Raw genomic sequence first — 110,477 nt, forward strand, 5'->3', positions numbered from 1 at the left:
CATCGACGTGGGCGGCTTCCTGGGCATGGGCGAGCATCGCGTCGCCATCCCGGTCGGCGACCTGGTGGTCTATCGCAAGGATACCGACATCCGCATCTATCTGCCCTGGACCCGCCAGCAGCTCGAAGCCCTGCCCGAGTTCGACGAGGACGGCCCCGCCCCCATGACCCAGTAAGCGCCGGCAGCCCCGGCCCCGCAGCCGGCCCCGGCTGCGGGCGCCAGCATATCGCCTCGCCAGGACCGCCATGCCGAACCCCCGATCCAACAGCCCCACCCTGCGCGTCCCCTCCCTGCGCGACGACGGCCTGCAACTGGACGAGGACCGCCGCTTCCAGCGCCGGTTCTGGCGCATCCAGCGCATCGCCTGGCTGCTCTTCGGCGCGGTCTGCCTGCTGGCGCTGCTGGGCCTGACGGGAAGCGGCGGCGCGCTGCACAGGGGCGAATTGCGCCTGGACGGCGCGCGGGTCGAATTTCCCCGCATCAGCCGCTGGGAGGGCACCGATGAGGTCTCGATCACCTTCGAACGCCCGGCCGCAATGCATTCCTTTCGCATCGGACAGGATTTCTTCGACCGCTTCTCGGTCGAGCGCATCCAGCCCGAACCGGCGCAAGCCACGCTTTCGGACCGCGGCCAAGGCTTTGCCGTGCCGGCGCAGGGGCCGGGGCCGCACAAGGTGGTCCTGGAGGTGCGGGCGCTGCATTTCGGCTGGACCCGGCTTGACATCGCCATCGGCGCGCAACGCCGCGCCGCCCATATCCTGATCCTGCCCTGAAGGCCAAGCCATGGATTCCGTCATCCGAGGCGTCGCGATCTATCTGGCGCTGCTGGTCATGACCCGGCTGTCGGGACGCCGGACGCTGGCGCAGACCACGCCCTTCGACCTCGTGCTGCTGCTCATCATCGCCGAGACCACGCAGCAGGCGCTGCTGGGCGACGATTTCTCCATCGTGAACGCGGTGGTGCTGATGATCACCCTGGTCACGGTCGACGTGATCCTGTCCTTTGCCAAGATGCGCTCGACCCGGCTGGCGACCTGGCTGGACGGCACCCCCACGGTGCTGATGAGCCGGGGCGAGGTCGACCGCGCCGCGCTGGAACGCTCGCGCATGGGCATCACCGACATCCTGGAGGCGGCGCGCGTCCAGCATGGCCTGGCCAACCTGCAACAGATCGACGCCGCCGTGCTGGAGATCAGCGGCGCGATCAGCATCATCCCCCGCAAGGACCAGGGTTAGGCCGCCCGCGCCGCCGGAACCGCCGCCAGGCTGGGGACGTTGGGCCGACGTCGTATTTCACCGGGAAGGCAGGCCATGTCACCGCGGGCGATCTGGAAGGGGATGCTGAAGATCGCCGAGGTCAGCTGCCCGGTCGCGCTTCACGCCGCGGCCTCGACCTCGGAACGCATCGCCTTTCACACGCTGAACCGGGCGACCGGGAACCGGGTGCGCCGGCAGTTCATCGACAGCGACACCGGCAAGCCGGTCGAAAAGGACGACCAGGTCAAGGGCTACGAGGTCGGCGAGGGCGACTACGTCGTCCTGGACCCCGACGAGATCGCCGCGGCCATGCCGGAAAGCGACAAGACCCTGGCCGTCGCGGCTTTCATCGCCTGCAAGGACATCGACGACGTCTATTTCGACCGCCCCTATTACCTGACGCCGGCGGACCGGACGGCCGAGGAAGCCTTTGCCCTGATCCGCGAAGGCATGCGCCGCAAGCAGGCGGCGGCGCTGGCGCGGGCGGTGCTGTTTCGCCGGGTGCGCACGGTGCTGATCCGCGCGCATGGGCCGGGCATGATCGCCTCGACGCTGAATTTCGACTACGAGGTGCGCTCGGCCAGCGAGGCGTTCCGCGACATCTCGGCCGTGAAGATCAAGGGCGAGATGCTGGAGCTGGCCAAGCATATCATCGCCACCAAGATGGGCGCGTTCGACATCGCCGCCTTCGACGACCGTTACGAGGCGGCGCTGGCGGACCTGGTCCGCGCCAAGCTGGAGGGCCGCAAGATCAAGCCCCGCCCGGCGCCCAAGCGCGAGAATGTCGTGGACCTGATGGCAGCACTGCGCGAAAGCGCGGGCTTGGCCCGGAAAAAGCCGCCCGCCCGCAGGAAGGCGGCGGGCGCGGGCTCGCGACGCAAGTCCCGCTGAGCCCCCGCGCCCTAACCCTTCAGGACCAGCGCCGCGCCGCTGACGATGGAGAAGACCAGCACCGCCAGCCGCAGCGCCGGCCCGTTGACATGGGCGTGGACATGCCGCGACAGCAGGCTGCCGACCAGCACCGCCGGGATCAGCGCCAGCGCCGCCAGGATCTGCTGCCCACCGATCCGCCCGGCGACCAGCAGGATGACCAGCGAGATCGCCTCGCCGACCAGAAAGCAGGTCGCCACGGTCGAGCGCAGCACCGGGCCGGGGGCGTGCTGGTATAGCAGCGCCAGCGGCGGGCCGCCGATGCCCGTCGCCGTCTCGGTCACGCCGGTGAACAGCCCCACCCCCAGCGAGGCCGAGCGGCTGGGGGCGAAGGGCGGCGCCAGCAGGGCCGCGACGGCGGCCAGCACCGTCAGCAGGCCGACGGCGATCTCGAGCTGGCGCACCGACAGCGCGACCAGCACCGCCATGCCCAGGAACGTCCCGAAGAAGCGGCCGAAGGTGATCCACCCGGTGCCCTGCCGGTCGATCATCTGCCGCTCGCGCCATGCGACCAGGAAGTTCAGCGGCAGCATCAGGATAAGCAGGGTGACGGGCAGATGGCTGGCATCGACGAAGCCGAAGACCGGCGCCATGATCAGGGCAAAGCCGATGCCCACCGCACCCTGGACGAAGGCGGATGCGGCGACCAGCAGCGACAGGCCCAGAAAGATGGAAAGGGTCACGCCAGCCTCATGTCGATCAGGCTGTCCGCCGTCGGATGGATGCGCTGGATCGGCGCGGCGGCGATGGCCGGCGCGGCCAGATCCCTGATCTCTTCCATCAGGGCGCGCGCGTCCCAGTCCACCGGCCAGCCCTGCACCATCCTCAGCCGGCCATTGGTAAAGACCGCGTCGATCTGGTCGCGGTTGCCATAGCGCACCAGCTCCCAGCTCAGGTCGTGCGAGGGGGTGAATTCGGGCCGGTCCAGGTCGACCAGCAGGAAGTCGGCCGCCAGCCCCTTGGCGATGCGGCCGGTCACGCCGGCCAGACCGCCGGCATCGGCGGCCATCCGCGTCGCCGCATCCAGCCACAGCCAGCCGCCGCCGCAGGAACTGTCGCCCGAGGCCAGCCCATAGGCCACGCGCTGCATGCTTTCGGCCGCGTCCATCAGCCGGAACCCGTCGGCCCGCGTGCCGTCCGTGCCCAGCCCGAAGCGGATGCCAAGCGCCTGCATCTGCAACGCCGGCGCGACCGCGTTCCCCTTCCAGACCGAGGCGACGGGATTGTAGGCGACGGCAGTGCCGGTATCGCGCAGCAGGTTCAGCTCCGACGGCGTGACCAGCGTCGAATGCGCGATCAGGGTCTGCGGCCCCAGCGCGCCGACATGGGCCAGATGCTCCAGCGGCCGGCGGCCATGCGCCACCAGCGAGCGTTCGACCGCCACCAGATGCTCGTTCACATGGGTCTGGAAGGTCACGCCCGCCTCGGCCGCCATGGCCGAGACCTCGCGCAGCATCTCGTCGCTGGCCACCTCGGGGATCGAGATGGCCAGCGAGGCATGGATCAGCGGATCGCCCTGGCAGGCGGCCAGGTGCGCCTGGGCGTTGCGCAGGATCTGGCCGCGATCCGGCACCACCGCCGCGCCGCCCAGGTCGTTGCAGATCTGCGCCACCACCAGCCGCAACCCCACCTCGCGCGAGGCAAGGGCAAGCTTGCCGATATGGCCGGCCGAGCGCGTGCCGGCGTCGATCGCCGCGGTAAAGCCGCCCCGCAGGCATTCCAGCGCCGCCAGCTTCGAGGACAGGTAGACCATGTGTTCGTCCAGGCTGCCCTCCAGCGGCACCCAGATGCGGCGAAAGATCTCGGAGGGTTCGCCGAAGACCAGCGACTTGCCCAGCGATTGCGTCAGGTGGGTGTGGGTGTCGATGAAGCCCGGCATCATCAGGTGATCGGGCAGTTCGACCAGCCGCGCCTGGGGATGGCGGGCGCAAAGCGCGGCGGCTTGGCCGACATCGGCAAAGCGGCCGGCACGCAGCAGCACGGCCATGTCGCGTTGCGGCCCTCCGTCAAGAAGCAGGCGCCCCGGCGCGACGATCGTCTCGTCGGTTCGGGCAAAGGTCTGGCGCAGGTCGGTCATCAGGCATGCTCCGTGGCATCGACAGGTTTGGGGGCGCTGAACTGGAAGAAGGCGTTGACCACCGCCGCGGTGATCGTGCCCATCGCCAGCCCGTTGCCCAGGATCATCTGCGACCATTGCGGGAACTGGCTGTAGACGCCGGGCACCAGGATCGGCATCAGCCCCATGGCCAGCCCCGAGGCCAGCGTGAACATCGCGCCATGTTCGCGCAGGTCGACGCGGCTCAGCACGTGGATGCCGATCACGCCGATGATGGAAAAGACGATGACGGCCGTGCCGCCGACGACCGGGCCGGGCAGGACGCTGGCCAGCCGCGACACCGGCGCCAGCAGCGCGATCAGCACCAGGATCACCCCCGCCATGGCGGTGACATGGCGCGAGCGCACCCCGGTCGCGCGGACGATGCCGATGTTCTCGCCCGAGGTGATGATCAGCGAGGTGCCGAACAGCCCGCCCAGGATCGAGGCCACCGCATCGCCGCGGATGGTGCGCGGCACGATGGCATGGGCGTCGCCCTTGCGGTCCACGATCTCGGCGGTGGCGATGGTCTGGCCGGTCGCCTCGGCCATCGAGATGATCGAGAAGATGATCAGCGGCAGCGAGGCGATCAGGTCGAATTTCGGCATCCCGAACGGAAACAGCTGCGGCACCGCGACCAGCGGTCCCTGCATCACGCCCGACAAGTCGAGCCGGCCCAGCGCCGCCGCCAGCAGCGTCCCCGCGATCAGCCCCAGCATCACCGAGATGCGCTGGAGCGTGCCGGTGAACACGCGCGAGAAGATCACCGTCAGCGCGATGGTCGCCAGCGCCAGCCCGACATTGACCGGATCGGCAAAGCCCTCGCTGCCGGGCTTGCCGGTGATGGTGCCGCCATAGATCTTGACCAGGTTGACCGCCACCAGCAGCAGCATGGTGCCCACCACGATGGGCGGGAAAAAGCGCAGCAGCCGGCGAAAGACCGGCAGCGCCAGGAAATAGAACACCCCGGTCATCAGCACCGCGCCCACCGCCGTCTGCACGTCGGTCTGGCTGGCGATGGCCAGGAAGATCGCGATGGGGGCGCCGCCCGGAACCATGATGAAGGGCAGCCGCGCCCCGAAGCCGGCCGGCCCGAAGCTTTGCAGGATCGAGCCCAGCCCGCAGACCAGGAAGGTGGCGCTGATGATCGACACGGTCAGCGCCGGGTCGAAGCCCAGCGTCTGCGCCACCAGAAACACCGCCGTTATCGGCGATGCGGCCATCACCAGCACGTGCTGGAAGCCGTAAAGGATCAGATCCCTCGGCGGCAGAACCCGGTCCACCGGATCGGGCGGCGTAAGCGTCTTTGCATTGGCCATCGTGGCGTTTCCCTGTTGTTGAAGCGGCGTTTACATTTATGCAAATCGTTTTGCTTACCCTCGAAATACCACGCGGCGCGATTCGTGCAAATCGTTTTGTTGCCTCCGGTGCGGCGATGCTGCTAGCCTTGCCGCGAAAAGCGGCGAATGAGGACGCATTGCGCAAGCCCACCATATCGGATCTGGCCAGGGCCGCGGGGGTGTCGGTCACGACCGTTTCCCATGCCTTCAGCGGCCGCCGCCACGTCGACCCCGAGACCCGCAAGCGCATCCACGCCATCGCCGAGGAGATCGGCTATCACCCCAGCAGCATGGCGCGGGCGCTGCGCAGCGGCCGCAGCGGCACCATCGCGCTGGCCTCCTCGATGCCCTTCGCCATTGCCGCCGGGCCGTCGCGGCTGGGCTTCCTGATGGAGATCGCAGCCTCGGCCGCGATGTCGGCATTGACCCGCCAGCTGGCGCTGTGCCTGATCCCGCCGCATCCGGCGATCCGCAGCCAGGGCTCGGTCGCCTTCGACGGGGTGATCCTGGTCGAGCCCATGCGCGACGACCCGCTGGTCGCCCTGTTCGAGCAGCGCAAGATCCCCGTCGTCTCCATCGGCACCGTGCCGGGCCGGCCCGACATACCCGCCGTGAACATCCGCTCGCGGGAAACCGCGCTGCTGCTGCTGGACCATCTGGCGCAGCAGGGTTGCCGCCATGTCGCCGCGCTGGTCGGCGCGACCCCGCGCACCAGCCAGATCGAGGCCGCTGAGGCCTATCGCGCCTTCGTCGCCCGGCGCGGCCAGCAAGCCACCCTGGTCGCCCTGGACGAGGAAGAGGGCGAGGAGATCGCCTATCGCGAAACCCTGCGCCTGCTGCGCGCGGTCCCCTCGATCGACGGGATATTCGCCGCCATCGACGCCTTCGCCAGCGGCGCGGTGCGCGCGGCGCATGAGCTGGGGCTGGCGATGCCCCGGCAATTGCGCATCGCCACCCGCTATGACGGGCTGCGGGCAAAGCTGTCCGATCCGCCGCTGACCGCCCTGGACCTGCATCTTCCGGCGATCGCCGAGCAGGCGGTCCACCTGCTGCTGGACCGGATCGAGGGGACCGGCCGCACGGTCGATGCGGACCTGCCGGATCTGGTCCCCCGGCGATCCTCGGTGCCGGACTAGGCGACCGGCCCGCTCAGTTCTTGCGCAGCGCGTTCAGCAGCGCCGCGCCCAGGGCGCCCGGCTGTTCCTTGCCGGCGGGGGCGGCGGATTTCGGACCGCGCGCCGGCTGGGCCTTGGGGCCGCGCTCCTTCTGCGCATCCCTGGCGCTGGCGCCGCCGTCCTTGCGCATGGTCAGGCCGATGCGCTTGCGGGCCACGTCCACCTCGGTCACGCGCACCTTGACCACGTCGCCGACCTTCACCACCTCGTTCGGATCCTTCACGAAACGGTCGGCCAGCTGGCTGATATGCACCAGCCCGTCCTGATGCACGCCGATGTCGACGAAGGCGCCGAAGGCCGCCACATTCGTCACCGTGCCCTCCAGGGCCATGCCGGGGCGCAGGTCCTTGATATCCTCGACCCCTTCGGCAAAGCTTGCCGTGACGAAGCTCGGGCGCGGGTCGCGGCCGGGCTTTTCCAGTTCCGACAGGATGTCGCGGATGGTGGGCAGGCCGAAATGCTCATCGACAAAGGCTTCCGCACGGATGTCCTTCAGCGCCGCGCCATTGCCCATGATCTGGCGGATGTCGCGGCCGCAGGCGGCGACGATCCGGCGGGCGACGCCGTAAGCCTCGGGATGGACGGCCGAGGCGTCCAGCGGCTCCTCGCCCTCGCGGATGCGCAGGAAGCCCGCGCATTGCTCAAAGGCGCGCGGGCCAAGCCCCGTCACCTTCTTCAAGGCCGCGCGCGAGCGGAAGGCGCCCGAGGCATCGCGATGCGCGACGATGTTCTGCGCCAGCGACGGCCCCAGCCCGGCGACATGCGCCAAGAGCGGCGCCGAGGCGGTGTTCAGGTCCACCCCCACCGCGTTCACCGCATCCTCGACCACCGCCTCCAGCGTTTTCGCCAGCTGCCGCTGGTCCACGTCATGCTGATACTGGCCGACGCCGATGGATTCGGGCGGCACCTTGACCAGCTCGGCCAACGGATCCTGCAAGCGCCGGGCGATGGACACTGCACCGCGCAGCGACACGTCGAGGCCGGGGAACTCCTTGGCCGCCAGTTCCGAGGCCGAATAGACCGAGGCGCCGGCCTCGGACACGATCACCTTCACCGGCTGCTTCACCCCCTCGGGCAGGCGTTTCAGCACCTCGGCCACGAAACGCTCGGTCTCGCGGCTGGCGGTGCCATTGCCGATGGCGATCAGCTCGATCTTGTGGCGGGTGATGGCGGCGGCCAGCGCGGCTTCCGCCCCGCGCAGGTCGGATTTCGGCGGAAAGGGATAGAGCGTCGCCGTCTCGACCAGCTTGCCGGTGCCGTCCACCGCGGCCAGCTTGACCCCGGTGCGGATGCCGGGGTCAAGCCCGATGGTCGCGCGCGGCCCGGCGGGCGAGGCCAGCAGCAGGTCGCGCAGGTTGCGGGCAAAGACCCGGATCGCCTCGGCATGGGCGCGGGTGCGTAATTCGGTCAGCAGGTCGATATACATCGTGTTCGACAGCCGCACCCGCCAGCACCAGCCCGCCACCTTGCGCAGCCACCTGTCGCCCGGCTGGTCGCCCAGCCGACCCAGCGCCGAGGCGACGATGCCCTCGGCCCGCGCCGCGCCGGTTTCCGGCTCGGGCGCGATCTCGATGGTCAGCACTTCTTCCTTGGCGCCGCGCAGGATCGCCAGCGCCCGATGCGCCGGGATCGCGGCCCATTTCTCGGACTGGTCGAAATAATCGCTGAACTTGGCGCCGACCTGCTCCTTGCCCGGCACCACCTTGGCGGAAATGATCGCCTCGGCCTGCATGAATTCGCGCAGCCGGCCCAGCAGCGCCGCATTCTCGGACAGTTCCTCGACCAGGATGTCGCGCGCCCCGTCCAGCGCCGATTTCACCTCGGGCACCGCCTCGGTCAGATAGCCCGCCGCCAGCGCCTCGGGCTCGGGGCTGCGGTTCTCCTGGATGGCGCGCAGCAGCGGCTCCAGCCCGTTTTCGCGCGCGATCATCGCCTTGGTGCGGCGCTTGGGCTTGAAGGGCAGGTAGATGTCTTCCAGCGTGGCCTTGGTCTCGGCCCCGGCGATGGCGCGGGCCAGATCCTCGGTCAGCTTGCCCTGGCCGCGGATCGTATCCAGGATCGCCGCCCGCCGCGCCTCGAGTTCGCGCAGATAGGCCAGCCGTTCGGCCAGCGTGCGCAGCTGCGTGTCGTCCAGCCCGCCCGTCACCTCCTTGCGATAGCGCGCGACGAAGGGAACCGTCGCGCCCCCGTCCAAGAGGCCGGTCGCCGCCGCCACCTGGGCGGGGCTGGCGCTGATCTCGGCGGCGATGGTGCGGGCAATGCGGTCGGTCGCGTCCACGGGCGGCATCCTCTGCTGACTGGAACGCCGTCTTAGACAAAACCGGCCGCCGATCCAAGCGTCCCGGCGCCGCCGTCCCGTTCAGGACAGGCGCATCGCCGCGCGCATCCGCTTTTCGAACTGCGGGTCAAGGCGCGGCAGGCGCATGTCGCCCTTGGTCGTCTCCATCGCGCACCACAGGTTCGCGATGGCGGTCCAGTTCAGGCCCAGGGGCTCGTCGCCGGTTTCGACCAGTTGCAGCCGCCCGCCCAGCCGGCGGAAGGCCATGCCCCTCAGCAGGGCATTGGCGTGCAGCAGCACCTCGTCGGCCAGCTCGTCGTCGAACTGCGCCTCGGCCATGGCGACGAACCCCGAAGGATCGCCTTCGATGGAAAGGGTCTGCGCCTCGATCAGGTAGCTTTCGCAGATCGAGAACCCCTGCTCGCACCAGTCCGCCACCGAGCCCGAGAAGCTTCGGCTGCCGACCCCGATTCCCGGAACCTGAAGAAAGCTCAGGCAACCGTTGTCGCCAGGGGTATAATGCATGCCAGCGGCATGCGTGGCCTTGCCATTCACCAACATCACTCACCAACCAACAATAGAGATCACGCAATGACTTACAATTAAGACGATCTGTTCGGTTTAGGCCAGTTGCCCTTTAAGACAGGTTAACAATTTCTTAACAGCGGCGCGTCAATACGTTGTTTTTACTTGATTTTAATAAGCGCCCTGCGCGGCGGTGGCGAACACCCCCAGGTTGCGATGGATTCGCGGGGCCCTGTCTTTCCTTGCCGCCGGGTCATCCGGGGCCGGCGGCTTCGGCCGACCCGCGCTTGCGGCCGGCCCGCCGGGGCAGCCCCCGCGCGGGAATCAACAAAGCAGGAAAGCCCCGCCGCAAATGGGCAGGACCGTTCCTTTCGGCTTTTGGGCCTTGGATATGCCGGAAAAAAGCACGGCTGCCGCCTGCGCGGATGTGCTGGCGGCTTGACGGGCAGACCAGCCCCGCGGCTGATTGCCTGCCCTGCGGGCTGGCGCCCGGCGCTTGCTAGCCCATGTTGTCCTTCAGCTTCCCGGCGACATACCAGGTGATGGGCAAGGCGATGATCGCGCCCCCGGCGGCAGCCAGAAGGATGGCGCGCAGATCGTAAAATCCCATCGCCAGGACGATGATCACGCCGATCCCGGCGAGCGTCGTCAGGCTGATGGACAACAGAAGCATGAAAAGACGGGTCATTTCCACCCCCAGACCAGTTACCATGCCCTGTAGGGCACATCCGGCCGCGACGCGCTTTGACGGGGATCAAACTGGCCAAGGAAGAATCCGGCCCGGCTGCGCGCCCATCGCAAGGAACGCCCCCGGATCAGCCGCCACATGGGCCCGCTCGGGAAGCGGGCAGTTCATAAGGCTGTAGAGGAGATGCGCGAGAAGATCGGCGCGGCTCTGTTGCATAACTCAGGTGATGGGCGCGGTTACCCCCTCCCCGGACAGACTTATCCTACAGCTTCCGTGACCGGGATGCCGAGCGCGGTGTAGCCGTTCAGGACGGCGATGCGGATCTGGAACTCGGCGACCTGACGGTCGAAGTCCCTTGCCATGAGCCGCTGGCCCAGCAGTTTGACACAATGCATCTTCGTCTCGATGCGGCTCCGGCGGTGGTATCCACTCCATCGTCGCCACAGGGTGCGGCCGAGATACCTGGACGCCCGGAGGGCCTCGTTGCGCGCGACGGCTCCAGCGGTGATGGTCTTCCAGGTCTTCGCGTTCCTGCGCGGTGGGATGACGGCATGGGCTCCGCGATCTGCAATCGCATCGTGGCACTTGCGCGTGTCGTAGGCGCCATCTGCCGTGACGCTACCGATTTCCTGGTCCTCCGGGATCTGGTCGAGAAGGTCAGGTAGGATCGGCGCATCGCCGACGTTGCTCCCGGTGATCTCGACAGCCCGGATCTCTAGCGTTTCCTCGTCGATCCCAAGGTGGATCTTGCGCCAGACCCGCCGTTTGGGGCCACCATGCTTGCGAGCGTGCCACTCGCCTTCGCCCTCGACCTTGATTCCTGTGCTGTCGATCAGCAGGTGCAGCGGCCCTTTGGAGCCGCGATACGGGATGTTCACAGCCAAGGTCTTCTGGCGGCGGGACAGTGTGCTGAAGTCAGGCACCGTCCAGTCGAGGCCAACCAGACGCAGCAGGCTCTCGACGAACCCGGTCGTCTGCCGGAGCGCCATGCCGAATAGCACCTTCATCGTCAGGCAGCTCTGAATGGCAGTATCGCTGTAGGTCTGCTGGCGGCCACGCCTCCCCGTCGGCACGGCATCCCAGCTCATCTCGGGGTCGAACCAGATCGTCAGCGAGCCCCGGCGCTTGAGCGCTTCATTGTAGGCTGGCCAGTTTCTGGTCCTGTAGGTTGGCGGTGTGGGTCTGCTCATACATCACAGCTACCACCCTGGATTCACGATCTGAATCCCTGACGGGATTTGTGCAACAGAGCCAATCCTATGGCTGGCGCACATGTTGGGGCTTTAGCAGCACCTATGCCACAGGTTGAAGCGCCTCGGCAGCCGTCGCGCCCCTGTAAAGGCGATAATGGATTGTGACGGGTTTTAACCCGAGGCGCTGCGACCAGTCCTTTACGGTTCTGGTTTCGCCGTTATAGGTAATCCACCGGGGTTGCCTGTCTTTCCGCACGGTATGTCTCTTATCGGCTGAAAGGGCTTCCTCGATAGATGCGCCATTCTTGAGCCGAATGCGAATGGTATCAGGTTGAAGGTTGAGGCGATCAGCCCATTCGCTAATGGTGAGGGTTTCGCCTTGGTGGGTCAGCGTCTTTCCTTGGCGGCTTGGCTTTTTCCTTGCGCTGAATAGCTGCTCAATTGTCGGCGCGGCGGCAATCTGCTTCTGCATCCGCTCGATAACAGAATGCATATCCAGACCGACAAGGGCGCAGACCTCGGCTAGGTCATGTTGACAAATGGCGGAGCCAGAGGCGGATCGACGTGATGTCGATGAAGCCCAGGAAGCTTTCGGCGGTCTTGTCGTAGCGGGTGGCGACGCGACGGGCATTCTTGAGCTTGTTGAAGCACCGCTCAACGAGATTGCGCAGGCGGTAGAGCCTGCGGTCAACGGCGACCCGTAGCTTCCGGGTTTTGCGCATGGGGATGACCGGCACCACGTCGCGCACCTCCATGGTCTTGCGGATGTTGTCGGAGTCGTAGCCGCGGTCTGCGAGCAGAACGCTTGGCTCGGGCAGGTTGTCAGCCATGACCAGATCGAAGCCGAGGTAGTCCGATGTCTGCCCGGCCGTGATCTCGGTTCTCATGGGCAGGCCTGCCGCATTGACCCGCAGATGGATCTTGGTCGTGAAGCCACCTCGCGAGCGGCCGAAACCTTGGCGCGGAGTCCCCCTTTTGCGCCCGCTGCCTGATGATGAGCGCGAACCACGGTGCTGTCGATCATCTGCAGCGCATCCGGCACGATCCGGCTCTCGTTCAGCGCCTCCAGGATCTGTTCCCACAGCCCCGCCAACGTCCAGCGCCGGAACTGCCGATAGACAGACGACCATTTGCCGAACTCTTCCGGCAGGTCGCGCCAGGGCGACCCCGTTCGGGCGATCCAGAAAATCCCATCCAGAACAAGCCGATGGTTCGTGGGCTTGCGGCCGTTCGGAGAACGGACAGCCAGGATGAAGCGTTCAAAGAACGCCCACTCGTCGTTCGACATCAGGTTTCGTGCCACGCTGGTCTCCATTGCAGATACCAGCTTGAATCACGATCACCGCGCCCGGTGAATCCCTTTTGTCAACACGCCCTAGATCGGCGCTTGGTGTCGTGAGGTAGTTGCGGGCGTCCTCAGTCATGCGCTGGCGCGTGGCCCTATTCCCAAATCTGTGAACCGGCGTGCAAAATTGACCCCGTAACGGGGTAATCGGCTTCCAAAAATGACCCCCCTTACGCTGATGGTCATGATGCCTCCGAGGCTATCGGGGGGCACAGTGTGGGATGCTGGTTGTGGAGACGATTGCGAAGATCCGCCGGGCGTATTTCCAGGACAAGAAGTCGATCAAGCATATCTGCCGAGAGCTGCGGGTATCGCGGAACACGGTTCGGAAGGTGATCCGGTCCGGCGCAACGGAGATGACTTACGAGCGAACCGTCCAACCGCAGCCGAAGATCGGTCCCTGGAAAGGCAAGCTCGACGAGATGCTGGCGGCGAATGCGCGCAAGCCGAAGCGCGAGCGGCTGACCCGCATCCGGATTTTCGAAGAGCTCAGGGCCCTCGGATATGACGGCGGCTACGACGCGGTCCGACGCTATGCGGCTTCGTGGTCGCAGGCGGAGCAGGAAGCGTCAGCCGCCGCCTATGTGCCACTGAGCTTCGATCCGGGTGAAGCCTACCAGTTCGACTGGAGTCACGAGGTCGTTCTGATCGACGGCGTGACCACCACGGTGAAGGTGGCTCACGTCCGGCTTTGTCATAGCCGGATGCTGTTCGTCCGGGCCTACCCGCGAGAGACGCAGGAAATGGTGTTCGATGCCCATGACAAGGCCTTTGCCTTCTTCGGCGGCGCCTGTGCGCGTGGGATCTACGACAACATGAAGACGGCGGTGGACACGATCTTCGTCGGCCGCGACCGCGCGTATAATCGCCGGTTCCAGCAGATGTGCGGACACTACCTTGTCGATCCCGTCGCCTGCACCCCCGCGTCCGGCTGGGAGAAGGGACAAGTAGAGAACCAGGTTGGCGTTGTCCGGCGGCGGTTCTTCGTGCCGCGGCCGCGCTTCAAGAGCTACGCGGAACTCAACGCCTGGCTTCAGGATCGCTGTATTGCCTGGGCCAAGGCCCATCCGCACCAGGAATTGCGTGATCGGACAATCTGGGACGTGTTCCAGGATGAGCGGGCGAGCCTGGTGCCCTACGTCGGCCCTTTCGACGGATTCCATGCCGTGCCGGCCTCGGTGTCCAAGACCTGCCTCGTTAGGTTCGACAAGAACCGCTACTCGGTCGATGGTCGCGCCGTCGGCCGTCCGGTCGAGATCCGCGCCTATGCCGAGCGGGTCGAGGTCTGGCAGGACGGCAAGATCGTCGGCCGGCACGACCGCGCCTTCGGGCGCGACAAGGCCATCTATGACCCGCTGCACTACATCCCGGTGCTGGCCCGCAAGCCCGGCGCCCTTCGAAACGGCGCTCCCTTCAAGGAATGGGAACTGCCGCCGGCGATACGACGCGTCCAGCGTAAGCTGGGGCGCGTGCCGAACGGTGACCGTCAGATGGTCCAGATCCTGAGCATGATCCCAACGGATGGACTGGAAGCCGTCGAGGCTGCCTGCGTCGAGGCCCTGACCGAAGGCGCCCCGGCGGCATCGGTCGTTCTGAACATCCTGGCCCGACATCGCGAGCCACCACCTCCGTTGACCATCGCCACGCCGGACGCGTTGCGCCTGACCTGCGAGCCCGTGGCCGACTGCAAACGCTACGACAGCCTCAGGAGACCCCGCCATGGAAAGATCACAGGTGCTGGACGCGATGGGCCAGTTGAAGCTCTACGGCATGAAGGCCGCCTACGATGAGATCATCGCCACGGCGGTGAAGCGACAGCACGAACCGCAGCAAATCGTGGGCGACCTGCTGAACGCCGAGATCAGCGAGAAACAAGCTCGCTCGATCAAATACCAGATGACCATCGCCAAGCTGCCCTTGGCCAAGGAAGTCGACGAGTTCAGCTTCGAAGACACGCCCGTAAACGAAACGCTGGTGCGCGATCTGGCCTCCGGAGAGTTCCTCGAGCATCAGCGTAACGTCGTCCTCATCGGCGGCACCGGGACCGGCAAATCCCACCTTGCCGTCAGCATCGCCCGGGCCTGCATCCGCCGTGGCAAGCGCGGCCGCTTCTTCAACGTCGTGGACCTGGTGAACAAGCTGGACGCCGAAGCCCGCGCCGACCGACAGGGACGCACTGCGGATCTCCTGTGCCGCCTCGACTTCCTGATCCTCGACGAGTTGGGATATCTGCCGTTCGCCCAGACGGGTGGCCAGCTCCTGTTCCACCTCATCAGTCGCCTTTACGAACGCACCTCGATCATCGTGACGACGAACCTCGACTTCGGCGAATGGCCGACCGTCTTCGGAGACGCGAAGATGACAACGGCGCTCCTCGACCGACTGACCCATCACTGTGACATCGTCGAGACCGGCAACGAGAGCTGGCGCTTCAAGACGCGGGAATGACCGAGACGCCGCTGGCCCAGCAGTTTGACACAATGCATCTTCGTCTCGATGCGGCTCCGGCGGTGGTATCCACTCCATCGTCGCCACAGGGTGCGGCCGAGATACCTGGACGCCCGGAGGGCCTCGTTGCGCGCGACGGCTCCAGCGGTGATGGTCTTCCAGGTCTTCGCGTTCCTGCGCGGTGGGATGACGGCATGGGCTCCGCGATCTGCAATCGCATCGTGGCACTTGCGCGTGTCGTAGGCGCCATCTGCCGTGACGCTACCGATTTCCTGGTCCTCCGGGATCTGGTCGAGAAGGTCAGGTAGGATCGGCGCATCGCCGACGTTGCTCCCGGTGATCTCGACAGCCCGGATCTCTAGCGTTTCCTCGTCGATCCCAAGGTGGATCTTGCGCCAGACCCGCCGTTTGGGGCCACCATGCTTGCGAGCGTGCCACTCGCCTTCGCCCTCGACCTTGATTCCTGTGCTGTCGATCAGCAGGTGCAGCGGCCCTTTGGAGCCGCGATACGGGATGTTCACAGCCAAGGTCTTCTGGCGGCGGGACAGTGTGCTGAAGTCAGGCACCGTCCAGTCGAGGCCAACCAGACGCAGCAGGCTCTCGACGAACCCGGTCGTCTGCCGGAGCGCCATGCCGAATAGCACCTTCATCGTCAGGCAGCTCTGAATGGCAGTATCGCTGTAGGTCTGCTGGCGGCCACGCCTCCCCGTCGGCACGGCATCCCAGCTCATCTCGGGGTCGAACCAGATCGTCAGCGAGCCCCGGCGCTTGAGCGCTTCATTGTAGGCTGGCCAGTTTCTGGTCCTGTAGGTTGGCGGTGTGGGTCTGCTCATACATCACAGCTACCACCCTGGATTCACGATCTGAATCCCTGACGGGATTTGTGCAACAGAGCCCCAGGACATAAGGTCTTTGCGCGTTACCTTGCGGGCGTCGCTATGTCCGAGAAATTTTCGCAAGCTCTCGATCACAGGGCGCTGACGCCGCCCGCCGTCCTTCATGAATCCTGCCGTGGTGCGGGCTTTCACATAGTCATTCCAGAGTTTCGCAAGGCTCACCGGCTCGGGTTCGTCCTCGGGCGGCTTGGCGTTGACCAGCAGGGGCGTAGAGGGCTGGCCGGTAAAGTCGCCCTCGTCGCGCTCCACGACGCGCGCCAGAGCCTCTAGCTCGGCGCTACAGAGGGCGCGGGCGATGGTGCGCCATTCATCCGAACCAGGTTCAGCGTCGAAGTTCCCAGCAGCGCGGAAACGCTCGATCCGCGCGCTCATGAGGTCGACCAGTTCCTGATCGGACAGCCGCCCGGCCACGCCCGCCCGCAGTCGCTCAACATAGCCGTCATCAATCCCGATGGTTGAGACAACAGCGTATGACGGGCTGTTGCGCATCTGGTCGTCAAACGCGAGACGTTGCTGGTAGTGCGAAAGCGCGATCTGATCCGGGGCGAGGGGATAGCGCGCTGGGGCGGCGGGGCTGTTGGCCGGTGCCGCCTTCCGCTCCGCCTGGGCGATCTGGTGCTGTAGATGCGCCACCGCGCCCGGCAGCAGCTTCATTGCGGTCCTGCGATCCGGCCCAAGGGGTGCCCGCAGTTCGGTCTTGCCGACAATGGGTCGAAGGTCTTTCGGCACCACCAGCCGGGCGAAGAATCTGCCGGATCGGTTCAAGAGGTATCGTTGTGCGCCAGCCATGCCGCCCGTCCACTTTGTAACAGAGTTTGTAACAGTAGAACGGACTAAGCCCAGCAAAACAAGGAATTTCTAGCGTTTGCTGGGCTTTTTATGGTGCGGGTGGAGGGACTTGAACCCCCACGCCTTGCGGCGCCAGAACCTAAATCTGGTGCGTCTGCCAATTTCGCCACACCCGCAATGGCGCGCTGTCTAGCAAAGCCACTGCCCACATGCGAGGGGTAATTTCAGACTCCCATCCCACGCAGCACGGCGGGCAGCGCCTCGGGCAGATCGTCGGCGATCAGACCGGGACCGAAGCGACGCGCCGCCTCGGCATGAAGCTGGGCGCCGGTTGCCGCCGCCTCCAGCCCCGGCAGGCCGCGGGCCAGAAGGCCGGCGATGATCCCCGCCAGCACATCGCCCGCGCCCGCCGTCGCCAGCCAGGGCACGTCGAAGGCGGAATGGATGCAAGCCCGCCCGTCGGGGGCGGCGATCACCGTGTCGGGGCCCTTCAGCAGCACGACGGCGCCGCTGCGCGCGGCCGCGTCGCGGGCGGCGTCGAGCCGCGAATAAAGCGGGCCGCGCATTTTTGCCAATTCCTCGCGATAGGCCGCATGTTCCGCCAGGAACCGCGCCATCCGCGCCGGATCGGGCGCATGGGCGGCGCCGGTCCCCGCAGGCGCAGGCGGATGGTCAAGGCGCGCGGCAAGATCGGGAAAGACGCGCCCGAACTCGCCCGCATGGGGGGTCAGCACGCAGTTCTCGTGCAGCACCGCCATCAGGCCGGGGTCGCGGGACAGGGCGGTCAGCGCATCGGCATCCAGCACCGTCGCCCGCCCCGCGCCCAGGATCGCGGGCAGCAGCACCGCCGCGCGCTCGACCCCGCAGCCGGGACCGATGCAGAGCGCGTTGATCCGGCGGTCCGCCAGCATGTCCTGCAGCCCGGCCGGATCGTCGATTCCCCGGCGCATCAGCGCATCGGGCGGGCCGGCATGGGCCGGCAGGGCCTCGGCCGGCGGCGCAAGCGTCACCAGGCCCGCGCCGATGCGCAGGGCGGCGCGGGCCGACAGGCGCCCCGCCCCACCCCTGCCCGGCCCGCCGGCAACGACCAGCGCATGGCCGTGGCTGAACTTGTGGGGATGCGAGGACGACCGCTTGGCAAGCCGGTCGGCCAGCACCGTGCCAGACCGGGCGTCGGGAATATCGAACGGGGGCCAGATGCCGGTCAGCCGGGCGGGCCGGAACCCGCGGCCGTCGATGTTGCGCTCTCTCCAATGCCGCAGGCCGATGTCGGCGACGACCAGCTCGCCGCAGCATTCCGGCCCGCGTTCCAGCAGATGCCCCGGCTTGGGGCTGTCGAAGGCAACGGTCAGCCGGGCGCGCAGGTCGAAATCGCCGGGCTCGCGCGGCCGGCCGGGAAAGGCGCCGCTGTCGAGGCACAATCCGCTGGGGCAGTCCACCGCCACCAGCCGTTCGCGGAAGAACGCCCAATCGCCGCCCGAGCCGCCCAGATGATCCAGGATCGCGGCGATCTCGCCCTCGGGCGCGCGGGTCAGGCCGGTGCCGAAGATCGCGTCCACATAGACATCCGCATCGGGGCCCTCGCGCAGGGCGTCCTCGGTCAGGGGCAGGATCGGGCCCAACGCCCGCCATTCGGCCTTCATCCGGGCCGCATCCGCGCCGGCGGCATTGTCCATGCCCAGCACCCGCAGCTGCCAGCCCGCCCGGTGCAGGTGCCGCGCGACCACATAGCCGTCGCCGCCGTTGTTGCCCGGCCCGCACAGCACCACCGCCAGGCCCGCCTTGGGCCAGCGCAGCCGGATCTGCCCGGCGACGGCGCAGCCGGCACGCTCCATCAACTCTGCGCCCGTGACCCGGCCGCTGGTCATCGCGGCAGATTCGATGGCGCGCATTTGAGCGGTCGTCAGGATTTCGGTGCCGTGAAACATGGTGACTGCCTAAATTATCATCTCTCTGCACGAAATATACGCATATCGGCCGGGCAAATGCGATCGGCCGCATGATCCTGGCCCTGCCCCATTTACCCGCATCATCAAACCCGCCAATCAGGTCGCAGGCAAGTCGCGAGAGAAGGATCAGGCGATGAAGAAAGTCGAAGCCATCATCAAGCCCTTCAAACTGGACGATGTGAAAGAGGCACTTCAGGAAGTCGGCGTCCAGGGCCTCTCGGTCACCGAGGTCAAGGGCTTTGGCCGGCAGAAGGGCCATACCGAGCTTTATCGCGGCGCGGAATATGTCGTGGACTTCCTGCCCAAGGTGAAGATCGAGATGGTGCTGCCCGACGACCTGGTCGAGGCCGCCGTCGACGCCATCATCTCGGCCGCGCGCACCGAGAAGATCGGCGACGGCAAGATCTTCATCATCCCGGTCGAACAGGCCATCCGCATCCGCACCGGCGAGACCGGCGACGACGCGGTCTGATCCCGCCCGACCCGCAACAAGAAACCGATGACCCCAGCCCCGCGGCGGCGCCGGGCAGACTGATGGAGGAAGGATCCCAATGACAGTCAAGGACGTTCTGGATCTGATGAAGACGGAAGAGGTCGAATATGTCGACGTCCGCTTCACCGATCCCAAGGGCAAGTTGCAGCACGTGACGCTGGTCGCCGACCTGGTGGACGAGGACTTCTTCGAGGAAGGCTTCATGTTCGACGGCTCCTCGATCGCCGGCTGGAAGTCCATCGACCAGTCCGACATGAAGCTGATGCCGGACGCCTCCTCGGCCTATATCGACCCGTTCTATGCCGAAAAGACCCTCTGCGTGCATTGCAACGTGGTCGAGCCCGACACGGGCGAGCCCTATGCCCGCGACCCGCGCGGCACCGCGCTGAAGGCCGAGGCCTATCTGAAATCCAGCGGAATCGGCGATGCGGCCTATTTCGGCCCCGAGGCCGAGTTCTTCCTGTTCGACGACGTGCGCTATTCGGTCACGCCGCAGAAGGTCTCGTTCGAACTCGACTCGGTCGATGCCGCCTGGAACACCGACACCGTCTACGAGGACGGCAACCTCGCCCATCGCGCGGCCCACAAGGGCGGCTATTTCCCGGTGAACCCGGTCGACGCCGCCCAGGACATCCGCGGCGAGATGCTGTCGACCATGAAGCGCATGGGCATCAAGGTCGACAAGCACCACCACGAGGTCGCCACCGCCCAGCACGAGCTGGGGATGATCTTCGGCGGGCTGGTCGAGCAGGCCGACAACATCCAGAAATACAAATACGTCATCCACAACGTCGCCGCCGCCTATGGCAAGACCGCGACCTTCATGCCCAAGCCGATGAAGGGCGACAACGGCTCCGGGATGCACGTGAACATGTCGATCTGGAAGGACGGCAAGCCGCTGTTTGCCGGCGACAAATATGCCGACCTGTCGCAAGAGGCGCTGTGGTTCATCGGCGGGGTGCTCAAGCACGCCAAGGCGCTGAACGCGTTGACCAACCCCGCGACCAACAGCTACAAGCGGCTGATCCCCGGCTTCGAGGCCCCGGTGCTGCGCGCCTATTCCGCCCGCAACCGCTCGGGCTGCGTGCGCATTCCGTGGACCGAGTCGCCCAAGGCCAAGCGCGTCGAGGCCCGCTTCCCCGATCCGGCGGCGAACCCCTACCTGGCCTTTGCGGCGCTGCTGATGGCCGGCCTTGACGGCATCAAGAACAAGATCGACCCCGGCCCGGCCTCGGACAAGGATCTCTACGACCTGCCGCCGGAAGAGCTGGCCGAGATCCCGACCGTCTGCGGCAGCCTGCGCGAGGCGCTGGAAGAGCTGGAGAAGGACATGGACTTCCTGCTGGCCGGCGACGTCTTCACCCGCGACCAATTGGAAGGCTACATCAAGCTGAAATGGGAAGAGGTCTATGCCTATGAGCATACCCCCCATCCCATCGAATATGCGATGTATTACAGCTGCTGAGCCGCAGCCCGGAACGAACCGGAAAGCCGCCCTTCGGGGCGGCTTTTTCATTTCCCGATCCGGGAAACCGGCGATCCGGCGCCGCGGGTCGGCAGGCTCTGGAACCCCGCAGTTCCAAGGGCGGGGGCGGGCCAGAGCCACGATCGCCTCAGCACAGCAGCAACGTCTTGCTGGAGCCCAGGGCCGCGACAGCGCGGCGCGCCGTTGCTTCCGAAAGGATTGCACGGCAGATCCGCATCACGGCAAAGCCAAGCCACCCAACGGCCGGACGTATCGCCCGATTTCCGCGCCGCCAGCCCGTCCCTGCGGCGCTTGTCGATAAGGGCGGGCCGGGGGCCGGCCCGGCTGATCGACCGCAGATGCCGGAACATTCGGCGCCCTGCACCGGGGGCAATCGGTAATTAGTTCAATTTGTCTGCAAAATGGATGGAAATCCGAACGCGAAACCGGCTACAGTGATCCTGTGCCAGACGCATGGCGTTTTGGTTGCAAGACGTGCGGTCATCCGTCCTCTGGGGTCGGCGGATGGCTGGTTTCCAGCCTACGGCATGGGCGCAGCCCTGCCTGTTACAGGATCTTAGAATGCCTTATTTCACCAAAATACCCGACGCGACCATCGACCTGGAGGCCGAGACCCCGGTCCTGGTTCTGGGGAACAATCTTCTGCTGAACGAACTCAGCGGCTCCACCCAGTTCACCCAGTACGACGTGGATGAACCCCACGGCACCACGCTGTCCCGAGGCGACGACGTCTCGCTGGTGGATGGCGAGGGCGATCCGCTGCTGTCGGGCAGCACCTTCGCCGGCACCGGCACGCTGTCCACGGCGGCCGTGGGACTGACCGTCAAGCTCCTCGGCATCGAGCTGGCCTCGCTGACGGTCCAGGTCAACCCGATCGGCGGCTCTTTCGTCGTGAAGGGTGACGACACCTATTTCGTCACCGACCAGCCCCTGACCGAGGACCATATCAGCGTCAAGATCACCGGCACCGTCGCTGGACTGCCGCTCACCCTGGCGGATGTGAACATCTCGGACCTTGGCGGTTCGTTGACCGGCGACGTTCTTGCGGCGGTGCAGAATCTTCTCGACACCATCGTCGTCAACGTCGCCTACAATCCCGCCGGTACGCTGGTCCTTGACGACGACGACGTCTTTCCCTGCTTCACCGCCGGCACGCTGATCGACACGCCCCAGGGCCCGGTTCCGGTCGAAAGCCTGTCGGTCGGCGACCTGGTGCTGACGGCCGACCACGGCCCCCAGCCGGTCCGCTGGATCGGGCGCCGCCGCTTTGCCGCGCATCGGCTTGCCACCCATGGCGCCCGGCTGACGCCCGTCCGCATCAGGGCCGGGGCGCTGGGGCCGGACATGCCCTCGGCGGACCTGGTCGTCTCGCCACAGCACCGGATCCTGCTGCGCTCGCGCGTCGCCCTGCGGATGTTCGGCACCGACGAGATCCTGGTCGCCGCCAAGCAGCTTTTGCAGATCGAGGGCGTCGATCTGGCCACGGACCTGGCCGAGGTGGAATATGTCCATATCCTCTTCGACCAGCACGAGGTGGTCCGGGCCAACGGCACCGCGACCGAGTCGCTGTATCTGGGCCCGCAGGCCCTTGCTGCCCTGCCCGCCACGGCGGTCGAGGAAATCCTCGCCATCTTCCCCGAGCTGACCCAGCGCACCCATGCCCCCGCGGGGGCGCGGATGCTGGCCTCGGGGCGCAAGGCGCGCAAGCTGGCGCATCGCCACTCGAAGAACGGCCAGCCGCTCGTCCTGGCCTGAATCGGCAACAGCCGCGCAGGGGCCGCCGCGGCCCCTGCCGCCGCGGTTGCGGGTCCGGGGCCTTGCCGCTAAAACCCCGGCAAACCCAAGGAGCCCTGCATGATCCCGCGCTATGCCCGTCCCGAAATGGTCGCCATCTGGTCGCCCGAGACCAAGTTCCGCATCTGGTACGAGATCGAGGCGCATGCCTGCGACGCCCAGGCCGACCTGGGCGTGATCCCGCGCGAGAATGCCGAGGCCGTCTGGAAGGCCAGGGACGTGGAGTTCGACGTCGCCCGCATCGACGAGATCGAGGCCGTGACCAAGCATGACGTCATCGCCTTCCTGACCCACCTGGCCGAGCATATCGGCGCCGAGGAGGCGCGCTTCGTCCACCAGGGCATGACCAGCTCGGACGTGCTGGACACCACGCTGAACGTGCAGCTGGTGCGCGCCGCCGACATCCTGCTGGCCGACATGGACAAGGTGCTGGCCGCGCTGAAGAAACGCGCCTACGAGCACAAGGATACTGTCCGCATCGGCCGCAGCCACGGCATCCATGCCGAGCCGACGACCATGGGCCTGACCTTCGCCCGCTTCTACGCCGAGATGGCGCGGGGCCGCGAACGCCTGCTGCGCGCCCGCGAGGAAGTGGCGACCGGCGCCATCTCGGGCGCGGTCGGCACCTTCGCCAACATCGACCCCGCGGTCGAAGAGCATGTCTGCGCCAAGATGGGCCTCTCGCCCGAGCCGATCAGCACCCAGGTCATCCCGCGCGACCGCCACGCGATGTTCTTCGCCACGCTGGGCGTCATCGCCAGCTCGATCGAGAACATCGCCATCGAGATCCGCCACATGCAGCGCACCGAGGTGCTGGAGGCCGAGGAATATTTCAGCCCCGGCCAGAAGGGCAGCTCGGCCATGCCGCATAAGCGGAACCCGGTGCTGACCGAGAACCTGACCGGCCTTGCCCGCCTTGTGCGCATGGCCGTGGTGCCGGCGATGGAGAACGTGGCGCTGTGGCATGAACGCGACATCAGCCATTCCTCGGTCGAGCGCGGCATCGCCCCGGATGCGACCATCACCCTGGACTTCGCCCTGAACCGCCTGGCCGGCGTGATCGAAAAGCTGGTGGTCTACCCCGAGAACATGCTCAGGAACATGAACAAGTTCAAGGGGCTGGTCATGTCGCAGCGCGTGCTGCTGGCCCTGACCCAGGCCGGCGTCAGCCGCGAGGACGCCTATCGCCTGGTCCAGCGCAACGCCATGAAGGTCTGGGAACAGGGCGCCGATTTCAAGACCGAGCTGCTGGCCGACGCCGAGGTGACGGCCGCGCTGTCCCCCGCCGAGATCGAGGAGAAATTCGACCTGGGCTATCACACCAAGCACGTGGACACGATTTTCGCCCGCGTGTTCGGCGAAAACGGCGCGCATTAACCCGGCGTTCGCTTTTTCCTGCCAGATTGCCCCCGACAGGTTTGGAATCGGGGGCAATCCATGGGTGTTCCGGCGCTCGGGGCGACGGCGGGGCTCAGTCCGCGGCAAAAGGCTGCGGTGATCGTGCGGCTGGTGCTGGCCGAGGGCGGGGACATCGACCTCGCCCGACTGCCGCCGGAACTGCAGACGGACCTGGCGCAGGAAATGGCGCTGATGGGGATGATCGACCGCGAGACGCGCAATGCCATCGTGGCCGAGTTCTGCGACAGGCTGGAAGCGGTCGGCCTGTCCTTTCCGGGCGACATCGACGGCACGCTGGACCTGCTCGACGGGCATCTTTCGCCCGACACGACCGACCAGCTGCGGCGCATGGCGGCGCTCAACGGCGCCGGCAACCCCTGGGACAGCATCGCCGCCCTGCCCCCCGCGCTCTTGGTCGAACTGGCCCGCACCGAAGCGGTCGAGATCGGGGCGGTGATGTTTTCGAAACTGCCGGTGCCGCGCGCTGCCGAGGTGTTCGGCCTGCTCGAACAGGAACGCGCGCGCCAGATCGCCTATGCCATGTCGCTGACCGGCGGCATCACCCCCGAGGCGCTGCAACGCATCGGCCGGGCGCTGCTCCATGCCGCCGACGCCGTGCCGCAGCCGGCGCTGGAGGGCAAGGCGGGCGAAAAGGTCGGCGCGATCCTGAACTTCTCGCCCTCCAGCATGCGCGACGGCGTCCTGGCCGGGCTCGAGGACGACGATGCCGCCTTTGCCGGCGAGGTGCGCAAGACCATCTTCACCTGGGCGCATATCCCGCGCCGCATCGACCGGCGCGACATCGCCCGCATCCTGCGCGAGGTGGACAATCCCGTGCTGCTCAAGGCGCTGGCCGGCGCCCGCGGTCCGGCGCGCGAAACCGTGGATTTCCTGCTGGGCGGCATTTCCTCGCGCCTGGCCGAGTCGATGCGCGAAGAGATCGAGGCGCTCGGCAAGGTCTCGGCCCGCGACGCCGAGGAGGCGATGGACCAGGTCGTGGTCACGATCCGCCGCATGGAGGCGGCGGGCGACCTGTTCCTGATCGCCCAGGAAGCCGAGGAGGAGGCGGAAGAGGAACCGCAAGCCCCGCCCGGCTGACGGATCCCGCCCGCCGCAATCCGAAAACCCGTCGCAGGCTGCCCAAGGCCCCCCAAGGCCCGCAGCAATGACGGCACGGACAGACGGCAGGCCGCATGGCGCAAGGCGCGGTGCGGCGGCAGGCCGCAAAGGCTTGCCCGGCCCCGGCCTCTGCCCTAGCAGGGGGCGGGACGGCGCATCGCGCCGGGGGACGGCAGGGACGGGACGGATGGCATGACAAATCAGATCGCGCTCGTACTGGGGCTCCTGGTCCTGGGCCTCTTCGCGGCGGATGCGCTGGTGCTGCATTGGAACCTGCCGCTGTTCCTGGGCAAGGCGTTCGCCAGCCTCATCGAATATCTCAGCTTCTGGCGCTGACGCCGACGCCGCGATTCGCCGCCCTGCAGCATTCGGCACCGCGGCAAGCGGCTTGCGCCGCAGGCGCCGGCCATCCCCGCCGCCGGCCGGGCGCAGCGGCAGCGACCATACGTCGCAACCATGCCCCCGGCACCCCCCTTTCCGCCGAGTTTCCGCCCCTTTCGCTTGCAGGCATTTGCATTCCCCCGGCGATGCGGGCTATTTGCAGCGCGAACATCATCAGCGGCGGAGGAAACCTATGGCTGTCAAGGTAGCGATCAACGGCTTTGGCCGGATCGGTCGGAACGTGCTGCGCGCGATCATCGAATCGGGGCGCAATGATATCGAGGTCGTGGCGATCAACGACCTGGGCCCGGTCGAAACCAATGCGCATCTGCTGCGCTACGACTCGGTCCACGGCCGCTTCCCCGCCCAGGTCACGGTTTCGGGCGATTCGATCGACGTCGGCCGCGGTCCGATCAAGGTCACGGCGATCCGCAACCCGGCCGACCTGCCCTGGGGCGACATCGACGTCATCATGGAATGCACCGGCATCTTCGCCTCCAAGGAAAAGGTGCAGCCGCACCTGTCGACCGGCGCCAAGCGGGTGCTGATCTCGGCCCCCGGCGACAATGCCGACAAGACCATCGTCTTCGGCGTGAACCACGACACGCTGACCAAGGACGACATCGTCGTCTCGAACGCCAGCTGCACGACGAACTGCCTGTCGCCGGTGGCCAAGGTGCTGAACGATTCGATCGGCATCGCCCGCGGCTTCATGACCACGATCCACAGCTATACCGGCGACCAGCCGACGCTGGATACCATGCACAAGGATCTGTATCGCGCCCGCGCCGCGGCGCTGTCGATGATCCCGACCTCGACCGGGGCAGCCAAGGCCGTGGGCCTGGTGCTGCCCGAACTCAAGGGCCGCCTGGACGGCGTGGCGATCCGCGTGCCGACGCCCAACGTCTCGGTCGTGGACCTGGTCTTCGAAGCCGCCCGCGACACCTCGGTCGAGGAAATCAACCAGGCCATCCGCGCCGCCGCCGACGGCCCGCTGAAGGGCATCCTGGGCTATACCGACGAGCCGCTGGTTTCCTCGGACTTCAACCACGACAGCCACAGCTCGGTCTTCCACATGGACCAGACCAAGGTGATGGAGGGCAAGCTTTGCCGCATCCTGACCTGGTATGACAACGAATGGGGCTTCTCGAACCGCATGTCCGACACCGCGGTCGCCATGGGCAAGCTGATCTGAGCCCACATCTGAACCCGCAAGGGCTCGATCCGAAAACCGAAACGCGCCCTCGTCGGGCGCGTTTTCATTTCCGGCGGACCGGCGCCGCCGGTCGCCCGTCAGTTCTTGCCCGAAAGGCGCCGCACATTGGCGCGGGTGCGCTTGCGATAGGGCCGCAGCGCCGCCGCCATCACCCGGTCGGCCCGCTCGCCCCGCCCGGCAGCACGCAGCGCGGCCTGCAGCGCCTCGGAGGCGGCATCGGCCTTTTCCACCACCATGCGCTGCGGCTCGGCCGCGTCCTGGCGCACAAGCCCCATCATCCCCGCCGTCCGCAAGGCAATGACCATCTGCGATTCCCAGGCCATGCGCGCCATCTGCTGCCACAACAGCAGCGGCGCCTGCATCGCCGCATAATTCATCTTCCCGAAACCCATCACGAATTCCCTATGAACGAACAACAGGCGGGCAAGGCTGCGCCCATGGCGGGGAAATGCCAAGAGCCCCCGTGGACGGGATCTTTGCCCTATGGCCTTGCTGCCGCACCCGGTATAGAGGGAAAATCATGACCAAATCCGTGACGCTCCGACGCCCCGACGACTGGCACCTGCACCTGCGCGACGGCGCCATGTTGCAGGCAGTGGCTTCATTTTCCGGCCATTTCGGCCGGGCGATCATCATGCCGAACCTGGTGCCGCCGGTGGTGACAGGGGCGCAGGCCGCGGCCTATCGCGACCGCATCCGCGCCGCCCTGGCCCCGGAAATGACGTTGCGTCCCTTGATGACGCTCTACCTGACCGAAACCACCGATCCGGCCGATGTGCTGGCTGCCCATGCGCAGGGAATCATCTCGGCGGTCAAGCTCTACCCGGCCGGGGCGACCACCAATTCGGCCTCGGGCGTGCGCGATTTCGACAAGGTGCGCGGCGTGCTGGAGGCCATGGCCCAGGCCGGCATCCCGCTTTGCTTCCACGGCGAGGTCACGGACCCGGCGGTGGACATCTTCGACCGCGAGGCGGCGTTCATCGACCGCGTGCTGGACCCGATCCGCCGCGCCACGCCCGGCCTGCGGGTGGTGATGGAACATATCACCACCTCGGACGGGGTGGATTACGTCGCGGGCAACGACGACATCGGCGCCACCATCACCACGCATCACCTGGTCATCAACCGCAACCACATCCTGGCGGGCGGCATCCGGCCGCATTACTACTGCCTGCCGGTCGCCAAGCGCGAGACGCACCGGCTGGCGCTGCGCCGCGCGGCGACCTCCGGCGACGCGCGCTTCTTCCTGGGCACCGATTCGGCGCCGCACCCGGACCGCGCCAAGGAATCGGCCTGCGGCTGCGCCGGCTGCTTCACCGCGCCCAACACCATGTCGATCCTGGCCCAGGTCTTCGAGGAGGAGGGCGCGCTCGATCGGCTGGAAGGCTTCACCTCGCTCCACGGCGCCGCTTTCTACCGCATGGAGCCCAACGAGGACCGCATCCGGCTGGTCAGGCGCGAGACGCCCGCCGCATATCCGACCCATATCCCCGCCGGCGACGAAACCGTCACCGTCTTCAACCCCGGCTTCCCGCTCTACTGGCACCTCGAGGATCCCGCATGACCCTGCCCTTCCCCCCGCATGAGGAAATCGCCCGGCTGACCGCCCGCATGCTGCTGGAGATCAAGGCGGTGCATTTCAATGCGGCCGAGCCCTTCACCTATGCCTCGGGGCTGAAGGGGCCGACCTATATCGACTGCCGCAAGCTGATCAGCTTCCCGCGCATCCGCGCGACGCTGATGGACTTCCTGGCGGCGACCGTGCTGCGCGAGGCGGGCTTCGCCGCCTTCGACAACGTGGCCGGCGGCGAGACGGCGGGCATTCCCTTCGCCGCCTGGGTGGCCGAGCGGCTGGAACTGCCGATGACCTATGTGCGCAAGAAGCCCAAGGGCTACGGCCGCAACGCCCGCATCGAGGGCGCCATGACCGAGGGCCAGCGCGTGCTGCTGGTCGAGGACCTGACCACCGACGGCGGCTCGAAGCTGAGCTTCGTCGACGCGATCCGCGAAACCGGCGCGACCTGCGGCCATACGGCGGTGATCTTCTACTACGGCATCTTCCCGGAAACCACGCAGCGCCTGGCGGACCACGGCGTCAGGCTGCACCATCTCTGCACCTGGTGGGACGTGCTGGCCGAGGCCAAGGCGCAGGGCTTCTACGACGAGGCGACGCTCTCCGAGGTCGAAAGCTTCCTGACCGATCCCCGCGCCTGGCAGGCCGCGCATCCCTGATCCGGCCGGCCCGGCTGCACGGTGGCAAGGGGTATTTGAGCAACGAAGAAGACCGGGGCACCGCCCTGTCCTTCTCTGTTGGCCAAATACCCATGCCGCCCTTGCCACCCGTGCAGGCGCGGCATTCTGCCCACAGCTTATCCACAGCATATCCCGATGGACCGCGGGGCGCATAAGGTGGATAACGGCCCCCAGCCGAGTCGAAGGTCGGAGACCATGGGATGAGCGAGTTGCGCGCCGTCGAAATCAGGAAGCCCGGCGAGATCGCCGAGGCCGCCGCCGCGCAGGCGGTGCCCTTCTCGATCGAGGCCGAGCAGCAATTGCTGGGCGCGCTCCTGACCAATAACGAGGTCTACGACCACGTCTCGCGCATCATCCAGGCCGGGCATTTCTACGACCCGGTCCATCGCCGCATCTACGAGATCTGCGCCGAGCGCATCGCCCGCAACGCCCTGGCGAGCCCGGTCACGATCAAGGCCTTCATGGAGCATGACGCGGGCCTGAAGGAACTGGGCGGCCCGGCCTATCTGGCGCGGCTGGCGGGGGCGGCGATCTCGTCCCATGCCGCGCGCGACTATGCGCAGATGATCCGCGAATTCGCCCTGCGCCGCGAGCTGATCGGGCTGGGGCAGGACATCGCCGCGCGCGCCGCCACCGTCACGGTCAGCGATTCCGCCGAGGAGCAGATCAAGGAGGCCGAGCAGATCCTCTACAAGCTTGGCGAGCAGGGCGTGGCCGAGCGCGGCTTCCAGAGCTTCCTGGCCGCCGTCACCGGGGCGCTGAACGCCGCCAATGCCGCCTTCAGCCGCGGCGGCGGGCTGTCGGGGATCTCCACCGGGCTCGTGGACCTGGACGGCAAGATGGGCGGGCTGAACCGCTCGGACCTGGTCATCCTGGCCGGGCGGCCCTCGATGGGCAAGACCTCGCTGGCCACCAACATTGCCTTCAACGTCGCCAAGGCGCATCGCCTGGGCGAATTGCCCGACGGCAGCCACGGCACGGTGGCGGGGGGCGTCGTCGGCTTCTTCAGCCTCGAGATGTCGGCCGAGCAGCTGGCCGCGCGCATCCTGTCCGAGGCGGCCGAGGTGCCCAGCGAGGCGATCCGCCGCGGCGACATGACCGAGGACGAGTTCCGCCGCTTCGTCAAGGCCGCCCACGACCTGCAGAACTGCCCGCTTTACATCGACGACACGCCCGCCCTGCCGATCAACCAGCTGGCCGCCCGCGCCCGCAAGCTCAAGCGCACCATGGGGCTGGACCTGCTGATCGTGGACTATCTCCAGCTTCTGCGCGCCGCATCGGCCAAGGACAGCCGCGTCAACGAGGTGAGCGAGATCACCCAGGGCCTGAAAGCCGTCGCCAAGGAGCTGGACATCCCCGTCATCGCGCTGTCGCAGCTGTCGCGCCAGGTCGAGAGCCGCGAGGACAAGCGCCCGCAGCTGTCCGACCTGCGCGAATCCGGCAGCATCGAGCAGGACGCCGACATCGTCATGTTCGTCTTCCGCGAGGAATATTACCGCGAGCGCGAAAAGCCCGCCGACCACGACCTCGACAAGATGGCCACGTGGCAGCAGGTCATGGAATCCTGCCACGGCAAGGCCGAGGTCATCATCGGCAAGCAGCGCCACGGCCCGATCGGCACGGTCGAGCTGTCCTTCGAGGGCCGCTTCACCCGCTTCGGCAACCTGGAAAAACATCGCAGCTGGGATCCTGCCGAATGAACCTGCCGGTGCCGTTCGTCACCATCGGCCTGCTGATCCTGTCGAACCTGTTCATGACCGTCGCCTGGTACGGGCACCTGAAGTTCAAGACCGCGCCGCTCATGCTGGTCATCCTGGTCAGCTGGGGCATCGCCTTCTTCGAATATGTGCTGCAGGTGCCCGCGAACCGCAGCGGCTACGGCCATTTCAACGCCGCGCAGCTCAAGACCATCCAGGAGGTCATCAGCCTGTCGGTCTTCGTCCTGTTCTCCTGGGCGTGGCTGGGCGAGAAGCTGACCTGGAACGTGGCGGCCGGCTTTGCCTGCATCTGCCTGGGCGCCTTCCTGATCTTCCACGATTTCGGCGGCTCGGCGCATTGACGCGAAACTGTGCCCTGTAAACAGGCGATTGCCTTTGCCCGCCGGCCGGGCAAAGGTGCGGGCATGAGCAGCGCGACCCCTTCCCTTCCCCGCCGGCCAAGCATCCTGACCCTGGTTTCCATCTCGGCCGCCGGGGCGCTTTCGATGAACATCTTCCTGCCCTCGCTGCCGGCCATGGCGCGGGATTTCGGCGTGGAATACGGCTTCATGCAGCTGTCCGTCTCGGCCTTCCTGGGGGTCAGCGCGGTGCTGCAACTGCTTTGCGGCCCGATCAGCGACCGCTATGGCCGCCGGCCGGTGGTGCTGGGCTCCTTCGCGATCTTCCTGCTGGCGACCGTGGGGGCGCTGCTGGCCAGGGATGCGGCCTGGTTCATGCTGTTCCGCCTGATCCAGGCGGTCGCCACCACCGGCTTCGTCATCAGCCGCGCCGTGGTGCGCGACATCGTGCCGGCCGAGCAGGCGGCCAGCATGATCGGCTATGTCACCATGGGCATGTCGCTGGTGCCGATGGTCGCGCCCACGCTGGGGGGCGTGCTGGACGAGACCCTGGGCTGGCGCGCCAGCTTCGTCGCCATGGGGCTGACCGGGCTGGCGGTCATGGCGCTTTGCGCCTTCGACCTGCCCGAGACGGCGCGCGGCGGCGGCGTGCCGCTGCGCCGGCAGGTCGCCACCTATCCGGTGCTTGCCCGCTCGCAGCGCTTCTGGGGCTATGCGCTGGCGGCGACGCTCAGCGCGGGGTCGTTCTATGCCTATCTGGGCGGCGCGCCCTTTGTCGGCCAGGTGGTGCTGCACCTGTCGCCGGCCGAGGTCGGCTATTGGTTCGCCGGCCCCTCGATCGGCTATGCGCTGGGGAACTACCTTTCGGCGCGGTTCTCGACCCGCATCGGCATGAACCGGATGATCCTGTCGGGGGCGCTGATCTGCTCGGTCTTCCTGGTGCTGGCGCTGGCGGTGGACCTGATGGGCGGGCTGACGCCGCTGGTCTTCTTCGGCGCGGTCGGGCTGATGGGGCTGGGCAACGGCATGGTGCTGCCCAATGCCAATGCCGGGATGATGAGCGTGCGCCCCGAACTGGCCGGCACCGCCAGCGGGCTGGGCGGCGCCATGGCGGTGGCGGGCGGCGCCGGGCTGGCGGCGCTGGCCGGCGCGCTCTTGCACGACGAATCGGGGGCGGCGCCGCTTCTGGTCATCATGGCCGGGTCGGCCATCGCCTCGATCGGCTTCATCCTCTGGGTCATGATCCGCGAAAGGCAGGTCATCGCCGGCCGCTGATCCCCCTTGCGGCAACGCCTTTGCAAAGCGTATGGCTGCTTTGCAAAGAGGACTCGCATGGCCACACAAAAGATCTATGCCGGCGTCGCCCTGCGCGAGACGCGGGCCCGCGCCGGCCTGACCCAGCGCGCCTTTGCCGACCGGCTGGGCGTGTCGCTGCCCTATCTGTCGCAGATGGAGAACAACCACCGCCCGGTCTCGGCCGGGGTGCTGCTGAAGCTGGCCTCCGAGTTTTCGGTCGATCTGGGCGCCATGGCGGTCGGCGATGCCGAGCGCATGGTGATGGACATGGCCGAGGCGCTGGCCGATCCGCTGTTCGACGCCACGCCGCCCCGCGCCGACCTGCGGCTGGCCGCGACCAACGCCCCGGCGCTGGCGCGCGCCTTCCTGGACCTCTATCGCGCCCATCGCGAGGGGCAGGAGCGGCTGGCGGCGCTGGACGAGGCGCTGGGGGCGGGGGCGCAGAACGCCACTCCCTCGCCCTGGGAAGAAGTGCGCGACTTCTTCCACTACTGCGACAACTATATCGACGCGGTGGACCATGCCGCCGAGCATTTCGCCCGCATCCGCCCCGAGCAGCGCCCCCTGGACCGCGCCATCGCCGCCCTGGCCGAGCGCGGCATCGAGGTGGTGACGGCCGAGCTGGGCAGCGGCCCGGTCTATCTGCGCGACGGCAAGCGCATCACCCTGAACGCCGCCGCCGAGCCCGCCACGCAGGCCTTCCAGCTGCTGCACCTGCTGGCGCTGGAATCGCGCGGCGACCTGCTGGAGGCGACGCTGGAGCTGGCGCGCTTTCGCAGCGGCTCGGCCCGCGACATCGCCCGGCTGGGGCTGGCGAACTATTTCGCCGGCGCGGCGATGATGCCCTATTCCCGCTTCCTGGCCACCGCGCGGGCCGAGCGGCACGACCTCGAGCGGCTGGCGCATCTGTTCCACGCCTCGCTGGAACAGGTGGCGCATCGGCTCTCGACCCTGCAACGCGGCGGCGACCGGGGGGTGCCGTTCTTTTTCGTCCGCGTCGACCAGGCGGGCACCATCACCAAGCGCCATTCCGCCACGCGGATGCAATTCGCCCGCTTCGGCGGCGCCTGTCCGCTGTGGAACGTGCATCAGGCCTTCGAGACGCCCGGCCGCTTCCTGCGCCAGCTGGCCGAGACGCCGGACGGCAAGCGCTACCTGCTGCTGGCGCGGGACGTGTCCAAGCCCGCGGGCGCCTTCGGCGCGCCGGTGCGCCGCTTCGCCATCGGCCTGGGCTGCGAGATCAGCCATGCCCGCGACGTGGTCTATGCCGACGGGCTGGACATCGGCAATCCGCAGCTGTTCGAGCCGATTGGCGTGTCCTGCCGGATCTGCCCGCGGCCGAACTGCCACCAGCGCTCGGTGCCGCCGGTGGACCGCCATATCCGCATCCCGGCGGATCGCCCCGGCCCGCTGCCCTACGAGATCGCCTGAAACCGCCGCAAACGCCGCGACCCGCGGCGCGGTTCCCGGCGCGCAGGCGGAACAGCCGCGGGGAATCACTGAACCGGCCGGTCTGAACCCGTTCGTTTGCCCATTTTGCGGGCAGCGTCATCCGGTCGCCTGCTGCGCCGAACCGAACCGGACGGTCAAGACGCACCATCCGATTCCGCGCGGGAAAATGCCTTCAATCTTTCATAGATTCATGGAAAGGCCCGTTCCAATCAACCCATGGTTGCAGTTTTGGCCCCTTTGCGCCCGGCGGATAACCACCCGCGCCGCCAGCCCCGATCGGCGTCAATCCGCCCAAGCTTCGGGCAGGCCCCCCGCCCCTGTTGCGCTTTGACCACAGGTCGGATTTATCCGTGCGCAGCCATGACCGCCTTTGCCCGGCAGGTCGGCCGAAACAACATGGACCTGGGACATTGCGGATCACCCACAGCCTGAATTCGGTGCTTGAGCGCTGGCTGCCAGAACAGCGCCTTTTCCTGAAGTCGGACAAGACCACCCGCTTCCTGCGGCTGCGTCCGGCCACGCAGCTTCTTGCCCTGGGGGGCATCGCGCTGGTCTTCGGCTGGTCGATCATCGCCAGCTCGATCCTGGTCATCGACGCGATCAGCGCCGGCTCGTCGCGCCACCAGGCCCGGCTGGCGCAAAGCGCCCTGGAAGCGCGGCTGACCGACCTTTCCGCCGAACGCGACCGCCGCGCCGCCGAGGCGGTGGCGGCGCAGAACCGCTTTGCCGTGGCGCTGGACCAGGTCTCGCACATGCAATCGCTGCTGCTGGAGACCGAGGCGCAGCGGCGCGAACTGGAAACCGGGCTGGGCGCGGTGCAGGCCGACCTGCAGGACGCGGTGAAGGCCCGCCAGCAGGCCGAGGCGCTGGCCGGCCCCGAGGGCGAGGCCGCCCCCGTCCGCACCGCCGAACTGCAGGCCGCGCTGGACATCCTGGCGGGCGAGCTGAAACAGGCCGCCGGCCAGCGCATCGAGGCGGTGCAGCAGGCCGAGGACGCCCGCCGCCTGGCCGAGGCCGTCACGCTGGAGCGCGACCAGATCGTCGCCCGCAACGACGAGATCCTGTCGCAGCTGGAAGACGCCGTGTCCGTCTCGGTCAAGCCGCTGGACGACATGTTCCGCAGCGTCGGCATGAACCCGGACGAGATCCTGCGCACCGTGCGCCGCGGCTATGCCGGGCAGGGCGGCCCGCTGAACCCGGTCAGCTATTCCTCCAGCGGCAATGCCGAGATCAGCCAGGGCGAGGCCAAGGCGCAAGAGATCCTGATCACCCTGGACCAGATGAACAGCTACCGCATCGCGGTCGAGAAGATGCCGCTGGCCATGCCGGTGAAATCGGCCTTCCGCTATACCTCGCCCTTCGGCCGCCGCTGGGGCCGCGCGCATGAGGGCATCGACATGGCCGCCCCGGTCGGCACGCCGGTCTATGCCACGGGCGAGGGCACGGTGATCTTTGCCGGCTGGCAGCGCGGCTACGGCAACCTGATCAAGATCCGGCACGAGCTGGGCACCGAGACCCGCTATGGCCACCTGTCCAAGATTCGCGTGAAGGCCGGTCAAAAGGTGTCGCGCGGCAGCCAGATCGGTGATATGGGCAATACCGGCAGATCGACCGGGCCGCATCTTCACTATGAAGTCCGCGTGAACGGCCGTGCCGTGAATCCCATGAGCTTCATCAAGGCAGCCCAAAATGTTTTCTAAGACCCGTGTTACCGAACCCGGCCCCCGTACCCAGCCGACCCCCGAGCCCGAACCGGCGCGCGGCCTTGACACGAGTTACGACATTCCGGCAGCCGCGGCCCCGCGTGCGCGCACCGCGCCTTCGGTGCTGTCCGCGGACCTGACCGTCACCGGCAACATCCAGACCCAGGGCGACGTCCAGGTCGAAGGCACCGTCGAGGGCGACATCCGCGCCCATCAGCTGATCGTCGGCGAAAGCGCCACCATCCGCGGCGAGATCGTCGCCGAGGAAGTCGTGGTGAACGGCCGCGTCGTCGGCCGCGTCCGCGGCCTCAAGGTCCGCCTGACCGCCACCGCGCGGGTCGAGGGCGACATCATCCACAAGACCATCGCCATCGAATCCGGCGCCCATTTCGAGGGCTCGGTCCAGCGCCAGGAAGATCCGCTGGCCAATGGCGTGACCCCCAAGCTGGCGCCGCCCGCCCGCGCGGCCAATGCCGAAGCCGAGTGATCCCGGCATCGGCGCAAGATGATCGGGCGGCTGCGGGGCCGCCCTTTTTCATGGCTCGGGGTCCGGCATCAGCAGCCGGTACATGTGCCAGCTGGCATGGCCCAGCACCGGCAGCACGACGAAAAGCCCCAGGAACAGCGGCACGATGCCCGCGAACAGCAGCGTGGCGATGACCACGGCCCAGGACAGCATCACCGGCAGGTTCGCCCCCACCGCCTGGAAGCTGGCGATGATGGCCGAGACCAGGTCCACCTCGCGGTCCAGGATCAACGGCAGCCCGACCACGGTGATCGAGAACAGCACCGCGGCAAAGCCCGCCCCGATCGCCGTGCCCGCCCCCAGCATCACCAGCCCGCGGCCCTGCAGCAGCACCTCGGGCGAGGAGGTGATGTTGGTCAGCGCCGAAACGCCCATGAACAGCGCGAAGGTGGTATGGGCGACAAAGACCCAGAACATGAACATCAGCAGGATGACCATGGCCATCGACGGCACCTGCCGGTCCTTTTGCGCGATGACAACGGCCAGCACCTCGCGCCAGATCAGCGGCCGGTCCGATTCGATGCGCCGGCTGACCTCGTAGAGGCCGACGGCGGCAAAGGGCGCGATCAGCGGAAAGCCGACGATGAAGGGCATCAGCCACCATTCCTGCCCCGCCGCCGTGGCCACCGCGGTCAGCACCAGCCCGCCCGCGACATAGAAGGCCGCGAACAGCAGGCCAAAGGCCGGGGCGCGGCGGAAATCCCGCCAGCCCGCCGCCAGCACCGCCGGGATGGCGTCCAGCCCGATCACCGCCGGCAGCGGGATCTCGTCCGGGCCCGGATCGGGCAAGGGGTCGGGCAGCGGCTGCCGCTCGGGCTCGGGGATGGGGGTGGGAATGGGCTTGGGGTCCGAATCGGTAAATACCATCTGCTCCTCCGTCAATGCGACGAAGGTTAGCAGGCCCGCGGCAAAGAAAAAGCCTTAGCGCGCGAAGCGCTCGACCAGCGCGTCCCGGACGGCGGGGGGAACGAATTTCGACACGTCCCCGCCCAGCCGCGCGATCTCCTTTACCAGTTTCGAGGCGATGGCCTGCCGGCGGGCGTCGGCCATCAGGAAGACCGTCTCGATGCTGTCGTCCATGGCGCGGTTCATGCCGACCATCTGGAATTCGTATTCGAAATCCGCCACCGCCCGCAGGCCGCGCACGATCACCGTGGCGCCGACGTCGCGGGCGCAGTCGATCAGCAGGTTCTCGAACGGGTGGACCACGATCTCGCCGCCGCGCTTGGCGACGATGCGGTCGCATTCCTCGCGCACCATGGCGACGCGGTCCTCCAGCGCGAACAGCGGGCTCTTGTCGCGGTTGATGGCGACGCCGATCACCAGCCGGTCCACCAACTCCAGCGCGCGCTGGATGATGTCCAGGTGGCCCAGGGTGATGGGATCGAAGGTGCCTGGGTAAAGCCCGATGCGCATGGGGTGCCGTCTCCTCGCCGAATGCCGGCAGTCAAACAGGGTTTCGCCAAGGAATGCAAGACCATGCGCCCGTCCCGCATGTCGCGGGGCGGGCCAGCGGGCCGGGTCAGTTGCCCATGATCATCCCGGTCAGCGCCTCTTTTTCCGCCGCGAGTTCCTTGAGCCGGGCCGAAACCGCATCGCCGATCGAGACGATGCCGACCATCTCGCCCCGCTCGTCCACCACCGGCAGGTGGCGGAAGCGGCCCTGGGTCATGCGGTCCAGAATCACCAGCGCATCCTCGCCCGTGGTGCAGGTCGCCAGCTTGCGGGTCATCAGCTCGGTGATCGGCTGCTCCAGGACGGCGGCGCCGCGCTTGCCCAATTCGCGCACCACGTCGCGTTCCGACAGGATGCCCAGCGGGATCTTGCCGTCCTCGGATACCACGATCGCACCGATGCGCTTTTCCGAAAGCAGCCGGGTGGCCTCGGCCACGCTGGTTTCCGGGCCGACGGTGAAAATCTCGCCGCTGGCCTTCATCGACAGGATCTGGTTGACGAGCATTGCTGTTCCTCCTCCGGGTTGGCGCAAGCGTCCTGACGCCCAGCGTCACCTCAACCCCGGCTTGCGTCAAGCCCGATGTTGCAGTGCAGCGATCAAGGGATGACAAGCGCCTGGAGCCGCGCCACCTCGGCCCGGATGCCCTGCGCCAGCGCATCCGCCAGCCGGTTCATCCGCTGCGAGCGGCGGTCGTCGGCATGCCGGATCAGCCAGAAGCTGCGCGTCAGCGAAACCTGGTCGGTCAGCACCCGCCGCACGCCGGGGCAGAAGGGAATCGCGAAGTCATGCACGATGCCCAGGCCCGCGCCGACCCGGATCGCCTGCATCTGCACCGAGACCGAGTTCGAGGTCAGCGCCGCCCATTCCGCCCCCGTCTCGGTCAGGTAGTCCAGTTCGCGGTCGAAGATCATGTCGGCGATATAGCCGATCATGCGATGGCCGCGCAGATCCTCGCGCGAGCGGATCGGCGGATGGGCGCGCAGGTAATCCTCATGCGCCGCCAGGTGCAGCTGGTAGTCGGTCAGCCGCTGCACCACCAGCCGCCCGGCCTGCGGCTGCGAGACGGCGATGGCCATGTCCGCCTCGCGCTTGGACAGGTTGAAGACCCGCGGCAGGGCGACGATCTGGATCTCCAGCCGCGGATGCGCCTCGGACAGGCGCGCGCAGACCTGCGGCAGCAGGTAGTTGGCGCAGCCGTCCGGCGCGCCGATGCGCAATTGCCCGGCCAGGTCGCCGGGGCCGGTCAGCGCCTCCTCGGCGCCGCTCAGCGCCGCCTCGACCGCCTCGGCATGGGGCAGCAGCCGCTCGCCCTCGGGCGCCAGGCCATAGCCCTGCGGCGTCTTGATGAAAAGCTTGGCCCCCAGCGCGCCTTCCAGCCGCGCCACCCGCCGGCCCACGGTCGAGGCGTCGATGCCCAGCCGCCGCCCGGCCCCCGACAGGCTGTCGGCCCGCGCCACGGCCAGGAAAATGCGCAGGTCGTCCCAGTCCATGCCCGCCGCCTTTGCAGAAATGCAAAACCCTTTTGCCAGACTTCCTCTTTTTCCGGCAATGCTGCAAGTCTATGATCCCCCCGAAACCTGAACCCCTCGGGAGGCACCCATGGAAGAACTGAGCCACTGGATCGACGGCAAAGAGGTCAAGGGCACCTCGGGCCGCTTCAGCGATGTCATGAACCCCGCGACCGGCGAGGTGATCGCCAGGCTGCCGCTGGCCACCCCGGCCGAGCTGGACGCCGCCGTGAAGAGCGCCGAAAAGGCGCAGGTCGCCTGGGCCGCCACCAACCCGCAGCGCCGCGCGCGGGTGATGATGAAATTCGGCCAGCTGATCCAGGACAACATGGATGCCCTGGCCGAGCTGGTCTCGCGCGAGCATGGCAAGACCCTGCCCGACGCGCGCGGCGACGTGCAGCGCGGGCTCGAGGTGATCGAGGTCTGCATGGGCGTGCCCGCGATGCTCAAGGGCGAGTTCACCGACAATGCCGGCCCCGGCATCGACCTTTACTCGATGCGCCAGCCGCTGGGCGTGGTCGCGGCCATCACCCCCTTCAACTTCCCGGCGATGATTCCGCTGTGGAAGATGGGCCCGGCGCTTTCGGCCGGCAACGCGATGATCCTGAAGCCGTCCGAGCGCGTGCCCTCGACCTCGATCATGCTGGCGAAACTGGCGCAAGAGGCCGGGCTGCCCGACGGCGTGCTGCAGGTCGTCAACGGCGACAAGGAGATCGTGGACGCGATCCTCGACCATCCGACCGTGCAGGCGGTGGGCTTCGTCGGCTCGACCCCGATCGCGCAATACATCTATGGCCGCGCCGCGACCAACGGCAAGCGCGCGCAATGCTTCGGCGGCGCCAAGAACCACATGCTGATCATGCCCGATGCCGACCTGGACAAGGCGGCGGACGCGCTGGTCGGCGCCGGCTTCGGCGCGGCGGGCGAACGCTGCATGGCGATCTCGGTCGCGGTGCCGGTGGGCGACAAGACCGCCGACGCGCTGATCGAGCGGCTGATCCCCAAGATCGAGAAGCTGAAGGTCGCCCCCTATACCGCCGGCGAGGACGTGGATTTCGGCCCGGTCATCACCAAGGCCGCGCAGGAGCGCATCAACCGGCTGATCGATTCCGGCGTGGAACAGGGCGCGAAGCTGGTGGTGGACGGCCGCGGGCTGAAGATCCAGGGCTATGAGAACGGCTTCTTCTGCGGCCCGTCGCTTTTCGACAACGTGACCCGCGACATGGACATCTACAAGGAAGAGATCTTCGGCCCGGTGCTGTCCACCGTGCGCGCGCAAAGCTACGAGGACGCGCTGAACCTGGTCATGGACAACGACTACGGCAACGGCACGGCGATCTATACCGCCGACGGCGACACGGCGCGCGACTTCGCCAGCCGGGTGAACGTGGGCATGGTCGGCATCAACTTCCCGATCCCGGTGCCGCTGAGCTACTACACCTTCGGCGGCTGGAAGAAGTCGGCCTTCGGCGACCTGAACCAGTATGGCCCGGACGCCTTCCGCTTCTACACCAAGACCAAGACCGTGACCGCCCGCTGGTTCTCGGGCATCAAGGACGGCGTGGCGCTGAACTTCAAGGCCATGGACTGACGGCAGGGGCGGGCGGGGGCTCTGCCCCCGCGTGCCCTGCACCCCTCGACGGGGTGCAGGGCACGCTCCCCCGGGATATTTCGACACGAAAGAAGCCGGGGCGGCGACCTCCGCAGTTTCGCGCAAGGCTGCAAAACTGGCGCAACATTTCCCGGCCATGACCGGGCAAGGCAATTCATCACGAAAGACATGAGGGGGAGAGCATGGATTTCGGTCTGAGCGAGGAACAGGCGGCGATCTTCGATCTGGCTCGGGATTTCGGGGCCGATCATATCGCGCCGCAGGCCCGCGCCTGGGAAGAGGCGGGGACCATCCCGCGCGCCTTGTGGGCGCAGGCGGCCGAACTGGGCCTGGGCGGGGTCTATGTCGGCGAGGAGCATGGCGGCACCGGGCTTTCGCGGCTGGACGCCACGCTGGTCTTCGAGGCGCTGGCCATGGCCTGCCCCTCGGTCGGCTCGTTCCTGTCGATCCACAACATGTGTGGCGGCATGATCGACAAGTTCGGCACCCCCGCGAACAAGGCGCGCTGGCTGCCCGGCCTGTGCAGCATGGAGACGGTGTTCTCCTATTGCCTGACCGAGCCCGGCGCCGGTTCCGACGCCGCCGCCCTGCGCACGCGCGCCGAGCGGGTCGAGGGCGGCTGGAAGCTGAACGGCACCAAGGCCTTCATCTCGGGCGGCAGCTATTCGGATTGCTACCTGGTCATGGCCCGCACCGGCCAGGACGGGCCGCGCGGCATCTCGACCATGGTGGTCGAGGCCGGCACGCCCGGCCTCAGCTTCGGCGCGCTCGAGCACAAGATGGGCTGGAAGGCGCAGCCCACCGCCCAGGTGCAGTTCGACGATTGCGTCATCCCCGAAGAGAACCTGATCGGCGAGGAGGGCCGCGGCTTTGCCTATGCCATGGCCGGCCTGGACGGCGGGCGGCTGAACATCTCGGCCGGCGCGCTGGGGGGCGCGCAGGCGGCGCTGGAGGCGACCCTGCGCTATATGGGCGAGCGCCGCGCCTTCGGCCAGACGCTGGACCAGTTCCAGGCGCTGCAGTTCCGCCTGGCCGAGATGGAGACGGCGCTGCAATCGGCGCGCATCTTCCTGCGCCAGGCCGCCTGGAAGCTGGACCGCGGCGCGCCCGACGCGACCAAGTTCTGCGCCATGGCCAAGCTGCATGTCACCGACCGCGCCTTCGAGGTCGCCAACCAATGCCTGCAGCTGCATGGCGGCTATGGCTACCTGGCCGATTACGGCATCGAGAAGATCGTGCGCGACCTGCGCGTGCACCAGATCCTGGAAGGCACCAACGAGATCATGCGGCTGATCGTCGGCCGCGCCCTGCTGGCGGAGCGTGACTGATGGCCGAGATGCCCCAATCCGAGATGCCCCAATCCGACATGATCGCCCGCAAGGACCGCCGCGCCGGGCGGCTGACCTTCAACCGCCCGCAGGCGCTGAACGCGCTGAGCCACGAGATGGCGCTGGCCATCGACGCCGCCTTGCGCGAATGGCAGCACGACCCCGAGGTGGCGCTGGTCGTCATCGACGCCGCGGGCGAGCGCGCCTTCTGCTCGGGCGGCGACATCGCCGCGGTCTATCGCGCGGGGCTCGAGGGCGACCACCGGGTCGGGCGCGCGTTCTTTCGCGACGAATACCGCATGAACGCCCGGATCGCCGAATATCCCAAGCCCGTGGTCGCGCTGATGCAGGGCTTCGTCATGGGCGGCGGCGTCGGCGTCGGCGGCCATGCCAGCCACCGCATCGTCGGCGACACCACCCAGATCGCCATGCCCGAGACCGGCATCGGCCTGATCCCGGACGTGGGCGGCAGCTGGCTTCTGGGCCATGCGCCCGGCCGCTGCGGCGAATACCTGGGCCTGACCGGGGCGCGCATCGGCGCCGGCGACGCGATCTTCACCGGCTTTGCCGACGCCTATATCCCCGAGGCGGAATGGCCGGCGCTGATCGACCGGCTGGCCGAGACCGGCGACGCGACGGTGATCGCGCCCCGCCCCCGCCCCGAGGCGCCGCTGGAGGGCCGCGACCTTTCGGCCTTCGGCGGTCCGAGCGTGGCCGAGATCGCGGCCGCGCTGGAGGCGGCGGGCGACGAGGCGGCGCTCAAGCCCCTGCGCCGCAACTCGCCCCTGTCGATGGCGGCGACGCTGGCGCTGGTGCGCGCGGCGCGCGGCGATGCCAGCCTGCGCGAGAGCCTGGCGCGCGAGCTGCGCTTTACCGCCCGCGCCACGGCGGAAAGCGACTTCCTGGAAGGCGTGCGGGCGCAGATCATCGACAAGGACCGCAACCCGCGATGGTCGGCCGATGCCGGCCCCGCGCATGTCGCGGCCATGCTGGCGCCGCTGGGCGAGGACGAAATCGAATGGGAGGACCGGACATGAAGATCGGATTCATCGGCCTGGGCAACATGGGCGGCCCGATGGCGGCCAACCTGGCCAAGGCGGGGCACGCGGTCGCAGGCTTCGACCTGGCCGCGCCGATGCCCGAGGGCGTCGCCAAGGCGGCGACGGCGGCCGAGGCGGCCGCGGGCGCCGAGGTGGTGATCACCATGCTGCCGAACGGCGCCATCCTGCGCGCGGTCGCGGCAGAGGTGATCCCGGCCATGGCCGCGGGCGCGGTGTTCTGCGACTGCTCGACGGTGGACGTGGACAGCGCCCGCGCGGCGGCGGCGCAGGCCGCGGCGGCGGGCCTGGGCGCGCTGGACGCGCCGGTCTCGGGCGGGGTCGGCGGCGCCACCGCCGGCACGCTGACCTTCATGGTCGGCGGCTCGGCCGATGCCTTCGCCAAGGTGAAGCCGCTTTTCGACGTCATGGGCCAGAAGGCGGTGCATTGCGGCGAGGCGGGCGCCGGCCAGGCCGCCAAGATCTGCAACAACATGATCCTGGGCGTGACCATGATCGCCACCTGCGAGGCCTTTGCCCTGGCCGACAAGCTGGGGCTGGACCGGCAAAAGATGTTCGACGTGGTCTCGACCTCCTCGGGCTACAGCTGGTCGATGAACGCCTATTGCCCGGCGCCGGGCGTCGGCCCGCAATCGCCCGCCGACAACGGCTACAAGCCGGGTTTCGCCGCGGAACTGATGCTCAAGGACCTGCGCCTGTCCCAGCAGGCCGCCGAGGCCGCCGATGCCGACACCCCCATGGGCCAGCTCGCCGCAGCCCTCTACGCCCGCTTCGTCGAGGACGAGGACGGAAAGGGCCAGGACTTCTCAGCAATGCTCCCGAGATTCGTCGGACGACACCGGGAAGGCTGATTTCTCGGATTCGTGAGGGAGCCGATCGGGGGCTTGCGGCGTTTAACCTTTGATAAAGGATTTTCGTGCCAGGCTGGAAGCCATGTTACGCAATCGCCAGAGCCTGATTCTCGCCGCGGCCCTGATTGGCCTCCTCGCGCCGGCCACCCTTGCGCAAGGGGTGGGCCAGGCGGCCAAGGCCAACGCCCAGGCCACCTTCGGCCAATCCGCCATGCTGCGGGTCGGGGACCGGCTGGACAGCGCGCGCCTGCACCAGGTGACGCGCCCCGGCCTTTACGGGATGAGCGAGGCGCCCTCGGGCAGCCGCTACGGCATCGTGGACGGCAAGCTGATCCGCTACGACCCGGAAAGCGCCCAGGTGCTGTCGATCATCCACCAGGTGGACCGCATCGTGGACTAGGCCCGCAGCCGCGGGTTGTCGCGGCAGCCGCCCGCCTGCCACGCCATAACCACAGAGGCCGCCACCGCGACCGCGGGGGGGGTTCGCCCCCCGCCCCAGCGTCTTTCCCGGCGCCTTTCCCAGGCAAAGCCCGCCGCGCACCGAAAAGCCCGGCGCGGCCATGCGGCCCCGTCACAGCTTCTCGCCCGGCAACCGACTGGCCTGCTTGACCCAGCGGGCGAACTGCGCCTCGTCGAACCCGCCTTCGCGGATGTCGAGATAACGCACCTCGGGATATTTGGACTTGCCCGGCGGCGGCGGCTCCAGCGCGGCGCCGCGAAAGAACGTGACCTTCACGTATTTCGTGAAGCAATGAAGGCTGAGGAACCAGAGGTCGTCCTCCATCCCGTAGAAGGGCGAGTTCCATTTGACCGCCTTGCGCACGCCGGGGACGACGCGCGTGATGATGTCGTCCATCCGCCGGCCGAGGTCGCTTTTCCATTCCGGCATGGCGGCGATATAGGCCTGGACCGGGCCGTCGCCATAACCCTTGGCGATCTGGGGATTGCCGCCCGACAACAGCACCGGGCCCGCCGCGCCCTGCCCCTTCGTTCCCTCGGCGCTCGGGGTCTTTCTGCTGGTCATCTTCGCCTCCGCTATCGGGTTCCGGCCGGGCCGCCCCCTGTCGCGGCCGCCGCCTTGCCGGCGGGCCGGGCGCGCTCCGGCCGATGCCGGTCCAGCGTTGCAGCAAACCGGCCGCAGGGAAAGCCCCCGCGACCGGGATCACAAGAGCGGCAACCCCTGCCCGGCGCCGGCGCGAGGCAGGCCCGGCCTGCCGGACCGCTTCCTTACTGAAATACAAGGTCATTTCCTAACGGGCAGGGTACAATCGGCCGCATTTACAACCCGGCCCGGATGGCAAAACCATGGTCGCGTCGCGGCGGGAACCACGCTAAAAGCGTCGCGAAACGGGGGCGAAGCCGCGCCCGTGTGATACCTTGTCGCCCGGCCGGGTCCGGCCGAATGTTACGGAGTGCCCCGATGCGCCAGCCCTTAGCCCTTGCCCTGACCGCCGTGGCGCTGGTCGCCGTTCTGGCCGGCGTGGCCGGGCTTACCGAGGGCAAGTCCGCGACCCCCGGCTACATGAGCGCGCCGGTCGCGCGCGGCGACATCGAGATGGCGGTTCTGGCGGAGGGGCGGCTGAAGCCCTCGCGCCTGGTGGCGGTGGGGGCGCAGGTCTCGGGGCGGATCACCGAACTGGCGGTCCGGCTGGGCCAGCGGGTGGAACAGGGCGACCTGATCGCCCGGATCGACTCGGTCCAGCAGGCGAACGAATTGCGCACCGCCCAGGCGGCGCTGGCCAATCTCAGCGCGCAGATGGCCGAGCGGCAGGCGGTGCTGGCGCTGGCGGAAAAGACGCTGGAGCGGTCGGAAAACCTGATCCGCTCGGCCGCGGCCGCGCGCAGCACCATCGACAGCGCCCAGCAGGACGTCGCGGTGGCCCGCGCCCAGATCACCGCGCTCCAGGCGCAGATCGCCCAGGCCGAGGTCGCGATCGAGATCGCCCGGACCGACCTTGACTATACCCGCATCACCGCGCCCACTGCCGGCACGGTGCTGGCCATCGTCAGCCAGGCCGGGCAGACGGTGAACGCGGTGCAGTCCTCGCCCACCATCGTCGTGCTGGGGCAGCTGGACCGCATGGAGGTGCATGCCGAGATCTCGGAAGCCGACATCGGCAAGGTCCGGCCCGGCCAGCAGGTGCGCTTCACCCTGCTCGACGACAGCGGCCGCAGCTATCGCGGCGTGCTGGCCTCCATCGCCCCGGCGCCGCAAAGCATCGTCAACGACAGCGCCATCCAGGGCGGCGCCAGCACCGACAGCAGCAGCGGCGCCATCTATTACACCGGCATCGTCCCGGTCGAAAACCCCGACGGGCACCTGCGCAGCTACATGACGGCGCAGGTCAGCATCGTCCTGGGCGCGGCGCAGGACGTGCTGACCATCCCGTCGAGCGCGCTTGGCCGGCGCAACCCCGACGGCAGCCACCAGGTCCGGGTGCTGGCCGCGGGCGGCGGCATCCAGACCCGCGACGTGGTGATCGGGCTCAACGACAAGGTGGTGGCCGAGGTGGTCTCGGGCCTCGACGAGGGCGAGCAGGTGGTGACCGGCGAACAGGGCGGCGCCCCGGCGGCGGGCGCGGCCCCCCGCAGCAGCCGGCGCATGATGGGCCCGCTGGGTGGCTGAGATGGGATCCCCGCTGATCCGGCTGCGCGGCATCACGCGCGAATACCCCTCGGGCGAGGGGGTGCTGCGCGTGCTCAAGGACATCGACCTCGACATCGCCCAGGGCGAATTCGTCGCCGTCATGGGCGCCTCGGGCTCGGGCAAGTCGACGCTGATGAACATCCTGGGCTGCCTCGACCGGCCCAGCTCGGGCAGCTACCTCCTGGACGGGCGCGAGGTGGCGCAGCGCGATCCGGGCGAGCTGGCGGCGCTGCGCCGCGAAACCTTCGGCTTCATCTTCCAGCGCTACCACCTGCTTTCCGAGATGACGGCGCTGGGGAATGTCGAGGTGCCGGCGATCTATCGCGGCCTGCCGCGCGAGGCGCGCCGCGCCCGCGCCCGCGACCTGCTGGACCGGCTGGGCCTGGGCGACCGGCTGGGCCACCGGCCGGGCCAGCTTTCGGGCGGCCAGCAGCAGCGGGTCTCGATCGCCCGCGCGCTGGTCAACGACGCCCGCGTGATCCTGGCCGACGAGCCGACGGGCGCGCTCGACAGCCGCAGCGGCGACGAGGTGCTGGGCATCCTGGAACGGCTGAACGCCGAGGGCCGCACCGTCATCATCGTCACCCACGACCCCAAGGTCGCCGCCCGCGCCCGCCGCGTGGTCGAGATCGCCGACGGCCGCATCATCGCCGACCGCCGCAGCGATGCGCCCGCCGAGCCCGCGCGGCTGGCCGCCTTGCCGCCCGCCCGCGCCGCCGCCCCGGTGCTGGGCCGGCTGGCCGAGGCGCTGCGCATGGCGGTGCTGGCCATGCGCGCCCACAAGCTGCGCAGCTTCCTGACCATGCTGGGCATCATCATCGGCATCGCCTCGGTCGTGTCGGTGGTGGCGCTTGGCGAGGGCTCGCGCCAGCGCGTGCTGCAGAATATCGCCGGGCTGGGCACGAACACGCTGCAGATCTATCCCGGCCGGGATTTCGGCGACATGCGCTCGGGGCGGGTGACGACGCTGGTCACGGCCGACGGCGCGGCGCTGGCGCGCCAGCCCCATGTCGCCTCGGTCAGCCCGACGGTCAGCAGCGCGCAGACCCTGCGCCACGGCGCGACCGAGGCCAGCGCCCAGATCAGCGGCGTGGGCGAGCAGTATTTCGACGTGGCCGGCGTCGCGCTGACCCAGGGCCGCGGCTTCGACGCAAGCGACGTGGCGGAGATGGGCCAGAACGTCGTCATCGACGAGAGCACCCGCCAGAGCCTGTTCGGCGAGGGCGCGGCGCTGGGGCAGGTCTTCATGGCCGGCAAGGTGCCCTTGCGGGTGATCGGCGTGGCCGAGGCGCAGAACCGCGGCCCCGGCGGCTCCACCAGCCTGACGGTCTATGCGCCCTATACCACGGTGCAGGCGCGCTACCTGGGCTCGACCAGCGTCAGCGGGCTGACGCTGCGCGTCGCCGACGAGGTGGACATGGCCCTGGCCGAGCAGATGGTCTCGGACCTGCTGGTCCGGCGCCATGGCAGCAAGGATTTCTTCATCGTCAACAACGACCAGATCCGCCAGACCATCACCTCGACCACGCAGACGCTGACGCTGCTGGTCGCGGCCATCGCGGTGATCTCGCTGCTGGTGGGGGGCATCGGGGTGATGAACATCATGCTGGTTTCCGTGACCGAGCGCATCGGCGAGATCGGGCTGCGCATGGCGGTGGGCGCGCGGCGCGGCGACATCCGCGCGCAATTCCTGATCGAGGCGGTTCTGGTCTGCGTCATCGGCGGCGCGGCGGGCATCCTGGCGGCGCTTGGCTTCGGCCTGGCCTTCGAGCGGCTGAGCAGCAATTTCACCCTGGTCTATTCGCCCCTCTCCATGCTCGCCGCCCTGGCCAGCGCCTGCGGCATCGGCCTGATCTTCGGCTACCTCCCAGCCGTCAACGCCGCAAAGCTCGAACCCGTAACAGCACTCGAAAAAGGGTGAGATTCCCCCGTTTTGCGCCTTTGCCGCGACTGTTGCAGCAGGCACACAGTCGCGGCACCTGTCCCAAAGGCGAACTTCCCAGACTCGGCTTCCGCGCCCAAACTGCTGGTATGGAAGGAGGAAAGGAACAGGGACAATGAAAGGCACAGTCACTCTTACCGGGCGCAAAGGGGCGCTCGTCTCCGGCGAATACGAGGTCACGGGCGACACCATCCGGGTGTCCTATGCGGGCCACGAGCGATGCGTGCGGCTCGACGGCGGCTCGGTGGATCATCTGGCGCAATCGCTCCTGCGCGACCTGTGGCTGGAATGACGCGGCCCGCCCTGCGGCGGCACCGGCTGCGCGCCATCCCAGGCGCCTGAGGAAAGATGCGCCTTCCGCCCGATGGCGGCTTCATGCCGGAACCCGGCCGGAACCGCCCCAGGACGGGGCGCAGCGAAGGCAGGCGATGACGGCGACGATTCCGGCAAGGCGGACCCGCGCGGGGCTGGTTGCGGCGATGCGCAGCCCCCTCGGCCCCGGCCACCGTCCCGCCGCCGCGCCATGTCGGGGCGCTTCTGCCCATGGGCCGGCTGGCCGGGCGGCTGATGCCCCGGGTCGCCCCGCGAAATCGGGGGTATCGCCCGGCGCAAAGCGTGATAAGGGATAACCTCGCCAATTCCTTCGTGATACTGGCCGCTCAGCACGGACAATCAGACGACAGAGAACCCAGCCATGCCCGCATATCGTTCCCGCACCACCACCCACGGCCGCAACATGGCGGGGGCCCGCGGCCTCTGGCGCGCGACCGGGGTGAAGAACAGCGATTTCGGCAAGCCGATCATCGCCATCGTGAACAGCTTCACCCAGTTCGTGCCGGGCCATGTGCATCTGAAGGACCTGGGCCAGATGGTCGCCCGCGAGGTCGAGGCGGCCGGCGGCATCGCCAAGGAATTCAACACCATCGCGGTCGACGACGGCATCGCCATGGGCCATGACGGCATGCTTTATTCCCTGCCCTCGCGCGAACTCATCGCCGATTCGGTGGAATACATGGTCAACGCCCATTGCGCCGACGCCATGGTCTGCATCTCGAACTGCGACAAGATCACCCCCGGCATGCTGATGGCGGCGATGCGGCTGAACATCCCGGCGATCTTCGTCTCGGGCGGGCCGATGGAGGCGGGCAAGGTCACGCTGGGCGACGGGCGCAAGGTCTCGCTGGACCTGGTGGACGCCATGGTCGCCGCCGCCGACGACAAGGTCTCGGACGCCGACCTGGCCGCCATCGAGGAAGCCGCCTGCCCGACCTGCGGCTCCTGCTCGGGCATGTTCACCGCCAATTCCATGAACTGCCTCAGCGAGGCGCTCGGCCTGTCGCTGCCCGGCAACGGCTCGACCCTGGCCACGCATGCCTTGCGCAAGACCCTGTTCCTGGAGGCCGGCCGCCGCATCGTCGAGGTGACGCGCCGCCATTACGAACAGGACGACGCCAGCGTCCTGCCCCGCGCCATCGCCAGCAAGGCCGCGTTCCTGAACGCCATGTCGCTCGACATCGCCATGGGCGGCTCGACCAATACCGTGCTGCACCTGCTGGCCATCGCCCAGGAAGGCGGGGTGGATTTCACCATGGACGACATCGACGCGCTGTCGCGCAAGGTGCCGTGCCTGTGCAAGGTCGCGCCGAACACCGCCAACGTGCATATGGAGGACGTGCATCGCGCCGGCGGCATCATGGCGATCCTTGGGGAACTCGACCGCGCCGGGCTGATCGACCGCGACTGCCCGACCGTCCACGCCCCCACCATCGGCGCCGCCATCGACCAATGGGACATCGCCCGCAGCAACGACCCGCAGGCGCGCGAACTGTTCCTGGCCGCGCCGGGCGGCGTGCCGACGCAGGTGGCCTTCAGCCAGGCGACGCTCTGGCCGGACCTGGACCTCGACCGCGAAAAGGGCGTGATCCGCTCGGCCAAGGCGCCGTTCTCCAAGGACGGCGGGCTGGCGGTGCTCAAGGGCAATATCGCGCTGGACGGCTGCATCGTGAAGACCGCCGGCGTGGACGAATCCATCCTGGTGTTTTCCGGCCGGGCCAAGGTCTATGAAAGCCAGGACGCCGCCGTCTCCGGCATCCTGACCGGCAAGGTCGAGGCCGGCGACGTGGTCGTCATCCGCTACGAAGGCCCCAAGGGCGGGCCGGGCATGCAGGAAATGCTGTATCCGACCAGCTACCTGAAATCGAAAGGGCTGGGCAAGGCCTGCGCGCTGATCACCGACGGCCGCTTCTCGGGCGGCACCTCGGGGCTTTCCATCGGCCATGTCAGCCCCGAGGCGGCGGCCGGCGGCACCATCGGCCTGGTCCGCGACGGCGACCGGATCGAGATCGACATCCCCAACCGCTCGATCCGCCTGGCCGTGCCCGAGGACGAGCTGGCCGCCCGCCGCGCCGAACAGGACGCCAGGGGCTGGAAACCGGCGCAGCCGCGCCAGCGCCAGGTCTCGGCCGCGCTCAGGGTCTATGCGCAATTCGCAGCCTCGGCCGACAAGGGCGCGGTGCGCATCCTGCCGGAATAGACCCGCCAAGCCCCCGGTCCTGCCGCAAGGCGGCGGGGCTTGCGCCGGCCTGCGAAACCCTGATGACTGGCCGGCGAGCATCCAGCCGGACCCCGCCCATGCCGCCCAGCATCCTGTGGCTTTGCCGCGACTTCCGTTTCCGGGACAATGCCGCCCTGGCCGCCGCCGCGGGCGCGGGGCCGGTGCTGCCGGTCTTCCTGATCGACGGCGCCTTGCGGACGCAGGGCGCGGCCAGCCGCTGGCGGCTGCAGCGCGCCCTGCTGGCCTTCGATGCCGAACTGCGCCGCCGCCACGGCGCGACCGTGCTGGTGCTGGAAGGCGAGCCCTGGGACATCCTGCCCGCCCTGGCCACCCGCATCGGCGCGGGGTCGCTGCACAGGAACGACTGGCCCGAACCCGCGACCATCGCCGCGCAGCAGCGGCTGGGCCGGGCGCTGGCCGGCACGCCCGTGCGGCTGGTGCTGCATCCGGGCCATCTGCTTGTGCATCCCCGCGCCCTGCGCACCGGCTCGGGCGGCGCCTATCGCGTCTTTACCCCCTTCGCCCGCGCCCTGCGCGCCATCGGCCCCGACCGGCCCGGCGGCGAAGCGGCGAGCCTTTCACCGCTGGCCGACCCGCCGCGGGGGCTGGCGCTCGACCGGCTGGACCTGGCCCCGGACCTGCATCGCGGCCGCGCGGTGCTGGAGCGCCACGCCCTGCCCGCGGGCGAGGCCGCGGCGCAGGCCCGGCTTGGCGATTTCCTGGACCGCGCCGCGGGTTACGCCGCGCAGCGCGACCGCCCCGACCTGCAGGCGACCTCGGGCCTGTCCGAGCATCTGGCCATGGGCGAGATCGGCCCGCGCGACCTCTGGGCCATCGCCTCGGCCCGCGCCAAGGCCGATCCCGCCGCCAGCCCCGGCATCGCGGCCTTCCTGACCGAGCTGATCTGGCGCGAATTCGCCTGGCACCTGCTGATCGAGTTTCCCCGGCTGGCACGCCAGCCCTGGCGGCCGGAATGGGCGGATTTCCTCTGGCGCGGCGACAGCGCCGCGCTGACCCGTTGGCGCCGGGCCGAAACCGGCATCGCGCTGGTCGATGCCGGGCTGCGCGAGATGCGCGTGACCGGGCGGATGCACAACCGGGTGCGCATGGTGGCGGCCAGCTGGCTGACCAAGCACCTGCTGACCGACTGGCGGCTGGGGCTGGCGCATTTCGCCGACAGCCTGACCGACTGGGATCCGGCCGCGAATGCGATGAACTGGCAATGGGTGGCGGGCTGCGGCCCGGATGCGGCGCCCTTCTTCCGCATCTTCAACCCCGAACGGCAGGCCGCGCAATTCGACCCGCAGGGCCGCTATCGCCGGCGCTGGCTGCTGGGCTGGCAGGGCGCCGAGGGCGAAAAGGCGCGGGCTTATTTCGACAGCCTGCCGCCCGGCTGGGACGTGCCCCGCACCTGGCAGGACCGCGCCACGCCCGAGAGGCTGGCCCAGGGCCGGGCCCGCGCGCTGGCGGCCCATGCCGCCTTCCGCCAGGCCCCAGTCGATGACCGCTGACCACCGCGCCAGCCCGGCGCGGCCCTGGCAGGCTGCTGAAAAAGGGCCCTGACAGGGCGGCGCCGCGGAAATCGTCCGGATCCAGTTGATATCGGCCCGAAATGGGGTGTTTTCGGCAAGTTTGAGGCGGATTTCCCGGTTCCCGCCCGCGCTGTCCTGTCGCAAGGACTTTTTCAGCAGCCTGCTAGCCCTCCAGCCCCATTTGGCGCAGCGCCTGCCGGACCTGGTCCTCGACCGACAGGGCCATGTCGACCACCACGCCGTCCTCGTCCGCCGCCAGCGGCTCCAGCGTGGCCAGCTGCGAATCCAGCAGCTTGGCCGGGAAGAAATGCCCCTCGCGATGCGACAGCCGGCTTTCCAGAAGCGCGCGCGAGCCATGCACGTGCAGAAAGCGCACCCGCGGCGCGCCCTCGCGCAGGATGTCGCGATAGGCCCGCTTCAACGAGGAACAGCCGATGACCGAGGACTGCCCCAGCGCCTCGTTGCGGCCGATCTCGGCGGCCAGCGCCCGCAGCCAGGGCGCGCGGTCGTCGTCGTCCAGCGGGATGCCCGCGCGCATCTTGGCCACATTAGCCTCGGGGTGGAAGCTGTCGCCCTCGACGAAGGGCCAGCCCAGATGCGCGGCCAGCGCCTCGCCCGTGGTGCTCTTGCCGCAGCCCGAGACGCCCATGACCACGATATGCTGCACCGCGCCGCTCACAGCAGCCACCAGCCGATCAGGGCGAAGCCGAAGGCGATGGTGCCCAGCAGCGTCTCCATCACCGTCCAGGTCTTCAGCGTGGTCTTTTCGTCCATGTCGAGGAACCGCCCGACCAGCCAGAAGCCGGAATCGTTGAAATGGCTCAGCACGGTCGCGCCGCCGGCGATGGCCACCACCAGGAAGCAGCGGTCGAACTCGCTCAGCCCGGTGGTCGCCGCCACCGTCGGCGCGATCAGCCCGGCGGTGGTGGTCAGGGCCACCGTGGCCGAGCCCTGCGCCACCCGCAGCGCCATCGAGATGACGAAGGCCGCCACGATCAGCGGCATGCCCACCGCATCCAGGCTGGAAGCCAGCGCCTCGCCGATGCCGCTGGCGCGCAGCACGCCGCCGAACATGCCGCCGGCGCCCGTGACCAGGATGATGGCGCAGATCGGCGCCAGCGCGCCGTCCATGATGCGCTCGATCTCGGTCGCGCTGCGGCCGCGGCCCAGCAGCGCCATGGCCACCAGCACGGTGATCAGCAGCGCGATGGGCGTCTGGCCGATCAGCCGCAGCACCGTAACCCAGCCCGCGCCGGCATCGACGACGCCCATGGTCGCCAGCGTGCCCAGCCCGGTGTTCAGGAAGATCAGCGCCAGCGGCAGCAGCAGCACCAGCATCACCGTGCCGAAGCTGGGCGGGATGCGGTCATGGCCCTCGGCCTCGACCGCGCCCAGGATCTCGGGGATCGGCAGCACGAAGCGCCGCCCGGCCCAAAGCCCGAACAGGTAGCTGCCGAAGAACCAGGTCGGCAGCGCCACGACCAGCCCGACCACCACCAAAAGCCCGATGTCCGCGCCCAGCAGGTCGCCCGCCGCCACCGGCCCCGGATGCGGCGGCAGCAGCGCATGCATGGCCGCAAAGGCCCCGGCCGCCGGCAGCGCGTAAAGCAGCACCGAGCCGCCAAAGCGGTAAGCCACGCTGAAGATGATCGGCAGCATCACCACCAGCCCGGCGTCGAAGAAGATCGGAAAGCCGAACAGCAGCGAGGCCACGCCCAGCGCAAAGGGCGCGCGCTCGGCGCCGAACTGGCCTATCAGCCGGTCCGCCAGCACCTGCGCACCGCCGGTGATCTCCAGCAGGCGCCCGATCATGGCGCCGAAACCCACCAGCAGCGCCACCGTGGCCAGGGTCGAGCCGAAGCCCTGCATCAGCACCGCGATGACATCGGCCATGGGAACGCCCGCGACCATCGCGGTCATCAGGCTGACCAGGACCAGCGAGACAAAGGCATGCAGCCGGAACCGCATGATCAGGACCAGCAGCACTAGAACCGCCGCCAGGGCGATCAGCAACAGCACGACCGTGCTGTGAACGGGCTCGACAGGATTCATGAAAGGGGCTCCTCCAGCGAAAGGGTCGTGGGACGGCTAGGGCCTGGTCCTGCCCCCCCGCAGATTCGGGGGGCGGCCAGGCATCCGTCGGTTTTCGTGGCCGTTAGCGATAACAGATGCCGGGTGAAAAGTTAAGACGTTTCGCGCCGGTGCCGCGCCGCGGTGGCAAGATCGTGCAGCAGCCGCATTTCGTCCGACAGCGCCAGCTCCAGCGCCGCCTCGGGGCCGGACACGACGCCGGGGTCTTCCTGGCCGTCCAGCATCACCTCGCGATCCTCCAGCCATTGCAGCATCTCGGCCTGCACGCTCTCGGGCGAAAGCTCCAGCAGCTTCTGAAAGGTGCGGCGATGCGCGATCACCCGGCCTTCGAGGCCGTCGATCCGTGCGGCCAGCCTGTCCATCCTGTCCATGCGCGATTTCCCTGAGTTTTCCGGGAATCATGATGGCACAGATGCCGGAACCGGCAAAGCCGTTCAGTTCCGCGAGGTCAGGCTGCCGCCCTCGATCCGCCGCAGCGAGATTTCCAGCCGCGCCTCGGCGGCGATGATCTCGGCGCGCACGCGCTTGGTATAGATCATGTGGTCCTGCGCCGCCCGCGCCGCCGCCGGCGCGTCGCGGGCCATGATCGCGTCATAGATGGCGCGGTGCTGGGCGCGCAGCACGTCGCGCACCTCGGGCCGGGCATACAGCTTTTCGCGGTTGTGGAACACGCCCTTGCGCAGCATCCCCGACAGCGCCCGCATGATCTGCAGCAGCACGATGTTGTGGCTGGCCTCGTAGACGGCGACATGCAGGTCCACGTCCGCCTCGGCCTCCTCGCGGAAATCGGCCTCGGCATGGGCCTGGTGGATGCGCTCCATGCAGCGGGTCAGGGTCGCGCGGTCCACGTCGTTGGCCCGCGTGGCCGCCAGGCTGGCCGCCATGCCCTCCAGCGTGGCGCGCAGCTCCAGGTAGTCGTCCACCACCTCGGGACGCGAGGCCATCAGCTCGACCAGCGGATCGGTGATCGAGGTGGCCAGCGGCGCCACCCGCCGCCCGCCGCCCGAATCGGCGACGATCAGGCCCTTGTCCTCCAGCATGCGGATGCCCTGGCGCAGCGTCGGGCGCGACACGTTCAGCCGCAGCGCCATCTCGCGCTCGGCCAGCAGCGGATCGCCGGGGCGCAGCGAGCCTTCGAGAATCAGATCCTCGATATGGCGCGCGGTGGTCTCCGCAGCGGGGGCGCCCTTGTTCACTTCGCTGGCCATCTCCGACTCCTCTGGGCAACCGCCGGAAATTCAGTGGGTTAGGCGGCGACATCCGGTCCTGCAGATTAGCCGCAGCGCCGGGTCGGGCGCAATGGATTTCCCACTTGACCCAAGCGGTAAAATTATTTTACCAAGAAAGAAGGGAAGGTAAAGCAATCTGATCAGCCGGTGCCGTGCAGCGCCGGGTCGATTGCATCAAGGGAGGGGGGAAAGCCATGACGGCAGACCGTGCGGACCTGCTGGACCGCCTGCGCGCCATCGTCGGGCGGGGGCATGTGCTGACCGCGCCCCGCACGACGCGCCGCTACACCCGCGGCTTCCGCTATGGCGAGGGGCCGGTGGCCGCGGTGGTCCGCCCCGGCTCTCTGGTGCAGATGTGGCGGGTGCTGAACGCCGCCGTCGCCTCGGGGCGCGCGGTGATCCTGCAGGCCGCGAATACCGGGCTGACCGGCGGCTCGACCCCCTGGGGCGATGACTACGACCGCGAGATCGTGCTGGTCTCGGTCATGCGCCTGCGCGACATCCACCTGCTCGGCGCGGGCGAACAGGCGGTCTGCCTGCCCGGCGCGACGCTCGACAGCCTGGAAAAGCGCCTGCGCCCGCTGGGACGCGAGCCGCATTCCGTGATCGGCTCATCCTGCATCGGCGCCTCGGTCCTGGGCGGCATCTGCAACAATTCCGGCGGCGCGCTGATCCAGCGCGGCCCCGCCTATACCGAGATGAGCCTTTACGCCGAGATCCGCGCCGACGGCTCGGTCGCGCTGGTCAATCACCTGGGCCTCGACCTCGGCGACGACCCCGAGGAAATCCTCGCCCGCGTCGAGGCGGGCAAGCTGCCCGCGCCCGCGCCCACCGACGCCTGGGCCTCGGACCGCGAATATGCCGACCACGTCCGCGACATCGAGGCCGAGACCCCCGCCCGCTTCAACGCCGACCCGCGACGGCTGCACGAGGCGTCGGGCTGCGCCGGCAAGCTCGCCGTCTTTGCCGTGCGGCTGGACACGTTCCAGGCCGAAAAGGACACGGCGGTGTTCTATGTCGGCAGCAACGACCCCGACGAGCTGACCGGGATCCGCCGCCATATCCTGGCGCATTTCCAGAGCCTGCCCATCGCCGGCGAATACATCCACCGCGAAGCCTATGACGTGGCGGCGAAATACGGCAAGGACACCTTCCTGTTCATCCGCCATGCCGGCACCGACCGCATGCCCGCCTTCTTCGCCGCCAAGGCGCGCATGGACGCGCTGACCGAGCGGCTGGGCCTGGGCGCGACGCTTTCGGACCGGCTGGCGCAGGGGGTGGCATCCCTCGCCCCCCAGCACCTGCCCAAGCGGATGAACGACTTCCGCGACCGCTACGAACACCACCTGCTTCTGCGCATGGGCGGGGCGGGCATCGCCGAGGCCCGCGACTACCTGACCGGCATCTTCCCCTCGGCCCAGGGCGACATGTTCGAATGCACCCCGGACGAGGGCAAGGCCGCCTTCCTGCACCGCTTCGCCGTGGCCGGCGCCGCCGTGCGCTACCGCGCCATCCATGCGCGCGAGGTGCAGGACATCGTGGCGCTGGACATCGCGCTGCGCCGCAACGACCGCGACTGGGTCGAGCGCCTGCCGCCCGACCTGGACGCGAAGATCGAGAAGAAGCTCTATTACGGCCATTTCTTCTGCCACGTCTTCCACCAGGACTATGTGGTGAAAAAGGGCCAGGACTGCCTGGCCGTGGAACACGAGATGTGGCGCCTGCTGGACCGGCGCGGCGCCGAATACCCGGCCGAGCATAACGTCGGCCATCTCTACCACGCCAAGCCGGAGCTGGCCGGCTTCTACCGGCAGCTGGACCCGACCAACAGCCTGAACCCCGGCATCGGCCAGACCTCGAAATGCGCGCATTGGCATTGACGCCGGCGCCATCCAAGACGACCGCGCAGGACTGCGCACCCGCAACGGCGGAACCGCCCGCCCCATCTGAGGAGGAAAGATGGCTGGACTAATCACATTCATCCTGGCCCTGCTGCCCATCGCCACGGTCTTCGTGCTGCTGGTGGTGCTGGCGAAATCGGCCAAGTTCTCGATGCTGGTGGCCTATCTCGTCACCGCCGCCACCGCCCTGCTGATCTGGGGCACCGAGCTTAACAAGGTCCTGGGCGCCACCGTCAACGGCGCCGTGACCGCGGTCAGCCTGCTCTATATCGTCTTCGGCGCCATCCTGATGCTCTACACGCTCGAGGAAAGCGGCGGCATCCGCTCGATCCGGGCCGGCTTCACCTCGATCTCGCCCGACCGGAGGGTGCAGGCGATCATCATCGCCTGGCTCTTCGGCTCGCTGATCGAGGGCGCCTCGGGCTTCGGCACGCCGGCGGCCATCGCCGCGCCGCTGCTGGTCGCCATCGGCTTTCCCGCCATGGCCGCCGTCATGGTCACGCTGATCATCCAGAGCACGCCGGTCTCCTTCGGCGCGGTCGGGACGCCGATCCTGGTCGGCGTGCGCACCGGCCTTGCCGACCAGCAGATCGTCGAGGCGACCATCGCGCCCATGGCCTTCGGCGACTACCTGCTGGAGATCGCGGTCAAGGTCGCCACCATCCACGGGCTGATCGGCTTCCTGATCCCGCTGATCCTGGTCGGGATGCTCACGCGCTTCTTCGGCGCCAACCGCTCCTTTGCCGAAGGCTTCCGCATCTGGAAGTTCGCACTGTTCGCGGGCCTCGCCTTCACCGTGCCCTACTACCTCATCGCCGCGACGCTGGGACCGGAATTCCCCTCGCTCCTGGGCGGCATCGTCGGGCTCATGATCGTGGTGCCGGCGGCGAAACGCGGCTTCCTGATCCCCAGGGAAAGCTTCGACTTCCCGCCGCGCCGCGACTGGAACGACAACTGGGTCGGCAAGCTCGACGATCTCGAGGACCACAATGCCCACAAGCCGGTGATGCCGCTGGTCAAGGCCTGGGCGCCCTATGTCTTCGTCGTGGCCCTGCTGGTCATCACCCGCTCGATCGCGCCGATCAAGGCATGGCTCACCTCGCCCGAGATGACGATCGCCTTCCGCGACCTGTTCGGCTCGGGCATCAACGCCTCGGTGCAGGTGCTGTTCCTGCCCGGCACGATCCTGATCCTGGCCTCGCTCTTTACCTTCGTGCTGCACGGCATGTCGGGGCGCGACTACGGCCGGGCGCTCAAGGCTTCGGGCACGACCATGATCGCCGCCGCCCCGGCGCTGCTGCTGGCGGTGCCGATGGTGCAGGTGTTCCTGAACTCGGCCTCGGACAGCTATGCCAGCATGCCCATCGTCCTGGCGCAGGGCGTCTCGTCGGTGGTGGGGGATGCCTGGCCGATGTTCGCGCCGCTGATCGGGGCCATGGGCGCCTTCGTCGCCGGCTCGAACACGGTCAGCAACATGATGTTCTCGCTCTTCCAGTTCTCGACCGCCGAACAGATCGGCCTGGGGGCTGCGGGCGCGGGCACCGTGGTGGCGCTGCAAGCCATCGGCGGGGCCGCCGGCAACATGATCTGCGTCCATAACGTCGTCGCCGCCTCGGCCACCGTCGGGCTGACCGACCGCGAGGGCGCGATCATCCGCCAGACCCTGATCCCAATGGCCTATTACGTCGTGCAGGGCGGGCTGATCGGCTTTGCGCTGCTGACCGGCAACCCCATGTGGTGGGTCGCCGCCGCGATCTGGGCGGGTGCGGTGCTGTTCTTCATGTCGCGCAACCGCGGCCCCCGTCCCGACACCGTCGTCAACTAGGGGGAAACCATGACCGGAGAGCCAAAACCGACAGTCGGTCTGTTCGTGACCTGCCTTGTCGACGCCATCCGCCCGCAGATCGGCTTCGCCGCCCTCGAGCTTCTTGAGGAAGCGGGCTGCGTGGTCGAGGTGCCGCAGGCCCAGACCTGCTGCGGCCAGCCGGCGCTGAACAGCGGCGACGACCGCGACGCGGCGCATCTGGCCCGCCAGACCATCGCCGCCTTCGAGGGCTACGATTACGTGGTCCTGCCCTCGGGCTCCTGCGCGGCGACCATGGTGCATGGCTACCCGGAACTTCTGGCGGGCGACCCGGACTGGGCCGCCCGCGCCCGCGCCATGGCGGCGAAGACCCATGAGATCACCAGTTTCCTCCACGATGTCATGGGCTTCATGCCACGGGGGCGGAGGTGCGATGCCTCCGCCACCTATCACGACAGCTGCTCGGGCCTGCGCGAGCTGGGCGTCGCCGCGCAGCCGCGCGCGCTGCTGGCCCAGGTCGAGGGGCTGGAGATGCGCGGCCTGCCCGGCAACGACGCCTGCTGCGGCTTCGGCGGCACCTTCTGCGTGAAATATTCCGCCATCTCGAACGCCATCGTCACCGAAAAGGCCGAGGCGGTCGAATCCACCGGCGCCGACATCCTGCTGGCCGGCGACCTGGGCTGCCTGATGAACATGGCCGGCAAGCTGCATCGCCGGGGCGCCAAGACCCGCTGCTTCCACACCGTCGAGGTGCTGGCCGGCCGCGCCCAGGGCCCCGCCATCGGCGAGGACGCGCCATGAACGCGCCCTTCAAGGCCCCGTTCAAGGCCCCGTTCAAGGCTCGCGCCGCGGCGGCCCTGGCCGACCCGGTGCTGAAGACCGCCATCGACCGCACCACCGGCAATGCCGAGCGAAAGCGCGCCGCGGCCCTGGCCGCATTCCCCGAATTCGAGGCCGCCCGCGCCCGCGGCCAGGCGATCAAGGATCATGTCATCGCCCATCTGGGCCATTACCTGGAGATGTTCGAGCGAAACGCCACCGCCCGCGGCGCGCAGGTCCACTGGGCCGGCGACGATGCCGAGGCCCGCGCCATCGTCACCCGCATCTGCCTGGCCGCCGACGCCAGGCTGGTGACGCGCGCCAAATCCATGCTGGGCGAGGAGATCGGCCTGCCCCATGCCCTGGCCGATGCCGGCATCGAGCGGGTCGAGACCGACCTGGCCGAGCATATCATCCAGCTGGCGGGCGAGGCTCCCTCGCATATCATCTGGCCCGCCATGCACCGCACCCGCGAGCAGGTGGCGGAACTCTTCAAGACCGGCCACCAGCCGCCGCCCGCCGCCGAGGATCCGGCGACCATGGTGCAAAGCGCCCGCCGCGTCCTGCGCGAGAAATTCCTGTCGGCCGACATCGGCATATCCGGCGCGAATTTCCTGGTCGCCGATACCGGCGCCACCTGCACCGTCACCAACGAGGGCAATGCCGAGCTGACCACCACGCCCCCGCGCATCCATATCGTCACCGCGGGGATCGAGAAGCTGGTGCCCTCGACCGCGCATGCCCTTGCGCTGCTGCGCCTGCTGGTGCGGTCGGCGACGGGCGGCGAGATGACGCAATACACCACCTTCCACGCCGGCCCGAAGCGCCCCGGCGATGCCGACGGGCCCGAGGAGATGCATATCGTCCTGGTCGACAACGGCCGCACGAAGATGCTGGCCGACGAGTTCCGCGAGATGCTGCGCTGCATCCGCTGCGGCGCCTGCATGAACCATTGCGTGGTCTATCGCCAGATCGGCGGGCATGCCTATGGCGGCACCTATCCCGGCCCGATGGGCTCGGTGCTGACGCCGGTGCTGGACGGGCTGGCGGCGTCCCGCGACCTGCCCAACGCCTGCACCATGAACGGCCGCTGCGCCGAGGTCTGCCCGGTCGGCATCCCGATCCCCACGCTCTTGCGCGCCTGGCGCCGCCGCAGCTGGCGCGAGGGGCTGGAGCCCGGCCCGGTCCGCGTCGGCATCGGGCTTTGGGCGCAACTTGCCCGCCGGCCGCGGCTTTATCGCCTGGCGACCCGCATCGGGCTGCCCGCGCTGCGGCTGTTCGGCAAGGGCGGCTGGATTTCGCGCCTGCCGCTGGCCGGGGGCTGGACCGACCACCGCGACCTGCCGCGCCCGGCGGCCCGCAGCTTCATGGACCAATACCGCGCCCAGCAGAAGGCCCGCAAATGACCGCCCGCGACCGCATCCTTTCGGCCATCCGCGCCACCCTCGGCCCCGGCAAGCCGCCCGAGCGGATCGCGGCCGAGGCCGCCGCCCTGCTTGAGGATCCCGACGCCGCCCGCCCGCGCCTTGCCGCGCCGGAACTGCCCGAGGCCTTCGCGCTGAAGGCCGCCGCGCTCGGCACCACCATCGACCGCATCGCCACGCTGGCCGAGGTGCCGCGGGCCATGGCCCGCTATCTGGACGCGCATGGCCTGCCGCCCCGCTTCGCCATGCAGCCGGCGCCGGAACTGGCGGCGCTGGACTGGCAGGGCCTCGCCCCGCATCCGGGCGTCGCCGCGGACGAGCCCGCGGCGCTTGGCCTGGCGCTTTACGGCATCGCCGAAAGCGGCTCTCTGGTCATCCATTCGGGACCGCAGAACCCGATCCTGCTGTCCTTCCTGCCGCTGCACCATGTCGTGCTGCTGCGCGAGGCGACGCTCTTGCCCTACCTTGAGGACTATGCCGCCCGCCTTGCCGCCCAGGCGATCCCGCGCAACGCCATCCTGATCACCGGCCCCAGCGGCACCACCGACATCGAGGGCAGCTATGTCCGCGGCGCCCATGGCCCCGGCTTCCTGCATGTCATCCTGATCGCGGGCTGACCGCCGCGCCGATTTGCCCTAGCATTGCGGCACCGATGGGAGGCCGCGATGCCCGACGCCCCGCAAGCGCAGGAAATGCCGCAGGAAACGCCGCGCGAGCATTTCCTGCTTTTCGTCGCCATCCCGCCGCCCGAGGTGGTGGCGCGGATCGAGGCCGCCTGGCAGCTTGCCCAGCGCCGCGACCGCTTTCGCCGCGCGACGCTGCACATGACCATCCTGCCGGTGATCCGCACCCCGCAGCTCCAGCCATGGATGGCCGAGGCGCTTGGCCGTCCGCTGGAGGGGCTGGATTTTCCCGCCTTCGACCTGGTGCTGGACCAGCTGACCACCTTCGGGCCGCCGCGCCGCCGCGACCGGCCGCTGGTGCTGGTCGGCCGGCAGGAAAACCCCGCCCCCGACGCGCTGTGCCAGACGCTGTGGCAGCGGCTGGCCGGCGCCGGGCTGGGCGTCGCCCGCCACCGCGTCACCCCGCATGTGACGCTGGCCTATGGCAAGCCGCTGCCGCCGCAGGGCATCGCGGTCCCGCCGGTGCATTGGCGGGTGGACCAGCTTACGCTGATCGACAGCCTGCAGGGCCTGGGCCGGCACGTGCCGCTGGCGCGCTGGCCGCTGCGCTGAACCTCGGGGCGCCGAAGCCTTATCGACAATCCCCACCGCCCGCCTTATCCATGGCGCCATGAGCGCGGGATCAGAAGAAACCCTGGCGGTCCGCATCAGCCGCGTGCTGGCCGACCGCATCGTGGCGGGCGAGATCGGCCCCGGCGAGCGCCTGCGCCAGGACCGCATCGCCGAGGAATTCGGCGCCAGCCACGTCCCCGTCCGCGAAGCCTTCCGCCGCCTCGAAGCCCAGGGCCTGGCGATCAGCGAGCCGCGCCGCGGCGTCCGCGTCGCCGCCTTCGACCTGCCCGAGGTCAAGGAGGTGGCCGAGATGCGCGCCGCGCTCGAGGAACTGGCGCTGCGCCATGCCGCGCCGCACCTGACCCCCGCCATCCTGCATGCGGCGGAAGAGGCGACCAAGGCCGGCGACGCCTCGCGCGACGTGCGCTCGTGGGAGGCGGCGAACCGCCGCTTCCACAAGCTGATCCTGACCCCCTGCGCCATGCCGCGGCTGCTGGCCGCCATCGACGACCTGCACGCCGCCAGCGCGCGCTTCCTCTTCGCCGCCTGGCAGTCGAACTGGGAGACGCGGACCGACCACGACCACCGCGCCATCCTGGCCGCGCTGCGCAAGGGCGACGTGGACGCCGCCTGCGCCACGCTGGCGCGCCATGTGCGCTGGATCGGCCGCCGCCCGGCGCCCCCGGCCAGCGACAAGCGCGACGCCTTCGCCATCCACGGCTAGCCGCGCCGCTCGGCCACCAGCCAGCTGGCGACATAGGTCAGCGCGACGCCCCGCGGGCCCCCGTGCAATGCCTCGTAGCGCGCCATGAAGTCGCGCAGCGCGCCCGGCGACCGGATATGCCCGGCGCAGCCGTTGACCCCGGTGGCGCGCAGGTGGCGCAAGACTTCCAGCGCGCCGGGGAAATGCAGCACGATCCGCCATTCCCCCGCGCCCCGGACCCGCCAGCCCGCCGGCAGCAGCGCCGCCATCTGCGCCCCGCTCAGGTATGACGGCGCCGCCGCCCGGCTGCCCAGCGCCCGCAGCTCGGGAAAATGCCCCGGCGCGAACCCCGAAAGCGCCAGCCAGCCCCCCGGCGCCACCGCATCGCACAGCCGGCCCACGACCCGCGCCGGATCGGCGACCCATTGGATCATCGAGGCCGAGGCGGCCAGGTCCACCGCCACCGGCAGCGCCACCTCGGCGATGTCGCCCGGCCGGTATTCCGCCGCCACCCCCGGCAGTTCCGGCGCGGCCAGGTCATTGAGCCACAGCCGCGCCGGCCGCAGCCCCAGCAGGTGCCGCGTCAGGTGGCCCGAGCCATGGCCCGCCTCCAGCACCCGGGCCGGCCGGTGCCCCGGCGCGGCCCGGCGATAGGCCGCGAACAGCCGCGCCGCGATCCGCCGCTGCGCCAGCGCCGCGCCGTCATAGGTCGCCATGCCGCGCGCGAATGACCGCGCCACCCGCCCGGCCAGCGCGGTCATGCCAGCACCTCGGCCCAGTCGCGCCATTGCGCAAAGGGATTGTGCCCGCACTCCAGCACCCGCGTCTCGACCGGCCAGCCCTGCCAGGCGCGGATCAAGTTCTTCAGCGGAAAGATGCGGTCGGCCGCGCCCAGCCAGATGCGGTCGAAACCCGGCACCTGCCCGGCGTCCCAGCCCATCACCGCCTGCAACTCGTCGCGCAGCGCGGCGGGATCGGCGCCCGCGGCGACGGCGCAGCCCGCCCGCCGGCCGAATTGCCGCAGCGAGACCTCGGACAGGTTCGCCGCCGTGGCCCGCACCGTCTCGCGCGGGATGCCCAGGTCGTCGTCGCAGGGCGCCCAGGAACCGCAGGCCGCGACCTTGCGGCGAAAGCCGGCCAGGCCCGGCAGCCGGCAGGCCGCCGCCACGCCAAAGGACCAGGCGACCAGGTCCACCGCCGCGTATCCCCGCGGCCAGTCCGGCAGGGCCAGGTCGCGGTAATCCGACAGCACCAGCACATCCGCCGCCCCGGCCAGGTGCCGGAACGGCGCCGCCCCGGCCGCCCAGCCGGTCAGCACCACGATCAGCTCGGGCGCGCCCTCGCGGCGCAGCCATTCCGCCCTCATGGCCGGTCCGCGGGCCAGCCCGCGATCTCGACCATGGCGGCGCAGATGCGCGCCACCTCCTCGGGCCGGGCGACAAAGGGCGGCATGCAGTAAAGCAGCCGCCCGAAGGGCCGCAGCCAGACCCCGCTTTCGCGGCAAAAGCCATGCACGCGCGCCATGTCCAGGGCCTCGCGCAGCTCGATCACCCCGATGGCGCCCAGCACCCGCACGTCGCGCACGCCGGCCAGGCCGCGCGCCGGGGCAAGGCCCTGCGCCAACCCCGCCTCGATCCCCGCGACCTGCCCTTGCCAGGCACCCTCGGCCAGCAGGTCCAGGCTTGCGCAGGCCACGGCGCAGGCCAGCGGATTGCCCATGAAGGTCGGCCCGTGCATCAGGACCGGCGCCGGCCCGTCCGAGATCGCCTCGGCCACCCGGCCGGAGGCGACGGTGGCGGCAAAGCTCATCATGCCGCCGGTCAGCGCCTTGCCCAGGCACAGGATGTCCGGCACCACCCCGGCGCGTTCCATGGCGAATAGCGTGCCGGTGCGGCCGAAGCCGGTGGCGATCTCGTCCAGGATCAGCAGCACGCCATGCCGGTCGCACAGCGCCCGAACCCCGGCCAGCCAGCGCGGGTGATAGAACCACATGCCCCCCGCGCCCTGCACCACCGGCTCGATGATGAACCCCGCGATTTCATGCGCTTTTTCCGCAAACAGCGCCTCGACCGCCCCCAGCCCGTTCCGTGCCGGATCGTCCGTCCATTCCGCGCCGAAGGGGATGGGCGGGCGCGGCACGAAATGCTGCACCTGCAAGGCGGCGCCGAAATGGCTGTGCATCCCGGTCTCGGGGTCGCACAGGCTCATCGCCTTCCAGGTATCGCCGTAATAGCCGCCGCGGGCCGAGGCGAAAGCCACCCGCCCCGCCTGCCCCAGCCCAAGCTGCGCCTGCACCGCCATCTTCAGCGCCACCTCGACCGCGACCGAGCCGCTGTCGGAATAGAAGATGCGGTCCAGCCCCGCGGGCAGCATCCCGACCAGCCGCCGCGCCAGCCCGACGGCCGGCCCATGCGTCAGCCCGCCGAACATGACATGCGGCAGCCGGGCCAGCTGCGCCTGCATCGCCGCGACCAGCCGCGGATGGCGATGCCCATGCGCCGCCGCCCACCAGGAGGACATGGCGTCGATCATCCGCGCCCCGTCCGCCAGCGTGAGCCACACCCCCTCGGCCGCCGCGACCTCATGCACCGGCCCCGGCTCGCGCATCGAGCCATAGGGATGCCACAGGTGCCGCCGGTCGAAATCCCGCATCACAGCACCTCGCGGATCGCATCGACGTCGATGCCGGCGAAACCCGCCTCCAGCGTCCCGGCCGTCACCGTCTCCAGCAGCGGCAGCCGGCCCAGGTCGCGCACCGCGCCGATCTCGCGGATCACCCGGCGGCTGTCCTCGGCCTCCTCGCCGATGAAGGCCACGCCCGCCACCCGGCAGCCCGCGGCCCGCAGCGCCACCAGCGACAGCAGCGCATGGTTGATCGTGCCCAAGGCGGTGCGGCAGCACAGCACCACCGGCGCGCCCCAGCCGGCGATGACCTGCAGGTAAAGCAGCCGCCGGGTCAGCGGCACCATCAGCCCGCCCGCGCCCTCGACCACCAGCGGGCCGGCCACCTGCGGCAGCGCCAGCCGCGCCGGATCGATCTCGACCCCCCCGCGCTCGGCCGCCAGATGCGGCGAGGCCGGCAGCCGCAGCCGATAGACCTCGGCCAGCACCGGCCGGCCGGACAGCCGCGCGACGGTCTCGCTGTCGGTCTCCTCCTCCAGCCCGGCCTGCACCGGCTTCCAATAGCTCGCCCCCAGCGCGCGGGTCAGCCCGGCGCTGAAGACCGTCTTGCCGATGCCGGTATCGGTGCCCGCCACGATCACCGCACCCATGCCGCCTCCAGCGCCGCAAACAGCGCCGCGATCTCGGCCGCCCCGACATTGCCGGTGACGGACAGGCGCAGCCGCGCCGTCCCCCTGGGCACCGTCGGCGGCCGCACCGCGCGGACGTCGAAGCCCTGCGCCTGCAAGGCCGCGGCCAGCGCCAGGGCCCGATGGTCGTCGCCGACGATCACCGGAACGATCTGGCTCTGTGCCGCGATGCCGCAGCCCCGCGCCGCATCGCGCGCCTGCGCCATGCGCGCCCGCGCGCCCGCGACCAGCGCCGGATCATCCGCCAGCGCCCGCAAAGCCGCGCGCAGCACCGCCGCCGACAAGGGCGAGGGCGCGGTGGCATAGACGAAGGGCCGCGCCCGGTTCACCAGCACCTCGACCAGCACCCGGTCGGCGCAGACCAGCGCGCCCGAGGCGCCCAGCCCCTTGCCCCCGGTATGCAGCGTCACCAGCGCGCAGCCCAGCCCATGCGCCAGCCCCCTGCCCTGCGGGCCGAAGACGCCGGTCGCATGCGCCTCGTCCACCACCAGCACCGCATCCTCGCGCGCGGCCAGCGCCGCCAGCGCCGGCAAGGGCGCCAGGTCGCCCTCCATCGAATAGACGCTCTCGACCGCGATCCAGACCCGGCCGCGCCCGCCGCCCGCGCGCCATTCCGCGACGACCCGCGCCGCATCCGCGGCATCGTTATGGGCAAAGCCGCGGCATTGCGCCCGGCCCAGCCGCATCCCCTCATGCGCGCTGGCATGGACCAGCGCATCGTGCAGCACCAGGTCGCCCTGCATCGGCAGCGCCGAAAAGATCGCCTGGTTGGCCTGGAAGCCGCCGCCCATGTAAAGGCACGCCTCGGCGCCAAAGAAATCCGCCGCCTCGGCCTCCAGCGCCTCATGCTCGCCGTGGTTGCCGCGCAAAAGCCGCGACCCCCCTGCCCCCAGCGCCACGCCGCGCGCCAGCGCATCCCGCGCCGCCCCGGCCAGCAGTTCCGACCCCGCCAGCCCCAGGTAGTCGTTCGAGGCGAAGTCCAGCCCCGCGGCCGGCGCCACCCGCCGCAGCCGCCCGCGCCGCGCCAGCGCGTCCAGCGCCGCCCGATGCCGCGCAAAGCTCATGCCGCGCAGCCTTCCTGCGACGCGTCCAGCACCTCGGCCCGCAGCCCGAGCCTCGCGAACAGCCGCGCATCCTTGTCCTCGCCGGGATTGCCGGCGGTCAGCAGCGTGTCGCCGACGAAGATCGAATTGGCCCCGGCAAAGAAGCACATCGCCTGCATCTCGTCGCTCATCTCGGACCGCCCGGCCGACAGCCGCACATGGGATGTCGGCATCAGGATGCGCGCCGTGGCGATGGTGCGCACCATCTCGATCGGGTCGAGCTTGGGCACATCCGCCAGCGGCGTGCCCGCCATCGGCATCAGCATGTTGATCGGCACCGATTGCGGCGGCACCTCCAGCCCGGCCAGCGTCTCCAGCATGGAGATGCGGTCCTCCTCGGTCTCGCCCATGCCGACGATGCCGCCGGCGCAGACGTTGATGCCGGCCGCCTGCACCCGCTCCAGCGTCTCGATCCGGTCCTGGAAGGTCCGCGTGGTGATGATCTCGGAATAATAGCGCTCCGAGGTGTCGATATTGTGGTTGTAATAGTCCAGCCCCGCGTCCTTCAGCCGCAGCGCCTGGTCCGCGTCCAGCATGCCCAGCGTCATGCAGGTCTCCATCCCCAGGGCCTTGACGCCGCGGATCATCGCCAGCACCGCCGGCATGTCGCGTTCCTTGGGCGAACGCCAGGCCGCGCCCATGCAATAGCGCGTGGCCCCGGCCTCCTTGGCGCGCCGGGCCTCGGCCAGCACCCGCTGCACCTCCATCAGCTTCGAGGCCGACAGGTCCGAGCCGTTGCGCGCCGATTGCGAGCAATAGGCGCAATCCTCGGGGCAGCCGCCGGTCTTGATCGACAAGAGCTTGGAGCATTGCACGACATTCGGGTCGAAATGCGCCCGATGCACGGTCTGGGCCTGGAACAGCAGTTCCATCAGCGGCTGGCGATAGATCTCGGCGGCGCGGCGCGATTGCTGGGGCATGGATACCTCCCTGAGCCTCATGTGGAGATATCTATAAAACCGGCAGGGCCGCTTTGTTAATCCGTATATATTATCTATTATTTCAGGGAACAATCGCCGACTGGCTGGGCGGGCACCCCTTCGCCAGGCAAAAGGGCGCCCTGCCCGCTCAATCGTCCCGTCCCCTTTCCTGGAAACTGGCCGGATCAAACAGGACTTCGACCGACAGGCCGCTGCGGTCCTGGCCGTGGACCTCGTAGCAGCCGTCCTCCATCTCGATCTTGCGGACGGTCCAGCCCTTGGCGGCCAGGTCGGCCCGCAATTCGTTGGCCGGACGCCGCTGGTCTTGCGGCACATGGCAGCGGTCATGGGCGACGGCGGGGGTCGCCAGGGCCAGAATGGCCGGGATCAAGGCAACAAGACGCATGATTCTTTCTCCTGCATTTGCGTTCCGTGCCACCGCAATAGCAGGACCGGGCTGACAGCCCGCTTACAGCGCCCGCGGCGCTCAGGGGCCCAGGATGCGCAGCTTGCCGACGCGCCCGTCGCAGCGCTGCACGGCGATGCGCAGCCGCTCCAGCAGATGGGTCTGGACGTAATTGGCATGAAAGCGGCTGGGCGCGAACAGCGTCAGGCAGGTCTCGTTGCGCTCGGCCTCCATCAGCCCGGCGAACCAGGCGTCGAACAGCGCCGGATCCTCCTCGGCCAGCCGGGCGCGCGCCTCGGCCCACAGCCCCTCGGCCGGCATCGGCTCGGGCCGGTGCAGCGGCACGACATTATTGGCCGGCTCGGCCCGGCGGCCGCCGACACGCTCGACGAAATCCGGGCCGATGTTCGGCCATTCCGCCTTTGTATCCAACAGGATACGCTCAAGGTTCAGGCCCAGGACCGACACCCGGCCGCGCGCGCCCTGCTGCTTGATCTCGATCCAGCCAAGGGCGCGCAGCTTGGCCATCTCGCGCTTGACGGTGCGCTCGTCCACGCACCACAGCCGGGCGATCTCGCGCTGGCCGATGGTCAGTTCGTCGCGCTGCCAGTTATAACGGGTGGTGATCAGCGCCATCAGCCGCAGCACCAGGCGCTGGCGATGCTTGTCGCCGGCCAGCCCATGCGCCATCATGGCCGAGAGCAAGTCGTATTTCTTCGCCGCCGCCTCTCGGCCGACGGCACGGATCACCTGCATGTCTGCTCCTGCGCCCCGGTATTCCCGGCTGCCTTCCATCTGCCCGCCTTGTCCTGCCTGCCGGGCAAGACCGGGATGACGGCGTCGGTTTGCCACCGTTTGAAACGCTTTTCGTCATCCCTTCCGTATTTGCGTCCTGAAATCCGATTCTGTCAAGCGATTCCCCGCCGGCCCGGTTTCCCGGTCCAAATCATCAAAGAAAATCGGTATCAAATGGTATAGGGGGTCATCCAGGCCGTCCCCCAATAGCGGCGTTTTGTCCCCCAATCCGGGATGCAACGCGCCAACCCGTCCCCCATTTCCGCGTTAGCGTTCCGGGTTTTGCGGCCCAGGGATTCGCCGGCCGATTCGCCGGGCGATGCAGGAAAACCCCGCAATCTCCGCATCCTGGCCATTCCATTAAAACGCCTTTTGCCAAATGTGCAAATCCGGCGTAAAAGCGAAACGGAAGAAAATCTGCGTCCTAGAAATACAGGCATCCTATGTATACGCACGAAGACCTCGCCAAGCTGCAGGCGCAATCCTTGAAGATGCAGGGCTGGATCCGGCGCCAGACCTTCAGCCCGGCCAATGAAAAGACGCTGCGCCGCTTCTCCAGCTGGGAGGTGGCCGAGCTGATCTTCCGCATCAACCAGTCCACCTTCCGCGGCAAGCTCGCCGCCGAGCCGAACCTTCCCCTCGGGGAAGTCGAGGAGGACGGCCGCCAGCGCTGGTTCTCGCTCGACGAGATCAACGAGCTGCGCCGCCGCATCCGCATCAACCGCAAGACGCTGATGCCCTGGCGGGCCGAGGGCAAGCGCGCCTTCCGCGCCGCCATCGCCAACTTCAAGGGCGGCGCCGGCAAGTCGACGGTGGCGCTGCACTTCGCCCATGCCGCGGCGCTGGACGGCTACCGGGTGCTGGTCGTCGACTTCGACCCGCAGGCCACGCTGTCGCATTCCATGGGCCTGACCGACGTGGGCGAGGACCATACCGTCTGGGGCATCATGGCCCGCGACCTGGAGCGCGAGACCGACCGCATGAACGCCGCCGCCCGCGGCGCCGAGTCCGGCACCGCGCTCCCGCAGCGTAAGCTGCCGGCCTCGATCCGCGACATGGGCCTGGGCATGCTGCGCCCGGCGGACTTCATCAAGCCGACCGCCTGGCCGACCATCGACATCATCCCGAGCTGCGCCAACGCCGCCTTCGTCGAGTTCGCCAGCGCGCAATACCGGCACCTGAACCCGGAATGGACCTTCTTCGGTGCGGTGTCGCGCTTTCTCGACAGCCTGGCGGACGATGCCTATGACCTGATCCTCTTCGACTGCCCGCCGGCCATCGGCTACCAGTCGATGAACGCGGTCTTTGCCGCCGACATGCTCTATATCCCCTCGGGCCCCGGCTATTGGGAATACGACTCGACCACCAGCTTCATCGGCCAGCTGTCCGAGGCGCTGGAAGACCTGTCGCATGGCTTCGAAAACTTCCCCACGGGGAAGATCAAGCTGCCCAAGGCCTTTGCCGACATCCGCTTCCTGATGACGCGCTACGAGCCGTCGAACGAGCTGCACCAAGCGATGTATGGCGCCTTCCAGCAGGTCTTCGGCCAGCATATGGCCCAGCACCCGATCGAGCTGACCCGCGCGGTCGAGCAATCCGGCCGGTTCCTGTCCTCGATCTACGAGATCGACTATCGCGAGATGACGCGCGGCACCTGGCGCCGGGCGCGGGCGACCTTCGACCAGGCCTATGAGGAGTTCAAGTCCCATGTCGTCGCCGCCTGGGACAAGCTGGAGGGCGAGGCATGAGCCGCAAGCGCCGCATGTTCGAGATCGAGATGCCGGACGAGCCCGCCGCGGCCGTGCCGGAAACCTTCCCCGCGGGGAAGGAGGAAAAGGAGCATCGCCGCGGCCCGATGGCCACCGCCATCACCGAGACCGCCGAATCCACCCGCGACCGCGCGCGGCTGGAGGCGCAGATCCGGGCCGAGAACGATGCGCTGGCGCAGGAACATGTGCGGCTGAAGCGCGCCGGGCTGATCACCGACCTGATCCCGCTGGACGCCATCGACGCGCAGAAGCTGATCCGCGACCGCGCCGCCGGGCCGGATTACGAGCTGACCGAGCTGGTCGAGTCGATCCGCGACATCGGCCTGTCGAATCCGATCCGGGTCGAGCCGGCCGAGGACGGCCGCTATGAGCTGATCCAGGGCTGGCGCCGGCTGTCGGCCTATCGCCAGCTGCTGGAAGAGACGGGCGACGTCGAGAAATGGGGCCGCATCCCGGCCGGCATCGCGGCGCGCGGCGACGAGCTGGAGCGGCTATACCGGCGCATGGTCGACGAGAACATGGTGCGCAAGGACATCTCGTTTGCCGAGATGGCGCAGCTGGCGCTGCATTACGCCATGGACCCCGTGACCGAGGAGAACGACCCCGAAAAGGCGGTGGCGATCCTGTTCAAATCCGCCGGCTACCAGAAGCGCAGCTATATCCGCAGCTTCATCCGGCTGGTCGAGGCCCTGGGCGATGCCTTGCTTTACGCGCCCGACATCCCGCGTGCGCTGGGGCTGGCGCTGGCGCAACGGCTGGACGAGGTGCCGGGCACGGCGGCCGCGATCCGGGCCGAGCTGAAGAACTGGGATTCGCGCTCGGTCAAGGACGAGCTGGAGCTGCTGCGCCGCTATGCCGGGCTGGCGGGCGACGAGGAATCGCCGGCCGCCGCGCCGCGCAGCACCACGCCGACCGTCCCCGCGGGGAAGGCCCGCATCAGCTTCCAGATCCAGCGGCCGCAGGGCAGCGCCAAATGCACCGCCTCGAACGGGCGGCTGGAGATCCGGCTGCCGCGCGACTTCTCGGCCGTGGACCGGCGCAAGCTGGAGGCGGCGGTGCGGGTGATGCTGGAGAGCCTGGATTGACCTTCCCCATGGGGAAGGTCCGGTCCCCGCCGCGGGCCTTTCGGGGCCGGCCAGGGGCATCGGGGCAGGGGGGTGAACACCCCCTCTTCCAGTGATCCGCAAAATGGGGTTATTCTGCGGATAAGGCTGCTTGCAGGTCGGGAAACATGCCATCCGCTTCGGACATAGAATATCACGGAAAATCGGTCGCGCACCAGTTTTTTGATGCCTCGGCGTGGTTTTCCGCCGAGGCCGGGCAGGCCGCGGAACTGGCCCGCGCCGCATTCGCGCTGGGGCGGCTGGAGGGCGCGGTGGTGGCGCTGGAGCCCGAGGCGCGGGCCGGCGCCAACCGCCGGCTGGCGCTGATCGAGGTCGAGGCGATGCTATGGGCGCAGGGCACGCCCTTGCGCCGCGAGGAGATCGGCCGCGACCTGATGGAGGCGCGGGCCGGCGCCGACCTGGAGGCGATGCGGCTGGCGCGCTGGGGCATCCGCCGGCTGGAGGGGCAGGGCGATGCGCGCGACCTGCGCGGCTTCCTGGGGCTGCACCGGGCCGCGGTTTCCGGGCTGGACGAGCTGTTGGCGACGCGGCCGACGGGCCGGGATTTCGACGCGGCGGTGGCCGAGTTCCGCGACCTGGCCGGGCAGGTCGCAGGGCTGTCGCCCCTGGTCAGGGCGGCGGCGCTGCGGGTGTTGTGGCGGCTCTGCGGGCTCTCGGCGCCCGAGATGCTGGCCGAGCCCGCGACATGGACCGCGCGCGACATGGCCGAGGGCTGCGAGGCGCTGCGCTTCGTGCCGCTGGGCCGGCATGGCCGCGGGGTCTGGGTCGATGGCGGCAGCCCGGCCGAGCGCGTGGCGCGGCATCTTGCCGCAGTCACCGCCGGGATCCAGGATGCGCGGCACGAACTGGCGCGGGTGGCCGACTGGCAGGCCCGCGCGCTGGAGGCGATGGCCGGGGTCAAGGGCGAGAACGCCGGCCGGGTGATCCGGGCGCTGGCGGCGCATCCCTTGCTGAACGCGGCGATGCTGGAGGAAAGCGCCGGCATCAGCCGCGACACCGCCGAGCGGATGCTGTCGCGGATGAAGGCACTGGGCCTGGCGCGCGAGATCACCGGCGGGCGGCGGTTCCGGCTGTGGATGCTGGCGGGCTGAGCGCGTCGCGGCGGAAGGCGGCCGGCGTGGTGCCGGCGATCTTCAGGAAGGCGCGGTGGAAGGCGCTGGGTTCGCCATAGCCCAGGCGGGCGGCGATCTCGGCCACGCTGAGGTCGGTGTCGCGCAGAAGCTGGCGGGCGCGCATCAGCCGGATCTCGGCGCGGATGGCGGCGAAGCCCTGGCCCTCGGCCCGCAGGCGACGGCGCAGGGTGGCGGGGGCCAGGCGCAGCTCGGCGGCGAGGCGGTCGAAATCCGGCCAGTCCTCGGGCACGGCGGCGCGCAGCCGGGCGCGGATGCGCACGGAAAGCCCCTGGTCGTGGCGATAGCGCAGAAGGATGTTGGCGGGCGCGCCGCGCAGGAAGCCTTCCAGCGCCTTTTCGCTGCGGATGGTGGGCAGGGCGAGGTAGCTGGCGGCAAAGGTCAGCCGGCTGGCGGGCTGGCCGAAATGCACCGGCGCGCCGAAGAACTGGTGGTAGTCGCGGCGGTTCTCCGGGGCGGGGCAGGCGAAATCCACCTGCATCAGCGGGATGCGGCGGCCGATCAGCCAGCACATGACACCCAGCAGGATCAGCCAGTAGGTGCGATAGGCGAAGGCGCGGCGCGGCGGGCCGGCGTCGCGCAGCACGATCTCGGCCTGGCCGTCGCGCAGGCGCAGGGTGCCGGTGGGGTCGTCGAGCGTGACCGACAGGAACAGCAGCGCCCGGCGCAGGGCGCGCTCCAGCGTGCCGGCATGCAGCGCCGCCTGGCAGAGCAACTGGAAGCTGCCGGGGCGCATGGGGCGGGCGGCCTCGTCGAAGAACTCGTCGCGGATGCGGTCGGCGATGGCCAGCCAGAGCTTGCCGTATTGCAGGTTCGAGACCGGCTCGCCCAGGGCCGGGATGCCGGATTGCGCCAGGAGCGGCGCGGGGTCGATGCCGCGGCGGTGAAGGCAGTCCAGCGCGTCCTCGACGAAGCCGGGGGTGATGGTGCGGCGTTCCATGGCGCCCCTTGTTGCAAAACCGATCAGATATTCTGGCCGCCAATGGCATTGTTTGCAATGTCGCCGGCGCTAAGCTGCCGCCGAACTCGGGGAAACCGCGTCATGCGGGAGAGTTGAGGAGGAGAGACATGTCGGCGACCACCCTGTCCCGGACGCGCTATGACGAGGCCGTGGCGCGGTTCCGTATCGAGGACGCCATCGCCGGGCTGCGCGGCGACCTGGAGACCGGGCTGAACGCCTGCGTCGAATGCTGCGACCGCCATTGCGGCGCGAACCGGGTGGCGCTGCGCTGCCTGTCGCCGGACGAGGCGCTGACGGAATACACCTTCGAGGACCTGCGCGGCATGGCGGCGCGGGCGGCGAACCTGATGCGCGACAAGGGCATCCGGCCGGGCGACGTGGTCGCCGGGCTGTTGCCGCGCACGGTCGAGCTGGTCGCCACGGTGCTGGGCGCCTGGCGGCTGGGCGCGGTCTACCAGCCGCTGTTCACCGCCTTCGGCCCCAAGGCGATCGAGCATCGGCTGAGGACCAGCGGCGCCAAGCTGGTGGTGACGAATGCCGCCCAGCGGCCCAAGCTGGACGAGGTCGAGGACTGCCCGCTGGTCGCCGTGCTGCGCGGCGACGGGCCGCTGGCGCCGGGCGACGTGGATTTCCGCGAGGCGCTGGCCATGGCCTCGGACGCGTTCGAGCCGGTGATGCGGCGCGGCGAGGATCTGTTCATGATGATGTCCACCTCGGGCACCACCGGACTGCCCAAGGGGGTGCCGGTGCCCTTGCGGGCGCTCTTGGCCTTTGGCGCCTATATGCGCGATGCGGTGGACCTGCGCGAAAGCGACGTGTTCTGGAACATTGCCGATCCGGGCTGGGCCTATGGGCTGTATTACGCGCTGACCGGGCCCTTGCTGCTGGGGCAGGCGACGATCTTCTACGAGGGCGGCTTTACCGCCGAGACCACCTATCGCATCATCGGGCGCATGGGGGTGACGAGCCTTGCCGGCTCGCCCACCGCCTACCGGCTGCTGATCGCGGCGGGGCCGGAGGCGGCCGCGGCGGTCAAGGGGCAGCTGCGGGTGGTGAGTTCCGCAGGCGAGCCGCTGAACCCCGAGATCATCCGCTGGTTCGCCGAGCATCTGGCGGTGCCGATCCATGACCATTACGGCCAGACCGAGATGGGCATGTGCGTGAACAACCATCACGGGCTGGAGCATCCGGTGCGTCCGGGCTCGGCCGGCCTCGCCATGCCGGGCTATCGCGTGGTGGTGCTGGACGATGCGGGCTGCGAACTGGGGCCGAACCAGCCGGGCGTGCTGGCCGTCGACATGAAGCGGTCGCCGCTGATGTGGTTTTCGGGCTACCTGAACCAGGCGACGCCGGCGCTGGCGGGGGGCTATTACCGCACCGGCGATTCGGTGGAGTTCGAGCCGGACGGGTCGATCAGCTTCATCGGCCGGTCGGACGATGTGATCACATCCTCGGGCTATCGCATCGGCCCCTTCGACGTGGAAAGCGCGCTGATCGAGCATCCGGCCGTGGTCGAGGCGGCGGTGGTCGGCGTGCCCGACCCCGAGCGGACCGAGGTGGTGAAAGCCTTCGTCGTGCTGGCCAAGGGCGTCGAGGGGACCGAGGCGCTGCGCGAGGAACTGGCGCAGCATGTCAAGAAACGCTTGTCGGCCCATGCCTATCCCCGGATGATCGAGTTTGTCGCCGACCTGCCGAAGACGCCGAGCGGCAAGATCCAGCGCTTCATCCTGCGCAAGGCGGAAGTCGAGAAACTGGCGCAGAGGTAGGGGGATACCATGCAGATGGAGAACGGGGTTTTTGTGATCACAGGTGCCGGCTCCGGCCTGGGCGCGGCGGTGGCGCGCATGGCGGTCGGCGCGGGTGCGCGGGCGGTGTTGCTGGACGTGAATGCCGAGGCCGGCGCGGCGATGGCGGCGGAACTGGGCGCGGCGGCGCGTTTCGTCAGGACCGACGTGACCAGCGGCCCGGAGGGCGAGGCGGCCATCGCCGCGGCGCTGGAGGCTTTCGGCCGGATCGACGTGGCGGTGAACTGCGCCGGCGTCGCGCCGGGCGAGAAGATCGTCGGGCGCGAGGGACCGCATGGGCTGGAGAGCTTTGCCCGCGCCATCCAGATCAACCTGGTGGGCACGTTCAACATGCTGCGGCTGGCGGCCGATGCCATGGCGAAGAACGCGCCGGGCGAGGGCGGCGAGCGCGGGGTGATGGTCAACACCGCCTCGATCGCGGCCTATGACGGGCAGATCGGGCAGGCGGCCTATGCGGCCTCGAAGGGCGGCGTCGCGGCGCTGACCCTGCCGGCGGCGCGGGAACTGGCGCGGCACGGCATAAGGGTGATGACCATCGCGCCGGGCATCTTTGCCACGCCGATGATGGCCGGGCTGCCGCAGGAGGTGCAGGACAGCCTGGGCGCCAACGTGCCTTTCCCGCCGCGGCTGGGCAATCCTGCGGAATATGCGGCGCTGGTGCGCCATATCGTCGAAAACCAGATGCTGAACGGCGAGGTCATCCGGCTGGACGGCGCGCTGCGCATGGCGCCGAAATAAGGCCGCCGAAATAGGGGAGAGTCATCATGAGCACCGATCCGATTGTCATCACGGGCGCGGCCCGCACGCCGATGGGCGGCTTCCAGGGCGATTTCGCCGGGGTCGAGGCCGCGGCGCTGGGCGCGACCGCGATCCGCGCCGCGCTGGGGGGCCTGGACCCGCAGGCGGTGGACGAGATCATCATGGGCTGCGTGCTGCCCGCCGGCCAGGGCCAGGCCCCGGCGCGGCAGGCGGCGCTGGGCGCGGGCCTGCCCCTGGGCGCGGGGGCCACGACCGTCAACAAGATGTGCGGCTCGGGCATGAAGGCGGCGATGCTGGGCCATGACCTGATCCTGGCCGGCTCGGCCGATGTCGTGGTCGCGGGCGGCATGGAAAGCATGTCGAACGCGCCCTATCTGCTGCCGAAGGCGCGCTCGGGCTATCGCATGGGCCATGGGCAGGTCATGGACCACATGTTCCTGGACGGGCTGGAGGACGCCTATGACAAGGGCCGGCTGATGGGCACATTCGCCGAGGATTGCGCCGAAGCCTATCAGTTCACACGGCAAGCGCAGGACGAGTTCGCGATTTCCTCGCTGACCCGCGCGCAGAAGGCGATTGCCGCCGGGCATTTCGCGGGCGAGATCGCGCCGGTGACGGTCAAGGGCCGCGGCGGCGAGGTGGTGGTCGATACCGACGAGCAGCCGGGCAAGGCACGGCTGGACAAGATCCCGACGCTGAAGCCGGCCTTCCGGCCGGGGGGCACGGTGACGGCGGCGAACAGTTCCTCGATCTCGGACGGGGCGGCGGCGCTGGTCTTGATGCGGGCCTCCGAGGCCGAGCGGCGCGGGCTGACCCCGCGGGCGCGGATCGTCGGGCACGCGACCTTTGCCGACAAGCCGGGGCTGTTTCCGACCGCGCCCATCGGTGCGGTCCGGCGGTTGCTGGAGCGGACCGGGACGGCGCTTTCGGATTACGACCTGTTCGAGGTGAACGAGGCTTTCGCCGTGGTCGCCATGGCGGCGATGCGCGACCTTGGCCTGTCGCATGAGGTGGTGAATATCCATGGCGGCGCCTGCGCACTGGGCCATCCCATCGGCGCGTCGGGTGCGCGGGTGCTGGTCACGCTGCTGGCGGCGCTGGAGACGCATGGCGGCCAGCGCGGCATCGCCACGCTTTGCATCGGCGGGGGCGAGGCGACGGCGGTCGCCATCGAGAGGATGGCATGATGCTGACCGAGGAACAGGAGCAGATCCGCGATGCCGTGCGCGACTTTGCGCAAGAGCGGCTGGCGCCGGGGGCGGCGGCGCGCGACCGGGCGCATGAATTTCCGCGCGCCGAACTGACCGAGATGGGCGAACTGGGGTTCCTGGGCATGCCGGTGCCCGAGGAACATGGCGGCTCGGAAACCGGCGCGGTCGCCTATGCGCTGGCGCTGGAGGAGATCGCGGCGGCGGACGGGGCGTGCTCGACCATCATGTCGGTGCATAGCTCGGTCGGCTGCGTGCCCATCCTGCGCTTCGGCACCGAGGAGCAGAAGGCGCGCTTCCTGCCCAGGATGGCGAGCGGCGAATGGATCGGCGGCTTTGCGCTGACCGAGCCGCATGCCGGCTCGGACGCGTCGAACCTGCGCACGCGGGCGCGGCGCGAGGGCGGGTATTATGTCATCGACGGCAGCAAGCAGTTCATCACCAGCGGCAAGAACGGCTCGGTGGTGATCGTCTTTGCCGTGACCGATGCGGCGGCGGGGAAGAAGGGGATTTCCGCCTTCATCGTGCCGACGGATACGCCGGGCTACGAGGTGGTCTCGGTCGAGCACAAGCTGGGGCAGCATTCGTCGGACACCTGCGCGCTGGCGTTCAGCGGCATGCGGGTGCCGGTCGAGAACCGGCTGGGCGAAGAGGGCGAGGGCTACAAGATCGCGCTGTCGAACCTGGAGGGCGGGCGCATCGGCATCGCCGCGCAGGCGGTCGGCATGGCGCGCGGCGCCTATGAGGCGGCGCTGGCCTATGCGCGCGAACGCATCACCTTCGGCCGGCCGATCATCGAGCATCAGGCGGTGGCCTTCAGGCTGGCCGACATGGCGGTGCAGATCGACGCGGCGCGGCTGATGGTGCTGCGCGCGGCGCAGTTGCGCGAGGCGGGCAAGCCCTGCCTGACCGAGGCCAGCATGGCCAAGCTTTTCGCCTCGGAAATGGCGGAGAAGGTCTGTTCGGCGGCGATCCAGATCCATGGCGGCTACGGCTACCTGGCCGATTACCCGGTCGAGCGCATCTATCGCGACGTGCGCGTGACCCAGATCTACGAAGGGACGAGCGAGGTGCAGCGCCTCGTCATCGCCCGCAACCTGTGAGGGGGAGCATGGCTGAGCTGATCGAGATCACGCGGGAGGGTCGGGTGGCGCTGATCCGCCTGAACCGGCCCGAGGCGCTGAACGCGCTGAACTCGGCCCTGGCCGAGGAATTGACGGCGGCGGCCGAGGCGCTGGACGCGGACCGGGGGGTGGGGGCCATCGTCGTCACCGGCTCGGACCGCGCCTTCGCCGCGGGGGCGGATATTTCGGAAATGGCCGAGAAGAGCGCCGAGGAGATGGTCGAGGCGGATTTCTTTGCCATCTGGGACCGCTTCGCCGCGACGCGCACGCCGAAGATCGCGGCGGTGAACGGCTATGCCCTGGGCGGCGGCTGCGAGCTGATGATGATGTGCGATTTCGCCATCGCCGGCGAGGGGGCGAAATTCGGCCAGCCCGAGGTCAAGCTGGGGGTGATCGCCGGCATGGGCGGCACGCAGCGGATGACGAAGCTGATCGGGCGGGCGCTGTCGATGGACCTGCACCTGACCGGGCGGATGATGGACGCGGCCGAGGCGCTGCGCGCCGGGCTGGTGGCGCGGGTGGTGCCCGACGATCAGGTCGTGCCCGAGGCGATGGCGGCGGCGCGGCAGATCGCCGGCTATTCGCGGCCGGCGACGCGGCTGGCGCGCGAGGCGGTGATGCGGGCCGAGGAGCTGTCGCTGGCCGAGGGCGTGGCCTGGGAACGGCGGCTGTTCCACCGGCTGTTCGGCACCGAGGGCCAGCGCGAGGGCATGCGGGCCTTCCTGGAAAAGCGCAAGCCGGAGTTTCACCGCGACTGACCGGAACCGGGGGCGGCAGCCCGCCGGCCGGGCGGCGCTTTGCGTTGCGCGGCGGGCGGGCGGCGTGTAGAACCTGCCCGATTGAGCGTTGCGAAGGGAGCCCGTGCATGCGCAGAGTTGTCGTCACCGGACTGGGGATGGTCACGCCGCTGGCCTCGGGGGTCGAGGAGACCTGGTCGAGGCTTCTGGCCGGGGAATCCGGCGCCGGACCGATCACCCGGTTCGACACCAAGGACGTGGCGACGAAATATGCCTGCGAGCTCCCCTTTGGCGACGGCTCGGGCGGGACGTTCAACCCCGACGACTGGATGGAGCCCAAGGACCGGCGCAAGGTCGACGACTTCATCCTTTACGGCATGGCCGCCGCGACGCAGGCGGTGAAGGATTCCGGCTGGGAGCCGGCGAACGAGGACGAGCGCGAGCGCACCGGGGTCATGATCGGCTCGGGCATCGGCGGGCTTTCCTCGATCGCCGATACCGCGGTGCTGATCAAGGAACGCGGGCCGAAACGGGTTTCGCCCTTCTTCATTCCGGGGGCGCTGATCAACCTGGTCTCGGGCCAGGTCTCGATCCGCTTCGGCTTCAAGGGGCCGAACCATGCGGTGGTCACGGCCTGCTCGACCGGGGCGCATGCCATCGGCGACGCGGCGCGGCTGATCATGCTGGGCGACGCGGACGTGATGATCGCGGGCGGCGCCGAGAGCCCGATCTGCGAGATCGGCATCGCCGGCTTCAACGCCTGCAAGGCGCTGTCCACCAAGCGCGAGGACGACCCCCAGGCGGCCAGCCGGCCCTGGGACGTGGACCGCGACGGCTTCGTCATGGGCGAGGGCGCCGGCGTCGTCGTGCTGGAGGAATACGAGCACGCCAAGGCGCGCGGCGCCAGGATCTATGCCGAGATCCTGGGCTATGGCCTGTCGGGCGACGCCTATCACATCACCGCCCCCAGCGAGGACGGCGACGGCGGCTTCCGCAGCATGACCAACGCGCTGAAGCGCGCCAACCTGACGCCGGGCGAGCTGGACTATATCAACGCGCATGGCACCTCGACCATGGCCGACGTGATCGAGCTGGGCGCGGTCGAGCGGCTGATGGGCGATGCGGCGGGCAATGTGGTGATGTCCTCGACCAAGTCGAGCATCGGGCACCTGCTGGGCGCGGCGGGCGCGGTCGAGGCGATCTTCTGCATCCTGGCGATCCGCGACCAGATCTGCCCGCCGACCATCAACCTGGACGACCAGGCGCGCGAGACGCCGATCGACCTGGCCGCCAATGCCGCGGTGCGGCGCAAGGTGGACCATGTGCTGTCCAACAGCTTCGGCTTCGGCGGCACCAATGCCAGCCTGGTGATGGGACGGGTCAAGGAATGATCTGGCGCCACATCGCGTCGAATTTCCTGACGCTGCTGATCGTGATCCTGATCGCGGTCGCGGCGGCCATCGCCTGGGGCAAGCACGAATACACCCGGCCAGGCCCCAGCGCCGTGGCCGCCTGCGTGCGCGTCGCCCCCGGCGCCAGCCTGAACGCGGTCAGCCAGCAGCTGGCCGAGCAGGGCGTGGTGTCCAATGCCTATATCTTCCGGGCGGGCGCCGATTATGCCGGGAAATCGCGCGATCTGAAATACGGCTCCTACCTGATGCCGCCGCAGTCCAGCATGGAGGAGATCGTCCGGGTCATCACCGCCGGCGGTCCCAGCACCTGCGGCACCGAGGTGGTGTTCCGCATCGGCGTGCGCGAGAACTCGGTGATCCTGCGCGACATGGATGCCGAGACCGGGGTCTTTGCCGAGCAGGCGAAATACAACCCCGCCAGCGAGCCCGCGCCCGAGGTCATCGCGGCCGCGGAGGCCAAGCCGGATGCGCGGCTGCGCATCTCGATCGCCGAGGGGGTGACGAGCTGGCAGGTGGCCGAGGGGCTGAAGCAGGCCGGCTTCCTGGGCGGCGAGATCGCGGACCTGCCCGAGGAGGGCAGCCTCGCCCCCGACACCTACGACGTCGAGAAGGGCGCCGACCGCGCCGCGCTGCTGGCCGAGATGGAGCGGCGGCAGGCGGCGATCCTGGCCGCGGCCTGGGAGGCGCGCGAGCCCGACCTGCCCTATGCCACGCCCGAGGAGGCGCTGGTCATGGCCTCGATCATCGAGAAGGAGACCGGGCAGCCGAACGAGCGGCGGATGGTGGCCAGCGTCTTTGTCAACCGGATGCGGCAGGGGATGCGGCTGGAGACCGACCCGACGGTGATCTATGGCATCACCGGCGGCAAGGGGGTCCTGGACCGCGGCATCCGCGCCTCGGAACTGCGGCGGCGCACGCCCTACAACACCTACCAGATCGACGGGCTGCCGCCGACGCCCATCGCCAATCCCGGCCGGGCCGCCATAGCCGCGGCGATGGACCCGGAAGATACCGATTACGTGTTCTTCGTGGCCGACGGCTCGGGCGGGCATGCCTTTGCCCGCACGCTGGAGGAGCACAACCGCAACGTCGCCCGCTGGCGCGAGATCGAGCGCCAGCGCGGCCAGCCGCTGTCGCCGGTGCAGGGCGACTGATCGGCCTTGCCGGAGGGCTGGTCGGTTTTTTTGGGTATTTGGGGAACGGAGAAGGCGCATGCCTGCGCCCCGGACCCGGCGGCGGCGGGTGTTGCGCCGGGCGTGCGCTGCGGTGTTGCATTCGGCAAGAGATTGTTCTTGTGGGGGAAATCGGCACCGCGGCGATCAACCGGGGGTTTTGCGTTGACTCGGCGCACGCCCTGAAGTAGAAATTACCCATGCTGGGAGAGATGGGCAAGCGGCCGGGGGGCGACCCCGAGGCCGCTTTTTTCATGTCTCGCTCGTGCGGACAGGCACACGAGGGCAGGGCGATCAAGAATGACCAAGAGTTTCGATCCGGGGCCGCAGGCGCCGGAAGGGCCTTTCGTGCCCGGCGCCGAGGCGGCGGACACAAACGTGCTGGAGATCGCGGATGGGCTGTTCCGGTCCTATGCGGCCGAGCTGAACCGGCTGCGGGAAAGGATCGAGGCCGGCGAGACCGGCGAGTTGAAGGAATCCGGCAAGCTGGTGCGCGAACTGCGGGCCGCGACCCAGATGGTGCTGGAGGAAAGGAGCAAGGTTGACAAGCTTCGCAAGGATGCTGCCGGGCGGGTCGGTGCAGGCGCACTCGACCTTGACGCGGCACGAGACGAGATCGGGCGCCGCCTGGCTTGCCTGCGCCGGGCCCGAGGAGGTTGACGCGTTCCTGGGGGGGCTGGGCGACAATGCGCTGGCGGCGCTGCCCTGGCTTTTCGAGTTCTGGGCGCTGCCGCACCAGCTGCCGCCCGAGGGCGACTGGAAGAGCTGGGTGATCATGGGCGGGCGCGGCGCGGGCAAGACCCGCGCCGGCGCCGAATGGGTGCGCGCCCAGGTCGAGGGCGCGACCCCCGGGGCGCCGGGCCGCGCGCGCCGGGTGGCGCTGGTCAGCGAGACGCTGGACCAGGCGCGCGACGTGATGGTGTTCGGGGAATCGGGGATCCTGGCCTCGTCCCCGCCGGACCGGCGGCCGGAATGGGAGGCGGGGCGGCGGCGGCTGGTCTGGCCGAACGGGGCCACGGCGCAGCTATACTCGGCCCATGAGCCCGAGGCGCTGCGCGGGCCGCAGTTCGACGCGGCCTGGGTCGACGAGCTGGCCAAGTGGAAGAAGGCCGAGGAATGCTGGGACATGCTGCAATTCGCGCTGCGGCTGGGGCCGCATCCGCAGCAGGTCGTCACCACCACGCCGCGCAACGTGGCGGTGCTGAAGCGGCTGTTGCGGCAGTCCTCGACCGTGACCACCCATGCGCCGACCGACGCGAACCGGGCCTATCTGGCCGACAGCTTCCTGGCCGAGGTGCAGGCGCGCTATGGTGGCACCCGGCTGGGGCGGCAGGAACTGGAGGGGCTGCTGCTGGAGGATGTCGAGGGGGCGCTGTGGAGCGCGGGCCTGCTGGAGCGCTGCCGCGCCGAGGCGGCGCCGGCGCTGTCGCGCATCGTCGTCGCGGTCGATCCGGCGGTGACGGCGGGGGCGGCTTCGGACGAATGCGGCATCGTGGTCGCCGGGGTGGTGGCCGAGGGGCCGGTGACGGATTGGCGGGCCTATGTGCTGGAGGATGCCTCGGTCCGGGGCGGGCCCCTGGACTGGGCGCGGGCGGCGATCGCGGCGATGCGGCGGCACGGGGCCGAGCGGCTGGTGGCCGAGGTCAACCAGGGCGGCGACCTGGTCGAGAGCGTGATCCGCCAGGTCGATCCGCTGGTGCCGTTCCGCGCCCTGCGGGCGGGGCGCGGCAAGGGCTTGCGCGCCGAGCCGGTGGCGGCGCTTTACGAGCAGGGGCGGGTCAGCCACCTGCGCGGGCTGGGGCTGCTGGAGGAGCAGATGTGCCGCATGACGGTCGCGGGCTATGACGGCAGGGGGTCGCCCGACCGGCTGGATGCGCTGGTCTGGGCGATCCACGAGCTGATGATCGAGCCGGGGGCGCATCACCTGCGCCCGGCGGTGCGGGGGCTTTAGGGGGCTTTGCCCCCCGCGCCTGCGGCCCCCCTCGACGGGGGGCCGCAGGCGCTCCCCCCAGGGTATTTTCGAAACGGAGAAGGGCCTTTCGGGGTCCGGGAGGGGTCGCGGGCGCGGCCCCTTTTTCATTGGGATTCAGGAGGAACCGATGGCATTTCCCTGGTTCGGGCGGGGGGCTGCGCCCGCGAGGCCGCCCGTCGCGGTCGAGAAGAAGGCCAGCGCCGCCGGCAAGCTGGTGGCGCTGGCGGCGGGTTCGGGCCGCGTGGTCTGGTCGCCGCGCGACACGGTCAGCCTGATGCGCCTGGGCTTCGTCGGCAATCCGGTCGGGTTCCGCGCTGTGCGGCTGATCGCCGAGGCGGCCGCCGCCGTGCCGCTGATCTGCCAGGACCGCGAGCGCCGCTATGAGGTGCATCCGGTGCTGGACCTCTTGCGCCGGCCCAATCCGGGCCAGGGCCGGGCCGAGCTGTTCGAGGCGCTCTACGGCCAGATCCTGCTGAGCGGCGACGGCTATCTGGAGGCGGTGGGCGAAGGCGCGAAAGGGCTGCCGGCCGAGCTGCACGTGCTGCGCGCGGACCGGATGGCGGTGGTGCCGGGGCCGGACGGCTGGCCGGTCGCCTATGAATATGGCGTGGGCGGGCGCAAGGTCCGCTTCGACATGGCCGGCAGTCCCGATCCGATCTGCCATATCCGCAGCTTTCATCCGCTGGACGACCATCACGGGCTGTCGCCCATGCAGGCGGCCGCGGTGGCGGTGGATGTCCACAACAGCGCATCCAGCTGGTCCAAGGCGCTTCTGGACAATGCGGCGCGGCCCAGTGGCGCCATCGTCTACCGCGGCGCCGACGGCCAGGGCAGCCTGTCGCCGGACCAGTACGAGCGCCTTGTGACCGAGATGGAGATGCATCACCAGGGCGCGAGGAACGCCGGGCGGCCGATGCTGCTGGAGGGCGGGCTCGACTGGAAGCCGATGGGGTTTTCGCCGAGCGACATGGAGTTCCACCAGACCAAGCTGGCCGCCGCGCGCGAGATCGCGCAGGCCTTCGGCGTGCCGCCGATGCTGATCGGCATTCCCGGCGAGGCGACCTATGCCAATTACGCCGAGGCGCACCGGGCCTTCTACCGGCTGACGGTGCTGCCGCTGGTCTCGCGCGTGGCCGGCGCCCTGGCCTGGTGGCTGTCCGAGCACCTGGGGGCCGAGATCGACCTGCGCGCCGATCCCGACCAGGTGCCGGCCCTGGCCGAGGAGCGCGACCAGCAATGGAAGCGCGTCGGCGAGGCCGGCTTCCTGACCCCGGCCGAGAAGCGGGCGGCGCTGGGGCTGCCGCCCTTGGCCGATGCGGAGGGGTGAGATGGAGGGCTCGCGTTTCGTCAAGGAGCCCTTCGACTGGCACGACCAGCGCCTGGAGACGCAGGAGCGGATCATGGCGCTGCAATTTTCCCAGGTGGAGCGCCGGCTGGAGCGCATCGAGGCGCTGATCGAGGGGCTGGAGCGGCGGTTGTGGATGACCGTCTATGGCGTCGTCGCGGTCATCCTGACCCAGGCGGTGCAGTCCATCCTGGAATATGCCCCGAAAGGAGGGTGAGGTGGATCGGAAGAATGACAGGCTGGAGTTGAAATATGCCGCCGGCGGGCCGGTGGTGGCCGAGGGCACGCGGATCGAGGGCTATGCGAGCCTGTTCGGCCTGACCGACCAGGGCGGCGACGTCGTGGTCCGGGGCGCCTATGCCGCCAGCCTGAAGCGGCTGGAGGCGCGCGGCGACCGGGTGCGGATGCTGTGGCAGCACGATCCCGCCCGGCCCATCGGCGTCTGGGAGGAGATCCGCGAGGACGAGAAGGGGCTTTGGGTCAAGGGGCGGCTCCTGCCCGAGATCGCCCTGGCCCGCGAGGCGGCGGCGCTGGTCGCGGCGGGGGCCATCGACGGGCTGTCGATCGGCTATCGCACCGTTTCCGCCGAGCGCGACGGCAAGGGCCGGCGCCTGCTTTCCGAGGTCGAGCTGTGGGAGGTGTCGCTGGTGACGTTCCCGATGCTGGCCGAGGCCAAGGTCGGGACCAAGTCGGACCGGCTGCACGAGATGGCGGCGGCCTTCCGGGCCGCGACGCTGGCGCTGCGCGCCAAGTGAGTTTCACCGAAACGGAGGGGATCATGACCGAGGTGAAAGCCGCGGCCGGGGCGGATGTGCCCGGCGACCTGGGGGCCGAGATGCTGGGTTTTGTCCAGGAGTTGAAGGCATTCCGCAGCGAGATTCAGAACCGATTGGAAGCACAGGAAGAACGCATGACCATGCTGGACCGCAAGACGATTTCCCGCGCCCGCGCCCCCCTGTCGGCCGAGGCCGACCAGGGCGCGCCGCACCAGAAGGCCTTCGACGCCTATATCCGCCATGGCGACGACGGCGCGCTGCGCGGCCTGCCGCTGGAGGGCAAGGCGATGACCACCGGCTCGGACGGGGGCTTCCTGGCGGCGCCGACGGTGGCCATGCAGGTGCAGGAGGCGCTGAACGTCACCGCCTCGCTGCGCCGGGTCGCGAATGTGGTGGCGGTGGAATCGGCCAGCTACGAGGTGCTGGTGGACATGGGCGACATCGCCCATGGCTGGGCCACCGAGGCCACGGCCCAGGCCGAGACCGGCACCCCCACCGTGCAGCGGGTGGTGATCCCGGTGCATGAGCTTTCCGCCATGCCCAAGGCCAGCCAGCGCCTGCTGGACGATGCCGCCTTCGACGTCGAGACCTGGCTGGCCGGGCGCATCGCCGAGAAATTCGCCCGCGCCGAGGCCATGGCCTTCATCGGCGGCGACGGCGTGAACAAGCCGCGCGGCATCCTGACCCATGCCAAGGCGCCGAACGGCACCGCGACCAATGTGCAGATCGGCACCATCCCGTCGGGCGGGAACGGCGATTTCGCCGCGACCAACCCGGCCAATGCGCTGATCGACCTGGTCTATGCGCTGGGCGCGCAATACCGTGCCAATGCGAGCTTCGTGATGAATTCCAAGACCGCCGCCGCGGTGCGCAAGATGCGCGACGCGGACGGCCGCTTCCTGTGGGCGGACAGCCTGGCCATGGGCCAGCCGGCGCAGCTTCTGGGTTATCCGGTGCTGGTCTGCGAGGACATGCCCGACATCGCGCAGGGCTCGCATTCCATCGCCTTCGGCGACTTCCGCTCGGCCTATACCATCGTCGAGCGGCCGGACCTGCGGGTGCTGCGCGATCCCTTCTCGGCCAAGCCGCATGTGCTGTTCTACGCCACCAAGCGGGTGGGCGGCGGCGTCACCGACGCCCGTGCCGTCAAGCTGATGGTCTTCGGCTGATCCGGGGCCGAAGCGGGGGCCGCGCCGAGGATCTGCGCCCTGCTGGCAAGTGCAACTGTCCGCGCGCGCGAGGGTGCAGCGGCGCGGCCCCCTTTTGCCCGAAGCCCTGCGAGTGGGAGAGACGAGGATGATGCTTGTGGAAGTGACGGCGCCCGCAGCCGGGGCGCTGCCCGTCGCGGTGCTGCGGGACCATCTGCGGCTGGGGACGGGGTTCGACCTGGGCGGCGCCGATGATGGGGCCGAGACCGCGGCGCTGGCGGGTTTCCTGCGCGCGGCCGTCGCCACCGTCGAGGCGCGCACCGGCAAGGTGCTGCTGGCCCGGCGGTTCCGGCTGCGGCTGGAGGAATGGCGCGACCCCGAGGGCCAGCCCTTGCCGCTGGCCCCGGTCGAGGCGGTCGAGGCGGTCGGGATCGCCGATGCGGCGGGCGCGGCGGTGCCGGTCGATCCGGCGGCCTGGCGGCTGGTGCCGGACATGCAGCGGCCGGTGCTGGCGCCGGTGGGGACGTTCCTGCCGGCGGTGCCCTCGGGCGGGTTCGCCGAGATCACCTTTCGCGCCGGGTTCGCGGCGGAATGGGCGGGGCTGCCGGCCGACCTGGCGCAGGCGGTGCTGCTGCTGGCCGCGCGCTATCACGAGGATCGCAGCTTCGAGGGCTCGGCGGGGGCGCTGCCCTTTGGCGTCAGCGCGCTGATCGAGCGCTGGCGCTCGGTCCGGGTGCTGGGGGGGCGCGGCCAGTCGCGCGGCCGGGCATGAGGGCGCCGCGGCCGACGGTGCCGCTGGTCGTGGAATCCCCGGTCCGGGTGCCCGACGGGATGGGCGGGTTCCGCCTGACCTGGCAGGAGGTCGGGCGCCTCTGGGCCGAGATGCGGTCGGGCGCGGGGGCGGAGCGCATCGCCGAGGTGGGGGCGCAGAGCGTCGTGACCTGGCGGATCACCGTCAGGGCGGCGCCTGCCGGCGATGCCCGCCGCCCGCGCCCCGAGCAGCGGCTGCGGCTGGGCGAGGGCGCGGCCGTCCGGCGCTTTCGCATCGAGGCGGTGGCCGAGAGCGATGCCGGCGGCCGCTGGCTGGTCTGCATCGCGAAAGAGGAGTCCCTGGCATGAGCTATCTTGCAACGGCCGCCCTGCAGGCCGCGGTCTATCGCCGCTTGCGCGAGGACGGCGCGCTGGCGGCGCTGGTGGGCGACGCGATCTATGACGCCATGCCGGTGGCGGCGCCGGCGGGGCTGTATGTCTCGCTGGGCCCCGAGGAGGTGCGCGACGCGGGCGACATGACGGCCGGCGGCGCGGTGCATGATTTCGTCGTCTCGGTGCTGTCGGGGGCCGAGGCGGCGGGCGGCTTCGGCGCGGTCAAGGCGGCGGCGGTCGCGGTCAGCGAGGCGCTGGAGGCGGCCGACATGGCGCTGGATCGCGGGCACCTGGCGGGGCTGTGGTTCCTGCGCGCCCGCGCGCGGCGGGCGGAAAACGGCGCGGGGCGGCGGGTCGACCTGACCTTTCGCGCGCGCATCGACCTGGGTTGAGGAGAGACGGTGATGGCGGTGCAGAACGGACGCGACCTGCTGATCAAGATGGACATGACCGGCGACGGCCATTTCGAGACCGTGGCGGGGCTGCGGGCGACCCGGCTGGGCTTCAATGCCGAGACGGTGGACGTGACGAGCCTGGAAAGCGAGGGGCGCTGGCGCGAGCTGCTGGCGGGCGCGGGGGTGCGCTCGGCCAGCATCTCGGGCTCGGGGGTGTTCCGGGACGGGACCACGGACGAGCGCGCGCGGCAGGTGTTCTTTGACGGCGAGGTGCCGCGCTTCCAGGTGGTGATCCCGGATTTCGGCACGGTCGAGGGGCCGTTCCAGATCACGGCGCTGGAATATGCGGGCAGTTACAATGGCGAGGCGACCTATGAGATTTCCATGGCAAGCGCGGGCGCGATCAGCTTCGTCGCGTTCTGAGATGGCCAATCCGCTGGCGGGCGAGGTCGAGATCTGGCTGGACGGGCGGCGCCATGTCGCCCGGCTGACGCTGGGCGCGCTGGCCGGGCTTGAGGCCGAGCTGGGCGCGGAAAGCATGATCGCGCTGGTCGAGCGCTTCGAGGGCGGGCGGTTTTCCAGCCGCGACGTGATGGCGGTGCTGGTCGCGGGCCTGCGGGCGGGCGGCTGGCCGGGCGGCATGGACGCGCTGGCCTCGGCGGACCTGCGCGGCGGGCCGGTCGCCGCGGCCCATGCGGCGGCGGCGCTGCTGGCGCGGGCCTTTCGCATCGAGGGCGCATGAGCGGCGGGCTGGACTGGCCGGGGCTGATGCGCATGGGCCTGGGCCCGGCGCGGCTGGGCGGGCTGGGGCTGACGCCCGCCGAGTCTGGGCGCTGACCCCGGCCGAGCTGGCGTTGATGCTGGGCGTCGAGGCGCGGGGCGCGGCGATGACGCGCGACCGGCTGGCCGAGCTGGTCGCGCGCTATCCCGACCGGCCCGCCGGTTAGCATGAGGGAAAAGGAGGCGCCGTCATGGCGAACAAGGACGGATTGGACCGGCTGGACGAGGACGGTCCCGCGCTGGGCCGGGGGCTGGAGCAGAGCGCGCGGCTGGCGGCGGAGTTCGACGCCGAGCTGGCGCGGCTGCGGGCCTCGATGGTCCATACCAACCGCGAGGTGGGCACGCTGACATCGGGCATCGGCAGCGGGCTGCGCCGGGCGTTCTCGGGGCTGGCCTTCGACGGCATGAAGCTGTCGGACGCGCTGAAGGGCATCGCGCGCAGCATGGCCGACAGCGCATTCGCCGTGGCGATGAAGCCGATCGAGCAGGCGCTGGCCGGGGCGATCGCGCAGGGGGTGAACGGCATGGTCTCGGCGGCGCTGCCCTTTGCGGATGGCGCCGCCTTCGCGCAGGGGCGGGTGATGCCCTTTGCCAAGGGGGGCGTGGTGAGCCAGCCGACCTATTTCCCGATGCGCGGCGCGACCGGGCTGATGGGCGAGGCCGGGGCCGAGGCGATCATGCCCTTGCGCCGCGGCGCGGACGGGCGGCTGGGGGTCGCGGCCCAGGGCGGGGGGCGGCCGGTCAGCGTGACCTTCAAAGTCTCGACCCCCGACGTGGCGGGGTTCCAGCGCAGCCAGAGCCAGATCGCCGCGCAGATGGGCCGGCTGCTGGCGCGCGGGGAAAGGAACGGGTGAGCCATGGCATTTCACGAGATCAGATTCCCGGCGAACCTGTCCTTCGGCTCGGTCGGGGGGCCGGAGCGGCGGACGGAAATCGTCGCGCTGACCAACGGCCACGAGGAGCGGCGCACGCCCTGGGCGCATTCGCGGCGGCGCTATGACGCCGGGCTGGGCTTGCGCTCGCTGGACGACGTGGCGGCGCTGATCGCCTTTTTCGAGGCGCGGGCCGGGCAGATGCACGGGTTTCGCTGGAAGGACTGGGCCGATTGCAAGTCCTGCGCGCCAAGCGCCGCGGTGAGCTTCCAGGACCAGGAGATCGGCATGGGCGACGGGGTGCGGCGCGAGTTTGCGCTGCGCAAGGCCTATGCCTCGGGTCCGGCGCGCTATTGGCGGCCGGTGGCGAAGCCGGTCCAGGGCACGGTGCTGGCCGGGGCCGGGAATGTCGAGCTGCGCGCCGGGGTGGATTTCGCGGTGGACTGGGCGACGGGCGTGGTCAGTTTCGCCGCACCGCCCGAGCCGGGGGCCGTGGTCACGGCGGGGTTCGAGTTCGACGTGCCGGTGCGCTTCGACACCGACCGGATCGCGGTCTCGGTCGCGTCCTTCCAGGCGGGCGACCTGCCGCAGGTGCCGGTGGTGGAGGTGCGGGCATGACCGAGACGATTGCGCGGGCCTGGGCGGTCGCGCGGCGCGACGGGCTGGTGCTGGGCTTTACCGACCACGACCTGGCGCTGTCCTTCGACGGCGTGACCTTCCGGCCCGACAGCGGGCTGAGCGCGCGGGCGCTGGTGCAGGGCCTGGGCCTGTCGGTGGACAACAGCGAGGCGGTGGGGGCGCTGTCGGACAGCGCCATCACCGAGCGCGACCTGATGGCCGGGCGCTGGGACGGCGCCGATGTGCGGCTGTGGGAGGTGGACTGGACCGACAGCGCGAACCGCCGGCTGGTCTTTCGCGGCCATCTGGGCGAGGTGGTGCGCAGCGGCGCGGCGTTCCGCGCCGAGCTGCGCGGCCTGTCCGAGCCGCTGAACCGGGCGCAGGGGCGGGTCTATCATCCGCGCTGCTCGGCCATGCTGGGGGACGGGCAGTGCCGGTTCGACCTGGCGCGAGCCAGCTATTCGGCCGAGGGCGTGGTCGAGGCCGAGGACGAGGGCCGGCTGGCGCTGTCGGGCATCGCCGGCCATGACGGCGGCTGGTTCGAGCATGGCCGGCTGGTCGTGCTGTCGGGCGCGGCCGAGGGGCTGTCGGGCCTGGTCAAGGCGGATGCCGCCCTGCCCGGCGCGCGGCGCGAGGTCGAGTTGTGGACCGCGCTGGGTATCCGGCCCGCCGCGGGCGACCGGGTGCGGCTGGAGGCGGGTTGCGACAAGCGGGCCGAGACCTGCCGGATGAAGTTCCTGAACTACCTGAACTTTCGCGGCTTTCCGCACCTGCCGCCCGAGGATTGGCTGATCGCGCCCAAGGTGAACCGATGAGCGCGGCCGTCGTTCGGGCGGCGCGGGCCTGGATCGGCACGCCCTATGTGCATCAGGGCTCGGTCAAGGGGGCGGGGACGGATTGCCTGGGGCTGGTGCGGGGGGTGTGGCGCGAATTGTGCGGCGCCGAGCCCGAGGCCATGCCGGCCTATACGCCCGACTGGGGCGAGGTCGGCGGGGCCGAGCTGCTGCTGGGCGGGGCGGGGCGGCTGCTGCGGCCCGCGCCCGACGAGCGGCCGGGCGACGTGCTGGTCTTTCGCATGCGGGCCGGGGCGCCGGCCAAGCATATGGGAATAGTGGCGGACATCGGCGAGCGGGCCAGCTTCGTGCATGCCTATGACCGGCATGGCGTGGTGGAAAGCCCGCTGTCGGCGCCGTGGCGGGCGCGGATCGCCGGGCGGTTCCGGTTTCCGCCGCTATAGGGAAAAGGGAAAGCAATGGCGACGATTCTGCTGGCGGCGGTGGGTGCCTCGCTGGGTGCGGGCTTTGGCGGCACGGTTCTGGGGCTTTCGGGCGCCGTCATCGGCCGGGCGGTGGGTGCAAGCCTGGGCCGGATGATCGACCAGCGCCTGCTGGGCGGCGGCTCGAAGGCGGTCGAGACCGGCCGCGTGGACCGGATGCGCATCCAGACCGCGGGCGAGGGCACGCCGATCGCGCGTGTCTGGGGGCTGATGCGGGTGCCGGGCCATGCGATCTGGGCCGGCCCCTTGGTCGAGACCCGGCGCAGCCAGGGCGGCGGCAAGGGCTCGGGTCCGCGCGTGACCGAGATCGGCTATCGGGCAAGCCTGGCGCTGGCGCTGTGCGAGGGGCCGATCCTGGGGGTCGGGCGCATCTGGGCGGATGGCGAGGAGGTCTCGGCCGAGGCGCTGAACATGCGGGTTTACCTGGGCGACGAGGAACAGCTGCCCGACCCGGCCATCGCGGCCGAGGAGGGCGAGGCGGCTCCGGCCTATCGCGGCCTGGCCTATGTCGTGCTGGAGGATCTGGCGCTGGAGACCTGGGGCAACCGGGTGCCGCAGCTGTCCTTCGAGGTGGTGCGGGCGGCCAGGCAGGGGCGGGGCCTGTCGCGCGAGGTGCAGGCGGTGGCCATGATCCCCGGCACCGGCGAATATGCACTGGCGACGACGCCGGTCCGCTATGACATGGGCCTGGGCGAGATGCAGGTCGCCAATCACAACAGCGCGCTGGGGGCGACGGACTTCCTGGCCTCGATGGCGACCCTGGGGCGGGAATTGCCGCGTGTCGGCTCGGTCTCGCTGGTGGTGTCCTGGTTCGGCGACGATCTGCGGGCCGGCGAATGCACGGTTCGGCCCAAGGTCGAGGATCTGTCGCGCGATGGCCAGGGGATGGCCTGGCGCGCCGGCGGCATCGGGCGCGACGAGGCGCAGGCGGTGGCGCGGGTGGACGGGCGGCCGATCTATGGCGGCACGCCCGCCGACGGCTCGGTCGTCGAGGCGCTGCGGGCGATCGCCGAAAGCGGGCGCAAGGCGGTGTTCTATCCCTTCATCCTGATGGAGCAGCTGGCGGGGAACGGCCGGCCCGATCCCTGGAGCGGGGCCTCGGACCAGCCGGTCATGCCCTGGCGCGGGCGCATCACCGCCAGCGTCGCGCCGGGGCGCGAGGGCAGTCCCGTGGGCACCGCCGAGGCCGCCGAGGAGGTGGCGCGGTTCTTCGGCACGGCCGAGGCCGGGGATTTCACCCGCGACGGTTCGGTGATCGGTTACGACGGGCCGGACGAGTGGTCCTATCGCCGGTTCATCCTGCATTACGCGCATCTTTGCGCGGCCGCGGGCGGGATCGACGCCTTCCTGATCGGGTCCGAGATGGTCGGGCTGACGACGATCATGGCCGCCGGACATTCCTTTCCGGCCGTGCAGGCGTTGCGGCGGCTGGCGGCGGATGTGCGCGGCATCCTGGGCGAGGGGGTCAAGGTCGGCTATGCCGCCGACTGGTCGGAATATTTCGGCCATCATCCCGGCAACGGCGACGTGCATTTCCACCTGGACCCGCTTTGGGCCGACGAGAACATCGACTTCATCGGCATCGACAACTACATGCCGCTGTCGGACTGGCGCGAGGGCGAGGATCACCTGGACGCCCGTCACGGGCGGATCGACGATCCGGCCTATCTGCTGGCCAATGTCGCCGGCGGCGAGGGCTACGACTGGTATTACGCCAGCGATGCCGACCGGCAGGCGCAGCGGCGTACGGCGATTCATGACGGCGCGCATCACGAGCACTGGATCTGGCGCTACAAGGACATCCGCGGCTGGTGGCAGAACGCGCATCACGACCGCATCGGCGGGGTGCGGCGGGCGCAGCCCTCGGCCTGGGTGCCGGGCAGCAAGCCGGTGTGGTTTACCGAGATGGGCTGCGCCGCGCTGGACAAGGGCACGAACCAGCCCAACAAGTTCCTGGACGCGATGAGTTCGGAATCGATGCTGCCGTATTTTTCGGACGGGCGGCGGGACGACCTGGTGCAGGCGGCCTATGTGCGGGCGATGACCGGGTTCTGGGGCGATCCGGCGAACAATCCGGCGCGGGTGGCGTTCGGGCGGACCGGGGCGGGGCGGGCGGCGCTGCAACCGCTGATGCTGGCGCATGGGTTCGACGCGGTCGAGCGTGACGGCGTCCTGCGCTTTGTCATGCGCGGTGCGCGGGTCGATGCCGAGCTGGGGCCGGAGGACATGGCGCTGGCCGAGGAGGTCGAGGCGGTGGAAGTTTCGCGCGCCGCCGATGCCGAGATGGTGGGCCGCATCCGGCTGACCCATGTCGAGGCGGGCGGCGATTATGCCGCGCGCACGGCCGAGACGGTGATGCCGGGGGCCGAGTTCCTGGCGGTCTCGGACAGCGAGCTGGCGATGGCGCTGACCCGCGGCGAGGGGCGGGCGCTGGCGGAACGCTGGCTGTCGGAGGCGGCGGTGGCGCGGGACGCGGTGCGGTTCGCCCTGCCGCCCTCGCTGGGGCATCTGGGGCCGGGGGATGTGGTGCGGCTGGCCGAGGAGGCGGCCGAGGCCAAGCGCTGGCGCATCGACCGCATCGAGCGCGCGGGCGCGATCACGGTGGACGCGGTGCGGGTCGAGCCGGGGGTCTATCGCCCGGCCCGCGTGGTCGAGGGCGAGGCGGCGCTGCGCCCCTTCGTGCCGCCGATCCCGGTCTGGCCGGTGTTCCTGGACCTGCCGCTGCTGCGCGGCGACGAGGTGGCGCATGCGCCGCATCTGGCGGTGACGGCGACGCCCTGGCCGGGGGCGGCGGCGGCCTGGGTCTCGACCGAGGAGGCGGGGGGCTATGCGCTGAACGCGACGCTGGCCGAGCCTTCGGTCATGGGGGTGACGGAAGGGCCGCTTTCGGCGGCGCGGCCGGGGGTCTGGGACCGCGGGCCGGCGCTGCGGCTGCGGGTCAAGGGCGGCAACCTGCGCTCGGCCGGGGTCGAGGCGCTGCTGGCGGGCGCGAACCTGCTGGCGATCGGCGACGGCTCGGCCGAGGGCTGGGAGCTTTTGCAATTCGCCGAGGCGCGGCTGGTTTCGGCCGGGCTATGGGAGATCTCGATGCGGCTGCGCGGGCAGGCGGGGACGGATGCCTTCATGCCGGCGGTCTGGCCGGCGGGCAGCGTGGCGGTGCTGCTGGACGGGGCGGCGGCGCAGGTGGAGCTGGCGCCCTCGGCCCGCAACCAGCTGCGGCATTGGCGCATCGGGCCGGCCACGCGCAGCCCGGACGACCCCAGCTATCGCCACGTCGCCGCGGCGTTCCGCGGCGCCGGGCTGCGGCCGCTGTCGCCCTGCCACCTGGAGGTCCGCGGCCGGGTCGTGACCTGGGTGCGGCGCACGCGGATACAGGGCGACGGCTGGGACGGGCCGGACGTGCCGCTGGGCGAGGCGCAGGAGCGTTACGCCGCCCGGCTGGTCCGGGACGGGCAGGTGCTGGCCGAGGCCGTGCTGGCCGAGCCGCGCTGGGCGGTGCCCGGGGGCGTCTGGTCCCAGGCCGCGGCGGGCGGCGGCTTTGCCGTCGAGGTCGCCCAGCTTTCCGACACGTTCGGGGCCGGGCCCCATGCAAGGAGGATGATCCATGTCTGAGAACACGACCGCGAATTGCGCCCTGCCGCTGCTGATGCCGGCGCAGGCGCAGAAACATGTCACGGTGAACGAGGCGCTGATGCGGCTGGACGGGCAGGTGGACCTGGTGCTGCAAAGCCTGACCCGCATCACCCCGCCCGAGACGGTGGTGGACGGGCTGTGCTGGGGCGTGCCGCAGGGCGCGGTCAACGCCTGGGAGGGGCAGGGCGGCAAGATCGCCATCGGCGCGAACGGCGGCTGGGTCTTTGTCGAGCCGGGTTTCGGCCGGCGGGCGCTGGTCGCCGACCAGGGGGTGGTGGCGATCCATGGCGGGGCGGCCTGGGTGCCCGGCGCCATCACCCTGGGCCAGCACGGCTCGGGCCTGCTGGCACGGCAGCTTGACGAGGATGTGACGCTGGGCGCGGGCGCCTGGTTCGAGACGGCGATGGCCGTGCCGTCCGGCGCGCTGGTCATCGGCGCCACGGCGCGGGTGCTGGAGGCGATCACCGGCAGCGCGACATCCTGGTCGCTGGGCACGGCGGGCAGTTCGGACAGCCTGACGCGATTCGGTCACGGGCTGGGCAAGGCGCAGGGCTCCTGGGCGCGGGGGCTTGCCTCGCCGCCCGTGGTGTTCTGGGAGCCTGCGCCCCTGCGGCTGACGGCGGCGGGCGGGCAGTTCGCCGGCGGCAAGGTGCGCATCGTGCTGCATTGGTGGGAATTGCGGCTGCCGGATTGAGCGGACTTTTCGCGCCCGCCGGTTTCCGCTAGACTCGGCGGGTGAAACTGACGGGCGCCCGTATGAACTTGCAGAAAGACATGATCGAGCCGCTGTCCGACGCGCGCGATGCCCCGCGCGATTCGGTCTGGGGCCGCATCCAGCGCGAGGCGCGCATCGCCGTGCGCGACGAGCCCCTGCTGGGCGCGCTGATCCATGCCGGGCTGCTGCATCATGCCACATTCGAGGCGGCGCTGGCCTATCGCTTTTCGCTGAAGCTCGCCTCGCGCGAGATGAGCGAGCAGATCCTGCGCGAGATCGCCGACGATGCCTTTGCCCGCGCGCCGGAACTGTCGGCGGCGGCGCAGGCCGACCTGCTGGCGGTCTATGACCGCGACCCGGCGACGCACCGGCTGATGCAGCCGATCCTGTTCTTCAAGGGCTACCAGGCGCTGCAAGCCTATCGCATCGGGCATTGGCTGTGGCAGCAGGGGCGCCGCGACATGGCCTATTTCGTGCAGATGCGCTGCTCGGAAGTGTTCGGCGTCGATATTCACCCGGCGGCGAAGATCGGCACGGGCGTGATGATCGACCATGCCCATTCCATCGTCATCGGCGAGACGGCGGTGGTCGGCAACGACGTGTCGATGCTGCATTCGGTGACGCTGGGCGGCACCGGCAAGGAGGATGGCGACCGCCATCCCAAGATCGGCAACGGCGTGATGATCGGCGCCGGCGCCAAGGTGCTGGGCAATATCCGCGTCGGCCATCATTCGCGCATCGCCGCCGGCTCGGTCGTCTTGGCCGAGGTGCCGCCCTGCAAGACCGTGGCCGGGGTGCCGGCGCGGATCGTGGGCGATGCGGGCTGCGCCGACCCGTCGAACACGATGAACCAGCTTCTGGGCCACGAAGACCTGTTCTAGAGCCAGTCGGCGTTGCCGCTGCCGGTCAGCTCGGCCAGCGTGAGGTTTTCGCGTGCGAGCCGTTGGTCGAGGTCGCGCGCGATCCGGGCGGCCAGCGAGAAGCCCTGGTAGACCAGCGCGGAATAGATCTGGACGGCCGAGGCGCCGGCCTGCAGCTTTTGCCATGCCTGCTCGGCCGAGCCGATGCCGCCGACGCCGATCAGCGGCACGCGGCCCTGCGTCTCGCGATAGAGCCGGGCGAGGATGCGGGTGGCGCGGTCGAAGAGCGGCGCGCCGGAGAGGCCGCCGATTTCCCCGGCCTGCGGCGAGGCGAGGCCGTCGCGCGAAAGCGTGGTGTTGGTGGCGATGATCGCATCGACCGGGGCGGCCAGCGCCACGGCGGCGATGTCGGCCAGCGCGGCATCGTCGAGGTCGGGGGCGATCTTGATGAACACCGGCGGGCGGTTCGGCAGCGCGTCGCGCGCCGCCAGCACGCCTTGCAGCAGGGCCGACAGCGCCTGGGGGCCCTGGAGGTCGCGCAGCTTCTCGGTATTGGGCGAAGAGACGTTGACGGTCAGGAAATCGGCATGGGCGCCGGTAATGCGCACCACCTGCGCGAAATCGGCGCTGCGGTCGGCGCTGTCCTTGTTCGCGCCGATGTTCAGCCCGACCGGGATGCCCGGCGGGCGCTGCGCGAGCCGGTCGGCGATGGCCTGCGCGCCCTCGTTGTTGAAGCCGAAGCGGTTGATGATCGCGCGGTCCTGGGTCAGGCGGAACAGGCGCGGCCTGGGGTTGCCGGGCTGCGGGCGCGGGGTGGCGGCGCCGACCTCGACGAAGCCGAAGCCCGCGCGCATCAATGCGGGCAGGGCGCGGGCGTTCTTGTCGTAGCCGGCTGCCAGACCCACCGGGTTCGGCAGGTCGAGGCCGGCGAGCTGCATGCGCAGCCGGTCGGAGGTGACGGGCCGGCCCGGCAGCGGCACCAGCCCGAGCCGCAGGGCGAGGATCGAGAGGTCATGCGCGCGTTCGGGGTCCAGGCGATGCAGCGCGGCAAGGCCCAGCCGCTCGATGGGGGTCATGCGAGATCTCCGATGTCGTGGCCGGCGGGGCCGAGGGACAGGGGGCGGCTCCAGATCACGTCGCCCATGCGCAATTCGCGGTAGAGGTGCGGAAAGAGATCGCCGCCGCGCGAGGGTTCCCAGCGCAGCTCGGGCAGGGCGTCGCCGTCCAGCGCCAGCAGGTGCAGCCCGTCCTCGGCCGCGAAATGGCGCGACAGGGTGCCGGGCAGCTGCGCGGCGGTGGAGAGGTGGACATAGCCGTCCGCCAGGTCCACCGGCGCGCCGGCGCTGCGGCCCTGCCGTTGGAATGCCTGGAACTCGGCGGCGCGGAAGATCTTGTAAACCAGCATGGCGGGTTCATGCGTCGCGTGATGCGGGCCGTCAAGCGGCATCGCGTCGCCCCAACGGCTTCGCCAATTGACGCCGCGGCCGGCATCCCGCAATCTGCCGCCCATCCAGACATTCGGGGTGAGAGGGATCGAGATGAAACGCGGGCTCATGGTTTCGGCGGCGATCGTCGCGCTGTCTTCGGGCGCGGCGCAGGCGGATTACACGCTGCATGTCCTGCATATCAACGATTTCCACAGCCGGATCGAGCCGATCAACGCCTATGACAGCACCTGCGACGCCGAGACCGAGGCGCAGGATGGGTGCTTCGGCGGCGTGGCGCGGCTGGCGACCAAGATCCGCGAGCTGCGCGACGGGCTGAAGGCCGAGGGCCAGAACGTGATCGTGCTGGACGCGGGCGACCAGTACCAGGGCAGCCTGTTCTATACGACCTACAAGGGCAAGGACACGGTCGAGTTCATGAACGCCATCGGCTTCGACGCCATGGCGGTCGGCAATCACGAATTCGACGACGGGCCGCAGGGGCTGCAGATCCTGGCGGAGGGCGCGAAGTTTCCGGTCGTCTCGGGCAACCTGGACCTGTCGCAATCGCCCGAGTTGAAGGACAAGGTCGGCGACGTGCTGGTGCTGGATGTCGGCGGCGAGCAGGTGGGCATCGTCTCGGCCCTGGCGATGGACACGCCCGAGACCGCCTCGCCGGGCGACAAGGTCATCTTCATGGACGACATGGACAGCCTGAAGGCCGACGTCCAGGAACTGACCGAGCAGGGCGTGAACAAGATCATCGCGCTGACCCATTCCGGCTACAGGCGCGACCAGGAATTCGCCGCCGAGGTGGCCGGGATCGACGCGGTCGTCGGCGGGCACAGCCATACGCTGCTGGGCCAGCTCGAAGGTGCCGCCGGCCCCTATCCGACCATGGTCAAGGGCGCGGACGGCACCGAGGTTCCGGTGGCGACCGCCTATGCCTATGGCAAATACCTGGGCCATCTGGTCCTGACCTGGGACGACGAGGGCAAGCTGGTCAAGGCCGAGGGGCAGCCGATCCTGCTGGACGGCTCGGTCGCGCCGGACGAGAAGCTGGCCGCGCGGGTCAAGGAGATGGCCGCGCCGATCGAGCAGCTCAAGCAGAAGCGCGTGGCCGAGATCGCGGCGCCGATCGACGGCAGCCGGGAAACCTGCCGGGCGCGGGAATGCGAGATGGGCAGCCTGGTCGCCGACGCCATGCTGGCGCGCGTCAAGGACCAGGGCATCACCATCGCGATCCAGAACGGCGGGGGCTTGCGCGCCTCGATCGCCGCGGGGGTGGTGACGATGGGAGACGTGCTGTCGGTCCTGCCCTTCCAGAACACGCTGTCCACGTTCCAGCTGAAGGGTGCGGACGTGGTCGCGGGGCTGGAAAACGGCGCGAGCCAGATCGAGGAGGGCGCCGGGCGCTTTGCCCAGGTCGCCGGGCTGAAATACACGCTGGATCCCTCGGCCCCGGCGGGCAGCCGGATCAGCGACGTGCAGGTGCGCGACGGCTCGGACTGGGTGCCGATCGATCCCGAGGCGGTCTATGGCGTGGTCTCGCAGAACTACATGCGCGCGGGCGGCGACGGCTACAGGGTCTTTGCCGAGAACGCGATGAACGCCTATGACTTCGGGCCGGATCTGGCGGATGTGCTGGCCGAATACCTGGCCAAGCAGGGGCCGGGCTTCGTGGCGCGGGTGGATGGCCGCATCACCGTGAAATGACAGGAACGCAAAGAGGCCGGGCCTATGCCCGGCCCTTTTTGCGTTCGGGGGCCATCAGGACTTGGCTTCGTCGCCATCCGCCAGCGGCAGGGCTTCGCGCAGGAAGCGTTCGAAATCGTCCAGGTCCACCGGCTCGAACTGGCCGAAGCCCTGCATCCAGACCGAGGCGTTGCGCAGCCCGTCGGGTTCCAGCTTGCACCAGATGATGCGCCCGCGCCTTTCCTGCCGGATCAGTCCCGCGGCCGCCAGCACGGCGAGATGCTTGGAGATCGCCGCCAGGCTGACCTGGAAGGGCGCCGCCACATCCGTCACCGCCATGTCGTCTTCCAGCAGCATGCCAAGGATCGCCCGCCGGGTCGGATCGGCGAGGGCGGAGAAAATGGCGTCGAGGCTGGGTTGCTGTGCGGGCATCGGCTTTGCTTAACTTGCCGGTTGAATATGGAGCGGATGGCCACCGGACCGCAAGGCCGGGTTTCCGCGATGGGCGGCTTTCGCGGAATCTTTGTTTTTCAACAGGTTGCAATTTCTGGGGCCTTGCTTGACTCGGGGGGCGCGAGTCCCTATCACCGCGCCAACCGATAACGGGGGTGTGAGCCGTGGCCGAGGACGACCATGACGCCGCGCGATCCCGAGACGCGGAGCGGCTGCGCGCGCTGGAGGCCCGGCTGGGCAAGAAGGCGGCGGACAAGCCGGCCTCGCGCGGGGAAGAGCATTTCAGCCAGGCCAACATGGCCTGGCGCATGGTGACCGAGCTGGTGGCGGGATTGGCCCTGGGCTTCGGGATCGGATACGGGCTGGACTATCTGACCGGCCTGCAGCCGGTCTTCATGGTGGTCTTCGTGCTGCTGGGACTGGCGGCCGGCATCAGGACCATGATGCGGACCGCGAACGAGATAGGCAAGACACCGGGACGTCCCGGCGACGACAAGGGTGAATGACGATGGCAGAAGAAGAAGCAGGTGGTCTGGTTTTCCATCCGATGGACCAGTTCGTCGTCAAACCGCTGTTTGGCGAAGGGCCGGTGAACTGGTACACGCCGACCAATGCGACGCTGTGGATGGCGCTGGCCGCGCTGGCGATCACCGCGCTTCTGGTCTTTGGCACCCGCGGCCGGGCCATCGTGCCGAACCGCGTCCAGTCCATCGCCGAGTTGCTTTACGGCATGGTCCACAAGATGGTCGAGGACGTGACCGGCAAGGACGGGCTGAAATACTTCCCCTATGTGATGACGCTGTTCTGCTTCATCCTGTTCGCGAACTTCCTGGGCCTGCTGCCGAAAAGCTTTTCGCCGACCTCGCATATCGCCGTGACGGCGGTGCTGGCGGTGCTGGTCTTTGTCGGCGTGACCGTGCTGGGCTTCGTCAAGAACGGCGCGCATTTCCTGGGCCTGTTCTGGGTCAGCTCGGCGCCGCTGGCGCTGCGCCCGGTGCTGGCTGTGATCGAGTTGATCTCGTATTTCGTGCGGCCGGTCAGCCATTCCATCCGACTTGCTGGCAACATCATGGCCGGCCATGCGGTGATCAAGGTCTTTGCCGCCTTCGCCGCCATTGCCGCCATCGCGCCGGTTTCGGTCGTCGCCATCACCGCCATGTATGGGCTCGAGGTGCTGGTGGCGCTGATCCAGGCCTATGTCTTCACCATCCTGACCTGCGTCTACCTGAAGGACGCGCTGCATCCGGCGCACTGAGCCGGGCAGCCAAGGTCTGAAACGAAAACCCTTTCCAAAAGCCTCAAGGAGCATGAACATGGAAAATCTGGGTCAACTGGGACAGTATCTCGGCGCCGGTCTGGCTTGCGTCGGCATGGCGGGCGCCGCCATGGGGGTGGGCAATGTCGCCGGCAACTACCTGGCGGGCGCGCTGCGCAACCCGTCGGCCGCTGCCTCGCAGACCGCCACGCTGTTCATCGGCATGGCCTTTGCGGAAGCCCTGGGCATCTTCTCGTTCCTGGTCGCGCTGCTGCTGCTGTTCGCAGTCTGATCCTTTTGCCATCCTTGCGGTTGGGTGGGGGCGTCACGCGCCCACCCGATTGTGAAACGACCGGCATGGGGTAGGATATGTTCAGCCTGTTGCAACAGACCGCGCCCGTCGTGGTCGAAGAATCTGAAACGGTGATCATCACCGAATCCGCCGAAGCGGCGGGTCATGGCGCCGATGCGGCCCATGGCGCGGCTGGCCATGCCGCCAGCGCCCCCGGCATGCCGCAACTGGATTTCACCACCTTCGGCAACCAGATCTTCTGGCTGCTGGTCATCCTGGCGGTGATCTACTGGGTTCTGTCGCGGATCGCGCTGCCGCGCATCGGCGGCGTCATCTCGGACCGCCAGGGCGCCATCACCGGCGACCTGATGGCTGCCGAGGAATTCAAGCAGAAGGCCAAGGAGGCCGAGGCCGCCTATGACAAGGCGCTGGCCGACGCCCGCGCCGAGGCCGGCAAGATCGTGGCCGCCAACAAGGCCGAGATCCAGAAGGAACTGGACGCCGCCATCGCCCATGCCGATGCGGAAATCGCCGCGCGCGCGGCGGAATCCGAAAAGCGCATCGGCGAGATCCGCGCCTCGGCCATCGAGGACGCGCGCAATGTCGCCCGCGAGGTGACTGCGGCCTTGGTGGAGAATTTCGGCGGCAAGGTTGACCAGGGTCTGGTCGATGCGGCGGTCGACCAGCGACTGAAGGGGGCGCTGCAATGAAACGTCTGAGCGTTCTCTTTGCCCTGATGGCAAGCCCGGCGCTTGCGGCTTCGGGCCCGTTCTTCTCGCTGCGCAATACCGACTTCATCGTCACGCTGGCCTTCCTGCTGTTCGTCGGCATCCTGGTCTGGTTCCGCGTGCCGCAGATCGTCGGCGGCTTGCTGGACAAGCGTGCCGAGGGCATCCGCAACGACCTGGCCGAAGCCCGCCGCCTGCGCGAGGAAGCGCAGGAGATCTATGCGAGCTACGAGCGCCGCCAGCGCGAGGTCAAGGGCCAGGCGGACGAGATCGTCGCCAATGCCAAGCGCGAGGCGGTTTCGGAAGCCGAAAAGGCCAAGAAGGCGCTGCAACTGTCGATCGAGCGCCGGCTGAAGGCCGCCGAGGAACAGATCGCCAGCGCCGAGGCCGATGCCGTGCGCGCCGTGCGCGACCGGGCCATCCAGACGGCGATCGGCGCCGCGACCGAGATCCTGGGCAAGCAGGCCAGCCCGGCCGAGCGCAGCGCCGGCATCGACCAGGCCATCGAGGAAGTGGGCCGGCGGCTGAACTGAGGCTGCGGAATCGAACGAGAGGGGTGCGGCCAAGCATCCCCATGGGACAGTGACCGGACCCCCGAGGCGGAGACGCTTCGGGGGTTTTTCCTTTTCCGCCCATCGAGGGCGCAAAAGCAAAGGGCCGGCCGCCTTTCGGCTGCCGGCCCGCGCCTGGCGTCCCTGCCGCGATCAGCGGGTCGGGATGATCAGGATCTCCACGCGGCGGTTCTGCGCCCGGCCGGCAGCGGTGTCGTTCGAGGCGACCGGCTGGGTCGCGCCGCGGCCCATGGTGGTGAGGCGCGATTGCGACACGCCGCCGGCGCCCAGGATGCCCGCGACCGAACGCGCCCGGCGCTCGGACAGATCCTGGTTGTAGGCGGCCGAGCCGGTGCTGTCGGTATGGCCGACGATCTGGATGCGGCTGTTGGGATATTGGTTGAGGTTGCGGGCGATGGTGTAGAGATCGTTCTGCCCCTGCGCCCCCACCGCCGCGGAATCGGTCGCAAACAGCGTGGTTTCCGGCATCACCACCGACAGATGGGTGCCGTGATTCACGATCTGGATGTTCGGGTTGTTCAGCGATTGCTGCAGTGCGCGCTGCTGCTGGTCCAGGATCGAGCCGCCGACGGCGCCCGCCGTCGCGCCGATGATCGCGCCCTTCACGGCGTTCGAGCGGCTTTCGCCGGCACCGATCAGGCCGCCCACAACCGCGCCGGCGATGGCGCCCTGCTGGGTGCGGCTGGTCTGCTGGGGCTGGCCGTAGGGATCGGTCGGCGCGCAGGCGCTGATGGCGATCACGCCCGCCGAGGCGAGAAGCAGCGAAATACGGGTCTTCATTCCTTCACCTTTCTTTTCAGGGCGATCCTACGCCGCCTGTCCTTGCGACGCGGCCGGCCTTCCCGTCTCCGGGGGCCGGCGGCTGATGCCCAAACGCGGTCACATTGGCATGGGTTCCGGGCCAACTCCACAGGAATAGACGGGAAATCGCGGTGCGCGGCTCACAAAGCGGCGATGGCGCGGGGCGCGATGCTCGCGCCTTCGCGCGCAAGCAGGGCGCGCTTTACCGCCTCGCCCCAATGATAGCCGCCGATGCGGCCGTCGGTGCGGGTCACGCGATGGCAGGGGATCGCCCAGGAGACCGGGTTCTGCCCGACCGCCGTGCCGACCGCGCGCAGGGCGTTCGGACGGCCGATGCGCTCGGCCAGCATGGCATAGCTGATGACCTGTCCCGGCGGCACTTCGGCCAGGGCACGCCAGACCTGCAACTGGAACGCGGTGCCGCCAAGGCGGACGGCGATCTCGCCCTCGCCGGCCAGCAGGGCCTGGATGGCGGGGGCCAGCGCCTCGGGCGCCTCGACCAGCCGGGCGCCGGGGAAGCGGGCGACCAGGTCGGCCTCGACCCGGTCCTCGGGCATGGGGCCGGCAAAGCCCAGGGCCCAGAGCGCGCCGCCCGCCCCCAGCGCCACCACGGTGCCGAGCGGCGTCGGAAAGCGCCCGCGACAAAGCACCGCGCCGGCATGCTGGGCCGGCTGCGTGGTGATCGAGACCCGCAGCCCCTGCTGGGGCTGGGCAAGGGAGAAAAGCGTTCGTGTCATGCCTGCCTCGCAATTGTCGCTGTGTCAGCCTAGCGCAACCGCGGGCCAAATCCATACGGGAATGCTTGCGCATGGCGGCGGGGCAGGGCATCTGGGGGCGCATGGCACGCAGCACCCTTTCCCGCCTTCCCCCCGCCTTGCCCTATGCGGCCCAGGTCGCGATCTTTTCGCGCCTGCGCGAGGCCAATCCGCATCCCGTGACCGAGCTGCAATATGTGAATGCCTTCACCCTGCTGGTGGCGGTGGCGCTGTCGGCGCAGGCGACCGATGTCGGGGTGAACAAGGCGACCAAATCGCTGTTCCAGCGCGTGACCACGCCGCAACAGATGCTGGAGCTGGGCGTCGAGGCGCTGACCGAGGAGATCAAGACCATCGGGCTCTACCGCCAGAAGGCCAAGAACGTCATCGCCCTGTCGCGCCGGCTGGTCGAGGAATATGGCGGCGAGGTGCCGCAATCGCGCGCGGCGCTGATGACCCTGCCCGGCGTCGGGCGCAAGACGGCGAATGTCGTGCTGAACAGCGTGTTCAACTTTCCGGCGCAGGCGGTGGACACGCATATCTTCCGCGTCGGCAACCGCACCCGCATCGCGCCGGGCCGCGACGTCGAGGAGGTCGAGCGCGCCATCGAGGACAACGTCCCCGTCCCCTTCCAGCAGAACGCACATCACTGGCTGATCCTGCACGGCCGCTATATCTGCCAGGCGCGGCGCCCGCGTTGCCGGATCTGCCCCATCGAAGATCTTTGCCCCTATGAGGAGAAGACCGAATGACCACCCCCTACGTGATCGGGATCGGCAATGCCGTGATGGATGTGATCGCGCCGACCTCGGATGCGACGCTGGCGCGGCTGGGGGTGGAAAAGGGCATCATGCAGCTGGTCGACCGCGCGCGATCCGAGTTCCTGATGGCGGCGCAATCGGCCGATCCGCAGGCGGGCAAGGCGCGGCTGGTGCCGGGCGGCTCGGTCGCGAACACCCTGGCGGGGCTGGGAATGCTGGGGCTGCGCACGGCCTTCATCGGCAAAGTGGCGGGCGATCCCCTGGGGCTGAGCTATGCCGAGCAGACCGAGGCGCAGGGCACGGTTTTCGTCAACCCGCCTGTGGCGGGGGACGTGGCCCCGACCTCGCGCTCGATCATCTTCGTGACGCCGGATGGCGAGCGGTCGATGAACACCTACCTGGGGATTTCCGGCGAACTGGGGCCCGACGACGTGAACCCCGCGACCTTCAGCGGCGCGGACTGGCTGTTCCTGGAAGGCTATCTCTTCGACAAGGATGCCGGCAAGGCGGCCTTCCTGAAGGCGGCCGATGCCTGCCACGCGGCGGGCGGGCAGGCGGGGATCGCGCTGTCCGATCCGTTCTGCGTCGACCGTCACCGCGCCGATTTCCGCCGGCTGGTGGCGGGGCCGATGGATTACGTCATCGGCAATGTCCACGAATGGCAGTCGCTCTATCAGGTCGAGGATCTGGAGGAGGCGCTGCGCCTGGCCTCGGCCGATTGCGGGACGGTGATCTGCACCCGCTCGGGCGAGGATGCGATCCTGATCCGCGGGGCCGAGCGGGTAACGGCGCCGGTGCATCGCGTGGTGCCGGTGGATGCGACCGGCGCGGGCGACCAGTTCGCGGCCGGGCTGATCTATGGGCTGGCCATCGGCGCCGACCTGGCGGCGGCGGGGCGGATGGGCTGCATCGCGGCAGCAGAGGTCATCGGCCATGTCGGCGCCCGGCCCGAAAGCGACCTGCGCGCGGCCTTCCGGGCCGAGGAACTGGCCTGATCGCGCCTTGGGGCGCGGTCCCTGGGGTATTTGGGCAACAGAGAAGCGCCGGAAGGGGGAACCCTTCGGCGCTTTTTCTTTGAGTATTCGGGAAACGGTGAAATGCCCTGGTCGCGGGCTTCCTGCCGAGGGGTGCGGAATTGGCCCGGCGCCGGTTTTTCTCCGTTCTTCAAATACCCCGGCAACCGGGCGGACAAGGCTGAACCGGCCCTGCCCGCCGCGAGAGTTCAGGCAGCCTTGTTGCCGGCGCCGATCCGGCCGTAGAAGCTTTCGCCTTTCGCGGCCATGTCCTTGAGCAGTTGCGGCGCGGCGAAGCGGGGGCCGAATTTCGCCGCCAGATCCTCGGCAATCTCGGTGGCGCGGGGGGCGCCCAGCATGTCGAGCCAGCCGAACGGGCCGCCCGACCAGGGCGCGAAGCCCCAGCCGAGGATGGCGCCCACGTCGCCCTCGCGGATGTCCTCGAGCACGCCTTCCTGCAGCGCGCGGACGGCTTCCAGCGATTGCGCGAACATCAGCCGGTGCTGGATTTCGGTCAGCTCGGGCTGGGTGTCGGCTTCGGGCCATTCGGCGGCGAGGCCCGACCAGAAGCCCTGGCGCTTGCCGGCCTCGTCATAATCGTAGAAGCCGGCCTTGGTCTTGCGGCCCAGCCGGCCCTGGTCGGCGAGCCGGAAGATCACCTGGTCCACCGCCCCGTCCGGGTAGGCCTCGCCCATGGCCGCGCGCGTCGCCTTGGCGATCTTGACGCCCAGGTCGATCGAGGTTTCGTCCACCAGTTGCAGCGGTCCCAGCGGCATGCCCATCATCTTGGCCGCGTTCTCGATCAGCGTGGGGCTGACCCCTTCGGCCACCATGCGGATGCCCTCGTTGATATAGGGGATGATGCAGCGGTTGGCGTAGAAGAAGCGCGCGTCGTTGACCACGATGGGCGTCTTGCGGATCTGGCGCACGAAGTCCAGCGCCTTGGCCACGGCGCGCGACCCGGTTTCGCGGCCCTTGATGATCTCGACCAGCAGCATCTTGTCCACCGGGCTGAAGAAATGGATGCCGATGAACTGGTCGGGCCGGGCGCTGGCCTTGGCCAGCTCGCTGATCGGCAGGGTCGAGGTGTTGGTGGCGAAGATCGCGTCCTGCGGGATCACCGCCTCGGCGCGTTTGGTGACTTCGGCCTTGACGGCGGGGTCTTCGAACACCGCCTCGACCACCAGGTCGCAGCCTTGCAGGGCGGCGTAATCGGTGGTGGGCGTGATGCGGGCAAGCACCTCGGCCTTCTTCTCTTCGGTGGATTTGCGGCGGCTGATCGCCTTGTCCAGCAGGCCCGTGGAATAGGACTTGCCGCGCTCGGCCGCCTCTTGCGTCGAATCGATCAGCACCACCTCGATCCCGGCCATGGCCGAGACATGGGCGATGCCGGCGCCCATCATGCCGGCGCCGAGGATGCCGAGCTTCCTGACCGTCTGGTCCGGCGCCTCGGGGCGGTTCGCGCCCTTCTCCAGCGCCTCCTTGTTGATGAAGAGGCTGCGGATCATCGCCGTGCTGGAGGGGTTCATCAGCACGTTGGTAAACCAGCGCGCCTCGATCTTCAGCGCCGTGTCGAAGGGCACCATGGCGCCTTCATAGACGGCGCTCAGCAGGGCCTTGGCCGCCGGATAGACGCCCAGGGTCTTGCCATGCACCATGGCGCTGGCGCCGACGAAGGTCATGA

General features: G+C 69.4%; 112 protein-coding genes, 1 tRNA gene and 1 pseudogene (2 of these 114 cut by a window edge). 76 read left to right on the forward strand and 38 right to left on the reverse strand.

The annotated features are described in order from the left end of the window. From E3U26_RS17305 to ku, 4 genes are all read left to right on the forward strand, one after another. Positions 1-175 carry the end of a photosystem reaction center protein H gene (locus tag E3U26_RS17305; protein WP_499106980.1) on the forward strand. It extends 749 nt beyond the left edge of the window, so the window shows 175 of its 924 coding nt (coding positions 750-924); its start codon lies beyond the left edge, outside the window; its stop codon occupies positions 173-175. A gap of 70 nt (positions 176-245) precedes the next feature. Beyond that, positions 246-773: a hypothetical protein gene (locus E3U26_RS17310; protein ID WP_499106982.1), complete on the forward strand. Its 528-nt coding sequence runs from the start codon at positions 246-248 to the stop codon at positions 771-773. A gap of 10 nt (positions 774-783) precedes the next feature. Next, positions 784-1,236, forward strand: coding sequence for a DUF421 domain-containing protein (locus tag E3U26_RS17315; RefSeq protein ID WP_114537601.1), 453 nt, complete (start codon positions 784-786; stop codon positions 1,234-1,236). Positions 1,237-1,311: 75 nt separating this feature from the next. Beyond that, positions 1,312-2,148 carry a Ku protein gene (gene ku / locus E3U26_RS17320; RefSeq protein ID WP_499106984.1) on the forward strand — a complete coding sequence of 279 codons (837 nt, stop codon included), beginning with the start codon at positions 1,312-1,314 and terminating at the stop codon, positions 2,146-2,148. 11 nt (positions 2,149-2,159) lie between these two features. On the opposite strand, the gene E3U26_RS17325 is transcribed toward ku, so the two are convergent. The 3 genes from E3U26_RS17325 to E3U26_RS17335 are packed head-to-tail and all read right to left on the reverse strand — an operon-like array spanning position 2,160 to position 5,601. Continuing rightward, the gene (locus E3U26_RS17325; RefSeq protein ID WP_114537603.1) at positions 2,160-2,870 is read right to left on the reverse strand and encodes a sulfite exporter TauE/SafE family protein; all 711 of its coding nucleotides are present in this window, start codon (positions 2,868-2,870) and stop codon (positions 2,160-2,162) included. Next, positions 2,867-4,264, reverse strand: a complete 1,398-nt coding sequence (locus tag E3U26_RS17330) for an amidohydrolase family protein (RefSeq protein WP_499106986.1) — start codon at positions 4,262-4,264, stop codon at positions 2,867-2,869. Before E3U26_RS17330 ends, E3U26_RS17325 begins: the two co-directional genes overlap by 4 nt. Next, a complete protein-coding gene (locus tag E3U26_RS17335; protein ID WP_116220519.1) occupies positions 4,264-5,601 on the reverse strand; it encodes a uracil-xanthine permease family protein in 1,338 nt (445 codons plus the stop codon). The genes E3U26_RS17330 and E3U26_RS17335 overlap by 1 nt, the downstream gene beginning before the upstream one ends. 158 nt (positions 5,602-5,759) lie before the next feature. Between E3U26_RS17335 and E3U26_RS17340 the strand changes: the two genes are divergently transcribed. After that, positions 5,760-6,758 carry a LacI family DNA-binding transcriptional regulator gene (locus tag E3U26_RS17340; RefSeq protein WP_449043609.1) on the forward strand — a complete coding sequence of 333 codons (999 nt, stop codon included), beginning with the start codon at positions 5,760-5,762 and terminating at the stop codon, positions 6,756-6,758. Positions 6,759-6,771: 13 nt separating this feature from the next. Here E3U26_RS17340 and E3U26_RS17345 read toward each other — a convergent pair whose 3' ends face one another. From E3U26_RS17345 to E3U26_RS17370, 6 genes are all read right to left on the reverse strand, one after another. Next, the gene (locus E3U26_RS17345) at positions 6,772-9,084 is read right to left on the reverse strand and encodes a Tex family protein (protein ID WP_499106988.1); all 2,313 of its coding nucleotides are present in this window, start codon (positions 9,082-9,084) and stop codon (positions 6,772-6,774) included. Between the two features lie 72 nt (positions 9,085-9,156). After that, positions 9,157-9,600: a hypothetical protein gene (locus tag E3U26_RS17350; RefSeq protein WP_240540498.1), complete on the reverse strand. Its 444-nt coding sequence runs from the start codon at positions 9,598-9,600 to the stop codon at positions 9,157-9,159. Between the two features lie 499 nt (positions 9,601-10,099). Then, positions 10,100-10,288 carry a hypothetical protein gene (locus tag E3U26_RS17355; protein WP_114537608.1) on the reverse strand — a complete coding sequence of 63 codons (189 nt, stop codon included), beginning with the start codon at positions 10,286-10,288 and terminating at the stop codon, positions 10,100-10,102. A gap of 257 nt (positions 10,289-10,545) precedes the next feature. Continuing rightward, positions 10,546-11,478, reverse strand: a complete 933-nt coding sequence (locus E3U26_RS17360; protein WP_179921185.1) for an IS5 family transposase — start codon at positions 11,476-11,478, stop codon at positions 10,546-10,548. A gap of 103 nt (positions 11,479-11,581) precedes the next feature. Further along, positions 11,582-11,974: a hypothetical protein gene (locus tag E3U26_RS17365; RefSeq protein ID WP_499106990.1), complete on the reverse strand. Its 393-nt coding sequence runs from the start codon at positions 11,972-11,974 to the stop codon at positions 11,582-11,584. 34 nt (positions 11,975-12,008) lie between these two features. After that, a protein-coding gene (locus tag E3U26_RS17370; RefSeq protein WP_088238952.1) for an IS5-like element ISPme2 family transposase occupies positions 12,009-12,796 on the reverse strand; the annotation gives its coding sequence in 2 pieces (ribosomal slippage) (positions 12,009-12,460 and positions 12,460-12,796; 789 coding nt in all). Between the two features lie 251 nt (positions 12,797-13,047). Between E3U26_RS17370 and istA the strand changes: the two genes are divergently transcribed. Both istA and istB read left to right on the forward strand, forming a co-directional pair. After that, on the forward strand, positions 13,048-14,616 hold the full coding sequence (gene istA / locus E3U26_RS17375; protein WP_028717560.1) for an IS21 family transposase: 1,569 nt from the start codon (positions 13,048-13,050) through the stop codon (positions 14,614-14,616). Continuing rightward, positions 14,546-15,274 carry an IS21-like element ISPkr1 family helper ATPase IstB gene (gene istB / locus E3U26_RS17380; protein WP_024843951.1) on the forward strand — a complete coding sequence of 243 codons (729 nt, stop codon included), beginning with the start codon at positions 14,546-14,548 and terminating at the stop codon, positions 15,272-15,274. The genes istA and istB overlap by 71 nt, the downstream gene beginning before the upstream one ends. Here istB and E3U26_RS17385 read toward each other — a convergent pair. From E3U26_RS17385 to E3U26_RS17400, 4 genes are all read right to left on the reverse strand, one after another. Continuing rightward, entirely contained in the window at positions 15,217-16,107 is an 891-nt protein-coding gene (locus tag E3U26_RS17385; protein ID WP_499106992.1) for an IS5 family transposase, read from the reverse strand. The genes istB and E3U26_RS17385 overlap by 58 nt on opposite strands. A 9-nt stretch (positions 16,108-16,116) precedes the next feature. Continuing rightward, a complete protein-coding gene (locus E3U26_RS17390; protein ID WP_499106994.1) occupies positions 16,117-16,959 on the reverse strand; it encodes a DUF6538 domain-containing protein in 843 nt (280 codons plus the stop codon). A gap of 91 nt (positions 16,960-17,050) precedes the next feature. Continuing rightward, a tRNA-Leu gene (locus E3U26_RS17395) sits at positions 17,051-17,135 on the reverse strand. Between the two features lie 48 nt (positions 17,136-17,183). Further along, positions 17,184-18,887, reverse strand: coding sequence for a bifunctional ADP-dependent NAD(P)H-hydrate dehydratase/NAD(P)H-hydrate epimerase (locus E3U26_RS17400; protein ID WP_499106996.1), 1,704 nt, complete (start codon positions 18,885-18,887; stop codon positions 17,184-17,186). Between the two features lie 154 nt (positions 18,888-19,041). Here E3U26_RS17400 and E3U26_RS17405 point away from each other — a divergent pair, with 154 nt between their 5' ends. The 7 genes from E3U26_RS17405 to gap all read left to right on the forward strand — a co-directional run bounded on the left by E3U26_RS17405 (position 19,042) and on the right by gap (position 26,774). Further along, on the forward strand, positions 19,042-19,380 hold the full coding sequence (locus tag E3U26_RS17405; protein ID WP_036760069.1) for a P-II family nitrogen regulator: 339 nt from the start codon (positions 19,042-19,044) through the stop codon (positions 19,378-19,380). Between the two features lie 79 nt (positions 19,381-19,459). Further along, a complete protein-coding gene (glnA, locus tag E3U26_RS17410; protein WP_036760071.1) occupies positions 19,460-20,866 on the forward strand; it encodes a type I glutamate--ammonia ligase in 1,407 nt (468 codons plus the stop codon). Positions 20,867-21,448: 582 nt separating this feature from the next. Continuing rightward, positions 21,449-22,642: a Hint domain-containing protein gene (locus E3U26_RS17415; protein WP_499106998.1), complete on the forward strand. Its 1,194-nt coding sequence runs from the start codon at positions 21,449-21,451 to the stop codon at positions 22,640-22,642. Positions 22,643-22,741: 99 nt separating this feature from the next. After that, positions 22,742-24,058, forward strand: coding sequence for an adenylosuccinate lyase (gene purB / locus E3U26_RS17420; protein ID WP_036760074.1), 1,317 nt, complete (start codon positions 22,742-22,744; stop codon positions 24,056-24,058). A gap of 60 nt (positions 24,059-24,118) precedes the next feature. Beyond that, positions 24,119-25,177, forward strand: coding sequence for a flagellar motor switch protein FliG (locus E3U26_RS17425; RefSeq protein WP_499106999.1), 1,059 nt, complete (start codon positions 24,119-24,121; stop codon positions 25,175-25,177). A 213-nt stretch (positions 25,178-25,390) separates the two neighbouring features. Further along, positions 25,391-25,534: a hypothetical protein gene (locus E3U26_RS17430; protein ID WP_036760079.1), complete on the forward strand. Its 144-nt coding sequence runs from the start codon at positions 25,391-25,393 to the stop codon at positions 25,532-25,534. A 238-nt stretch (positions 25,535-25,772) separates the two neighbouring features. Beyond that, the gene (gene gap, locus E3U26_RS17435) at positions 25,773-26,774 is read left to right on the forward strand and encodes a type I glyceraldehyde-3-phosphate dehydrogenase (protein WP_036760081.1); all 1,002 of its coding nucleotides are present in this window, start codon (positions 25,773-25,775) and stop codon (positions 26,772-26,774) included. Between the two features lie 98 nt (positions 26,775-26,872). Here the strand turns inward: gap and E3U26_RS17440 are convergent, their stop codons facing one another. Next, on the reverse strand, positions 26,873-27,187 hold the full coding sequence (locus E3U26_RS17440) for an antibiotic ABC transporter (RefSeq protein ID WP_083539132.1): 315 nt from the start codon (positions 27,185-27,187) through the stop codon (positions 26,873-26,875). A 128-nt stretch (positions 27,188-27,315) separates the two neighbouring features. Here E3U26_RS17440 and pyrC point away from each other — a divergent pair, with 128 nt between their 5' ends. From pyrC to E3U26_RS17480, 8 genes are all read left to right on the forward strand, one after another. Next, entirely contained in the window at positions 27,316-28,359 is a 1,044-nt protein-coding gene (gene pyrC / locus E3U26_RS17445; protein ID WP_499107002.1) for a dihydroorotase, read from the forward strand. Beyond that, a complete protein-coding gene (locus tag E3U26_RS17450; RefSeq protein WP_036760086.1) occupies positions 28,356-29,027 on the forward strand; it encodes an orotate phosphoribosyltransferase in 672 nt (223 codons plus the stop codon). Before pyrC ends, E3U26_RS17450 begins: the two co-directional genes overlap by 4 nt. Before the next feature lie 221 nt (positions 29,028-29,248). Further along, on the forward strand, positions 29,249-30,748 hold the full coding sequence (locus E3U26_RS17455) for a replicative DNA helicase (RefSeq protein ID WP_036760087.1): 1,500 nt from the start codon (positions 29,249-29,251) through the stop codon (positions 30,746-30,748). Continuing rightward, positions 30,745-31,107 (forward strand): DMT family protein, encoded by a 363-nt coding sequence (locus tag E3U26_RS17460; protein ID WP_036760088.1) that lies wholly within the window; start codon positions 30,745-30,747, stop codon positions 31,105-31,107. The genes E3U26_RS17455 and E3U26_RS17460 overlap by 4 nt, the downstream gene beginning before the upstream one ends. Before the next feature lie 63 nt (positions 31,108-31,170). Continuing rightward, on the forward strand, positions 31,171-32,379 hold the full coding sequence (locus tag E3U26_RS17465) for a multidrug effflux MFS transporter (RefSeq protein WP_499107004.1): 1,209 nt from the start codon (positions 31,171-31,173) through the stop codon (positions 32,377-32,379). A gap of 57 nt (positions 32,380-32,436) precedes the next feature. Beyond that, a complete protein-coding gene (locus tag E3U26_RS17470) occupies positions 32,437-33,831 on the forward strand; it encodes a helix-turn-helix domain-containing protein (RefSeq protein ID WP_036760093.1) in 1,395 nt (464 codons plus the stop codon). 431 nt (positions 33,832-34,262) lie between these two features. Further along, positions 34,263-35,552, forward strand: a complete 1,290-nt coding sequence (locus E3U26_RS17475; protein ID WP_072462482.1) for a M23 family metallopeptidase — start codon at positions 34,263-34,265, stop codon at positions 35,550-35,552. Then, on the forward strand, positions 35,542-36,042 hold the full coding sequence (locus E3U26_RS17480; RefSeq protein ID WP_072462481.1) for a bactofilin family protein: 501 nt from the start codon (positions 35,542-35,544) through the stop codon (positions 36,040-36,042). Before E3U26_RS17475 ends, E3U26_RS17480 begins: the two co-directional genes overlap by 11 nt. A 48-nt stretch (positions 36,043-36,090) precedes the next feature. Here the strand turns inward: E3U26_RS17480 and E3U26_RS17485 are convergent, their stop codons facing one another. The 4 genes from E3U26_RS17485 to E3U26_RS17500 form a co-directional block, all read right to left on the reverse strand. Then, complete coding sequence (locus tag E3U26_RS17485; RefSeq protein WP_083539131.1) at positions 36,091-36,948, reverse strand: DUF2189 domain-containing protein; 858 nt, start codon at positions 36,946-36,948, stop codon at positions 36,091-36,093. Between the two features lie 54 nt (positions 36,949-37,002). Beyond that, positions 37,003-37,497 carry a pantetheine-phosphate adenylyltransferase gene (gene coaD / locus E3U26_RS17490; protein ID WP_036761068.1) on the reverse strand — a complete coding sequence of 165 codons (495 nt, stop codon included), beginning with the start codon at positions 37,495-37,497 and terminating at the stop codon, positions 37,003-37,005. Between the two features lie 106 nt (positions 37,498-37,603). After that, positions 37,604-38,041, reverse strand: coding sequence for a CBS domain-containing protein (locus E3U26_RS17495; protein ID WP_072462480.1), 438 nt, complete (start codon positions 38,039-38,041; stop codon positions 37,604-37,606). A 92-nt stretch (positions 38,042-38,133) separates the two neighbouring features. Next, positions 38,134-39,027 carry a LysR family transcriptional regulator gene (locus E3U26_RS17500; RefSeq protein ID WP_072462479.1) on the reverse strand — a complete coding sequence of 298 codons (894 nt, stop codon included), beginning with the start codon at positions 39,025-39,027 and terminating at the stop codon, positions 38,134-38,136. Between the two features lie 109 nt (positions 39,028-39,136). Here E3U26_RS17500 and E3U26_RS17505 point away from each other — a divergent pair, with 109 nt between their 5' ends. The 5 genes from E3U26_RS17505 to E3U26_RS17525 all read left to right on the forward strand — a co-directional run bounded on the left by E3U26_RS17505 (position 39,137) and on the right by E3U26_RS17525 (position 44,294). Continuing rightward, a complete protein-coding gene (locus E3U26_RS17505) occupies positions 39,137-40,636 on the forward strand; it encodes a CoA-acylating methylmalonate-semialdehyde dehydrogenase (protein WP_036761059.1) in 1,500 nt (499 codons plus the stop codon). 203 nt (positions 40,637-40,839) lie between these two features. Further along, positions 40,840-41,985 (forward strand): acyl-CoA dehydrogenase family protein, encoded by a 1,146-nt coding sequence (locus E3U26_RS17510; RefSeq protein WP_036761056.1) that lies wholly within the window; start codon positions 40,840-40,842, stop codon positions 41,983-41,985. Further along, positions 41,985-43,022: an enoyl-CoA hydratase/isomerase family protein gene (locus E3U26_RS17515; RefSeq protein ID WP_499107010.1), complete on the forward strand. Its 1,038-nt coding sequence runs from the start codon at positions 41,985-41,987 to the stop codon at positions 43,020-43,022. The genes E3U26_RS17510 and E3U26_RS17515 overlap by 1 nt, the downstream gene beginning before the upstream one ends. Continuing rightward, positions 43,019-43,894, forward strand: a complete 876-nt coding sequence (mmsB, locus tag E3U26_RS17520; RefSeq protein ID WP_114537618.1) for a 3-hydroxyisobutyrate dehydrogenase — start codon at positions 43,019-43,021, stop codon at positions 43,892-43,894. Before E3U26_RS17515 ends, mmsB begins: the two co-directional genes overlap by 4 nt. 82 nt (positions 43,895-43,976) lie before the next feature. Beyond that, on the forward strand, positions 43,977-44,294 hold the full coding sequence (locus E3U26_RS17525) for a hypothetical protein (RefSeq protein WP_499107015.1): 318 nt from the start codon (positions 43,977-43,979) through the stop codon (positions 44,292-44,294). Positions 44,295-44,465: 171 nt separating this feature from the next. On the opposite strand, the gene E3U26_RS17530 is transcribed toward E3U26_RS17525, so the two are convergent. After that, complete coding sequence (locus E3U26_RS17530) at positions 44,466-44,918, reverse strand: DUF1801 domain-containing protein (protein WP_499107016.1); 453 nt, start codon at positions 44,916-44,918, stop codon at positions 44,466-44,468. 396 nt (positions 44,919-45,314) lie between these two features. Here E3U26_RS17530 and E3U26_RS17535 point away from each other — a divergent pair, with 396 nt between their 5' ends. From E3U26_RS17535 to E3U26_RS17555, 5 genes are all read left to right on the forward strand, one after another. Next, entirely contained in the window at positions 45,315-46,520 is a 1,206-nt protein-coding gene (locus E3U26_RS17535; protein ID WP_499106265.1) for an efflux RND transporter periplasmic adaptor subunit, read from the forward strand. 1 nt (position 46,521) lies between these two features. After that, the gene (locus E3U26_RS17540) at positions 46,522-48,462 is read left to right on the forward strand and encodes an ABC transporter permease (RefSeq protein WP_499106266.1); all 1,941 of its coding nucleotides are present in this window, start codon (positions 46,522-46,524) and stop codon (positions 48,460-48,462) included. 136 nt (positions 48,463-48,598) lie between these two features. Next, positions 48,599-48,775, forward strand: a complete 177-nt coding sequence (locus E3U26_RS17545) for a hypothetical protein (protein ID WP_166435372.1) — start codon at positions 48,599-48,601, stop codon at positions 48,773-48,775. A 402-nt stretch (positions 48,776-49,177) separates the two neighbouring features. Beyond that, positions 49,178-51,016: a dihydroxy-acid dehydratase gene (gene ilvD / locus E3U26_RS17550; RefSeq protein ID WP_036759905.1), complete on the forward strand. Its 1,839-nt coding sequence runs from the start codon at positions 49,178-49,180 to the stop codon at positions 51,014-51,016. Positions 51,017-51,114: 98 nt separating this feature from the next. Then, entirely contained in the window at positions 51,115-52,548 is a 1,434-nt protein-coding gene (locus E3U26_RS17555) for a cryptochrome/photolyase family protein (protein WP_499107018.1), read from the forward strand. Between the two features lie 184 nt (positions 52,549-52,732). Here E3U26_RS17555 and E3U26_RS17560 read toward each other — a convergent pair whose 3' ends face one another. From E3U26_RS17560 to E3U26_RS17575, 4 genes are all read right to left on the reverse strand, one after another. Then, entirely contained in the window at positions 52,733-53,218 is a 486-nt protein-coding gene (locus tag E3U26_RS17560) for a gluconokinase (protein WP_036759907.1), read from the reverse strand. 26 nt (positions 53,219-53,244) lie between these two features. Next, entirely contained in the window at positions 53,245-54,621 is a 1,377-nt protein-coding gene (locus tag E3U26_RS17565) for a GntP family permease (RefSeq protein WP_036759901.1), read from the reverse strand. A 131-nt stretch (positions 54,622-54,752) separates the two neighbouring features. Then, complete coding sequence (locus tag E3U26_RS17570) at positions 54,753-55,031, reverse strand: hypothetical protein (protein WP_036759899.1); 279 nt, start codon at positions 55,029-55,031, stop codon at positions 54,753-54,755. A gap of 63 nt (positions 55,032-55,094) precedes the next feature. After that, complete coding sequence (locus tag E3U26_RS17575) at positions 55,095-55,868, reverse strand: FCD domain-containing protein (RefSeq protein ID WP_499107019.1); 774 nt, start codon at positions 55,866-55,868, stop codon at positions 55,095-55,097. Positions 55,869-56,083: 215 nt separating this feature from the next. On the opposite strand from E3U26_RS17575, the gene dld reads away from it, so the two are divergent. The 7 genes from dld to E3U26_RS17610 all read left to right on the forward strand — a co-directional run bounded on the left by dld (position 56,084) and on the right by E3U26_RS17610 (position 63,796). Beyond that, positions 56,084-57,769, forward strand: coding sequence for a D-lactate dehydrogenase (gene dld, locus E3U26_RS17580; RefSeq protein WP_499107020.1), 1,686 nt, complete (start codon positions 56,084-56,086; stop codon positions 57,767-57,769). Between the two features lie 79 nt (positions 57,770-57,848). Continuing rightward, entirely contained in the window at positions 57,849-59,615 is a 1,767-nt protein-coding gene (locus tag E3U26_RS17585; protein WP_499107022.1) for an L-lactate permease, read from the forward strand. Between the two features lie 9 nt (positions 59,616-59,624). Further along, complete coding sequence (locus E3U26_RS17590) at positions 59,625-60,395, forward strand: (Fe-S)-binding protein (protein ID WP_499107023.1); 771 nt, start codon at positions 59,625-59,627, stop codon at positions 60,393-60,395. Beyond that, positions 60,392-61,819 carry a lactate utilization protein B gene (locus E3U26_RS17595; protein WP_449045568.1) on the forward strand — a complete coding sequence of 476 codons (1,428 nt, stop codon included), beginning with the start codon at positions 60,392-60,394 and terminating at the stop codon, positions 61,817-61,819. The genes E3U26_RS17590 and E3U26_RS17595 overlap by 4 nt, the downstream gene beginning before the upstream one ends. Then, on the forward strand, positions 61,816-62,454 hold the full coding sequence (locus E3U26_RS17600; RefSeq protein ID WP_072462116.1) for a LutC/YkgG family protein: 639 nt from the start codon (positions 61,816-61,818) through the stop codon (positions 62,452-62,454). The genes E3U26_RS17595 and E3U26_RS17600 overlap by 4 nt, the downstream gene beginning before the upstream one ends. A gap of 48 nt (positions 62,455-62,502) precedes the next feature. Further along, entirely contained in the window at positions 62,503-63,072 is a 570-nt protein-coding gene (locus E3U26_RS17605) for a 2'-5' RNA ligase family protein (protein WP_072462115.1), read from the forward strand. Between the two features lie 58 nt (positions 63,073-63,130). Further along, positions 63,131-63,796: a GntR family transcriptional regulator gene (locus tag E3U26_RS17610; protein WP_036759884.1), complete on the forward strand. Its 666-nt coding sequence runs from the start codon at positions 63,131-63,133 to the stop codon at positions 63,794-63,796. Here the strand turns inward: E3U26_RS17610 and E3U26_RS17615 are convergent. The 8 genes from E3U26_RS17615 to E3U26_RS17650 form a co-directional block, all read right to left on the reverse strand. Next, the gene (locus E3U26_RS17615) at positions 63,793-64,536 is read right to left on the reverse strand and encodes a methyltransferase domain-containing protein (RefSeq protein WP_499107025.1); all 744 of its coding nucleotides are present in this window, start codon (positions 64,534-64,536) and stop codon (positions 63,793-63,795) included. The genes E3U26_RS17610 and E3U26_RS17615 overlap by 4 nt on opposite strands. Beyond that, positions 64,533-65,141: a pimeloyl-ACP methyl esterase BioG family protein gene (locus E3U26_RS17620; RefSeq protein ID WP_499107027.1), complete on the reverse strand. Its 609-nt coding sequence runs from the start codon at positions 65,139-65,141 to the stop codon at positions 64,533-64,535. The genes E3U26_RS17615 and E3U26_RS17620 overlap by 4 nt, the downstream gene beginning before the upstream one ends. Beyond that, positions 65,138-66,427: an aspartate aminotransferase family protein gene (gene bioA / locus E3U26_RS17625; RefSeq protein ID WP_499107029.1), complete on the reverse strand. Its 1,290-nt coding sequence runs from the start codon at positions 66,425-66,427 to the stop codon at positions 65,138-65,140. The genes E3U26_RS17620 and bioA overlap by 4 nt, the downstream gene beginning before the upstream one ends. Beyond that, a complete protein-coding gene (gene bioD / locus E3U26_RS17630) occupies positions 66,427-67,047 on the reverse strand; it encodes an ATP-dependent dethiobiotin synthetase BioD (protein ID WP_499107031.1) in 621 nt (206 codons plus the stop codon). The genes bioA and bioD overlap by 1 nt, the downstream gene beginning before the upstream one ends. Further along, positions 67,035-68,150 carry a PLP-dependent aminotransferase family protein gene (locus tag E3U26_RS17635; RefSeq protein ID WP_499107032.1) on the reverse strand — a complete coding sequence of 372 codons (1,116 nt, stop codon included), beginning with the start codon at positions 68,148-68,150 and terminating at the stop codon, positions 67,035-67,037. The genes bioD and E3U26_RS17635 overlap by 13 nt, the downstream gene beginning before the upstream one ends. Continuing rightward, positions 68,147-69,109, reverse strand: a complete 963-nt coding sequence (bioB, locus tag E3U26_RS17640) for a biotin synthase BioB (RefSeq protein WP_181820610.1) — start codon at positions 69,107-69,109, stop codon at positions 68,147-68,149. Before bioB ends, E3U26_RS17635 begins: the two co-directional genes overlap by 4 nt. A 148-nt stretch (positions 69,110-69,257) precedes the next feature. Then, the gene (locus E3U26_RS17645) at positions 69,258-69,515 is read right to left on the reverse strand and encodes a PepSY domain-containing protein (protein WP_449045555.1); all 258 of its coding nucleotides are present in this window, start codon (positions 69,513-69,515) and stop codon (positions 69,258-69,260) included. 81 nt (positions 69,516-69,596) lie between these two features. Beyond that, positions 69,597-70,271: a DnaA N-terminal domain-containing protein gene (locus E3U26_RS17650; protein ID WP_072462107.1), complete on the reverse strand. Its 675-nt coding sequence runs from the start codon at positions 70,269-70,271 to the stop codon at positions 69,597-69,599. A gap of 482 nt (positions 70,272-70,753) precedes the next feature. Between E3U26_RS17650 and E3U26_RS17655 the strand changes: the two genes are divergently transcribed. The 3 genes from E3U26_RS17655 to E3U26_RS17665 all read left to right on the forward strand — a co-directional run bounded on the left by E3U26_RS17655 (position 70,754) and on the right by E3U26_RS17665 (position 74,294). Then, positions 70,754-72,058, forward strand: coding sequence for an AAA family ATPase (locus E3U26_RS17655; protein ID WP_036759868.1), 1,305 nt, complete (start codon positions 70,754-70,756; stop codon positions 72,056-72,058). Then, positions 72,055-73,164, forward strand: a complete 1,110-nt coding sequence (locus tag E3U26_RS17660) for a ParB/RepB/Spo0J family partition protein (protein WP_036759866.1) — start codon at positions 72,055-72,057, stop codon at positions 73,162-73,164. The genes E3U26_RS17655 and E3U26_RS17660 overlap by 4 nt, the downstream gene beginning before the upstream one ends. 146 nt (positions 73,165-73,310) lie before the next feature. Beyond that, a complete protein-coding gene (locus tag E3U26_RS17665) occupies positions 73,311-74,294 on the forward strand; it encodes a Fic family protein (protein ID WP_499107037.1) in 984 nt (327 codons plus the stop codon). On the opposite strand, the gene E3U26_RS17670 is transcribed toward E3U26_RS17665, so the two are convergent. After that, a complete protein-coding gene (locus E3U26_RS17670) occupies positions 74,251-75,273 on the reverse strand; it encodes an AraC family transcriptional regulator (RefSeq protein ID WP_499107038.1) in 1,023 nt (340 codons plus the stop codon). The two genes, E3U26_RS17665 and E3U26_RS17670, sit on opposite strands and share 44 nt — an antisense overlap. A 128-nt stretch (positions 75,274-75,401) precedes the next feature. Between E3U26_RS17670 and E3U26_RS17675 the strand changes: the two genes are divergently transcribed. From E3U26_RS17675 to cysE, 26 genes and pseudogenes are all read left to right on the forward strand, one after another. Further along, on the forward strand, positions 75,402-77,060 hold the full coding sequence (locus E3U26_RS17675; protein WP_499107039.1) for an acyl-CoA synthetase family protein: 1,659 nt from the start codon (positions 75,402-75,404) through the stop codon (positions 77,058-77,060). A gap of 9 nt (positions 77,061-77,069) precedes the next feature. Beyond that, entirely contained in the window at positions 77,070-77,837 is a 768-nt protein-coding gene (locus tag E3U26_RS17680; protein ID WP_499107040.1) for a Rossmann-fold NAD(P)-binding domain-containing protein, read from the forward strand. Between the two features lie 23 nt (positions 77,838-77,860). Further along, the gene (locus E3U26_RS17685) at positions 77,861-79,045 is read left to right on the forward strand and encodes an acetyl-CoA C-acyltransferase (protein WP_499107536.1); all 1,185 of its coding nucleotides are present in this window, start codon (positions 77,861-77,863) and stop codon (positions 79,043-79,045) included. Beyond that, positions 79,042-80,169 (forward strand): acyl-CoA dehydrogenase family protein, encoded by a 1,128-nt coding sequence (locus tag E3U26_RS17690; RefSeq protein WP_499107041.1) that lies wholly within the window; start codon positions 79,042-79,044, stop codon positions 80,167-80,169. The genes E3U26_RS17685 and E3U26_RS17690 overlap by 4 nt, the downstream gene beginning before the upstream one ends. An 8-nt stretch (positions 80,170-80,177) precedes the next feature. Then, positions 80,178-80,948 carry a Clp protease/crotonase-like domain-containing protein gene (locus E3U26_RS17695; protein ID WP_499107043.1) on the forward strand — a complete coding sequence of 257 codons (771 nt, stop codon included), beginning with the start codon at positions 80,178-80,180 and terminating at the stop codon, positions 80,946-80,948. Positions 80,949-81,055: 107 nt separating this feature from the next. Further along, on the forward strand, positions 81,056-82,318 hold the full coding sequence (fabF, locus tag E3U26_RS17700; RefSeq protein ID WP_499107044.1) for a beta-ketoacyl-ACP synthase II: 1,263 nt from the start codon (positions 81,056-81,058) through the stop codon (positions 82,316-82,318). Then, on the forward strand, positions 82,315-83,493 hold the full coding sequence (gene mltG / locus E3U26_RS17705) for an endolytic transglycosylase MltG (protein ID WP_499107046.1): 1,179 nt from the start codon (positions 82,315-82,317) through the stop codon (positions 83,491-83,493). Before fabF ends, mltG begins: the two co-directional genes overlap by 4 nt. Before the next feature lie 318 nt (positions 83,494-83,811). Beyond that, positions 83,812-84,171: a hypothetical protein gene (locus tag E3U26_RS17710; RefSeq protein WP_052096250.1), complete on the forward strand. Its 360-nt coding sequence runs from the start codon at positions 83,812-83,814 to the stop codon at positions 84,169-84,171. Continuing rightward, entirely contained in the window at positions 84,071-85,462 is a 1,392-nt protein-coding gene (locus E3U26_RS17715; protein ID WP_499107537.1) for a DNA-packaging protein, read from the forward strand. The genes E3U26_RS17710 and E3U26_RS17715 overlap by 101 nt, the downstream gene beginning before the upstream one ends. 148 nt (positions 85,463-85,610) lie before the next feature. Then, positions 85,611-86,810: a phage portal protein gene (locus E3U26_RS17720; protein WP_072462098.1), complete on the forward strand. Its 1,200-nt coding sequence runs from the start codon at positions 85,611-85,613 to the stop codon at positions 86,808-86,810. A 1-nt stretch (position 86,811) separates the two neighbouring features. Continuing rightward, complete coding sequence (locus tag E3U26_RS17725; protein ID WP_024843692.1) at positions 86,812-87,045, forward strand: GTA head formation protein, RCAP_rcc01685 family; 234 nt, start codon at positions 86,812-86,814, stop codon at positions 87,043-87,045. After that, entirely contained in the window at positions 87,026-87,583 is a 558-nt protein-coding gene (locus E3U26_RS17730) for an HK97 family phage prohead protease (RefSeq protein WP_499107049.1), read from the forward strand. Before E3U26_RS17725 ends, E3U26_RS17730 begins: the two co-directional genes overlap by 20 nt. Positions 87,584-87,606: 23 nt before the next feature. Then, a complete protein-coding gene (locus tag E3U26_RS17735; protein WP_072462096.1) occupies positions 87,607-88,773 on the forward strand; it encodes a phage major capsid protein in 1,167 nt (388 codons plus the stop codon). Positions 88,774-88,900: 127 nt separating this feature from the next. Then, positions 88,901-89,524, forward strand: a complete 624-nt coding sequence (locus tag E3U26_RS17740; protein ID WP_036760255.1) for a head-tail connector protein — start codon at positions 88,901-88,903, stop codon at positions 89,522-89,524. After that, positions 89,521-89,871: a head-tail adaptor protein gene (locus E3U26_RS17745; RefSeq protein ID WP_499107051.1), complete on the forward strand. Its 351-nt coding sequence runs from the start codon at positions 89,521-89,523 to the stop codon at positions 89,869-89,871. Before E3U26_RS17740 ends, E3U26_RS17745 begins: the two co-directional genes overlap by 4 nt. Next, the gene (locus E3U26_RS17750) at positions 89,868-90,287 is read left to right on the forward strand and encodes a DUF3168 domain-containing protein (RefSeq protein WP_036760253.1); all 420 of its coding nucleotides are present in this window, start codon (positions 89,868-89,870) and stop codon (positions 90,285-90,287) included. Before E3U26_RS17745 ends, E3U26_RS17750 begins: the two co-directional genes overlap by 4 nt. Before the next feature lie 12 nt (positions 90,288-90,299). Then, entirely contained in the window at positions 90,300-90,713 is a 414-nt protein-coding gene (locus E3U26_RS17755; RefSeq protein WP_024843686.1) for a phage major tail protein, TP901-1 family, read from the forward strand. 1 nt (position 90,714) lies between these two features. Beyond that, positions 90,715-91,032, forward strand: coding sequence for a gene transfer agent family protein (locus E3U26_RS17760; protein ID WP_036760252.1), 318 nt, complete (start codon positions 90,715-90,717; stop codon positions 91,030-91,032). Then, positions 91,029-91,237, forward strand: a pseudogene (locus tag E3U26_RS17765) (phage tail assembly chaperone). The gene E3U26_RS17760 and the pseudogene E3U26_RS17765 overlap by 4 nt, the downstream one beginning before the upstream one ends. A 24-nt stretch (positions 91,238-91,261) precedes the next feature. Continuing rightward, positions 91,262-91,924 (forward strand): phage tail tape measure protein, encoded by a 663-nt coding sequence (locus tag E3U26_RS17770; protein ID WP_499107054.1) that lies wholly within the window; start codon positions 91,262-91,264, stop codon positions 91,922-91,924. 3 nt (positions 91,925-91,927) lie between these two features. After that, the gene (locus E3U26_RS17775; protein WP_036760246.1) at positions 91,928-92,560 is read left to right on the forward strand and encodes a DUF2460 domain-containing protein; all 633 of its coding nucleotides are present in this window, start codon (positions 91,928-91,930) and stop codon (positions 92,558-92,560) included. Further along, positions 92,557-93,375 carry a DUF2163 domain-containing protein gene (locus E3U26_RS17780; protein WP_499107055.1) on the forward strand — a complete coding sequence of 273 codons (819 nt, stop codon included), beginning with the start codon at positions 92,557-92,559 and terminating at the stop codon, positions 93,373-93,375. Before E3U26_RS17775 ends, E3U26_RS17780 begins: the two co-directional genes overlap by 4 nt. Beyond that, positions 93,372-93,797, forward strand: a complete 426-nt coding sequence (locus tag E3U26_RS17785; protein WP_116220483.1) for an NlpC/P60 family protein — start codon at positions 93,372-93,374, stop codon at positions 93,795-93,797. Before E3U26_RS17780 ends, E3U26_RS17785 begins: the two co-directional genes overlap by 4 nt. Before the next feature lie 15 nt (positions 93,798-93,812). Next, positions 93,813-97,448, forward strand: coding sequence for a glycoside hydrolase/phage tail family protein (locus E3U26_RS17790; RefSeq protein ID WP_499107057.1), 3,636 nt, complete (start codon positions 93,813-93,815; stop codon positions 97,446-97,448). After that, a complete protein-coding gene (locus tag E3U26_RS17795) occupies positions 97,441-98,163 on the forward strand; it encodes a DUF2793 domain-containing protein (RefSeq protein ID WP_114537673.1) in 723 nt (240 codons plus the stop codon). The genes E3U26_RS17790 and E3U26_RS17795 overlap by 8 nt, the downstream gene beginning before the upstream one ends. 62 nt (positions 98,164-98,225) lie before the next feature. After that, positions 98,226-99,065 carry a serine O-acetyltransferase gene (gene cysE / locus E3U26_RS17800; protein ID WP_114537672.1) on the forward strand — a complete coding sequence of 280 codons (840 nt, stop codon included), beginning with the start codon at positions 98,226-98,228 and terminating at the stop codon, positions 99,063-99,065. On the opposite strand, the gene E3U26_RS17805 is transcribed toward cysE, so the two are convergent. Continuing rightward, a complete protein-coding gene (locus E3U26_RS17805) occupies positions 99,062-100,120 on the reverse strand; it encodes a dihydroorotate dehydrogenase (protein ID WP_499107059.1) in 1,059 nt (352 codons plus the stop codon). The genes cysE and E3U26_RS17805 overlap by 4 nt on opposite strands. Continuing rightward, positions 100,117-100,449: a DUF952 domain-containing protein gene (locus E3U26_RS17810; RefSeq protein WP_036756297.1), complete on the reverse strand. Its 333-nt coding sequence runs from the start codon at positions 100,447-100,449 to the stop codon at positions 100,117-100,119. Before E3U26_RS17810 ends, E3U26_RS17805 begins: the two co-directional genes overlap by 4 nt. Positions 100,450-100,582: 133 nt before the next feature. Here E3U26_RS17810 and E3U26_RS17815 point away from each other — a divergent pair, with 133 nt between their 5' ends. Continuing rightward, positions 100,583-102,184 carry a bifunctional metallophosphatase/5'-nucleotidase gene (locus tag E3U26_RS17815; protein WP_072462088.1) on the forward strand — a complete coding sequence of 534 codons (1,602 nt, stop codon included), beginning with the start codon at positions 100,583-100,585 and terminating at the stop codon, positions 102,182-102,184. Positions 102,185-102,238: 54 nt separating this feature from the next. Here the strand turns inward: E3U26_RS17815 and E3U26_RS17820 are convergent, their stop codons facing one another. After that, complete coding sequence (locus E3U26_RS17820; RefSeq protein ID WP_036756246.1) at positions 102,239-102,595, reverse strand: ArsR/SmtB family transcription factor; 357 nt, start codon at positions 102,593-102,595, stop codon at positions 102,239-102,241. 185 nt (positions 102,596-102,780) lie between these two features. Between E3U26_RS17820 and E3U26_RS17825 the strand changes: the two genes are divergently transcribed. From E3U26_RS17825 to E3U26_RS17845, 5 genes are all read left to right on the forward strand, one after another. After that, positions 102,781-103,122 carry an AtpZ/AtpI family protein gene (locus E3U26_RS17825; protein WP_036756244.1) on the forward strand — a complete coding sequence of 114 codons (342 nt, stop codon included), beginning with the start codon at positions 102,781-102,783 and terminating at the stop codon, positions 103,120-103,122. A gap of 2 nt (positions 103,123-103,124) precedes the next feature. Then, on the forward strand, positions 103,125-103,871 hold the full coding sequence (locus E3U26_RS17830) for a F0F1 ATP synthase subunit A (protein ID WP_036756242.1): 747 nt from the start codon (positions 103,125-103,127) through the stop codon (positions 103,869-103,871). Between the two features lie 58 nt (positions 103,872-103,929). Next, a complete protein-coding gene (locus E3U26_RS17835) occupies positions 103,930-104,163 on the forward strand; it encodes a F0F1 ATP synthase subunit C (protein ID WP_010394077.1) in 234 nt (77 codons plus the stop codon). Positions 104,164-104,240: 77 nt separating this feature from the next. After that, complete coding sequence (locus tag E3U26_RS17840) at positions 104,241-104,873, forward strand: F0F1 ATP synthase subunit B' (RefSeq protein WP_499107061.1); 633 nt, start codon at positions 104,241-104,243, stop codon at positions 104,871-104,873. Next, positions 104,870-105,424, forward strand: a complete 555-nt coding sequence (locus tag E3U26_RS17845) for a F0F1 ATP synthase subunit B (RefSeq protein WP_036756240.1) — start codon at positions 104,870-104,872, stop codon at positions 105,422-105,424. The genes E3U26_RS17840 and E3U26_RS17845 overlap by 4 nt, the downstream gene beginning before the upstream one ends. Before the next feature lie 171 nt (positions 105,425-105,595). Here the strand turns inward: E3U26_RS17845 and E3U26_RS17850 are convergent, their stop codons facing one another. Continuing rightward, positions 105,596-106,243, reverse strand: a complete 648-nt coding sequence (locus E3U26_RS17850; protein WP_114537670.1) for a YiaD family glycine zipper/OmpA-like lipoprotein — start codon at positions 106,241-106,243, stop codon at positions 105,596-105,598. A 161-nt stretch (positions 106,244-106,404) separates the two neighbouring features. Then, positions 106,405-107,001: a methylated-DNA--[protein]-cysteine S-methyltransferase gene (locus E3U26_RS17855; RefSeq protein WP_243784434.1), complete on the reverse strand. Its 597-nt coding sequence runs from the start codon at positions 106,999-107,001 to the stop codon at positions 106,405-106,407. Between the two features lie 101 nt (positions 107,002-107,102). Between E3U26_RS17855 and nth the strand changes: the two genes are divergently transcribed. Together nth and E3U26_RS17865 are read left to right on the forward strand one after the other, a co-directional pair. After that, positions 107,103-107,771, forward strand: a complete 669-nt coding sequence (gene nth, locus E3U26_RS17860) for an endonuclease III (RefSeq protein WP_051419489.1) — start codon at positions 107,103-107,105, stop codon at positions 107,769-107,771. Then, positions 107,768-108,775 (forward strand): adenosine kinase, encoded by a 1,008-nt coding sequence (locus E3U26_RS17865; protein ID WP_036756234.1) that lies wholly within the window; start codon positions 107,768-107,770, stop codon positions 108,773-108,775. Before nth ends, E3U26_RS17865 begins: the two co-directional genes overlap by 4 nt. A 227-nt stretch (positions 108,776-109,002) precedes the next feature. Here E3U26_RS17865 and E3U26_RS17870 read toward each other — a convergent pair whose 3' ends face one another. After that, positions 109,003-110,477 carry the 3' portion of a fatty acid beta-oxidation multifunctional protein gene (locus E3U26_RS17870; RefSeq protein ID WP_499107063.1) on the reverse strand. It continues 709 nt past the right edge of the window, so the window shows 1,475 of its 2,184 coding nt (coding positions 710-2,184); its start codon lies off the right edge, out of view; its stop codon occupies positions 109,003-109,005.

The organism is Paracoccus ferrooxidans, assembly GCF_029909815.1.
Lineage (GTDB): Bacteria > Pseudomonadota > Alphaproteobacteria > Rhodobacterales > Rhodobacteraceae > Paracoccus > Paracoccus versutus.

What these genes read in the sequence shown, in the direction of transcription:
- E3U26_RS17595 (WP_449045568.1), top strand. Translation starts at nt 60,392, where the DNA reads ATGAACGCGCCCTTCAAGGCCCCGTTCAAGGCCCCGTTCAAGGCTCGC.
- E3U26_RS17600 (WP_072462116.1), top strand. Translation starts at nt 61,816, where the DNA reads ATGACCGCCCGCGACCGCATCCTTTCGGCCATCCGCGCCACCCTCGGC.
- E3U26_RS17835 (WP_010394077.1), top strand. Translation starts at nt 103,930, where the DNA reads ATGGAAAATCTGGGTCAACTGGGACAGTATCTCGGCGCCGGTCTGGCT.
- nth (WP_051419489.1), top strand. Translation starts at nt 107,103, where the DNA reads ATGGCACGCAGCACCCTTTCCCGCCTTCCCCCCGCCTTGCCCTATGCG.
- E3U26_RS17360 (WP_179921185.1), bottom strand. Translation starts at nt 11,478, where the DNA reads ATGAGCAGACCCACACCGCCAACCTACAGGACCAGAAACTGGCCAGCC.
- E3U26_RS17850 (WP_114537670.1), bottom strand. Translation starts at nt 106,243, where the DNA reads ATGAAGACCCGTATTTCGCTGCTTCTCGCCTCGGCGGGCGTGATCGCC.
- E3U26_RS17535 (WP_499106265.1), top strand. Translation starts at nt 45,315, where the DNA reads ATGCGCCAGCCCTTAGCCCTTGCCCTGACCGCCGTGGCGCTGGTCGCC.
- E3U26_RS17350 (WP_240540498.1), bottom strand. Translation starts at nt 9,600, where the DNA reads ATGCATTATACCCCTGGCGACAACGGTTGCCTGAGCTTTCTTCAGGTT.
- E3U26_RS17555 (WP_499107018.1), top strand. Translation starts at nt 51,115, where the DNA reads ATGCCGCCCAGCATCCTGTGGCTTTGCCGCGACTTCCGTTTCCGGGAC.
- E3U26_RS17365 (WP_499106990.1), bottom strand. Translation starts at nt 11,974, where the DNA reads ATGCATTCTGTTATCGAGCGGATGCAGAAGCAGATTGCCGCCGCGCCG.
- E3U26_RS17790 (WP_499107057.1), top strand. Translation starts at nt 93,813, where the DNA reads ATGGCGACGATTCTGCTGGCGGCGGTGGGTGCCTCGCTGGGTGCGGGC.
- E3U26_RS17515 (WP_499107010.1), top strand. Translation starts at nt 41,985, where the DNA reads ATGGCCGAGATGCCCCAATCCGAGATGCCCCAATCCGACATGATCGCC.
- E3U26_RS17815 (WP_072462088.1), top strand. Translation starts at nt 100,583, where the DNA reads ATGAAACGCGGGCTCATGGTTTCGGCGGCGATCGTCGCGCTGTCTTCG.
- istB (WP_024843951.1), top strand. Translation starts at nt 14,546, where the DNA reads ATGGAAAGATCACAGGTGCTGGACGCGATGGGCCAGTTGAAGCTCTAC.
- E3U26_RS17390 (WP_499106994.1), bottom strand. Translation starts at nt 16,959, where the DNA reads ATGGCTGGCGCACAACGATACCTCTTGAACCGATCCGGCAGATTCTTC.
- E3U26_RS17760 (WP_036760252.1), top strand. Translation starts at nt 90,715, where the DNA reads ATGGCCAATCCGCTGGCGGGCGAGGTCGAGATCTGGCTGGACGGGCGG.
- E3U26_RS17695 (WP_499107043.1), top strand. Translation starts at nt 80,178, where the DNA reads ATGGCTGAGCTGATCGAGATCACGCGGGAGGGTCGGGTGGCGCTGATC.
- E3U26_RS17500 (WP_072462479.1), bottom strand. Translation starts at nt 39,027, where the DNA reads ATGGACTGGGACGACCTGCGCATTTTCCTGGCCGTGGCGCGGGCCGAC.
- E3U26_RS17845 (WP_036756240.1), top strand. Translation starts at nt 104,870, where the DNA reads ATGAAACGTCTGAGCGTTCTCTTTGCCCTGATGGCAAGCCCGGCGCTT.
- E3U26_RS17865 (WP_036756234.1), top strand. Translation starts at nt 107,768, where the DNA reads ATGACCACCCCCTACGTGATCGGGATCGGCAATGCCGTGATGGATGTG.
- E3U26_RS17795 (WP_114537673.1), top strand. Translation starts at nt 97,441, where the DNA reads ATGTCTGAGAACACGACCGCGAATTGCGCCCTGCCGCTGCTGATGCCG.
- E3U26_RS17530 (WP_499107016.1), bottom strand. Translation starts at nt 44,918, where the DNA reads ATGACCAGCAGAAAGACCCCGAGCGCCGAGGGAACGAAGGGGCAGGGC.
- E3U26_RS17785 (WP_116220483.1), top strand. Translation starts at nt 93,372, where the DNA reads ATGAGCGCGGCCGTCGTTCGGGCGGCGCGGGCCTGGATCGGCACGCCC.
- E3U26_RS17650 (WP_072462107.1), bottom strand. Translation starts at nt 70,271, where the DNA reads ATGCAGGTGATCCGTGCCGTCGGCCGAGAGGCGGCGGCGAAGAAATAC.
- E3U26_RS17345 (WP_499106988.1), bottom strand. Translation starts at nt 9,084, where the DNA reads ATGCCGCCCGTGGACGCGACCGACCGCATTGCCCGCACCATCGCCGCC.
- E3U26_RS17610 (WP_036759884.1), top strand. Translation starts at nt 63,131, where the DNA reads ATGAGCGCGGGATCAGAAGAAACCCTGGCGGTCCGCATCAGCCGCGTG.
- E3U26_RS17660 (WP_036759866.1), top strand. Translation starts at nt 72,055, where the DNA reads ATGAGCCGCAAGCGCCGCATGTTCGAGATCGAGATGCCGGACGAGCCC.
- E3U26_RS17405 (WP_036760069.1), top strand. Translation starts at nt 19,042, where the DNA reads ATGAAGAAAGTCGAAGCCATCATCAAGCCCTTCAAACTGGACGATGTG.
- mmsB (WP_114537618.1), top strand. Translation starts at nt 43,019, where the DNA reads ATGAAGATCGGATTCATCGGCCTGGGCAACATGGGCGGCCCGATGGCG.
- ku (WP_499106984.1), top strand. Translation starts at nt 1,312, where the DNA reads ATGTCACCGCGGGCGATCTGGAAGGGGATGCTGAAGATCGCCGAGGTC.
- E3U26_RS17715 (WP_499107537.1), top strand. Translation starts at nt 84,071, where the DNA reads ATGCTGCCGGGCGGGTCGGTGCAGGCGCACTCGACCTTGACGCGGCAC.
- E3U26_RS17310 (WP_499106982.1), top strand. Translation starts at nt 246, where the DNA reads ATGCCGAACCCCCGATCCAACAGCCCCACCCTGCGCGTCCCCTCCCTG.
- E3U26_RS17670 (WP_499107038.1), bottom strand. Translation starts at nt 75,273, where the DNA reads ATGGAACGCCGCACCATCACCCCCGGCTTCGTCGAGGACGCGCTGGAC.
- gap (WP_036760081.1), top strand. Translation starts at nt 25,773, where the DNA reads ATGGCTGTCAAGGTAGCGATCAACGGCTTTGGCCGGATCGGTCGGAAC.
- E3U26_RS17415 (WP_499106998.1), top strand. Translation starts at nt 21,449, where the DNA reads ATGCCTTATTTCACCAAAATACCCGACGCGACCATCGACCTGGAGGCC.
- E3U26_RS17425 (WP_499106999.1), top strand. Translation starts at nt 24,119, where the DNA reads ATGGGTGTTCCGGCGCTCGGGGCGACGGCGGGGCTCAGTCCGCGGCAA.
- E3U26_RS17575 (WP_499107019.1), bottom strand. Translation starts at nt 55,868, where the DNA reads ATGGCCAGCGAAGTGAACAAGGGCGCCCCCGCTGCGGAGACCACCGCG.
- E3U26_RS17465 (WP_499107004.1), top strand. Translation starts at nt 31,171, where the DNA reads ATGAGCAGCGCGACCCCTTCCCTTCCCCGCCGGCCAAGCATCCTGACC.
- dld (WP_499107020.1), top strand. Translation starts at nt 56,084, where the DNA reads ATGACGGCAGACCGTGCGGACCTGCTGGACCGCCTGCGCGCCATCGTC.
- E3U26_RS17565 (WP_036759901.1), bottom strand. Translation starts at nt 54,621, where the DNA reads ATGAATCCTGTCGAGCCCGTTCACAGCACGGTCGTGCTGTTGCTGATC.
- E3U26_RS17485 (WP_083539131.1), bottom strand. Translation starts at nt 36,948, where the DNA reads ATGGTATTTACCGATTCGGACCCCAAGCCCATTCCCACCCCCATCCCC.
- E3U26_RS17585 (WP_499107022.1), top strand. Translation starts at nt 57,849, where the DNA reads ATGGCTGGACTAATCACATTCATCCTGGCCCTGCTGCCCATCGCCACG.
- fabF (WP_499107044.1), top strand. Translation starts at nt 81,056, where the DNA reads ATGCGCAGAGTTGTCGTCACCGGACTGGGGATGGTCACGCCGCTGGCC.
- E3U26_RS17655 (WP_036759868.1), top strand. Translation starts at nt 70,754, where the DNA reads ATGTATACGCACGAAGACCTCGCCAAGCTGCAGGCGCAATCCTTGAAG.
- cysE (WP_114537672.1), top strand. Translation starts at nt 98,226, where the DNA reads ATGAACTTGCAGAAAGACATGATCGAGCCGCTGTCCGACGCGCGCGAT.
- E3U26_RS17355 (WP_114537608.1), bottom strand. Translation starts at nt 10,288, where the DNA reads ATGACCCGTCTTTTCATGCTTCTGTTGTCCATCAGCCTGACGACGCTC.
- E3U26_RS17720 (WP_072462098.1), top strand. Translation starts at nt 85,611, where the DNA reads ATGGCATTTCCCTGGTTCGGGCGGGGGGCTGCGCCCGCGAGGCCGCCC.
- E3U26_RS17690 (WP_499107041.1), top strand. Translation starts at nt 79,042, where the DNA reads ATGATGCTGACCGAGGAACAGGAGCAGATCCGCGATGCCGTGCGCGAC.
- E3U26_RS17710 (WP_052096250.1), top strand. Translation starts at nt 83,812, where the DNA reads ATGACCAAGAGTTTCGATCCGGGGCCGCAGGCGCCGGAAGGGCCTTTC.
- E3U26_RS17675 (WP_499107039.1), top strand. Translation starts at nt 75,402, where the DNA reads ATGTCGGCGACCACCCTGTCCCGGACGCGCTATGACGAGGCCGTGGCG.
- E3U26_RS17665 (WP_499107037.1), top strand. Translation starts at nt 73,311, where the DNA reads ATGCCATCCGCTTCGGACATAGAATATCACGGAAAATCGGTCGCGCAC.
- E3U26_RS17605 (WP_072462115.1), top strand. Translation starts at nt 62,503, where the DNA reads ATGCCCGACGCCCCGCAAGCGCAGGAAATGCCGCAGGAAACGCCGCGC.
- E3U26_RS17830 (WP_036756242.1), top strand. Translation starts at nt 103,125, where the DNA reads ATGGCAGAAGAAGAAGCAGGTGGTCTGGTTTTCCATCCGATGGACCAG.
- E3U26_RS17755 (WP_024843686.1), top strand. Translation starts at nt 90,300, where the DNA reads ATGGCGGTGCAGAACGGACGCGACCTGCTGATCAAGATGGACATGACC.
- E3U26_RS17730 (WP_499107049.1), top strand. Translation starts at nt 87,026, where the DNA reads ATGCCCCGAAAGGAGGGTGAGGTGGATCGGAAGAATGACAGGCTGGAG.
- E3U26_RS17480 (WP_072462481.1), top strand. Translation starts at nt 35,542, where the DNA reads ATGTTTTCTAAGACCCGTGTTACCGAACCCGGCCCCCGTACCCAGCCG.
- E3U26_RS17495 (WP_072462480.1), bottom strand. Translation starts at nt 38,041, where the DNA reads ATGCTCGTCAACCAGATCCTGTCGATGAAGGCCAGCGGCGAGATTTTC.
- E3U26_RS17635 (WP_499107032.1), bottom strand. Translation starts at nt 68,150, where the DNA reads ATGAGCTTTGCGCGGCATCGGGCGGCGCTGGACGCGCTGGCGCGGCGC.
- E3U26_RS17440 (WP_083539132.1), bottom strand. Translation starts at nt 27,187, where the DNA reads ATGGGTTTCGGGAAGATGAATTATGCGGCGATGCAGGCGCCGCTGCTG.
- E3U26_RS17645 (WP_449045555.1), bottom strand. Translation starts at nt 69,515, where the DNA reads ATGCGTCTTGTTGCCTTGATCCCGGCCATTCTGGCCCTGGCGACCCCC.
- E3U26_RS17840 (WP_499107061.1), top strand. Translation starts at nt 104,241, where the DNA reads ATGTTCAGCCTGTTGCAACAGACCGCGCCCGTCGTGGTCGAAGAATCT.
- E3U26_RS17330 (WP_499106986.1), bottom strand. Translation starts at nt 4,264, where the DNA reads ATGACCGACCTGCGCCAGACCTTTGCCCGAACCGACGAGACGATCGTC.
- E3U26_RS17680 (WP_499107040.1), top strand. Translation starts at nt 77,070, where the DNA reads ATGCAGATGGAGAACGGGGTTTTTGTGATCACAGGTGCCGGCTCCGGC.
- E3U26_RS17805 (WP_499107059.1), bottom strand. Translation starts at nt 100,120, where the DNA reads ATGACCCCCATCGAGCGGCTGGGCCTTGCCGCGCTGCATCGCCTGGAC.
- E3U26_RS17510 (WP_036761056.1), top strand. Translation starts at nt 40,840, where the DNA reads ATGGATTTCGGTCTGAGCGAGGAACAGGCGGCGATCTTCGATCTGGCT.
- E3U26_RS17335 (WP_116220519.1), bottom strand. Translation starts at nt 5,601, where the DNA reads ATGGCCAATGCAAAGACGCTTACGCCGCCCGATCCGGTGGACCGGGTT.
- E3U26_RS17570 (WP_036759899.1), bottom strand. Translation starts at nt 55,031, where the DNA reads ATGGACAGGATGGACAGGCTGGCCGCACGGATCGACGGCCTCGAAGGC.
- mltG (WP_499107046.1), top strand. Translation starts at nt 82,315, where the DNA reads ATGATCTGGCGCCACATCGCGTCGAATTTCCTGACGCTGCTGATCGTG.
- E3U26_RS17780 (WP_499107055.1), top strand. Translation starts at nt 92,557, where the DNA reads ATGACCGAGACGATTGCGCGGGCCTGGGCGGTCGCGCGGCGCGACGGG.
- E3U26_RS17540 (WP_499106266.1), top strand. Translation starts at nt 46,522, where the DNA reads ATGGGATCCCCGCTGATCCGGCTGCGCGGCATCACGCGCGAATACCCC.
- istA (WP_028717560.1), top strand. Translation starts at nt 13,048, where the DNA reads ATGCTGGTTGTGGAGACGATTGCGAAGATCCGCCGGGCGTATTTCCAG.
- E3U26_RS17735 (WP_072462096.1), top strand. Translation starts at nt 87,607, where the DNA reads ATGACCGAGGTGAAAGCCGCGGCCGGGGCGGATGTGCCCGGCGACCTG.
- E3U26_RS17620 (WP_499107027.1), bottom strand. Translation starts at nt 65,141, where the DNA reads ATGAGGGCGGAATGGCTGCGCCGCGAGGGCGCGCCCGAGCTGATCGTG.
- E3U26_RS17315 (WP_114537601.1), top strand. Translation starts at nt 784, where the DNA reads ATGGATTCCGTCATCCGAGGCGTCGCGATCTATCTGGCGCTGCTGGTC.
- E3U26_RS17455 (WP_036760087.1), top strand. Translation starts at nt 29,249, where the DNA reads ATGAGCGAGTTGCGCGCCGTCGAAATCAGGAAGCCCGGCGAGATCGCC.
- E3U26_RS17740 (WP_036760255.1), top strand. Translation starts at nt 88,901, where the DNA reads ATGATGCTTGTGGAAGTGACGGCGCCCGCAGCCGGGGCGCTGCCCGTC.
- E3U26_RS17820 (WP_036756246.1), bottom strand. Translation starts at nt 102,595, where the DNA reads ATGCCCGCACAGCAACCCAGCCTCGACGCCATTTTCTCCGCCCTCGCC.
- E3U26_RS17470 (WP_036760093.1), top strand. Translation starts at nt 32,437, where the DNA reads ATGGCCACACAAAAGATCTATGCCGGCGTCGCCCTGCGCGAGACGCGG.
- E3U26_RS17560 (WP_036759907.1), bottom strand. Translation starts at nt 53,218, where the DNA reads ATGGGCGTCTCGGGCTGCGGCAAGAGCACCACGGGCGAGGCGCTGGCC.
- E3U26_RS17745 (WP_499107051.1), top strand. Translation starts at nt 89,521, where the DNA reads ATGAGGGCGCCGCGGCCGACGGTGCCGCTGGTCGTGGAATCCCCGGTC.
- E3U26_RS17855 (WP_243784434.1), bottom strand. Translation starts at nt 107,001, where the DNA reads ATGACACGAACGCTTTTCTCCCTTGCCCAGCCCCAGCAGGGGCTGCGG.
- E3U26_RS17430 (WP_036760079.1), top strand. Translation starts at nt 25,391, where the DNA reads ATGACAAATCAGATCGCGCTCGTACTGGGGCTCCTGGTCCTGGGCCTC.
- purB (WP_036760074.1), top strand. Translation starts at nt 22,742, where the DNA reads ATGATCCCGCGCTATGCCCGTCCCGAAATGGTCGCCATCTGGTCGCCC.
- pyrC (WP_499107002.1), top strand. Translation starts at nt 27,316, where the DNA reads ATGACCAAATCCGTGACGCTCCGACGCCCCGACGACTGGCACCTGCAC.
- E3U26_RS17545 (WP_166435372.1), top strand. Translation starts at nt 48,599, where the DNA reads ATGAAAGGCACAGTCACTCTTACCGGGCGCAAAGGGGCGCTCGTCTCC.
- coaD (WP_036761068.1), bottom strand. Translation starts at nt 37,497, where the DNA reads ATGCGCATCGGGCTTTACCCAGGCACCTTCGATCCCATCACCCTGGGC.
- E3U26_RS17615 (WP_499107025.1), bottom strand. Translation starts at nt 64,536, where the DNA reads ATGACCGCGCTGGCCGGGCGGGTGGCGCGGTCATTCGCGCGCGGCATG.
- ilvD (WP_036759905.1), top strand. Translation starts at nt 49,178, where the DNA reads ATGCCCGCATATCGTTCCCGCACCACCACCCACGGCCGCAACATGGCG.
- E3U26_RS17460 (WP_036760088.1), top strand. Translation starts at nt 30,745, where the DNA reads ATGAACCTGCCGGTGCCGTTCGTCACCATCGGCCTGCTGATCCTGTCG.
- bioD (WP_499107031.1), bottom strand. Translation starts at nt 67,047, where the DNA reads ATGGGTGCGGTGATCGTGGCGGGCACCGATACCGGCATCGGCAAGACG.
- E3U26_RS17725 (WP_024843692.1), top strand. Translation starts at nt 86,812, where the DNA reads ATGGAGGGCTCGCGTTTCGTCAAGGAGCCCTTCGACTGGCACGACCAG.
- E3U26_RS17775 (WP_036760246.1), top strand. Translation starts at nt 91,928, where the DNA reads ATGGCATTTCACGAGATCAGATTCCCGGCGAACCTGTCCTTCGGCTCG.
- E3U26_RS17590 (WP_499107023.1), top strand. Translation starts at nt 59,625, where the DNA reads ATGACCGGAGAGCCAAAACCGACAGTCGGTCTGTTCGTGACCTGCCTT.
- bioA (WP_499107029.1), bottom strand. Translation starts at nt 66,427, where the DNA reads ATGCGGGATTTCGACCGGCGGCACCTGTGGCATCCCTATGGCTCGATG.
- E3U26_RS17505 (WP_036761059.1), top strand. Translation starts at nt 39,137, where the DNA reads ATGGAAGAACTGAGCCACTGGATCGACGGCAAAGAGGTCAAGGGCACC.
- E3U26_RS17810 (WP_036756297.1), bottom strand. Translation starts at nt 100,449, where the DNA reads ATGCTGGTTTACAAGATCTTCCGCGCCGCCGAGTTCCAGGCATTCCAA.
- E3U26_RS17400 (WP_499106996.1), bottom strand. Translation starts at nt 18,887, where the DNA reads ATGTTTCACGGCACCGAAATCCTGACGACCGCTCAAATGCGCGCCATC.
- E3U26_RS17750 (WP_036760253.1), top strand. Translation starts at nt 89,868, where the DNA reads ATGAGCTATCTTGCAACGGCCGCCCTGCAGGCCGCGGTCTATCGCCGC.
- glnA (WP_036760071.1), top strand. Translation starts at nt 19,460, where the DNA reads ATGACAGTCAAGGACGTTCTGGATCTGATGAAGACGGAAGAGGTCGAA.
- E3U26_RS17450 (WP_036760086.1), top strand. Translation starts at nt 28,356, where the DNA reads ATGACCCTGCCCTTCCCCCCGCATGAGGAAATCGCCCGGCTGACCGCC.
- E3U26_RS17525 (WP_499107015.1), top strand. Translation starts at nt 43,977, where the DNA reads ATGTTACGCAATCGCCAGAGCCTGATTCTCGCCGCGGCCCTGATTGGC.
- E3U26_RS17770 (WP_499107054.1), top strand. Translation starts at nt 91,262, where the DNA reads ATGGCGAACAAGGACGGATTGGACCGGCTGGACGAGGACGGTCCCGCG.
- bioB (WP_181820610.1), bottom strand. Translation starts at nt 69,109, where the DNA reads ATGCCCCAGCAATCGCGCCGCGCCGCCGAGATCTATCGCCAGCCGCTG.
- E3U26_RS17385 (WP_499106992.1), bottom strand. Translation starts at nt 16,107, where the DNA reads ATGAGCAGACCCACACCGCCAACCTACAGGACCAGAAACTGGCCAGCC.